Raw genomic sequence first — 113,187 nt, 5'->3', positions numbered from 1 at the left:
CCTGGTGGGCGCCGACGACCTGCAGCCGCACCGGGTGCGCCTCGCCGGCGGCATGCAGGGTGAACGAGGCCCGGGCGTCGGCGTCGAGGGCGACGTCGGCGGCCCGGACGTCGGCGTCCTCCGCGGTGCCGGTGAGCAGCACCCGGGCGGCGGTGCGGGAGGCCATCGCCCGCACGCGGGGGTCGTCGGCGTTGAGCACGGCGGTGCCGGTGGCGGCCTCGGCGAGCTCGCCCTTGGCGGTCGCGATGGCCTCGGGGCTGCCGAACTCGCCCAGGTGCGCGGAGCCGACGTTGAGCACGACACCGACGTCGGGGCGGGCGACGCCGCACAGGCGGGCGATGTGGCCGATGCCGCGGGCACCCATCTCCAGCACCAGGTAGCGGGTGCCGGTGTCGGCGGAGAGCACGGTCAGCGGCAGGCCGATGTCGTTGTTGAACGACCCGGGCGGGCTGACCGTGGGCCCGGCGGCGGCCAGCACCTGGCCGAGCAGGTCCTTGGTGGAGGTCTTGCCCGAGGAGCCGGTGATGCCGACCGTGGTCAGCCCGGGGAGCCGCTCGTGCACGGCGTGCGCGAGCCGGCCCAGCGCGGCCACCGGGTCCTCCACGACCACCACGGGGTGGCCGTCGGCGGGGCGGGTGCCCAGCGCGCCGGCCGCACCGGAGGCCACCGCGGCGCCGATGAAGTCGTTCCCGTCGACCCGCTCCCCCGGCAGCGCCACGTACAGGTCCCCGGGCCCCGCGGTGCGGGAGTCCACGGTGACCTTCCCCGTGACCTGCGCGTCGGGGCCGGTGAGGGTGCCGCCGACGGCGTCGGCGACCTCGGCGAGGCCCAGCTCGATCACGACCGCGCCTCCAGTGCTCGTCGCAGTTCCACCCGGTCGTCGAAGAGGCTGGTGCTCCCGGCGACCTCCTGGCCGCTCTCGTGGCCCTTGCCCGCCACCAGCAGCGTGTCACCCGGGCCCGCGGCGCGCACCGCCGCCTCGATCGCGGCCCGCCGGTCGGCCACCTCACGGACCTCGCACCGGGTGTCCGCGGGCACCCCGGCGAGCATCGCGGCGCGGATCGTGGCCGGGTCCTCCGAGCGGGGGTTGTCGTCGGTGACCACCAGCAGGTCGCTGCCGGCCGCGGCGGCCGCACCCATGCCCGGGCGCTTGCCGGGGTCGCGGTCCCCGCCGCAGCCCAGCACGGTGATCAGCCGGCCCCCGGTGCCGCTGCGCAGCGCGGCGAGGGCGGTGGCGACCGCGTCGGGGGTGTGCGCGTAGTCGACCAGCGCGGCGAAGGGCTGCCCGGCGTCCACCGGCTCCATCCGGCCGGGGACGACGGTGGTGGCGATGCCGGCCAGCGCGGCGTCCACGGGCACCCCGACGGCGTCCAGCAGCGCGACGGCCAGCACCGCGTTGGCCACGTTGAAGGCCCCCGGCAGCCGGACCCGCGCGTCGTGGGCCCCGCCGTCCGGGGTGTGCAGCACGAAGGTGGACCCGCCCCCGGGGACGGCGACGACGTCGGTGGCCCGCCACGCGGCGGTGCTCCCCGGCGGCTCCGAGCCCCGGCCGGAGACGGTCACCGTGCCCTCGTGGACCAGCCGGCGGGCGTGCGCGTCGTCGACGTCGACCACCTCGACGGCGGCGCGGCCGTCGAAGAGCAGGGCCTTGGCCCGGAAGTAGCTCTCCTCGTCGCCGTGGAAGTCCAGGTGGTCGCGGGAGAAGTTGGTGAACCCGGCGGCGGCGAAGCGCACCCCGCCGACCCGGCCGAGCACCAGGGCGTGGCTGGAGACCTCCATGACCACCGCGCGCACCCCGTCGGCGCGCATGCCGGCCAGCAGCGCGTGCAGGTCGGGGGCCTCGGGGGTGGTGCGGGTGCTGGAGATCTCGGTGACCCGCGGCTCGCCGTCCGGCCCGGTGCCGCGGGTGCGGGTCTGCACGGTGCCGATCAGCCCGCTGGACCAGCCGGCCGCGGCCAGGCCGGACTCCACCAGGTAGGCGGTCGTCGTCTTGCCGTTGGTGCCGGTGATGCCGACGACGGCCAGGTGGTCGGCGGGCCGGCCGTGCACGCGGGCGGCGACCTCGCCGAGCACGGCGCGGGGGTCCTCGACCACGCACACCGGCAGGTCGGGGTCGGTCACCTCGGCGGCGCCCGCGCGGTCGGTGAGGACGGCGACCGCCCCGCCGGCCAGCGCCTGGGGCAGGAAGCGGATGCCGTGCGCGCGGGCCCCGGGCAGGGCGGCGAACAGGAAGCCCTCCCCCACCCGGTCCGAGGCCAGCGACACCCCCGACACGCGGGTGGTGGGGCTGCCCTGCACGGGCGCGCCGACCAGGTCGGCCAGCTCGGACAGGGCGGTGCTCACGGGTGCCCAACCTACCGGCGGGACGCCGCCGTCCCGGTCACCGACCCGGGGTGCGGTGATCAGTTCGTCGGCGCGGTGCCGGTGAGCTGGAAGTCCGGGCGGGGGCTCCCCGAGGGGACGACGTCGTCGGCGGCGAGCACGTACTGCATGAGGTCGGCGAACACGGGGGCGGCGACCTGGCCGCCCTCGGCGTCGCTGTTCGGGCGCTCGAGGTCGACAGCGATGACGTACTGCGGGTCGTCGGCGGGGGCGAAGCCGACGAAGGTGGTGAAGTAGCCGCCGCCGCTGTAGCAGCCGCACTCGGGGTTGGCGCGCTGCGCGGTGCCGGTCTTGCCCGCCACCCGGAACCCGGGCACCTCGCCCAGCGGCGCGGTGCCGCCCGGCCCGACGACGGCCTCGAGCATGTAGGCCATCTGCTGCGCGGTGGACTCGCTGATCACCCGGGTGCCCTCGGGCTGCGGCTCGGGGGTGACGGTGCCGTCGGGGGCGGTGGTGGACTCCACGATGCGCGGCGGGATGCGCACCCCGCCGTTGGCGATGGTCTGGTAGACCGACGCCATCTGCAGCGCGGTCACCGAGACGCCCTGCCCGATCGGCACGTTCGCCGCGCGGGACGCCGTCCAGTCCGCGGAGTCCTGCAGGATGCCGGCGCTCTCGCCGGGCAGCTCGATGCCGGTGGTGGAGCCCAGCCCGAAGGCCCGCATGTACTGCTCGAGGCGGGCGTCGCCGACCTCGCGGGCCAGCATGATCGTGCCGACGTTGCTGGACTTGGCGAGGATGCCGGTGACGGTCCAGTCGACCGGCGCGTGGTCGTGGGCGTCGGTGACCACGACGTCGCCGGCCGGGATGTGGCCGTTGACGCTGAGCACGGTGTCGGGCGTGGCGTGGCCGTCCTCGATCGCCGCGGACAGCGTGACCGCCTTCATCACCGAGCCGGGCTCGAAGACGTCGGAGATCGCCGGGTTGCCCAGCAGGTCGGGGTCGGTGGTGCTCGCCTGGGAGGGGTCATAGCCCGGGCAGGTGGCCATCGCGACCACCCGGCCGGTGTGCGCCTCCATCACCACGGCCGAGCCGCGGGTGGTCTGGCCGTTGCTGCACTCGGTGGCCAGCCGCTGCTGCACCGTGTACTGCAGGTCCTCGTCGATGGTCAGCGTGACGTCCGAGCCGTCGACGGCGGGGGTGGACTCGTCGATGCCCGAGGGGATGGGGATGCCGCCGGCGCCCACCTCGACCCGCCGGGTGCCGTCGGTGCCCGACAGCTGGTCGTCGTAGCGCTGCTCGATGCCGGCCAGGCCGTCGCCGTCGCGGCCGATGAAGCCGACCACCTGGCCGCCGACGGTGCCCGCCGGGTACAGCCGGGTCGGCTGGTCCTCCAGCACGATGCCGGGCAGCTCGAGGGCGGTGATCTGGTCGCTGGTGGCGGTGTCGACGTGCTCGGCGAGCACGGAGTACCGGCCCGAGGCGGTCAGGTCGTCGGTCAGCTGGTCCACCGGGACGCCGAGCAGGGTGGTCAGCGCCAGCGCGGTGCGGTCGGGGTCCTCCACGACGGTTGGGTCGGCGACGACCTTGGACGCCTCGACCGTGTAGGCCAGCGGGTTGCCGTCGCGGTCCAGGACCGCGCCGCGGATGGCGGCGATGTCGAACACCCGCATCCGGTCGGACTCGGCGGCCTGGGCGTAGGCGGTGCCGTCGATGCCCTGCAGCACCACCAGCTTGGTGGCGACGGCGACCAGCAGGACGACCAGGACGCCGAGGCCCCACCGGTTGCGCCGGGTGCGCACGGTCGGGGACAGGCCGCGGGTGCGCCGGGTGCCGGGCGCTCGGCGGGGCCGCAGCGCCTCGGTGGAGGTGCGCCGCGGCGGGGTGGTGCGGACCGGGCGCCGGGTGGGGTCGGTGGGGCGGTGCGGCACGGTCAGCCTCCGGCCTGCTCGGTCGTCGTCCCCGGCGCGGCTGCGTCGGCGGAGGGCTGCTGGTCGGGCTGGGCCGCCGGCTGCTGGGTCGCGGCGGGGGCGGGCTCGGGTGCCGGCTCGGGCGCGGGGGCCGGCTCGGGGGCGCCGCGGACCACCGACGTGCCGTCCGGACCGATCACCAGGTGGCCGGCGGTGCCCGCGGGGACCAGCCCGGCGGCGGCGGCCGCGGCGGCCAGCTGGGCAGGGGTGCGGGCGGTGGTGACCTGCTGCTCGAGCCGCTCGACGGCCTGGGACAGCTCGGTGTTGGCCGCGCGCTGCTCGCTGGCCCGCAGCGAGTCCACCGCCATGGCGGTGTTGAGGGCCAGCAGCACCAGCGCGGTGGCGGCGATGAGGCCCACCATCAGCAGGACGAACGGCGTCCGCCGGGGCCGGGTGCGGGTGGTGCGGCGCACCCGCGGCGGGGTGCCGACCGGCTCGGTGACCAGCCGCAGCTGGGGACGGACGTGCACCGGTCCGGTGCGCCGGGTGGTGCCCGGGCGGGTCACCGTGCGGGCAGGGGCGGAGCTGCGGGTGGCGGTCGTGCTGCGGGCGGAGGCAGTCCCCTTGGCGCGGAGGGCGCCGGTGTGCACGCGGGCGGTGACGCTCACCGGTCGGCCCGCCGGATCCGCTCGGCGGCCCGCACCCGGGCCGACGCCGCGCGCGGGTTGTCCTCGGTCTCGGCGTCGGCCGGCGCCTCGCCGCCGCGGGTGAGCAGCCGCAGCACCGGGGCGTGCTCCGGCAGCGGCTGTGGCATGCCCGGCGGGGTGGTGTCGGTGGCGCCCAGCGCCAGGGCCTGCTTCACGATCCGGTCCTCCAGGGAGTGGAAGGTGATGACGGCGATGCGGCCGCCGACGGCGAGGGCGTCCAGAGCCGCGGGGAGCAGCCGGGTCAGCACGCCCAGCTCGTCGTTGACCTCGATGCGCAGCGCCTGGAAGGCGCGCTTGGCGGGGTGGCCGCCGGTGCGGCGGGTGGCGGCGGGGATGGCGTCGCGGACCAGCTCGGCGAGCCGGCCGGTGGTGGTGAAGGGCTCGCGGGCGCGCTCCCGCTCGATGGCGGCCGCGATCCGGCCGGCGAAGCGCTCCTCGCCGTAGACCTTGAGCACGCGGGTGAGCTCGCCGCGGGAGTAGGTGTTCACGACGTCGGCGGCGGTGCGCGGGCCGGAGGGGTCCATCCGCATGTCCAGCGGCGCGTCGTGGGCGTAGCTGAAGCCGCGGTCGGGGCGGTCCAGCTGCAGCGAGGAGACGCCGAGGTCGGCGAGGACCGCGTGCACCTCGTCCAGCCCCAGCTCGTCGAGGACCTCGGGCAGCTCGTCGAAGACGGCGGGGACGACGGTGGCGCGGTCGGCGTGGCCGGCGGCGGCGATCCGGCGGGTGGCCTCGGCGCGGGCGTCGGGGTCGCGGTCCAGGCCGACCAGCCGCAGGCCGGGGTGGGCGTCGAGGAGGGCGAGGGAGTGCCCGGCCAGGCCGAGGGTGCAGTCGACCAGCACGGCGCCGTCGGCGGCGCAGGCGGGGCCGAGCAGCTCGGTGACGCGGTCGAGCAGGACCGGGACGTGCACCGCGGGCTGCTGGTCGCTCATCGCGGGCCTCCTCCGGTCCGTGGTGTGCCCCGCGCCCCGGCCGTGGGACGCGCTGGTCTCGTTCGCTGGTGTCGTTCTCGGCCGACGTCGGCCGTTCTCCACCCGGTGGTGCACCACCGGGCGCGCGCGGTGGTGCGGATGTGACTCGTGGTGCTGGTGGGGTTCGGCCGGGCCGGGTGGTGCCCGGGTCCGGGAGGTGCTGGGGGTCCGGGTCGACGCGCCCGGGGCGGCGGTGCTGGCTGCTTCGCCCCCACCGCGGGGCCCGTCCGGCGACGGGGAAGGTCGCCGGCCTGGGCCCCGCCGGTGGTGCGGGGTGGAGCGGGGTGGAGCCGGTGGTGCGGGGTGGAGCCGGGGTGGTGCTGGGGTGGGGCGTCCCGGCCGGGTCCAGCCGCGGGGAAGTCGGCTGGCGGTTCCGGTGCACCCGAGCCCCGGGGAAGTGGGCTCGGACGGGGGGCGCCCGCGGGTCGGGGGCGGTCAGGACAGGGTCGGCATCCCCTCGCTCTCGCTCTCCGCGTAGGCGGCCTCCTGCTCGGCGACGTAGGCGTCCCAGGCGGCGGCGTCCCAGATCTCGAAGCGGGTGTCGACGCCGACGACCACGACGTCGCGGTCGAGGCCGGCGTACTCGCGCAGCAGCGCCGGCAGCGTGATGCGGCCGGCCTTGTCGGGCTCGAGCTCGACCATCGAGCCGAACCCCAGGCGGTTGAGGGCGCGGGCGCGGCCGGTGTCGGCGGGCATCGCGGCGGCCCGGGCGCGCTGCACCTCGGCGACGCGCTCGTGGGTCAGGCCGTAGACGCAGCGCTCCTGGCCCTTGGTCAGCACGACGCCGCCGGTGACCAGGTCGCGGAAGCGCACGGGGAGGGCCAGGCGGCCCTTCTCGTCCAGGCGCAGGGAGTGGCTGCCCAGGAACACCGGTCCACCACCCCCACCTCTGCTTCCCGGGGGCCCCGCAGGTCCCCCTGTAGGCCCTGCGTCCCCATCGCGCGCCACCCTAACCCACCAGCCCCCACTGGACACCACTTCGCACCCCGTGTCCCCCCTCGCCCCACCCGACCCCCACCGGTGGGGGTCTGTGACAGGAGTGACGAGCGGGGTGCGGACGCCGAGCACCCCCGGCCGGCGGGCCGGGCACGTACCGTGGCGGGGGTGACGGAGGCGACAGCGGTGGGCGCGGGCGCGCCCCGCCACGGGCAGCCCGACGGCGCCGGCCCGGTGGACGTGCAGGCCGAGGGCGCCCGGATCGCCGAGGCGATGGGCACCGTGGTGGTCGGCAAGCCCGACGTCGTCCGGCTGGCCCTGGTGGTCCTGCTGGCCGAGGGCCACCTGCTCATCGAGGACGTGCCCGGCGTCGGCAAGACCACGCTGGCCAAGGCGATGGCCCGGGCGGTCGACTCCGAGGTCCGCCGCATCCAGTTCACCCCGGACCTGCTGCCCAGCGACGTCACCGGCGTGGCGGTCTTCGACCAGGAGTCCCGGTCCTTCGAGTTCCGGCCCGGTGCGGTGTTCGCCAACCTGGTGGTGGCCGACGAGATCAACCGGGCCTCGCCCAAGACCCAGTCGGCGCTGCTGGAGTGCATGGAGGAGCGCCAGGTCACCGTCGACGGCACCACCTACGAGCTGGCCCGGCCCTTCATGGTGCTGGCCACGCAGAACCCGCTGGAGATGGAGGGCACCTACCCGCTGCCCGAGGCCCAGCGCGACCGGTTCACCGCCCGCATCTCGATGGGCTACCCCGACCGCGACGCCGAGCTGGCCATGCTCGACGACCGCGCGGTGGTCGACCCGCTGACCCGGCTGCGCCCGGTCGCCGACGCGGCCACCGTGCGCGCCATGGTCGACGCGGTCGCCGCGCTGCACGTCGCCGACCCGCTGCGCCGGTACGTGGTGTCGCTGGTCGAGGCCAGCCGGCGCAGCCCCGACCTGCGCCTGGGCGCCTCCCCCCGGGCCGGGCTGCAGCTGCTGCGCGCCGCGCGGGCCGCCGCGGCGCTGGCCGGCCGGGACCACGTGCTCCCCGACGACGTGCAGGAGATGGCCGGCCCGGTGCTGGCCCACCGGCTGCTGCTCACCCCCGACGCCGCCCTCGCCCGGCGCACGCCCGAGCGGGTGGTCACCGAGCTGCTGTCCGCCGTCCCGGTCCCGCGCCGCCGCTGACCGTGGGCCGTCGCCGCGGCCGGCTGGCCGACCTGACCTCCAGCCTGACCCTGCGCGGCGGGTGCCTGGTCGCCGCCGGGGTCACGCTGGTGCTGCTGGGCGCCGTCCTCGGCGAGCGATCGCTGGTGCAGATCGCGCTGTTCGTGCTGGCGCTGCCGGCGCTGGCCGCGGTCGGTGTGGTGCGGGCCCGGTTCCGGCTGGCCTCCCGGCGCACCGTCACGCCGTCCCGGCTGCCCCGCGGCCAGGACGCCGAGGTGCTGCTGGAGGTGACCAACACCGACCGCCGTCCCGGCGGGCTGTGGGCGATGTCCGAGCAGCTGCCCGCCGACCTCGGCCCCCGGCCCCGGTTCCTGGTGGAGCGGCTGCCCAGCGGCGCGACCGCCGCGCTGCGCTACCGGGTGCACGGCGCCCGCCGGGGCCGGCTCCCGCTGGGCCCGCTGCGGCTGCGGCTGGTCGACCCCTTCGGCCTGGTGCTGCGCACCACCAGCGGCGTGGACACCGCCACCCTGCTGGTGGTGCCGCGGGTGCGCCCGCTGGCCACGGTGGCGCTGTCCGGCGGCGCCGGGGGCGGCGCCGCCGGGGCGCGCCGGTCGCTGGCCGTGCACGGCGAGGACGACGTCAGCACCCGCGAGTACCGGCGCGGCGACGACCTGCGCAAGGTGCACTGGCGGGCCACCGCGCGCACCGGCGAGCTCATGGTGCGGCTGGAGGAGAAGCCCTGGCGGTCCTCGGCCACCCTGCTGGTCGACACCCGGCAGCGGGCCCACGTGCTGGGCGGTGCGCTCACCTCGGGCCCGCCCGGTGACCCCGCTCCCCCGCCGGACACCCTGGAGTGGGTGGTCGAGGCGGCGGCGAGCATCGGCGACCACCTGCTGGCGGCGGGTGCGGACCTGCGGGTGCTCACCGACACCGGCGAGCTCCCCGGCGGCGGCCCGCACGGCGCGGCGGACCGGGCCGGGCTGGCCGAGGCGCTGGCCGGGGTGACCGCCTCGCGGGCCACCGACCTGGAGACCGCGCTGCAGGCGCTGCGCCGCGGCGCCGACGGCGGCCCGCTGGTCTGCCTGCTGGCCGCGGTCACCCCCGAGGACGTCACCGCGCTGGTGCGTGCCCGGTCCGGGCCGGGCAGCGACGTGGCGGTGCTGGTCAACGTCCCCGCCTGGCACGACGCCACCGCCCGCGGCGGGGCCGGGCGCCGCTACGCGCTGGCCCCCGGCGCGCGGGTGCGCCTGGTGCAGGAGCAGGAGCAGGCCGCCGGGCTGCTGCGCGCGGCCGGGTGGCGGGTGGTCACCGCCGGGCCGCAGGACGCGGTGGAGACGGTGTGGTCCCGGGTGGGCGCCGCCGCGACCGGCGGCGCGGGCCGGGCGGTGCCGGCGTGACCGGCCGCTGGGGCACCGCGGTGGCCGTCGCGGTGGCCATGCTGCTGGGCTTGCTGGCGATGGCGCCGGTCTTCGCCGCGCCGACCTGGGCGGCCCCGGCGCTGCTGGCGGTGGTCGCGGTGAGCGGGTCCGGCGCGCTGGTGCGGGCCGGGGTCGAGCGGCTGGGGCGCGGGGACACCGTGGCCGGCGAGGTCGCCGTCCCCGTGGTGCAGGTGCTCGCGCTGCTCACCGTGCTCTGCGGGGTGTTCGCCCCCGGCCGGCTGCTGGTGGGGGTGCTGCCCACCCCGGGCAGCACCGCGGACCTGCTGGGCGTCCTGTCCTCCGGGTTCTCCGAGATCCGCGAGCAGGTCACCCCCGCGATCCCCCTCGACGGCCTGGTGGCGCTGACCGCGCTGCTGGTGGGCACGCTGACCTTGGTCGTCGACCTGGTGGCCGTCGGCGCGCGGCAGCCGGCGCTGGGCGGGCTGGCCCTGCTCGTGCTGTGCTGCGTGCCGGTGGCCACCACCACCGGCGACGTCTCGCTGCTGGTCTTCCTCGGCCCGGCGCTGGGCCTGGCCACCCTGCTGTGGGCCGACCAGCGGCTGCGGCTGGCCGGGCGGCAGCGCTCGGGCCCGGGTGCCTTCGCCGGCACCGGGGTGCTGCCCGCCGTCCGCACCGGCGCGGTCGCCGTGCTGGCCGGCCTGCTGCTGCCCGCGCTGGTGCCGACCCTGGCCGAGGGGTCCTTCGCCTCGGGCCTGGGCACCGGCCAGGGTCCGGGGGTGTCCAGCACCGGCACCTCCCTGGACCCGCAGGCCGCCCTGCGCGGGCAGCTCACCCAGCCCGACCCGGTGGACCTGCTGCGGGTGGACGCCAGCGTCGACGACCCGGCCTACCTGCGCGCGGTCGCCCTGGACCAGTACACCGAGGACGGCTGGGAGATCGGCAACCTCGGGGGCTCGGAGCCCACCGACGGCGCAGAGGAGCTGGTGCCGGTGCCGGCGGGCGTACCCACCCGCGAGGTGCGCGCGCAGATCACCGCGGAGGCGCACGACGACCGCTTCCTGCCGGTGTTCGCCGACCTGCAGTCGGTGAGCGTCGACGGCGGGCAGGGCGGGGACTGGCGGCTGGACCCGGCCAGCGGCACCGTCTTCGGCCGCGACGACGCCCGGACGCCGGGCCGCACCTGGGACGTGGTCAGCGAGGAGGTGCGGCCCACCGACGACGAGCTGGCCGCCGCCGGGCCGCTGGCCGCCGACGACCCGGTGCAGCAGGCCTACACCCAGCTGCCCGCCCTCGACCCCCGGGTGACGACGCTGCTGGGCCAGCTGGTGGACGGCGCGCAGACCCCCGACCAGCGGGTGCGGGCGGTCTTCGACTTCCTCACCGACCGGGCCAACGGGTTCGTCTACAGCCTGAGCACCGCGCCCGGCACCACCGGCGACGACCTGGCCGACTTCCTGCAGCTGCGCCGCGGCTACTGCGAGCAGTACGCCGGCGCGATGGCGGTGCTGGTGCGCGCCGCCGGCGTCCCCGCCCGGGTGGTGCTGGGCTACACCCCCGGCCAGCGCCAGCCCGACGGCACCCGGGTGGTCACCACCGCCGACGCGCACGCCTGGGTCGAGGTGTACTACGACGGCCTGGGCTGGGTGCCCTTCGACCCGACGCCGCTGTCCGGGGGCCGGGCGGTCGACCTGCCGTGGGCCACCCGCGCCGACGTCGCGGCGGCGCAGGCCTCGGCGTCCCCGGCGGCGCCGACCACCGCGCCGGCCGGCCCCAGCGCGCAGCTGGACCGCGACGACACCTTCACCCCGCTGGCCACCCCGCAGGACACCGCCACCGGCGTCCCGTGGGGCCGGGTCGGTGCCTGGGCCGGGGGCACGCTCGGCGCGCTGGCCCTGCTCGCCGCCCCCGCGGTGGCCCGGGCGGCCCAGCGGCGCCGGCGGCTGCGCAGCGGCGACCCGGGGTCGGTGTGGGACGAGCTGCTGGCGGTGGCCGACGACCTCGCCGTCCCCGTGCGGTCCACCGGCACCCCCCGGCAGCTGGCCGACGACCTGGGCGGGGCGGCCGGCCCGGGGGTCTCGCCGGCACTGCTGGTGCTGGCCGGCGCCCTGCAGGCCGACGTCTACGCCCCCGCCGGTGCGCCCGCCCGGGACCTGGCCGCCCCCGCACGCGAGGTCGACCGGGCGCTGCGCCGGTCCGCCGGACGCCGCGCCCGCGTGGTCGCCCGGCTGCTGCCGCCGTCGTTGGTCGCCGACGTCCGCGGGTGGGTCACCGACCACCTGCCCCGCCCCCGCACCGCCCGCACCTGACCCCGCGCCCGACACCGGCTCCGCGTGGCCGGCCCGGGACGCAGCAGGGCCCCGGTGCCGTGGCACCGGGGCCCTGCTGCGCGGTCGAGCGGGGGGCTACTGGTCGTAGCGGCGGCGGAAGCGCTCCTCGAGGCGGTCCTTGAGCGGCTGCCGCTTGGCCTTGGCCGCGCCGCGCCCGGCGGGGCGGGCAGCCCCACCGGCGGCGCCGGGGGCCTCGACCGCGCCGGTGGCGTGCTTGTAGTTCAGGACGCCGAGGACGGCACCGGCGAGCATGACCAGGAACCCGACGACGCCCAGCGGCACCGAGGGGAGCGCGGCGCCCCCGACCAGGACGGCGAGCCCGACGACGACCAGCAACGCACCCAGCTGCAGCTTGCGGCGGGCGCCCTTGCGGCGGTCCCCGCTGCGCACCTGGGAGGCGAACTTCGGGTCGTCGTCCACGAGCGCGCGCTCGATCTGCTCCAGCAATTTCTGCTCGTGCTCGGAGAGCGGCACGACGACCTCCTGAGGTCCACTTCCGGTTCCGCCGGTGGCGAGTCGCCGGCGGTGCCCCGAGGATACGAGTCCGCGCCGGGGTGCGAAAGGCGAGTCGGCCCCGAGGCGGCGATGTCGGTCGTGGCACACCCGGTCGGGTGCACCACGTCCGGGAGAACGTCCCGGCGAGGGCTCGCGTTCCCCGCCCGCACGGGGCGTCAACCGTCGTCCCGGCGTGTCGTCCGCGGCGCGCGGTCCGGGCGCGGGGCGGCCTGCGAGCGCCCGGTGATCCCGTCGCGCCGCAGCAGGGTCGCCGGCCGGACGGCGCCGGCCCCGAACCGGGCCACGGCGCGGTCGGCGGCCAGCTCGGCGTCGCGGCGGCCGTGCTCCCGCTCCCCCAGCGCCAGCTGCACCGACGTGGCCCCGGCGTCGGCCAGCCGCTCCGCGCGCACCCCCACCAGCCGCACGGCCACCCGGTCCAGGGCCAGGGCGTCGAACAGCTCGCGGGCGGTGTCGTACAGCACCTGCCCGACGTCGCTCGGGGCCGGCAGCGTGCGCGAGCGGGTGATGGTGGTGAAGTCGCTGAACCGGACCTTCAGGGTGACCGTGCGGGCCTGGTGCCCGGCGCCGCGCAGCCGCCCGGCCACCCGCTCCGACAGGTGCAGCAGCTCGCGGTGGATCACCCGGGGGTCGTCGACGTCGCGGCCGAAGGTCTCCTCCGCACCGGTGGACTTCTCCCGCTCGTCGGGGACGACGTGCCGCGGGTCGCGGCCCCAGGACAGCTCGCGCAGGTGCGCGCCGCTGCCCGGACCCACCGCCTGCTGCAGCAGCTCGACCGGCGCGTGCGCGAGCTGGCCCACCGTGCGCAGCCCCACGGCGTGCAGGGCCTCCTCGGTGCGCGGGCCCACGCCCCACAGCGCACCGACCGGCAGCGGGTGCAGGAAGCCGACCACCTCGTGCGGGCGGACGACGAGCAGGCCGTCGGGCTTGCTGCGGGTGGAGGCCAGCTTGGCCACGAACTTGGTGGGAGCCACCCCGACCGAGCAGGTGATGCCCTGCTCGTCGAAGACGCGGGCCTTGACCAGCTCGGCCACGGCCAGCGCGTCGCCCAGCCGCCGGGTGGCGCCGGACACCTCGAGGAAGGCCTCGTCCACCGACAGCGGCTCGACCAGCGGGGTGATGCTGCGGAACACGGCCATCACCCCGCGGGAGACCTCGGAGTACAGCGCCATGTCCCCGGGGACGACCACCGCGTCGGGGCACAGCCGCAGCGCGCGGGCTGTGGGCATCGCGCTGTGCACCCCGAAGGCCCGGGCCTCGTAGGTGGCCGAGGTGACCACGCCGCGGCCGCCGGCGCCGCCCACGATGACCGGCCGGCCGGCCAGCGAGGGGTCGCGTCGGACCTCGACGCTGGCGAAGAAGGCGTCCATGTCCACGTGCAGCACCCGGCAGCCCTCGGCCCGCTCCACCGGCCTCCTCCCGTCGAACACGCGTTCGACAGCCTAGCCGCTCAGCCGTCCGCGAGGCGGTCCAGGTCCGCCCCGAACCCGCCCGGCGCGCGGGGGTGGCGGCGGGCCGACGTGGTCACCGGCGAGAGCGGGGTGCGCAGCAGCACCCGGCCGGCCAGGGCCAGCGCGCCGGCCAGCGCGGCGTCCTCGGACACCGCCAGCGGCGGGAACCCGCCCACGGCGAGGTAGGCGTCCCCGCGCACGCCGAGGTTGGCCCCGTGCACGTGCGGGTGCAGCGCGCCCGGCCCGCCGGCCCGCCACGCGTCGTAGGCCCGGGTGAAGGCCGCGGCCACGTGCGGGGGGTGCCCGGCCCAGTCGGCCACGCGGACCAGGCCCAGCACCGCGTCCACCCCGGACTCCGCCGCCGCCCGGTGCAGGGCCAGCCAGTCCCCCCGCACCCGGCTGTCGGCGTCGGTGGCGGCCAGCCAGACCCGCCGCGGCGGCACGCCCCGGTGCGCGGCCTCGGCCAGCACCCGCAGCGCGCCGGCGTGCCGGGCGTCCCCGACGGTGTCGCCCCGGGAGTCCACGACGACCGCGCCGCCGGCGCGGGCGAGGTCGGGCGTGGCGTCGGTGCACCGGTCGGTGGCCACCACCAGCAGCACCGGGACACCGGCGAGATCGGGGTGGGCGGCGGCCCGGCGCAGCGCGGCCAGGCACCCGGGGAGCAGGGCGGCCTCGTCGCGGGCGGGCACCACCACCCCGAGCAGGTCGGGTCCGCTCACCAGAGGTCCTCCGCCGCGGCGACCGAGGCATCACGGGGGTCGGCCGAGCGCACCCAGCAGTCCAGCAGCAGGTCGGGTTCGGCGTGGGTGGCCACCCGCGGCCAGTCCAGCCCGGCGCGCAGCGCCCCCTGCACCGCGTCGCCGGTCTGCGGGTAGTCGGCCACCGGGTGCCGCCAGTGCACCGCGAGCAGGGTGCCTCCGGGCCGGACCGCCGTCCGCACCTGGTCGACCAGGTCGGCGAGGTCGGCCGGTGACAGGTAGTAGAGGACCTCCGAGAGCACCAGGAGGTCCACCGGCGGCAGCGGGTCGACCGGCGCGGTCCGCTGCTCGACGGCGACACCGGGGTTGCGTGCGGCGGCGCGGGCCACCGCGGCGGCGCTGGTGTCCCAGGCGGCGAACCGGTCGCAGCGGGGGGCCAGGACGGCGGTCAGCTCCCCCACCGAGCAGCCCACCTCGAGCCCGTCGCGGTAGCGCTCCCGGGGCAGCGCGGCGGCGGTGAGGGCGTACTTGCGGCGCTCGTACCAGCGGGTGCGCATCGACCAGGGGTCCTCGGCGTCGGCGTAGAGGCCGTCGAAGTACGTGGGGGGCAGGGTCACCAGAGCACCTCGTGGTCGCGGTCGGCGTGGGCCAGGAACTCCGGGGGCAGCACCGCCGGGTCGGGCCCGAGCGGGTGCACCTGCGTGGTGAAGCAGGCGACCGCGGCGCGCTTGGCGTCCCGCACCCCCGGCGGCAGCGCGACCGCCCGGGCGCGGTCCCAGGGCAACCGGGGGTCGCCGGGGTGCGACCAGTGCCAGGCCCACACCGGGTACTGCGCGACCGGCACGCCGAGTGCGCCCGCGGCGGCCACGGTGGCCCGGCCCACCGCCTCGTGGTCGGGGTGGCCGTCCCCGGTCCAGGTGGTGAGCACCAGGTCCGCCCCGGCCAGCACGGGTGCCAGGGCGTCGGTCAGCCCGGCCTCGTGCTCGGCGACCCCGGAGTCGGGCAGCCGCAGCCGGACGGCGTCCACCGGCGCCACCCCGAGGGCGGCCAGTGCGGCGCCGGACTCCCGCTCCCGGGCCGCGGCGAGGTCGGCCGGGCCGAGGACCGGGTTGCCGGGGTGGCTGGCCTCCCCGTCGGTGACCGCGACGTGCACCAGGTCCACGCCGGCGGCGGCGAGCAGCGCCATCGTGCCGCCGACGCCGAGCACCTCGTCGTCGGGGTGCGCGGCGCACACGACCACCCGCCGCCACCCCGGGTCGCGCCGCCACGCCGGCCACGCCGGCCGCTGCGCCGCCCAGACCTCCTCCGGCGTCGCGCCGGGCCGGTGACCCGCCGCCGGGGTGCTCACCGGGCGGCCCGCAGGGGCTCGGCGAGCGCGGCCAGGTCCCGCTCGCCGTGGTGCTGGCGCAGGTAGACCTCCAGGTCGGCGCAGCGCGCGGCGTGCGCCGCGTCGTGCGCGGCCGGGCCGGCGCCGAGCACCCGGCCGGTGGTGGCCAGCACCTCCAGCCCGGTCCGGGCGGCCAGCCCGCGCACCCGCTGCGCCCGCACCGCAGCGGCGCCCGCCCGGTCGACCGGGTCGGCGTCCACCTCGGCGGCGGCCACCGCGAGCGCGGCGTCGAGGGCGGACAGCGCGACGTCGACGGCGCCCCAGGCGGCGTCCCGCAGCGGGTCGGGCCCGGCCGCGACGGCGGCGGCCAGCCGGTCGGCCACCGCCCGCGCGCCACCGGCCCAGACCGCGGCGACGCCGATGCCGCCGTGCCAGAAGCCCGGCCGGTCGAGGTAGCCCCGCACGCCGCCGACCGGCTGCGCGGGGACGGCGTCGAACCGGACGTCGGCGGTGTCGCTGCCGGCCATCCCGGGCGCGGCCCAGGCACCGGGGACGGCGGTCGCGCGCGGGTCGGCGAGGTCGACGAGGAAGAGCCGGCGGCCGTCGTCGGCGTGCGCGGTGACCAGCGCCGCGGTGCACACCCGCGCCCCGGAGCACCAGCGCTTGGTCCCGGTCAGGGTCCAGCCGCCGCCCGTGCGGGTGGCGGTGACCCGGCCGTCGGGCGGCTCGGCGGCCCACACGCCCAGCCGCGCGCCGGGGTCGGGGTCCGGGCCGCCGAGCTCGGCCAGCACGGCGACCGCGTCGGCGTGGCCCTCGGCCAGGCGGGCCAGCGGCAGGTCGCGTGCCCCCAGCGCCGTCAGGCCGGACCAGCGCCGGGAGGTGGAGCCTCGTCCGGGCAACGGCAGGGCCCAGCCCGAGGCGACCAGCTCGGTGAAACCGGCAGCCGTCCGGGTGATCTGCGGGCACCAGTCCTCGGTGAGCACGCAGCGCCCGCTACCCCTGCACCGGGGGATCCCAATCCGGTACGGGCAGGTCCCTCCGCGTACGCCGTTCGGCATGTGTAGCGCGGGCGGGACCGCGGTACTAGGGCCCCGGGACCGCCGACCGGCGGTCGCACGACGAGTTCTTGGAGGAACCGCGGTGTTCGAGGACGAGGACATGACCAGCGTTGAGGGTCCGGCCGACAGCGGTGCCGGCGAGGGCACCCCGGGTCAGCACGACGGCGGCGCGGACGGCTCGGCCGAGGGCCCCGCGGACAGCGGCGCCGGCGAGGGCACCCCGGGCCAGCAGGACGGCGGCGCGGACGGCGGCGCCGAGGGCCCCGCGGACAGCGGCGCCGGTGGCGGCACCCCGGGCCAGCAGGACGGCGGGGCCGACGGCTCGGCCTGACCCGAGCAGCACGGCGAGGGCCGGGGCACCATCCCAGCGCGGGTGGTCCCCCGGCCCTCGGCACGACCGGGGCGGCGACGTGCGCCCGCTCCGGGCACGACGAGGACGGCAGGGTCGGCCGGCACCCGCCGCGGACGAGGAGGAACAGGTGGAGCACGGAGGAACGGCCCTGCGCCGGTGCGTGGGCGTCGACCCGGCGGAGTTCGCCGTCGCGTACTGGGCCCGCCGTCCGCTGCTGACCAGCGCGGCCGAGCTGGGCCAGGACTTCTCCGACCTGCTCACCCTGGCCGACGTCGACGAGCTGCTGAGCACCCGCGGTCTGCGCACCCCCTTCCTGCGCATCGCCCGCAACGGCGAGGTCGTCGACGCCAAGCGCTTCACCGGCCCGGGCGGCGCGGGGGCCGAGGTGGCCGACCAGGTCTCCTCCGACGCCGTCCTGCGGCTGTTCAGCGAGGGCTCGACGGTGGTGCTGCAGGGCCTGCACCGCCTCTGGCCGCCGCTCATCGCCTTCGCCGACGCGCTCGCCGCCGAGCTGGGCCACCCCACGCAGGTCAACGCCTACATCACCCCGCCGTCCTCGCAGGGCTTCTCCCCGCACTACGACGTGCACGACGTCTTCGTCCTGCAGGTCGCCGGCGAGAAGCACTGGACCATCCACGAGCCGGTGCTCACCGACCCCCTCCGCACCCAGCCCTGGGGCGAGCGGGCCGACGCGGTGGCTGCCCGTGCGGCTGAGGAACCGGTCATCGACGCCGTGCTGCGCCCCGGCGACGCGCTCTACCTGCCGCGGGGCTACCTGCACTCGGCGCGCGCCCTGGGCGAGATCAGCGCGCACCTGACCATCGGCGTGCACGACGTGACCCGGTGGAGCGCGGTGGAGTCCGCGCTCGACCTGGTGCGCACCCTCGCCGTCGACGACCCCGCGCTGCGCACCTCGCTGCCGCTGGGTGTCGACCTGGCCGACCCGCGCAGCACCGCCGACGACGTCGCCGCGGTCATCGCGGGCCTGCACGCCGCGCTGGACCGGGTCGACCCGGCCGCGGTGGCCGACCGGCTGCGGTCGCGGACCTGGGCGCAGGTGCGCCCGGAGCCGGTGGCCCCGCTGGCGCAGTCCACCGCCGCGGCCTCGCTGTCCTCCGACACGGTGCTAAGGGTGCGCCCGCGGCTGCGGGTGCAGCTGCGCGACGCCGTCGGCGAGCAGGTCGTGCTGGTGACCGGACGGCAGCACCGCACCTTCCCCGCGGCCCAGCGCCCGGCGCTGGCCGAGCTGCTGGCCGTGGGCGAGCTCAAGGTGGGCGACCTGCCCGGCCTGGGCGCCGACGAGCAGGTCGAGCTGGCCCGCCGGCTGGTGGTGGAGGCCGTGGCCGTCGTCCCCGACGCACGGCCCGGTGCAGCCGTGCACCATGGGAGCCGATGACCGCGGAACAGCTGCCCGACGGGGCGCCGGAGGACCCGTACTGCCAGCACCCCGACCCGAGGCGCCGCCCCGTCGGCCGGCTGGACGCCGGCCGCTGCTCGGTGCAGGCGCTGCTGGCCGGTGACTCCCCGCTGGCCACCGCTCCCCCGGCCCGCCGCTGGCTCCTGGTGGAGCAGCCCGGGCCGTGGGGCCGCGACGCCCTGCTGCAGTCCCGCTTCGACGCCGACGTCGCCCCCCGCCTGGCGCAGCGCGCCCGCGAGGCCGGCCTGCGGATCCAGATGGTGCGCCGGCCCGGCGAGAAGCTGGCCGACTCGCAGGGCCGGTGGGCGGTCGCCGACGTCCGCGAGGGCTGGGTGCGGTGGTCACGGCGCACCCGGGACGCCGAGCTGCTCGAGGTGCCGCTGGACGGCTCGGTCGGCGTGCAGGTCGACGCGCCGTCCTTCCTGGTCTGCACGCACGGCGGGCACGACGCCTGCTGCGCGGTGCGCGGCCGCCCGCTGGCCCGGACGCTGTCCGGGGACGTCTGGGAGACCAGCCACCTGGGCGGCGACCGGTTCGCCGCGAACGTGCTGGTGCTGCCCACCGGGCACCTCTACGGCCAGGTGCCCGAGGACGGCGGCGGGCTGGCCGAGGCGCACGCGCGCGGTGAGGTGCTGCTCGAGGGTCTGCGCGGCCGGGCCGGGCTGACGCCGCCGGCGCAGGCCGCGCAGCAGTTCGCCCGGGTCGAGCTGGGCCTGCTGGGCGTGGCCGACCTGCCGGTGCTCTCGGTGCGGTCGGGAGGCGCGGCCGACGACGGCACGGAGCGGTGGGAGGTCGACCTGCGCGGGCCCGACGGCGACGTCGCGGTGGTGCTGGACAGCCGGCTGTCGGCCGACGCCCGGCTGCTGACCTGCGCTGCGCTCAAGCCGGGGCGCTGGCGGACCTGGCACCCGGTCTCGGTCGGCTAGAGGCCGGCCTCCCCGCGCACCCGGCGCGAGGGCTGGAAGAACGACAGGTCGAGGAAGTCCGGCGGGTCGGCGACGCCGGGCCCGCCGTCGGCCACCCACTGCAGCACGTCCTGGGTGATCTCCTCCTCCAGGACACCGCCCACCCACTGCGGCCGGGCGCCGGCGGCCCGCCCGGCGGGGCTGGGGCTGACCACCACGACGTTGGACCGCTCGCAGGCGTCCAGGCAGTCGACCACCCGCACCGTCGCCCCGCCGGCCCGGAAGGCGTCCAGCTGCGCGCGGTGGTCGGTGCCGGGGTGCTTCTCGGCGCGGCCGCAGCAGCAGCCGCGGCACACGGTCAGCAGCGGGCCGCTCACAGCGCGGCCCCCCGGCCCACCAGCAGCGGGATCGCCAGCTCGGTCGCAGTCAGCGAGCCGTGGTAGGCCGCCAGCACCGAGGGCACCGGCTCGCGCCGGGTGGCGGTGACCGCCCAGGTGCCGCGGGCCAGGGCCACGACGTCGCCGATCCGGGCGACCAGGTCGTCCTCGACCGGGCCGAACACCCCGCTGGCGACCGCCTCGTCGCGGCCCACCACCCAGGCGCGGTCACCGAGCTCGTCCCGCCAGGCGGCGAGGACGTCGTCGGCGGCCCCGGGCACGGCGTGCACGTAGCGGGCCCGCGGCTCGCCGGCCAGCAGCCGGACGCCCTCGGTGAGCGACGGCGTGGCGTCGACGTCGAGCCGGGTGGTGGCCGGGACGTCGAGCATGCCGTGGTCGGCGGTCACCAGGAGGGCGGCGTCGTCGGGCAGTCCGTCGAGCACCTGGGCCACCACGAGGTCCACGTGGGCCAGCTGCTGGCGCCAGGACGGGGAGTCCACCCCGCGCACGTGCCCGGTCAGGTCGAGCTCGGCGTGGTAGCCGTAGACCAGGGTGCGGTCGGCGGCGGCCAGCGAGCGCGTGAGCACCCCGGCCAGGTCGCCGGGGCTGACCGCCGGGGCGTACCGGGCACCGCGGTAGGCGGCGTCGGTCAGACCGGAGCCGGCGTAGGCGTAGGGGCCGACCACGGTGGAGGGCACGTCGGCGGCGGCGAGCCCGGCGAAGACGGTGGGGCGCGCCTGCCAGCGGGCCGGGTCGGGGTCGTCGGTCCACTGCGTGTGGGTCAGCGGCCGGTCCTCCCCGGGGACGTCGGTGACGAACCCGAGCACCCCGTGCGCGCCCGGCGGCACCCCGGTGCCCAGGCTGGTCAGGCTGACCGGGGTGGTGCTGGGGCAGGGGGCCTGCAGGTCGCCGAGGGGGTGCGCCAGCCCGGCGAGGGTGGGCGCGAGGTCGGCGTGCGCGCGCAGCAGGTCCGCGCCCAGGCCGTCGACCAGCAGGACGGCGACCCGGCGGGCGCCGTGCAGGTGCTCGGCCAGGCCGAGGCGGTCGGCGTCGCCGACGCCGAGCGCGGCCGAGACCGAGGGCAGCACGTCGGCCAGCGTCGCCGAGCCGTAGGCCGGGCGGTGCAGGTCGGCGGGGAGCGTCACAACGTGTCGCGGGTGGCGACGACGTGCAGAGCGGTGGCGACGTCGCGGTAGGGCGACAGGCCGGCGAGCTCCAGCTCCAGCCGGCGCAGCGCGTCGGGGTCGGCGCCGGAGGTCGACTCCAGCAGGTCGGCGACCACGGACACCCCGCGCCACTCCCCCGCCTGCAGGCCCGCGTCGTGCACCAGGGTCAGCAGCTCGTCGGGGCTGAACCGGCGCCGGGCGAGCCGGGTGCGGGCCCGGTCGGGGGCGGGGTCGCGGTCTCCGAGCAGGGCGTGGGCCTCCACCGGGTGGCCGCCCAGGGCCCGGGCGAGGACGGCCCCGGCCCGGTTGGCGGCGGTCAGGCTCAGCCGGCCGCCGGGGCGCAGCGCCGCCGCGATGCCGGCCAGGGTGGCGGCGGGGTCGTCGACCACCTCGAGGACGGCGTGCACCAGGGCCAGGTCGTAGCCGCCGTCCAGGCCGGCGACGGCGCCGAGCGCGTCGGCGTCGCCCTGCACGCCGCGGACCAGGCCGCCCACCCCGGCGAGGTCGGCGCGGCGCCGCAGGGTGGCCAGCGCGTCGGCGGAGGTGTCCACGACGGTGACGGAGTGGCCGCGCTGGGCCAGCGGCACCGCGAACACCCCGGCGCCGCCGCCGACGTCGAGCACCTGCAGCGGCGCACCGCCGACCAGCGGGTCCAGCGCCGCCCACACCGCGGCAGCGCGGACCGGGGGCTCGGCGGGGCCGGCGGGCGGGGTCTGCGGCTGCGGCACCCTGGCGACCCTAGACGGGGGCGCGCACCGCCCGCAGCACCGCGTCCCGGACCGTCGTGGGACGCCCCCCGGGCCCGGGCGGGACGACCGCCTCGCGGGTGGGGTCGGTCGCCGACACCTGCCAGTCGGGGCCCAGGTCGAGCCCGGCGGCCATCTCGGCGGCGGTGGCGAACAGCTCGGCGCTGAACGGGGTCTCGCCGCCACCGTGGGAGTCGGCGTGGTGCGCGGTGATGAGCAGGGTGCCGCCGGGGGCGACCGCGGCGGCGAGCTTGCGGTGGAAACCGGTGAGCTCGGCACGCGGGAACTGCACGAAGGAGACGGTGACCAGGTCGTGGGCGCCGGCCGGCGGGGCCCAGTCGCTGCGGCCGTCGGAGTGCTCGAAGGTGATCGCGTCCGCGACGCCGGCCGCGCGGGCGGCCTCGCGGGCGCGCTCGAGGGCGACCGGCGAGACGTCGGTGGCGGTGACCTGCCAGCCCCGGGCGGCCAGCCAGATCGCGTCGCCGCCCTCGCCGCAGCCGACGTCGAGCGCACGGCCGGGTGCCAGCTCGGTGGCGGTCTCGACCAGCCGCTGGTTCGCGTTGCCCGACCAGATCGGCCGCTCGCGGTAGCGGTCGTCCCAGAACGCCTCGGTGAACCACAGCGACGGGTCGGTGTCCCGCCACGCCGCCATCTGCTCCGCCGAGCCGTGGTCGTGGTGCTCGTGGTCGTGCCCGTGGTCGCCGTGGTGGTCGTCGGGTGCGTGGTCGTGGGGGTGCGCGGGAGCCATGCCCCGACCCTCGAGCTCCCCGGCCGCCACCGCAAGGAACCGTGCCGTTCCGGCAAGTTCCGGTCGGCGGGCCCGACGCGGTGGGCCGCCCGACGCGGTGGGCGGATCAGGCCGGGCGCAGCCGGCGCACCTCCGGCTGGCCGGGCGGTGCGGGCTCGGCGGCCGCGGCGGACACCGGCCGGCCCAGCGTGGTCTCGACGACGGCCAGGAACGCACCGGCGTCGCGGACCAGGTCGTCGGCCTCGCGCTCGGTGACCGCCGAGCTGAGCCCCGCCTCGGCCGCCGCCCGCTTGGCCGCGCCGGCGGCGAAGAACGCCGCCCACTCCCCCAGCTCCGGGGCGACCTGGCCGATGAGGACCCAGGCGCTGCGCGGGCGGCGCCGACCCGACTCGGGCCGCGTGCGGGCGGCCAGCACCGCCGCCGCGCCCCGCAGGGCGGCCAGGTGCGCGGTGGCGTAGCGCCACCCGGCATCACGGCACCCGGCCGCCTCGGCCAGCCCGCGGTGGGCCTGACCGAGCAGCTGCGAGGCCGCCGGCGGCAGCGGTGGGGTGAGCTCCAGCTGGGCGGGCGAGAGCGCCCGGGCCGCGCCCATCAGTCGTGCACCCGCACGAGCGACCAGCGGTCGTCCGCCGGCTCCCAGGTCAGGTCGAAGACCCCGGCGAAGCTGGTGCGCGACCGGCCGGAGCGCACCGCCTCGACCCGCCACACCTGCCGGCCCGGCCCGGCCTCGACCCGGTGCTCGACCAGCTGCCCGACCTCGTACCGGCCCCGGCCGAGGCCCTCGCCCCGCCAGAACCGGAGCGGACCGGACGGCCCGCGCTCCACCTGCACCCGCTCCCCCGCCAGCACCTGGACCATCGCCGCCTCCCCCTCGCCCCGGGACCCCACCCGCTGTTCGAACGCGCGTTCGAACACGACCAGGACACCATGCCCGCCGGGGGCCGTCAACCGGGGAGTCGAACACGTGTTCGTCTGCATGCACGGAGCAGAGCACGGACCACCGACAGTTCCGGGCCGGCCGGGCCCGGGGTGCGGCGTCCGGGCGGCGGTGGGTCCTACGGTGCCGTCGTGCCCCTCGACGCGCTGCAGGTGCTGGACCGGGAGACCACGGCCCTGGCCGCCGCCCTCGTGGCGGCCCGGGACGACGGCCGGCTGGGCGCACCTGTCCCCGGCTGCCCCGGCTGGTCGGTCGCCGACCTGGGCCGGCACACCGGTGGGGTGCACCGCTGGGCCGCCGCGGCGCTGGTCACCGACCGGCCGCCGGCCGAGCCCACCGGCCCGGTCGAGGACGAGCTGGTCCCCGGGTGGTACGCCGAGGGCGCCGGGCAGCTGCGCACCGCGCTCCGGTCGACCCCGCCGGGCACCCCGTGCTGGACCTTCGACCGCACCGACGGCACCGCGGGGTTCTGGCGCCGCCGCCAGGCCCACGAGGCGGCGCTGCACCGCTGGGACGCGGAGAGCGCGCTGCACCCGCGCGGCACGGCCGGGCCCCGGATCGACGCGGCCACCGCACTGGACGGCGTCGACGAGGTGCTCACCGTCTTCCTCCCCCGCCAGGTCCGGCTGGGTCGCTGCCCCGACGCCCCGGGCCGGGTCGGGCTGGTGGCGGCCGAGGACGGCCGCCCCCGGGTGCTGGCCACCGGCGACGGGCCCGGCGGACAGGTCGGTGCGGTGACCGCGCCGGCCGAGGGGCTGCTCCTGCTGCTGTGGCGACGGATCGGCGTCGACGACCTCCGCCTGGAGGTCACCGGCGACACCACCGCCGTCCGCGAGCTGCTGGACCGGCCGCTCACGCCCTGAGCCCGGTCGGACGTGCACGGCCGACCGTCCAGGTGCAGGATGGTTGGGCGTGGCAACCGCATCTCCCGGCACCCGCGCACCCGAGGCGACCTTCCTCGGCCAGCCCCGCGGCCTGGCGCACCTGTTCGGCGTCGAGATGTGGGAGCGGTTCAGCTTCTACGGCATGCAGGCGATCCTGCTGTACTACCTCTCCTACTCGGCGGCCGACGGCGGCCTGGCCATCAGCACCTCCACCGCGGCCAGCATCGTGGGCGCCTACGGCGGCACGGTCTACCTGTCCACCATCGTCGGCGGCTGGGTCTCCGACCGGCTGGCCGGGCCGGAGCGGGTGCTGTTCTGGTCGGCCGTCGTCGTCATGGCCGGCCACGTCGCGCTGTCCCTGCTGCCCGGTCTGCTCGGCGTCGGGGTCGGTCTGGTGCTCATCGCGCTGGGCAGCGGCGGGGTCAAGGCCACCGCCACCACCCTGGTCGGGCTGCTCTACGCCGACGGCGACGACCGTCGGGACGCGGGCTTCTCCGTCTTCTACCTCGGCATCAACGTCGGCGCCCTCGTCGGCCCGCTCCTGACCGGGCTGGCGCAGTCCGCCGTGGGCTTCCACCTCGGGTTCGGGCTGGCCGCCGTCGGCATGGCCGCGGGCCTGGCCCAGTACGCCTGGGGCCGCCGGGGGCTGGCCGGGACCGGCCGCGAGGTGCCCTCGCCGCTGCCTGCGGACCAGCGCCCGCGGTGGGTGGCCGGTGCCGTCGTCGGCGTCCTGCTCCTCCTCGCCCTCGCGCTCACCGGGGTGCTGCGCGCCGACCGGCTGGCCACCGTCGTGGTGTGGGTCTGCGTGGTGGTCTCGGCCGGCTACTTCGTGCAGCTGCTGCGCAGCGCGCGGGTCGACCGGACCGAGCGCCGGCGGGTGCTGGCCTTCATCCCGATGTTCGTCGCCAGTGTCGCGTTCTGGTCGCTGTACCAGCAGCAGTCCACGGTGGTGGCGCTGTACGCGGACTCCCAGCTCGACCGCGACCTGTTCGGCTGGACGGTGCCCGCGTCCTGGGTGCAGTCGATCAACCCAGTCTTCATCATCCTGCTGTCCGGTGCGTTCGCCGCGCTGTGGACCCGCCTGGGGCCCCGCCAACCCTCGACGCCGGTCAAGTTCGCCGCGGGCACCGCGATCATGGGTGTGGCGTTCCTGCTGTTCCTGCCGATGGCCGGCGACGGCCCGGGCGGGGCGCCGCTGCTGGGCCTGGTCGGCATCCTGCTGGTGTTCACCGTCGCCGAGCTGCTGCTGTCACCGGTGGGGCTGTCGCTGTCCACCAAGCTCGCGCCCGCGGCCTACCGCACCCAGATGGTCGCGCTGTGGTTCCTCTCCACCGCCATCGGCACCTCGCTGGCCGGGGTCTTCGCCGGGGAGTACGACCCCTCGACGCAGACCGCCTACTTCGGCACCCTCGGCGGCGTCGCCGTCGTCCTCGGGGTGGTCCTGGCGCTGGCGACCCCGGCGATCCGGCGGCTGATGTCCGGGGTCCGCTGACCCTCAGGCCCGGAACCAGCTGCCCTCGGGCAGGTCGAGATCGGGCTCGACCAGGCCCGGCGCGGCGTCCTCGGGCTCCCACGGCCAGAGCTCGACCACGTCGCGCACCGCGGCGGCTAACGGCCCGCCGTCCAGCCCGGTGCGGGTCTCGTCGATCCCGAGCCCCGGCGCCAGGACGACGACGGACAGCGGACCGGCCGGCGGGACCGGGTGCAGCCAGAGGCCCTGCTGCACGCTCCGCCCGCCGCCGCCCCCGCCGCGGCTGGTGAGCAGCACGTCGCCGCCCTCCCCGTGCAGGCTCCCGCGCCGGCCGTCGGCGAACTGGACCCCCAGCAGCGGGCCCCGGCCGCGCCGACCGCCGAAGACGTGCTCGTGCAGCTCCTCGGCCGCCGACCGGGTCGTGACGACGAGGTCGAGGGCGACGCCCGTGGAGTAGACCTGCGCCCCGGTCAGCGCCACGGCGACGTCGTCGGTGCGGGCGAGCAGCGCGGCCAGCGGCACCCCGACCGGGACCTCGTTGTCCGGCGGCTGCCAGACCGGGCGCTGCCCGTCCTCCTCGGCGCCGAAGGCCTGCGACCACATGCGGCGCACCCTGCCGCAGCGCGGCCGGGTGCGTCCACCGGGTTGCTCAGCCCGCCACGCGGGCGATGGCCTCGGCGAGCTCGGCCGGGCGGGACAGCATCGGGAAGTGCGAGCTCTCGACCTCCACGACCGAGCCCGCGCGGGCGGCCATGGTGCGCTGCAGGTCGGGGCTGAAGACCGTGTCCTGCGTGGTGACCACGTAGGTGCTGGGGTGCTCGCGCCAACCGAGCGCGGTGGCCGCCTCGCCGAAGGTGCCCATCTGGTGCCGGCCCATCCGGGGCACCGCGGCGTCCCACACGTCCTGGGGCACGTCGTGGCCGGGCAGGGCGCGGGCCGTGTCGGGGTCCAGGGTGGCCAGGGTGCCGTCGACGTCGGGCCGGATCCCCTCACCGAGCGTGGTCGGGTGCGGGTCGGTGGCCATCAGCGAGGACACCGAGTCGCCGTCGTCGGGCAGCGCCGCGCAGACGTAGACCAGGTGGCCGACCTCGGCGAGCCCGGCCGACGCCTCGGTGATCACCATCCCGCCGTAGGACTGCCCGACCAGCACGACGCCGGTCCCGGCCGCGCGGACGGCGGTGCGCACCACCTCGGCGTCGGCGGCGAGGTCACCGGACTGGCCCCGGCTGGCCAGGTCCACCGCGGTCGCGGTGATGCCGCGGTCGGCGAGCTCGGCGACGACGGCGTCCCAGGCCCAGGCACCGAGGAACGCTCCGTGGACGAGGACGACGGGCTGGGGCACGGCAACTCCCGGGATGGGTTCGGGCGCCGGGAGGTGACCCGGCGCACACGGAACCTCGCACACGACCCGGCCGTGCGCGAGCGATGAGTCCGACCGGCCCCGCCGGTCCTCCCAGGGACGACGACGAGGAGGACCCGTGCGACCAATCGTGATCACCCAGAACATCACCCTGGACGGCGTGGTGGACAACGAGCAGAGCTGGTTCGACGTCACCGCCGAGACCGCCGAGGGCCGGGAGCTGGCCGCGGCCACCGCCGAGCTCGCCGCCGGGTCGGACACCTTCCTGTGCGGCCGGACCACCTTCGAGGAGATGCGTGGCTTCTGGCCGCACCAGCGCGACGACCGCACGGGCGTGACCGCACACCTGGAGCGGGTGCAGAAGTACGTGGTGTCCACGACGCTCACCGACCCGGGCTGGGCCGGCACCACCGTGCTGCGCGGCGGCGACCGCCTGGCCGGGGAGATCCGGCGCCTGCAGGAGGCCGACGGTGCCGACGTCGTGCTCACCGGCAGCATCGCGCTGGGGCACGACCTGCTGCGGCAGGGCCTGGTCGACGAGCTGCGGCTGTTCACCTACCCGGTGGTGCTGGGCCGGGGCCGCCGACTGTTCCCCGAGGGCGTCGACCTGCGACTGGGGCTGCTGGAGGAGCGGCGGTTCCGCGGCGGCGTCGTCCTCACCCGGTACCGGGTCCGGCGCACCTGACCGGCGTGGTCAGCGTCGCCGGCCGGCCCGGGCCGCGAAGGCGTCCAGGGCCTCGAGCACCTCCCCGGCCTGCCACATGCGGTTGCGGCGCCGGCCGGTGAACTCGGTGACCACCCCGGCGGCCTCCAGCGGCGCCAGGGCGCGCGGCACGTTCTGGGCCGGGATGCCGAGCTCGCGCGCGACGACGCCGGCGTCCACCACCGGCTGGCGGACGAGCAGGTCCGCCAGCCGCCACGCAGCGGCGTCGGACCGTGCGCGGACGGTCCCCGTCCACCCGGCCCGCACCGCCCTGAGCTGCTCCACGAGCTGCGTGGCGTTGGTGATCGCGGCGAGCGTGCCGGCGGTGAACGCCTCGACGACGGGTTCGAGCTCGCCGAGGCGGTAGGCGGTCAGCGCGTCGAAGTACCCCTCCACGTCCACCAGCAGCCCGGCCGACACGGGCACGGTGACCGCCCGGGTGACCCCGTGGTGGCGCAGGAGCGAGTGCACCAGGGCCCGGCCCGTGCGGCCGTTGCCGTCCGGGAAGGGGTGGATGGTCTCGAACTGCGCGTGCGCCACGGCTGCCAGCACCAGCGGTGCGACGTCCGTGCGGACCGCGAACCGGAGGAGGTCGGCCACCAGCCCCGGCACGTCGTCCGCGACCGGCGCGACGTACTCGGCCTCGTGGGGACCGTAGGACGTGCCCCCCACCCACACCTGCTCGTCCCGCCAGCGCCCGGCGATCGCGGGTTCGGTGTCCCGCAGCAGGGCCTCGTGCATCGCGAGCACGGCGCCGGGCGTCGGCTCGTCGGAGAGGTCGAGGGCCGCACGCATGGCGGCGACGTTGCCCACCACGGCCTCGGCGTTGCGCGTGGACGGCGACCCGATCTCGGCGACGGCGATCGCTCGTGCCCCGGAGGTCAGCTGCTCGATGCGCGAGGACGACGCCGACTCGGTGCGCAGCAGGACGGCGGCGAAGGGGGCGACCTCCGCCCCCATCCGGGTGTCGAAGCGGGCTACCTCGGCGGCCGCGTCCTCCGCGGCGCGGAGCACACCGGCCCGGACGGCCGGGACCCGGGCTGCGATCGTGGGCACGACCGCAGCCCGGTAGGGGCCGGCGTGCCGCAGCCGGACCGCGCGGGGTACGACGTCGTCGGGCAGCCCGGGCCGCCACGGCACCTCCCGACTGCCGATGGCGGGCCAGCCGGCATCATCCGCGAACACACGTCGATCTTATTCGCACTTGTGGCACAAGTGCGAACGATGCTCGGGGAGGTTCTCACCCGGGTGCGACGATCGGGCACGTGACCTCGACCGAGCACCCGATGGTGGCCCACGTGCAGCAGGTCCTGCGGGACGCCGGGGTGACCGGCGAGGTGGTGCACCTGGCCGAGAGCGCGCGCACCGCCCGGGAGGCCGCGGACGCCCTCGGCGTCGAGGTCGGCGCGATCGCCAGCAGCCTGGTCTTCGAGGTCGCGGGCAACCCCGTGCTGGTGCTCACCAGCGGTGCGCACCGGGTGGACACCGCCAAGGTGGCCGGGCTGCTCGGCGTCCCCGAGCTGCGCAAGGCCACCGCCGCCTTCGTCCGCGAGCACACCGGCCAGGCCATCGGCGGGGTGGCGCCGGTGGGCCACCCCGAGCCGGTCGGCACCCTGGTCGACATCACCCTGGCCCGCTTCCCGCAGGTCTGGGCCGCCGCCGGGCACCCCCACGCGGTCTTCCCCACCACCTACGACGAGCTGCTGCGGATCACCGCCGGCACGGCCGCCGAGGTCGACGCCGGCTGAGGGACCCGCCGCAGGCGCGTCAGTGGGAGGATCGGTCCATGCCGGAGCCCGCAGCATGACCGCACCGACGACCCGGGTGACCGAGCTGCCCACCGCGTGGATGCGCGAGCACCTGCACGAGGCGCTGGCCATCTACGGCCGGGCCATGGGCTACGGCGACTCCGTCGTCGCCGGCCGGTACGGGTACGCGGTGCAGCACACCGAGCGGCAGGGCTTCCGCGCCGTGGGCGCCTTCGCCTCCGGTCCGGACGGCGAGCACCTGGTCGGCTTCGGCTACGGGTACCTGGTCGCGCCCGGCCAGTGGTGGCACGACCAGGTCCGGCACGCCCTCGACCGGCGCACCGCCAAGCGCTGGCTGCCCGGCGGCTTCGAGGTGTGCGAGCTGCACGTCGACCCCGACCACCAGAGCCAGGGCCTGGGCCGGCAGCTGCTGCACGCCCTCGTCCGCGACCTGCCCTACCCGGCGGCGCTGCTGTCGACCCCGGACTCCGACACCAAGGCCTTCCGGCTCTACCGGGCCGACGGGTTCGTCGACCTGGCGCGCAACCACCACTTCCCGGGCGACGCCCGCCCCTTCGCCATCCTCGGCGCCCGCCTGCCGCTCGGGACCCCGGCCTAGTGGCCGACGTCGTCGTCGTCGGCTCCGGGCACAACGGCCTGGTCGCCGCCTGCCACCTGGCGGTCGCCGGGCTGGACGTCGAGGTCGTGGAGGCCGACGACGTGCTCGGCGGCGCGGTGTCCACCGTCGAGCGTTGGCCCGGCGTGCGGGTCGACCGCGGCTCCAGCGCGCACGTCATCGTCCGGCACTCGGGCGTCGTCGAGGAGCTCGACCTCGCCGCGCACGGCCTGCGCTACGTCGACTGCGACCCGTGGGGCTTCGCACCCGCCCCCGACCCGGGCAGCGACGGGCCCGACGGCCGGCCGCTGGTCTTCTCCGTCGACCTCGACGCCACCTGCGCCTCGATCGAGGCGGCCTGCGGCCCGGCCGACGCCGCCGCCTACCGCCGGTTCGTCGAGGTGTGGGGCCCCCGCAGCGCACGGGTGGTGCAGGCCTTCGGCGACCGGCCGAGCCCCGGTCGTCTCGCCCGCCACCTGTGGCCGCTGGGCGCCCCGGCCAAGGGCCGGCCCCGGGTGTCCGGGGGCGACCTGGCCACCGACTTCCTGGGTTCGGGCGACGCACTGCTGGACCGCTGGTTCACCAGCGAGCGGCTCAAGGCGGCCCTGGCCTGGTTCGGCGCGCAGTCGGGACCCCCGATGTCCGAGCCGGGCACCGCGGCGATGGTCGGCTGGGCGGCGCTGCTGCACACCACCCCGCCCGGGCACCCGGTCGGGGGCTCGGGCGGGCTGACCGCGGCGCTGCGCCGCAAGCTCGAGGCGCACGGCGGTCGGGTCACCCTCGGCGACGGCGCCGCCTCGCTGCTGGTCGAGGACGGCCGCACGGCCGGCGTCGTCCTGGAGTCCGGACGCCGGATCACCGCCTCCACCGTGGTCGCCGCCTGCCACGTCGGGGCCACCCGGGCGATCGCCGGGGAGCACGCCCCGCCCGCGCTGCGCGACGCCGACCCGCCGCTGGGCAACGGGTTCGGCCTGGTCGTCCGCTGCCTCACCGACGCGCTGCCGGCCTACCCCGGCGTCGACCCGGCCGACTCGTTGCAGGGACTGCAACTGCTGTGCACCGACCGCGCCGTGCTCGCCCGGGCACACGGCGACTGGCAGGCCGGCGATCTTCCGCGCGAGCCGGTCCCGCTGGCGATGAGCTTCTCGGCCAGCGACGACACCCTCGCCCCGCCCGGGCAGCACGTGGTGACGATCTGGGGCCAGTGGTACCCCTACCGGCTCGGCGACGGCCGCAACTGGGACGCGATCGCCGAGTCCGAGGCCGGCCGGCTGGTCGCCGCCGTCGACCGGTTCGCCCCCGGTTTCGCCGACTCGGTGCAGTCGCTGTACATCCAGACGCCCCTGAAGCTGGAGCAGGAGCTGCGGCTGCCGCGCGGCAACGTCATGCACGTCGAGATGTCGCTGGCCTCGATGTTCGCCTTCCGGCCCACCCCGGCGCTGTCGGGCCACCGCGTGCCGGGCCTGCCCGGGCTGTACCTCACCGGTGCGTCCACCCACCCGGGCGGCGGGGTCAGCGGCAACAGCGGCCGGACGGCGGCCCGGGTGGTGCTGGCCGACCGCGGTGGCCGGACCGCCGCCCTGCGCCGCCTGCTGCGCCGGTGACCCGCGCACCCTGGGTGCTCACCGCGGCGCTGCTGGCCACCGCGATCGCCTACCCGCTCACCGCCGGCGGCGCCCGCGACGCGGTCAGCTGGACCATCGTGCTGCTGGGCTCGGCGCTCACCGTGGTGCACGCCGGGCTCTCCCGCGGGTGGCGCACCGGGCTGTCCGTCGCGGGCCTGACGGTGCTCGTCTCGGTGGTGTTCGAGTCCGTCGGGCTGGCCACCGGGTTCCCCTACGGGAGCTACCGCTACTCCGACGCGCTGGGCCCCACCCTGCTGGGTGTGCCGTCCCTGGTGCCGCTGGCCTGGCTGATGATGGTCTGGCCCAGCTGGCTGCTGGCCCGCCGGCTCGTGCCCGCGCACCGGGGTGGCCGCATCGCGGTGGCCGCCTACGTCTTCGCGGCCTGGGACGTCGTGCTGGACCCCCAGCTGGTGCAGGCCGGGTACTGGACCTGGGCGCACCCCACCCCCGGCCTGCCCGGCATCGACACGGTCCCGCTGACCAACCTGGGCGGCTGGCTGGTCGCGGGGCTGGTGCTGATGACGCTGCTGGACCTGCTGGTCGCCGGCCGGCCCGCGGCGCTGCCCGACTCCGCCCCGCTCGTCGCGCTGGCCTGGATGGTGCTGGGCGGCGCGCTGGCCCACGCCGGCTGGCTGGGCCTGCCCGGCTCGGCCGTGTGGGGGGTGCTGCTCAGCGCCCCGGTGCTCGTCGTGCTCGTCCGCCGCGCGCTCCGCGCCCGCGCCGCCCGCCGTCCCGCCGGCGTCACCTGACGGTGATGGCCCGGAACCGCCGCGGAGCGGGCCATGGCCGTCAGGTGACGCCCGACGGACAGCGGCGGCAACGGCGGCAGCGGGGGCGGACGGCGGTGCGGGTGCTGGCCGGCACCTCCGTCGCGCTCGCCGCCCACGCCGCGCTCAACGCCGTCCTGCTGCGCACCCCGCCGGCCCACCCGCCCGCCACCTCCGCGCGGGTGCGGGTCGTCGTCCCCGCGCGGGACGAGGCGCACCAGCTCGGCGGGTGCCTGGACGCACTGGCTGCGCAGACCGGCGTCCCCCGGCTCGAGGTCGTGGTCGTGGACGACGGCTCCGGCGACGGCACCGCCGCGGTCGCCGCCGCGCACGGCGCCCGGGTGCTCACCGCCGACCCGCCCGGCCCGGGCTGGCTGGGCAAGCCGAACGCCTGCGCGCAGGGCGCCGCCGACGCCGCGGACGTCGACGTGCTGGTGTTCGTGGACGCCGACGTCCGGCTCGCCCCGCACGCGGTGGCCGCCGCCGTCGCGCTGCTCGAGCAGCACGACCTCGACCTGGTCTCGCCCTGGCCCCGCCAGCTCGCGCTCACCCGGGGCGAGCGCCTGGTGCAGCCGCTGCAGCAGTGGCTGTGGGCCACCACCCTGCCGCTGCGGCTGGCCGAGCGACCCGGCCGGCCGTCGATGGCGGCCGCCAACGGGCAGTTCCTCGCCCTGCGGCGGGCCGGCTACGAGCGGGCCGGCGGGCACGGCGCGGTGCGCGGTGAGGTGCTGGAGGACATCGCGCTGCTGCGGGCGGTCAAACGGTCCGGTGGGCGCGGCGTGGTCGCCGACGGGTCGCAGCTGGCGGACACCCGGATGTACGCCGGGTGGGGTGAGCTGGCCGCCGGGTACGAGAAGTCGCTCTGGTCGGCGCTGGGTGGTTCCCCGGCCGGGAGCCTGGCCGCCGGCGCGGCGCTGGCCGCGGTGTGGGTGCTGCCGCCGCTGGCCGGGGGCCGGGCCGGGCTGGTGGGCTACGCCGCCGGGGTCGCCGGGCGGGCGGTCACCGCGGCGCGCACCGGTGGCCGGGTGTGGCCCGACGCCCTGGCCCACCCGCTCGGCGTGCTCGCGCTGGACCTGCTGCTGGTGCGCTCGGTGCTGGGCCACGCCCGCGGGACGCTGCACTGGCGGGGCCGCACACTGACCCGGTGACCGCACACGAGCGCACCTCCTTCGACCCCGCCGAGATGGACCCCTCGGCCTTCTACCGGGTGATGAACTCCGTCGTCGTCCCGCGGCCGATCGCCTGGGTCTGCACCCGCTCGGCCGACGGCGTGCACAACCTGGCCCCGCACTCCTTCTACACGGTGGCGTGCGTCGACCCGCCCGTCGTGCAGTTCACCAGCGTGGGGCGCAAGGACAGCCTGACCAACGTCGAGGCCACGGGTGAGTTCACCATCAGCGTCACGCCGGAGGAGCTGTTCGAGCAGGTCAACGCCACCAGCACCGACTTCCCGCCGGAGGAGGACGAGGCCGAGCACACCGGCGTCGTGCTGGAGGACAGCGACGTGGTGGGGGTCAAGCGGGTCGCCGCCAGCCCGGTCACCCTGGAGTGCCGGCTGCACGGCACGCTGTCCCTCGGCGACTCCACCGTGGTGTTCGGCCGGGTGGTGCACGTCAGCGCGCACGCCGACGCGGTGCGCGACGGCCGGCCGCGCATCGAGGCGCTGCGGCCGCTGGCGCGGCTGGGCGGCAACGAGTGGTCGACCATCGGCGAGCTGAAGGAGATCCGCCGGATCCCCTACAGCGACTGGCAGGCCGACCCCTCGATCGGTCAGGCGCTGCGCGGCGACTGAGGCAGGTGCGGGGCCACCTCGTCGGCGGCGTCGGCACCGAAGGCCAGCGCGAACCGCTCCAGGAACGACTCCCGGGGCAGGTCGTACTCCTGGGTGCCGACCACCTCGACGGCGGCGGTGGCCACCGCCGAGCCCACCTGGGTGGCCCGCTCCAGGCCCAGGCCCCACTGGCGGGCGGCGACGAACCCCGCGCGCAGCGCGTCGCCACCGCCGGTGGGCTCGACCGGCTTGGTCTCCGGGACGGCGATGACCTCGATGGTCTCGGCCCCGGTCTGCTCGACCCGGACGCCGTTGGCCGCGCGGGTGGTCACCCAGGTGCCGACCCGGCCGAGGACCTCCTCGTGGGTCCAGCCGGTCTTCTGCTTGAGCAGTGCGGCCTCGTACTCGTTGGTGAACAGCAGGTCCGCGCCGTCGACCAGGCTGCGGATCATCTCGCCGTCGGCCCAGGCCAGCTGCTGGGAGGGGTCGGCCATGAACCGGTAGCCGCGCTCCCGGCACTCCTCGGTGTGCCGGACCATCGCGGTGGGGTCGTTCGGGCCGATGATCACCAGGTCCAGCGACCCGACCCGCGCGGCCACCGGGGCGAGCTCGATCATCGAGGCCTCGGCCATCGCGCCGGAGTAGAACGACGCGATCTGTTTGCCGCCGACGTCGGTGGTGCAGGTGAACCGGGCGGTGTGCTTGACGTCGGACCACCGGACGGACTTGGTGTCCACGCCGTGGCGCTGCAGCCAGGCGTCGTAGTCGTCGAAGTCGCTGCCGACCGACCCGACCAGGACCGGGGTGAGCCCCAGCAGGCCCATGCCGTAGGCCATGTTCGCCCCGGCCCCGCCCCGGTGCTGCACCAGGTCGTCGACCAGGAAGGACAGCGAGACGTTCTCCATCTGGCCCTCGACGAACTGCTCGCTGAACGAGCCGGGGAAGGTCATCAGGTGGTCGGTGGCGATCGAACCGGTCACGGCGACGGACACGGTGGCGCTCCAGGGGGCTTCGACGAGCAGGACCCGGTGTTCGGCACGGAGGCCACCCGGGGTTCACCCGAGCGTAACGGCGCTGCTCACCCCAGTGCCCGGCGGAGCTGGCGGGCCAGCTGCGCCGAGCCGACCAGCCCGAGGAGGGCACCGACCGCCGTCCCGGCCACCACGACCACCACGTCGAGGTCCAGGCCGGACACCACACCTGCCCCGCCGAGGGTCATCCCGGTCATCGCCACCCGGGTCGGCCGCTCCCAGACCGAGATCGCGCCGGTCTCGTCGACGCCGGCCTGCCCGGCCCGCGCGCGCAGGTAGTCGGGGAACCAGCACAGCGCACCGAAGGCCACCGCCAGCCACCCCGGCGCGCCCGCCAGCCACAGCGCGAGGGCGTACCCGACCTCGGTGAGCCGGTCGACCGCGGAGTCCAGCACGTAGCCGCGGCGGGTGGCCCGGCCACCGGCGATGGCCAGCGCACCGTCGAGGGAGTCCAGCAGGCCGGACAGGCCCACCAGCAACCCCGCCGGGACCAGCCACCAGCCACCCGCCGCGGCCGGGCCGACGGCGGCGCAGGCCACCAGCAGGCCGACGACCGTCACCACCGTCGGGGACAGCCCGGCGAGGGGGCGGGCGAGGGTGTGCGCGAGGGTCAGCCACCCGCGCACGACGGGCGAGGCGCGGGGGTCGGTGCCCCCGTGCCAGCGGGCCCAGGCGTCGAAGTACTCCTCCCGGGTCAGGTACGGCGACACGACCCCAGTCCACCAGGGACAGTGGAGGCGTGCTCGCCGGACTGTCCCCCGCTCGCCGCCGCCTGGTCCTCGGCCTGCTCGCCGCACTGCTCGTGGGCGCACTGGCCGTGGCGGCGGCGGTCCTGGTGCCCCGGCTGACGACCGACGCGCCCGTGCCGGTCAGCCAGGCCGACCCCGGCCCGGTCCTGCTGGTGCCCGGCTACGGCGGGTCGACGACGGGCCTGCAGGCGCTGGCCGACGTGCTGACCGCGGCCGGCCGGGACGCCACCGTGGTGCCGGTCCCCGGGGACGGCACCGGTGACCTCGAGGCCTCGGCGGAGGTGCTGGGCCAGGCGGTGGATGCCGCGCTCGCCCGCACCGGTGCCTCCACCGTCGACGTGGTGGGCTACTCGGCCGGCGGCGTCGTCGCCCGGCTGTGGGCCGCCGACGGCGGCGCCGCGCAGGCCCGGCGCATCCTCACCCTGGGCTCGCCGCACCACGGCACGACCGTCGCCGACCTCGCCGGCTCGCTGGCGCCTGACCAGTGCCCGACGGCGTGCCAGCAGCTGGAGACGAGCAGCGACCTGCTGCGGCGGCTCAACGCCGGCGACGAGACCCCCACCGGGCCGACCTGGGTGTCGGTCTGGACCCAGGACGACCAGACGGTCACCCCGCCGGACTCCGCCCGCCTGGACGGCGCGCTGAACCTCACGGTGCAGTCGGTGTGCGCCGACAGCACCGTGGGCCACGGCCAGCTGCCCACCGACCCGCTGGTGCAGGGCATCGTGGTGGCCGAGCTGGCGTCGGGGCAGCCGGTCGAGCTCGGCCCGGCCGACTGCGCCCGCTTGTCCTCCTGACCCGGGGTCAGCGACCCAGCGCGGTCCGGAGCCTGGCGAGGGCGATCGGGCCGACGCCGTGCAGCGCCAGCAGCTCCTCCTCCGGGACGGCGGCGACGGCTTCCAGGGTGGTCAGCCCGGCGGCCCGCAGCGCCCGGGTGGCTGGGGCGCCCAGGCTGGGCAACGGCGTGCCCGCGGGCGGCGGAGTGCGCTCGGGCACCGGCCGGCCCGCGGCGCGCAGGGCGGCGTCCACCACGGCCCCGCCGCGCGCGGAGAGCCGGTAGCCGATGTCCAGGGACTCGGTCAGCCCGAGCTCCTTGAGCTTGCGGACGTCGCGCTTGAACTCCGGCGTCGGCCGGCCCAGCTCCTCGGCGAGCTCCGGTGCCCGGCGCTCGGGGTGCGCGTCGATGATCGCCAGCGCGGCCGCCGTCCAGGGGCCGGTCGACGACGCGCGGTCCAGCCGGTCCAGGCGGGCCTGCAGCGCGGCGACCTCGTCGTCGGTGGGCACGGTGCGGCGCAGCACCGCGCGGGGGTCCTCGCCGGCGAACCGGATGCCGACCCGGTGCACCGGGCGGTCCGCGTGCAGAGCCAGCCCCCGCTGCAGGGCGGCCAGGTCGCGGGCGCCGGCCCGGCGGGCGTCGTCCTCGGTCAGGCCCTGCGGGTCCACCACGTCCACGGACGTGACCTCCACCAGGCCCACCCGGGTGCGCATCCGGGTACCGGGCAGCACCCGCGGCCGGTCCCACCGCCGGAAGGCCAGGTCGACCGTCCCGGCCACCACCGCGTCGAGCTCCGCCGGGCTGATCCGCACCCGGTCACGCTAGATCAGGAGGTGACGTCCTTGGTGGTGAAGTTCGCCCACGCCGCCCCCAGCAGGACGACGACGTACACCGCCTGCAGGCCCAGCCCGCGGGTGATGTTGCGCCACAGGATCGGCTCGCGGAAGAAGTCGACGAAGCTCAGCCAGTACCGGGTGGGCAGGTAGGGCGCGATGTCCGAGGCCGCGTCCAGGGTGAACAGCAGCGAGGAGCCGATGAGCACCGCCAGCGCGCCGAGGGTGGCCAGCTGCGGGGAGTCGGTGAGGGTGGAGAAGAACAGCGCGAACGCCGCCACGCCCAGCATCGAGACCGTGATGTAGCCGATCGAGAGCAGCGTGCGGCCGGCCACCTGCTCCGGGGTCAGCGACGTCCCCGAGATGCCGGTGGTGGCGCCCAGGGACTGCACCTCGAACAGCGCCGTCCCCACGACGTAGCCGACCGCGGCCACGATCACCACCGTGACCAGCACGAACGCGATCACCGCGACCAGCTTGGCCACCAGCAGCCGGGTGCGGCCGGCCGGGCGGGCCAGCAGGTAGCGCAGCGTGCCGCCCTGCGCCTCGCCGGCCACGGCGTCGCCGGCCACGACGGCGACCGCGATGGGCAGGAACAGCGGCAGCACGATGGCCAGCGCGGCCAGCGGGTACAGCGTGCCGTTGGTGAGGACGGCGGACAGGAACGCCGGCCCCTCCCCCGGCCGCGGCGCCAGGTCGGTGACCTTCAGCAGCACGGCGACCAGCACCGGCAGCGCGTTCAGCAGCGCGATGGTGATCCAGGTGCGCGGACGGCGGAACAGCTTGCGGAGCTCGACGCCGATCACGCGGCGGCACCCGACACGGTCGTGCCGACCGGCACCCGGTCCCCGGAGCCGGCCGCGGCGGCGAGGACGACGTCCTCCAGCGTGGGCCGGTCCAGCGCCAGGCCCGAGACGGGCACCCCGGCCCCCACCAGGACGGCGTTGACCTCGGCCGGCTCGCTGCCCCGCACCACGAGCCGCTCCCCGTCGGCGGACAGCACCCGGTCGCCGAGCTCGCGGACCGCCCGCGCCGGGTCGGGCGTGCGCACCACCGTGGCGCCGGTGGGCGCGGTGAGGGTGGCCAGGTCGTCCTGCAGCACCATCCGGCCGCGGTCCAGCACGCCGACCCGGGTGGCCAGCTGCTCGATCTCGGCGAGCAGGTGGCTGGAGAGGAAGACCGTCGTCCCCGTGCGGTTGAGGTCCAGCAGCAGGGTGCGGATCTCGTGGATGCCCTGCGGGTCCAGGCCGTTGGTCGGCTCGTCCAGGATGAGCAGGTCGGGCCGGCGCAGCAGCGCCCCGGCCAGGCCCAGCCGCTGCCGCATGCCCAGGGAGAACCCGCGGACCTGCCGCTTGCCGACCCCGCCCAGGCCGACCTGGTCCAGCACCTCGGCGATCCGCTGCCGGCGCCCGCGGCGGGCACCGCCCGGCCCGGCGGCGTCCATCAGCGACAGGTTCGCCGACGCCGACAGGTGCGGGTACGCCGCGGGGCCCTCGATGAGCGCGCCCACCCGGGGCAGCACCTCCCGGCCCGCCTTGGGGATGGGGCGGCCGAGCACCTCGACGGTGCCCGAGGTGGGCAGCACCAGGCCCAGCAGCATCCGCACCGTGGTCGTCTTGCCCGACCCGTTGGCGCCGAGGAAGCCGTAGACGTCACCGGCCCGGACGTCGAGGTCGATGCCGTCGACGGCCCGCACCGCCCCGTAGGCCTTGCGCAACCCCGCGGTGGCGATGACGGTCCCGTTCACGAGGCTGCCTCCTGGATCTGGCGCGCGGCGGTGGCCAGCGCGTCGAGGGTGACCGTGCCGGCGAGCAGGTAGGTGCCGGTGCCGCCGTCCCGGGTGCTGGTGCCGGCCACCATCAGGGCCAGCGGGCCGGCCGCGATCCGGACGCCGAGGTCGTCGGTGACCGCGCCGGGGGTGGCGGCGAGCTGGTCGCGCAGCGCGGCGGCGGCGCGGCCGGGCAGCGCGCTGACAGCGAGCACGGTGATGCCCGACCCGTAGACGCCGATCTGCTCGGGCACGCCGTCGAACCCGCGCCGCCCCAGGTCGGCCAGGGTCGCGGGCAGGTCGGCGCGCTCCTGGCGGCCCAGGTCGACGTCGGTGAGGTCCTGGTCGGAGCGGATGTCGGCCCCGGGCGGCGGCCGGAAGTCGGTGGTCGACGCATCCGGGGTGGCCAGGGACAGGTCCAGGAAGCGGGTGTCCAGCGCCGGGGTGGTCGTGTCCCCGCCCCGGACGACGACCCGCAGCGGCAGCCCGGTGCCCGGGTCCACCCAGACGTCGACGGCCGAGACCGACGCGGCGGTGTCGGCCGGGGTGTAGCGCAGGCCCGGGGCGTCGACGCCGGCCACCCGGGCCGGCGCGATCCGGGACAGCTCGTCGTCGGTGGCCTCCGACAGCAGCCGACGGCCCAGCGCGCTGGGCAGCAGGTCGGGCGCGGTGGGCAGGGCCAGCGGGGGCAGCGTGCCGCGGCTGGCGGCCTGGTCGGCGTAGTCCCAGGTCCAGGTGCCGGTGGCGTCGCGGTGCGTGCCGGTCTCGCCGGTCGCGGTGACCACGTCGACGCGCCAGTCGTCTGCGCCGCGGTACCAGGCGCGCAGCGAGGTCTGGTCCGACAGCAGGTCGGCCACCCCGGTCAGCGCGTCGGACACCGGCAGGGTCAGCCCGCCGGTGGAGATGGCGTAGCCGGAGAAGGCGACGTCGTCGCTGGCGAGCACCCGCTCGCGCAGCTCACCCGCGGAGACGTCGCGGTCGGCGGCCGGCAGTGCCTCGACCAGCGCGGGGAGGGAGACCAGGACGGCGAGGCCGAGGGCCACCACGGCCCAGCGCCAGCGTCGTCGGAGCATCGGCCCACCGTACGTGCGTGCACGCCGGTGCTGCCCTTTTCAAACACTCCTCACAGCTGGGCGAGGAACGCCTCCAGCGCCTCGACGGCCAGCGCGTGGTCCTCGGCCTGCGGCAGGCCGGACACGGTGAGGGTGCCGACGACGCCCGCGCCGGCCACGGTGATCGGGAACGCGCCGCCGTGCCCGGCCATCCGGGCGGCGTCGATCCAGGGCGCGTCCTCGAAGACCTCACCGCGGGCGCGGGCCTGCAGCCCGGCGAGGAAGGACGACGTCCCCAGCTCGCGGACGGTGGCCACCTTGCGGGCGATCCACACGTCGTTGTGCGCGGCGGTGCCCTCGAGCGCGGCGTGGAAGAGCTGCTGCTGGCCGCGGGTGATGTCCACGGTGACCGGCAGCCCGCGCTCCCGGGCCATCCCGACCAGCAGGGTGCCCAGCGCCCAGGCGTCGTCGTGGGTGAAGCCGGGCAGCACCAGGCGGCGCTCCTGCTCCTGCACCCGGGTGATCAGGGCCTGCACGTCGTCGCTCACGCACGGATCGTCGCAGAGCGGGCGCACAGCTCCGCCCCTACTGTCCCGGGGCATGGCGCCCCCCGTCTCCGACGCCGTCGTGGTCGACGTCCTCCGCCGGGTCGACCGGCTGTGGTCGCCCGTGGTCACCCGGTTCGACCGGCCCCCGGCGCTCCCCCGCGCGGAGCGGGCGCAGTGGTGGGCCGAGACGGCGGGCCGGGTGGTCGCGGTCGGCTCGGCCGCCCCCCGCTTCGCCGGGAAGCTCGCCGACCTGCTGCCGCTGCAGAACGCCGTCGGCGCCGGCATCCAGTCACTCGTCGTGCTGGGCGTGGCCGCCGAGCACGGCGTCGACGACCCGGCCCGCCGGGTGGCGCTGCTGGCCCGGGTGCTGCTGGACCGCCCGTTGACCCCCGAGCAGGTCACCCCGCTGCTGCAGCGGCAGCGCGGCGCCTACGCCGACGAGGTCCTCGGCGAGAAGGACCGGCGGCGCGGTGCGGCCGGCGCGGCCCGCACCCTGTGGCGGGTGGCCCGCACCCTCGCCCGCATCGACGACGCCCTCGACGCCCGGCCGAAGGGGAACCTGGGTGCGCGGGCGCTGTCGAACCTCCCGGTGGTCGGCGTGCTCGGCGGCTACCGGGCCGAGCGGGTGGCCCTGCGCCGCGCGGCTCAGGAGGCCGACGCGGCGCTGACCGGGGACAGCCGCCCGTAGACCTCGCGGGTCGCCGTGGACCTGTTCATGGTGATGAAGTGGATGCCGGGGACGCCCTCGGCCAGCAGCTGCGCGCACATCTCCGTGGCCACGTCCACCCCCAGTTCCCGCTGCACCTCGGGCGAGGCGTCGACGACGGCCTCGAAGCGCTCGGCGAGCGGGGCCGGGAACGCCTGGCCGGAGAGCTGGACGATGCGGGCGATCTGCCGGGGGCTGGTCACCGGCATGACCCCGGCCAGCAGCGGGACGTCGCAGCCACGGGCGGACACCCGGTCGCGCAGCCGGAGGTAGTCCTCGACCTGGAAGAACATCTGGGTGATGGCGAAGTCCGCACCCGCCCGGCACTTGGCCACGAACATGTCGGCGTCGGTCTCCGGGTCCGGCGACCGGGGGTGGGTCTCGGGGAACGCGGCGACGCCCACGCAGAACTCACCCATGCCCCGGACGAGCTCCACCAGCTCCGCGGCGTAGGACAGCCCCTCGGGGTGCGCGGTCCAGTCGGCCTGCGGGTCCGCGCCCGGCGGGTCGCCGCGCAGCGCCATGACGTTGGTGACCCCCGCGGCGGCCAGCCGGGCGACCACGTTGCGCAGCTCGGCGACGGAGTGGTCGACCGCGGTGAGGTGGGCCAGCGGCAGCATCGTGGTGTCGGTGGCGATCCGCTCGGTGACCGCGAGGGTGCCCTCGCGGGTCGACCCGCCCGCGCCGTAGGTCACCGACACGAAGGAGGGCGCGAGCCGCTCCAGCTCGCGCAGCGCCGTCCACAGCTGCTCCTCGCCGGCCGGGCTCTTGGGCGGGAAGAACTCGAAGGACCAGGTGGGCTGCCCCTGCTGGAGCAGCTCGCGCACGGTGCCGGTCACGACCGCACACGGTACGGAACCGCGCCGCCCCCGCGGGTGCGACCTGCGGCACCCCGTCGCGATCTTGGCGTGCCCGTGTCCAGGGGGGCGGGCATACTCGGTCCGTGACCGCAGGGACCCGATCAGCCGACCCCACCAGCGCAAACAGCGCTGACCAGGCGGTTTCCACCGATGTGGCCCACCTCGAGCGGCTCCGCGGGGCGGTGAGCGAGGCCCTGGACGCCTTCCTCGCCGAGAAGCGCGGCGTGCTCTCGGGCATGGACGACGAGCTGGTCCCGGTCGTCGACGAGGTGGCCGCGGTGGCCGAGGGCGGCAAGCGGCTGCGCCCCGCCTTCGCGTACTGGGGCTGGCGCGCGGTCGCCACCGCGCACCCCGAGGACGAGGCCGCCGTGCTGCGCGCCGTGGCCGCGCTGGAGTTCGTGCACGGGTCCGCCCTGGTCCACGACGACGTCATGGACGCCGCCACCACCCGGCGCAGCCGGCCCGCCACCCACGTCGGCTTCGCCGGTCGGCACGGCGACCGCGGGCTGACGGGCGACCCCGCCCTGTTCGGCACCGGCGCGGCCATCCTGGTCGGCGACCTGGCCCTGGTCTGGTCCGACGAGCTGCTGCGCCGCTCGGGCATCTCCGCCGAGGCCCTGGGTCGCGCCCGCCCGGTCTGGGACACCATGCGCACCGAGGTCACCGCCGGGCAGTACCTGGACCTGCTGCGGGCCGCCGGCGGCCTGCCCGGCCCCGACGGCGCCCTCAAGGTCGCCCGGTACAAGAGCGCCGGCTACACCGTGCAGCGCCCGCTGCACCTGGGCGCGGCCATCGCCGACGCCGGCCCCGAGGTCCTCGAGGCCTACACCGGCATCGCGCTGCCGCTGGGCGAGGCCTTCCAGCTGCGCGACGACGTCCTCGGCGTGTTCGGCGACCCCGCCGTCACCGGCAAGTCCGCCGACGAGGACCTCCGCGAGGGCAAGCAGACCCTGCTCGTCGCCCTCGCCGAGCAGGCCGCCGACGACGCCGGCCGGGCCCTGCTGCGCGACGTGCTCGGCGACCCGGGCTCCACCCCCGACCAGCTGGACGCCGTGCGCGACCTGATGCGCGGCACCGGCGCCCTGCAGCAGGTCGAGGACCGGATCAGCACGCAGACCACGGCCGCGCGCGAGGCCATCGCCGAGGCCCCGGTCACCGACGAGGCCCGCACGGCGCTGGACGCCCTCGCCGTCGCCGCCACCACCCGCACCACGTGAGGACCGTCCCCGGACCCACCGACCGGGTCGTGGTGGTCGGCGCCGGCCTGGCCGGGCTGTCGGCCGCGCTGCGGCTGCGCGGCGCCGGCCGCGAGGTGACCGTCGTGGAGCGCGGCCCCGACCCCGGCGGCCGCGCCGGCCGGGTCGAGCGCTCGGGCTACGCGCTGGACACCGGCCCCTCGGTGCTCACCGCCCCCGGACTGGTCCGCGACGCGCTGGCCTGCGTCGGGGAGACGCTGGAGGACCGCCTCGAGCTGCTGCCCTTGGAGACCACCTACCGCGCGCAGTACGCCGACGGCTCGACCATCGACGTGCACGCCGACCCCGCCGCCTTCGCCGCCGAGGCCGAGCGCGTCTGCGGACCCGGTGCCGGCGCGGAGGTCACCCGCTACCTGGCCCACCTGCGCGAGCTGGACGCCCTGCAGTGGGACGTCTTCATCGACCGCAACCTGGACACCCCGCTGGACCTGCTCGGCCGCCCCCTGCTGGAGCTGGCCCGCAAGGGCGGGTTCGGCCGGCTCGCCCCGCACGTGGACAGGTTCTTCACCGACGAGCGGCTGCGCCGGCTGTTCAGCTTCCAGGCCCTCTACGCCGGGGTCTCCCCGTTCCGGGCCATCGCCGCCTACGCCGTGATCGCCGAGCTCGACATCGGCAAGGGCGTCTGGCACCCGGTCGGCGGCATCCACGCCGTCCCCGCCGCGCTGGCCGCGGCCGCCGCCGACGCCGGCGTGGTGTTCCGCTACGGCACCGCGGTCGCCTCGCTGGACCTGCGCGGCGGCCGGGCGCACGGCGTCCGGCTGGCCGACGGCGAGCTGCTGCCCGCCGACGCCGTCGTCGTCACCGCCGACCAGGCCGACCTGCTGGTGCCGCTGCGCCGGCGCCGGAAGCCGACGTACTCGCCCAGCTGCGTGGCCATCCACGTCGGCGTGCGCGACGAGATGGCCGGCCAGGCGCACCACACCATCACCTTCGGCGCGGCGTGGGAGCAGGTGTTCGAGGAGCTGACCGTCACCGGCCGGCCGATGAGCGACCCCAGCCTGCTGGTGTCGATGCCCAGCCGCACCGACCGCACGCTGGCCCCCGAGGGCGGCCAGGTGCTGAGCATCGTGGCGCCGACCCCGAACCTGGACCTGGCGCCGGACATCGACTGGCCCACGCTGGCCCCGCGCTACCGCGAGGAGGTGCTGCAGGCCATGGAGCGGCGGGGCTGGACCGGCCTGTCCGGCGCGATCGAGGTCGAGGAGCTCATCACCCCCGCCGACTGGGCCGCCCAGGGCATGGCCGCGGGCACCCCGTTCGCGCTCGCGCACACCTTCGGGCAGACCGGTCCGTTCCGGCCCTCGACCTACCCCCGGGGCGGGCCGGAGAACGTGGTCCTGGCCGGCTCGGGCGTGCAGCCGGGTGTCGGCGTCCCGATGGTGCTGGTCAGCGGCCGGCTGGCCGCGCAGCGGATCACCGGATGACCCCGCAGCTGGAGGCCGCCTACGCCCGGTGCCGGGCGATCGCGGCCGAGCACGGCAAGTCCTACTTCCTGGCCACCCGGCTGCTCACCCCCGACCGCCGGCAGGCCATCCACGCCCTCTACGCCGCGGCCCGGGTGGCCGACGACATCGTCGACGTCGGCGCCGACGAGCCCGGCCGCGACCCCGAGGCCGAGCTGCTGGCCTGGTCGCGGGACGCGCTGGACGCCGTGGAGACCGGGCACTCCGACGACCCCGTGCGGCTGGCGCTGGCCGACACCGTGCGCCGCTACGACATCCCGCGCGAGCACCTGGTCGACTTCCTCGCCGCGATGACCAGCGACCTCGACGTCACCGGGTACGCCGACCTCGCCGCGCTGGACCGGTACATGTGGGGCTCGGCCTCGGTCATCGGGCTGCAGGTCCTGCCCGTGCTCGGGACGGCTGCGGGCGTGGCCCGCGAGGAGGCCGCCCCGCACGCCATCGCGCTGGGCGAGGCCTTCCAGCTGACCAACTTCCTGCGCGACGTCGCCGAGGACGTCGACCGCGGCCGGGTGTACCTGCCGGCGGACATGATGGCCGCGCACGGGGTCACCCGCGAGCAGCTGGCGCAGCGCCGGCACACCCCGGGCTTCACCGCGCTGATGCGGGAGATGGTCGACCTCGTCCGGCGCCGGTACGACGACGCCGCGCCCGGCACCCCGATGCTCGCCCCGGAGTCGCGCGACTGCGTGCGCGCGGCCACCGACCTCTACGGCGGCATCCTGCGGGAGATCGAGAAGGTCGACTACCGGGTGCTCGACGGCCGGGTGTCGGTGGGCAAGCCGCGCCGCCTGGCGGTGTTCGCCCGCCGGTTGACCGCCGCCCAGCTGGCCAGGGTGAGGGTGACCATCGCCCAGCCGAAGAGCAGGTCCTCGACCGGGGCGTAGGCGATCCGCGGGCCCCAGATCGTGCCCGGGTCGTAGGTGACCACGCCCAGGCCGGTCAGCACGCCGTTCATCAGCAGCTGGAAGAACACGATGATCGCGTAGGCGGTCCAGTACGCCTTCCGGAGCACCATCCGGGTGCGGTAGACGGCCAGGTCCAGCACCAGGACGACGACGACGGCGGTGACGGCCAGCGCGCTGTAGCTCACCGCGCCGCCCTCCCCGGTGCCTCTGCTTCCTCGGCGGGGTAGCCGGCGTCCCAGCCGGTGACCTTCCGCACCGCCTCCAGCGCCAGCACCGAGGCCAGCGGGACGACGAGGAAGAAGAGCACCTCCTCCACCGGGATGCCGCCGGGCAGCCGCACGCCGGTGGTGTAGACGGGGCTGTAGTCCCAGTGGCCCTGGTGGATGGCGTAGAGCACCCAGGTCACGAAGACCACGAACTCCGGGGCGACCGCCACCAGCAGCCGGCGCCACCGCGGGTAGACCCGCACGTGCAGCACCAGCTCCAGCGGGGCGGTCACCACCAGCACCCCGGCGAGCAGGCCGAGGTACGTGACGTGGCTCAGAACGCCAGCGCCTGGGCGCGGCGGGTGACCTCGGTGTGCCGGTCGTCGCGCAGCGCCTGGATCGGGGTGCCCGGCAGCGACTCGTCCTCGCGGAAGAGCCAGTCGAAGGCCTCCTGCTCGGAGAACCCGCCGTCGTGCAGCAGGGTCAGCAGGCCCGGCAGGTGGCGCAGCACCTCGCCGTCCTGGATGACGTCGACGGGGATCTTGCTGCGGCCGCTGCCCGGGAGGGCGAGGAGCTTGCCGTCGTTGACCAGCTGGCGCACGCGGTTGGGCGACACACCGATCAGCTTCGCGACGTCCTGGGGGGTGTAGAACTCCACGGGATCAGTTTAGGTCTGGTGCATGACCGGTCAGACCCAGCGCCGCCGCGCCCCGGGCGAGGTACCCCGTGCGGCCGACCCGACCGCGCCGCCGCCGTTCCTGGACCTCGACGACCTGGAGCGGCGGGCCCGCGCCGTGCTCGACCCGGCGGTCGTCGACTACTACGCCGGCGGGGCCGGCACGGAGACCTCGCTGGCCGAGGCGCCGGTGGCGTGGCGGACCTGGCGGCTGCGGCCCCGGGTGCTGCGCGGGGTGACCGCGACGACGGCGACCACGCTGCTGGGCAGCGCGGTGGCCACCCCGGTCGGTGTCGCCCCGTGGGCCTACCAGGCGATGGCGCACCCCGGGGGCGAGCTGGCGACCGCGCGGGGTGCGGCGGCCGCGGGCGCGCTCATGTGCGTGTCCACCAGCGCCAACCACTCCGTCGAGGAGGTGGCCGCGGCGACCGGCGGGGCGCCGGCGTGGTTCCAGCTCTACGCCCAGCACTCCCCCGCGCACACCGACGACCTGGCCCGCCGGGCCGGGGACGCCGGCTACCGGGCGCTCGTGCTCACCGTCGACCTGCCGGTGCTGGGCCGCCGGCACCGCGACCTGCGCAACGACTTCGCGCTGCCGGCGGGGCTGCGGATGGCCAACCACCCCGCCCCCGACGACCGTCCGCCGCCGGCGGCGGACGACGACCCCGGCTGGGTGCTCGCCGACGTCGGCCGGTTCGCCGAGCTCAGCGGGCTGCCGGTCGTGGTCAAGGGCGTGCTGCGCGGCGACGACGCGGTGGCGTGCGTGCAGGCCGGCGCCTCGGCGGTGTGGGTGTCGGCGCACGGCGGGCGGCAGGTCGACCTGGTGGTGCCCAGCGCGCACGCGCTGCCGGAGGTGGTCGACGCCGTCCGCGGCGAGACCGGGCCGGACGGCGGGGACGTCGAGGTGTACGCCGACGGCGGGGTGCGCACCGGCTCCGACGCCCTGGTCGCCCTGGCGCTCGGCGCCCGGGCGGTGTTCCTCGGCCGGCCGACCGTGTGGGGGCTGACCTGCGGTGGGGCCGACGGCGTGACCGCGGTGCTCGCCGGGCTGACCGGGGAGCTCGCGCACACCATGACCCTGTGCGGCGTCGCGACCCCGGCCGGGGCCACCCCCGACCTGGTGACCCGGTACGGCTGGACCACCCGGTGACGGTGACGAGCACCCCCCGCGTCGCTGACCTCGGGTGCTGGCCCGCGCTCGTAGACTCGCCGCCGTGGACACCGCCGTGACCGACCCCGTGCTGGGGCTGGTCCTGGAGGGGCGCTACCGCCTCGAGGAGCGCGTCGCCCGCGGCGGCATGTCCACCGTCTACGCCGCCACCGACCTCCGGCTGCACCGCCAGGTCGCGGTGAAGGTGATGGTCGAGCACCTCGCCCACGACCCCGCGTTCGTCGACCGGTTCATCCGCGAGGCCCGGGCCGCGGCGATGCTGAGCCACCCCAACGTGGTCGGCGTCAGCGACCAGGGCAGCGACCAGGGCCTGGTGTACCTGGTGATGGAGCTCGTCCGCGGCCGCACGCTGCGGGACCTGCTGCAGGCCCGGGGCCGGCTCACCGTCGGCGAGGCGTTCGCGGTCATGGAGCCGGTGCTGTCCGGGCTGACCGCCGCGCACCGGGCCGGCATCGTGCACCGCGACATCAAGCCCGAGAACGTGCTGATCTCCTCCACCGGCCAGGTCAAGGTCGCCGACTTCGGGCTGGCCCGCGCCGTGGCCGGCACCGGGCACACCAGCCACACCGGCGGGGTGCTCATCGGCACCGTCGCCTACCTCTCCCCCGAGCAGCTCGAGCGCGGCAGGTCCGACGCCCGCTCCGACGTCTACGCCGCGGGCGTGGTGCTCTACGAGCTGCTCACCGGGCACCCGCCCTACGCCGGCGACACCCCGTTGGCGGTGGCCTACCAGCACGTGCACCACGACGTCCCGCCGCCGTCGGAGGAGACGCCGTCGGTGCCCTGGCAGGTCGACGAGCTCGTCGCCCGCACGACCCGCCGCGACCCCGGCGCCCGCCCGCTGGACGCCGGGGCGTTCCTCGCCGAGATCGAGGACATCTCCCGCGACCTCGGGCTGGGCCGCACCCCGGTGCCCACCGGCCGGGCCAGCACGCAGACCACCACGATCCGCCCGGTCAACCGGCCCTCGGCCGCGCGCACCGGTGACGACCCGCGCACCGAGGTCATCTCGCCGCACCGCCCCGGCGGGCGCACCGCGATGGTGCCGATGCCGCCCACCGGGGCGGTCGCCGGCCGCCGTGCCCCGCAGCCCACCACGCCCCGCCCGCTGCCCCGGGTCGGCGTCCCCGACCACATCCGGCGGCGCCGGGTGCGGCTGGCCGTCGCCGTCGTGCTGCTGATGGCGGTGACCATCGGCGCGGTGGGCTGGTGGCTGGGCTCGGGCCGCTGGACCGACGTCCCCGAGGTGTCCGGGCAGGGGCAGCAGCAGGCCATCGGGTTCCTGCAGGAGGCCGGGCTGGACCCGGTCATCACCGAGGTGTTCAGCGAGGACGTGCCGGCCGGGACGGTGGTGTCCGCCGACCCCGCCGACGGCGCCCGGATCATCATCGGCAGCGACGTCACGCTCACGGTGTCCAAGGGTCCCGAGCGGTTCACCGTGGACGGCGCCCTGCTGGGCCGGCCGGCCGACGAGGTGCAGGCCGCCGTCGAGGCCCTCGGCGGGGGCCTGCAGGTGGCCCGCACGACCGGCCGCAGCGACGACGTCGCCGAAGGTTCGGTGATGGCCATCGACCCCCCGCCCGGCACCGAGCTGCGGCGCGGGCAGACCGTGACCATCCAGGTCTCCGCCGGCGCGGCGAACATCGCCGTCCCGGACCTGGCCGGTCAGGACCCCGACGACGCGCAGACCGCCCTCGAGCAGCTCGGCTTCGAGGTGACCCGTGACGAGGGCCGCAGCGACGCCGTGTCCACCGGCCAGGTCATCTCGGCCACGCCGGACGGCGACCAGCCCTACGGGTCGGAGATCACGCTGACGGTCTCGACCGGACCGGTCCAGGTGACCGTGCCGAACGTGGTCGGCCAGTCCAAGGACGCCGCGGTCGCCGCCCTGGAGGCCGCGGGGCTGGAGGTCTCGGTCACCCAGTTCTTCGGCGACACCGTGCTGCGCCAGACCCCCGGCGCCGGGCAGGTCGTCGACCCGGGCACCTCGGTGACCATCCTGGTGACCTTCGGCTGATCCCGGTGGTCGGTGCTCTGCGCACCCCGGTCGGGGCGCACGTGGCGGTGGCGCGCGGGCTGGCCACCGGCGGGCTGGCCTACGCGGACGCGGTGGGCGCGGAGGCCGTGCAGGTGTTCGTGGGCAACCCGCGCGGCTGGCGGCGCTCCCCCGGTGACCCGGCGCAGGACGCCGCCTTCACCGCGGGCTGCGCCGAGCGCGGCATCCCCTCGTTCGTGCACGCCCCCTACCTGGTCAACCTGGGCTCGCCGGACCCGGCGACCGTCGACGCCTCCGTCGCCGCGCTGGCCGCGGACCTCGCCCGCGCCGGGCAGCTGGGCTGCGCGGGCGTCGTGGTGCACGCCGGGTCGGCGGTCGGCGCCGACCGGTACGACGCGGCGCTGCGCCAGCTGCACGAGCGGCTGCTGCCGCTGCTGGACGCGCTGCCCGACGACGGTCCCCGGCTGCTGGTCGAGCCGACCGCCGGCGGCGGCCGGGCCCTGGCCGCGACCGTCGAGGACCTGGCGCCCTACGTCGCGGCGCTGGAGCACCACCCCCGGCTGGGCATCTGCCTGGACACCTGCCACGCCTGGGCGGCAGGTCACGACCTGGTCACGCCGGGCGGCACCGCGGCCACCCTCGACGCGCTGGAGCGGGCGGTCGGACCGGGCCGACTCGGGCTCGTGCACGCCAACGACTCCCTGGACGGCTGCGGGTCCCGGCGGGACCGGCACGCCACCATCGGCGAGGGCTCCCTGGGCCTGGCGCCGTTCGCCGAGCTGCTCGCACACCCCGCGCTGACCGGCGTCCCCGTGGTGGTGGAGACCCCGATGGCTGCCGGCAGCGGGCCCCGCGACGGGCACGCCCGGGACATCGCGGTGCTGCGCTCGCTGCGCGACCGGGCGGCGGCCACCGTCTGATCCTGGCGCCCGTTCGGGCCCGACCCGTCCCGACCGGACGGTTCCGGCACGCTTCTGACCAGCGTGAACAGGATGTTGCGGGATCGATCTCATCGTCCCGGATCTTTCGCAGTGGTCACTAGCCGTGTTCAGTTGTGCGCACCTTGAGCCCCGGCTGTGCGAGCAGCCGGGGCGCCCGTCTCGTACAGGAGTGACGCCCGTGCACGCACGTCCCCCGGTCCGCCCGGTCGCCGTCGCCGCGATCGCCGTGCTGGCCACCGCCGGCTTCGCCGCCACCGCCGGCACCGCCGCCGCCGACGACACCGTCTCCTCGTCGGCGCTCGGCAGCTACATCGTCACGCTCGACCCGGACAGCATCACCACCCAGGCCGTCGGCCTCGCCGACGCCCTCGGCGACATCACCCACGTCTACGAGCACGCGCTCGACGGGTTCGCCATCACCCTGCCCACCGCGCTGGCGGGCCAGCTGTCGTCCCTGCCCGGCGTCGTCGCGGTGGAGCCCGACCAGGTCGTGCAGGTGTCGGCCACCCAGTCGGGTGCCACGTGGGGCCTGGACCGCACCGACCAGCGGTCCCTGCCGCTGTCGGGCACCTACAGCTACACCGCCACCGGCGCGGGCGTGACCAGCTACATCATCGACACGGGCATCAACTTCGGGCACCAGGACTTCGGCGGCCGGGCGGTCACCGGGTACGACGCGATCGACGGCGGGTCGGCCGACGACTGCCAGGGCCACGGCACGCACGTCGCCGGCACCGTGGGCGGCTCCGCCTACGGCATCGCCAAGCAGACCAGCCTGGTCGCCGTCCGGGTGCTGGACTGCAACGGCTCGGGCAGCACCTCCGGCGTCATCGCCGGCGTGGACTGGGTGACCGCCGACCACCAGGCCGGCGAGGCCGCGGTGGCCAACATGAGCCTGGGTGGGGGCACCTCCACCGCCCTGGACCAGGCCGTGCAGCGCTCCATCTCCGACGGCGTCACCTACGCGATCGCGGCCGGCAACGGCAACGCCCTCGGCCAGCCGGTCGACGCCTGCACCCAGTCCCCGGCCCGCGTCTCCGCGGCGATCACCGTCGGCGCCTCCGACCGCAACGACCGGCCGGCGTCGTTCAGCAACACGGGCTCGTGCGTGGACCTCTTCGGCCCCGGGGTGAGCATCACCAGCGCCTGGATCGGGTCCGCCACCGCGACCAACACCATCAGCGGCACCTCGATGGCCACCCCCCACGTGGCCGGCGTCGCCGCGCTGTACCTGCAGCGGAACCCGGGTGCCAGCCCCTCCGCCGTGGCCTCGGCGCTGAAGTCGGGCTCCAGCCGGGGCGCGGTCGCCAGCAGCACCGCGGGCGGCGACCTGCTCTTCAGCAACTACTGACCGCCCCTCGCCTCCCGCAGCGTCGATCAGGGAGGTTGATCGACGTCCGTCCCCCTGCGCCAGATCTGGTGCAGGGGGACGGACTTCTGCGCGGGAAGTGGCGCCTACAACAGGGGGGCGAGGACCTCGACGGCGCGGTCGACGGCGGCGTCGTCGACGTCCAGGTGGGTCAGCAGCCGCACCCGGGTCGCCGACACCTCGCTGACCAGCACGCCCTCGCCCTTGGCGGCCGCGGCCAGCATCGGGGCGGCGACGCCGTCCAGCACCACCATGTTGGTGTGCACGGTGGCCGGGTCGACGCCCAGCCGCTCCGCCAGCTGTGTGGCCCGGGAGTGGTCGTCGGCCAGCCGGTCGACGTGGTGGTCCAGGGCGTGCAGGCCCGCGGCGGCCAGGACGCCGACCTGCCGCATCCCGCCGCCCAGCCGCTTGCGCCACAGCCGGGCCTCGGCGATGCGGTCGGCGGAGGCGACCAGCACCGAGCCGACCGGGGCACCCAGGCCCTTGGACAGGCAGACCGACGCGGTGTCGGCCAGCCGGCCGTAGGTGTCCAGCGGCACCCCGGAGGCCACCGCGGCGTTCCAGATGCGGGCGCCGTCCAGGTGCACCGAGACCCCGGCGTCGCGGGACCAGGCGAACAGCTTCTCCAGCTCCTCCAGCGGCTGCACCAGCCCGCCGGCCCGGTTGTGCGTGTTCTCCACGGCGACCGCGGCGGTCGGGGTCAGGTGCCAGTTGCCGAAGGGCCGGACCTGGCTGATCAGCTGGTCGGCCGAGAGCACCCCGCCTTCACTGACCACGGTGCGGGTGGACAGGCCGAAGACGGCGGCCGCGGCCCCCATCTCGTAGGTGACCACGTGGGCCTCGGCGTCCCCGAGCACCTCCTGGCCGGGCTGGCAGACCAGCCGCATGCCGATCTGGTTGCCCATCGTCCCCGAGGGCACGAAGACCGCGGCCTCGTGGCCGAACATCGCCGCCACCCGCTCCTCGAGCGCGTTGACCAGCGGGTCCTCGCCGTAGACGTCGTCGCCCACCTCGGCCTCGGCCATCGCCCGCCGCATCGCGGCGGTCGGCTTCGTGACGGTGTCCGACCGCAGGTCGACCAGATCAGCCACGGAGCATCTCCGCGACCAGGAAGGCGAGCTCCAGCGACTGGCCGGTGTTCAGCCGGGGGTCGCAGGCGGTCTCGTACCGGCTGGCGAGGTCCTCGTCGCTGATCTCCATGGCCCCGCCCAGGCACTCGGTGACGTCCTCGCCGGTGAGCTCGACGTGGATGCCCCCGGGCCAGGTGCCCAGCGACCGGTGGACGTCGAAGAACCCGAGCACCTCGTCGACCACGCGGTCGAAGTGCCGGGTCTTGTAGCCCGACGTCGACTCGTGGGTGTTGCCGTGCATCGGGTCGCACTGCCAGACGACCTGGTGGCCGCTGGCGGTGACCTTCTCCACGATGGCCGGCAGGACGTCGCGGATCTTCCCGTTGCCCATCCGGCTGATCAGGGTGAGCTTGCCGGGCAGACCGTCGGGGTCCAGCCGCTCGACGAGCTCGACGGCCTGCTCGGGCGTCGTCGTCGGGCCGATCTTGACCCCGACCGGGTTGGCCAGCTTCGAGGCGAACTCGATGTGCGCGCCGTCCATCTGCCGGGTGCGCTCGCCCACCCACACGAAGTGGGCGCTCAACGCGTACGGCCGGCCCTCGTGCAGCCGCAGGAGCGCCCGCTCGTAGTCCAGGATCAGCGCCTCGTGGCTGTTGTAGAGCTCGACGCTGCGCAGCGCCGCGTCGTCGACGCCGCAGGCCCGCATGAAGCCCAGCGCCCGGTCGATCTCGCGGGCGATGACCTCGTAGCGCACGCCGGCCGGCGAGGAGGCGACGAAGTCCTGGTTCCAGTTGTGCACCGCGTGCAGGTCGGCCAGGCCGCCCCGGGCGTAGGCCCGGATCATGTTCATCGCCGCGGCGGAGTTGGCGTAGGCCCGCACCAGCCGGTTGGGGTCGGGGATGCGCTGCACCGGGTCGGGGTCGAAGGAGTTGACCATGTCGCCCCGGTAGGACGGCAGGCCGAGCGCGTCGGTGTCGGAGCTGCGCGGCTTGGCGTACTGCCCGGCCACCCGGCCCACCTTGACCACCGGCACGCTGGCGCCGTAGGTCAGCACCACGGCCATCTGCAGCAGCGTGCGGGTGGTGGCCTGCAGGTGCGGCTCGGTGTTGAGGTCGAAGGTCTCGGCGCAGTCGCCGCCCTGCAGCAGGAACGCCTTGCCCTGCGCCACGTCGGCCAGCTGGGCGCGGAGGCTGTCGACCTCGCTGGGCGCCACGATCGGCGGGACGGAGGACAGGGTCGCCAGCACGGCGTCCAGCGCGGCGCGGTCGGGCCAGGAGGGCTGCTGCGCGGCGGGGAGCTCGCGCCACCTGTCCAGGCCCGGGACCAGCTCGGCAGGTTCGGTCAGACTCACGTGGGAAGGGTACGGCGGGCCGGCGGACCGGCCGCGCACACCGTCGAGAGGACACCATGACCCGCCTGATCACCGTGACCGGAGCGACCGGGGCCCTGGGCGGCCGGGTCGCCCGGCTGCTGGCACCCGCGGCCGCCGACCACGACGCCACCGTGCGGTTGGTGGTGCGGGACGCCTCCCGCGCCCCGCGGCTGCCCGGCACCGCCGTGGTGGCCCAGCCCGGGGGCTACGCCGACGAGGCGGGCATGACCGAGGCGCTCGCCGGCACGCACACGCTGTTCCTGGTCAGCGCGGCCGAGGCGGCCGACCGCACCGAGCAGCACCTGGCCGCCGTCCGGGCCGCGGTGGCCGCCGGGGTGGAGCGCATCGTCTACACCTCCTTCCTGGGCTCCGAGGCCGGCGCCACCTTCACCCTGACCGCGACGCACGCGGCCACCGAGGAGGCACTGGGCGACACCGGCCTGCGGACGACGGTGCTGCGCAACTCGATGTACGCCGACTTCGTGCCGTTCTTCGCCACCCCGACCGACGACCGCGGTGCGGTGATCGCCGCGCCGGCCGGCGACGGCGCGGCGTCCTTCGTGTCCCGCGACGACGCCGCCGAGGTGGCCGCGGCCGTGCTGCTGCGCGACCACCCCAGCACCGACGGCCGGGTGCTGGACGTGACCGGGCCGGAGGCCTTGACGCTGGCCGACGCGGCGGCGGTGCTCGCCGAGGTCACCGGCCGCGACGTCCGGTACGAGGCGCAGACGGTGGAGCAGGCGTGGGCGACCCGGCGGCCCAGCGGCGCGCCGGACTGGGAGGTGGAGGGCTGGGTGACCAGCTACACCGCGATCGCGGCCGGTGAAATGGCCGTGGTCAGCGATGTGGTCCGGTCCTTCACCGGGCACCCGGCGCTGACCGTGCGCGAGCACCTGCAGCGCCACCCCGAGGACTGGGCGACGCTGCGCACCGGTTCGCCGGCCTAACGGTCCACATCGGGCCCGCAACCGCCGATGGGGAGGACGGCCGGGGAACTGCTCCGGCCGGAACCCCGGAGGACCAGGTGCTGTCCAGCATCCGCAGCAAGGTGGTCGCGCTCGCGCTGACCAGCACCGTCGTGACCGGCGCCGCGATGGCCGGCGTGAGCGCCTGGCGCAGCGACCGCTTCGCCGGCGAGGCCCGCACCGACGTGCAGGCGCTCACCGACGCCGGCCTGGCGCGCACCACGACCGGGGTCTTCGACGTCGTCTCCACCCAGGGGGCCTCGACCGCCGCGAAGGTGGACGACGACCTGGCGGTCGCCCAGTTCGTGCTGGCCGGCGCCGGCGGGGTGTCGGTCGGCACCCGCCAGGTGCCCTGGACGGCCAAGGACCAGGTCAGCGGGGACGTCGTGGACACCACCCTGCCGCAGCTGCTGGTCGGCGGTGCGTGGCTGGGCCAGAACGCCGACCCCGCCGTCCCCACCCCGGTCGTCGACCAGGTCCGCGACCTGGTGGGCGGGACGGCGACGGTGTTCCAGCTCATGCCTTCTGGCGACATGCTGCGGGTGGCGACCAACGTCGTGGGCACCACCGGCGCGCGGGCGATCGGCACCTACATCCCCGCGGTCGGCGCCGACGGCACCCCGAACCCGGTGGTGGCCGCGGTGACGGCGGGCCAGACCTACCGCGGCACCGCCTTCGTCGTCGACTCCTGGTACGTCACCGCCTACAGCCCGATCACCGACCCCTCCGGCGCGGTCATCGGCATGCTCTACGTCGGTGAGCAGCAGGAGGCGCTGCCCACCCTGCGGCAGGCGCTGCAGGCCACCCGGGTCGGCGAGCACGGCTCGGTGACCGTCCTCGGCGGCACCGGTGCGCGGCGCGGCACCGTGCTCATGACCCAGGACGGCACGGGCGAGGGCGAGTCCGCCCTGGAGCGCACCGACGCCGACGGCGCCGCCTGGGTCGCCGAGGTGGTGGACACCGCGGTGGGGCTGGCCGACGGCGAGCAGGCCACCGTGCGCTACCGCGACGCCGACTCCGGCACGCACACCGTCCAGGTCGCCTACTACGCGCCGTGGGACTGGGTGATCGCCGTCGACGCCCGGGACTCCGACGCCGCCGGGCCGGTGACCCGGCTCGAGGACGGCCGCCGCACGATGCTCGTCGCGCTGGTGCTGGCGGCCGCGGCGGTCACCGTGCTCGGCGGTGTCGTCGCCTGGCTGCTCGGCCGGCGGCTGACCGCACCGCTGCGCCGGCTGCAGCGCCGGATGGAGGAGATCGCCGACGGGGAGGGCGACCTCACCCAGCGGGTGGCCGACAGCGGCGGCGGCGAGGTGGGCGAGCTCGCGCGGGCGTTCAACCGCTTCGTGGAGAAGGTGGCCGGCACGGTGCGCGACATCGGCAGCTGCGCGACCGCGCTGGCCCGCGCGGCCAGCGGGGTGTCGGAGGTCGCCGACGGGCTCGCCCAGCAGGCCGGCCGCAGCCGGGACCAGGCCGGCGAGGCGAGCCGGGCGACGACCGGCATCAGCCAGGGCGTGTCCGCCGCGGCGGCCGGGACCGAGCAGATGGGCGCCTCGATCGCCGAGGTGTCCCGCTCGGCCACCGAGGCCGCCCGGGTGGGCCGGGAGGCCGTCGAGCTCGCCGCGGCCACCGAGGCGACCGTGTCGGCGCTGGGCACCTCCTCGGCGGAGGTCAACGAGGTCGTCTCGGTGATCTCGGCGGTGGCCGCGCAGACCAACCTGCTGGCGCTCAACGCCACCATCGAGGCCGCGCGGGCCGGGGAGGCCGGGCGCGGGTTCGCCGTCGTGGCCACCGAGGTCAAGGACCTGGCCCAGGAGGCGTCGCGGGCCAGCGAGGAGATCACCCGGCGGGTCAGCGCCATCCAGGCCGACACCGAGGCGGCGGTCGGCTCCATCACCCGCATCACCGAGGTCATCCGGGCGATCGAGGCGCACCAGGCGACCATCGCCGCCGCCGTCGAGGAGCAGACCGCCACCACCGGCGAGCTGGGCCGCAGCGTGGCCGCGGTGGCGACCGGGGCGGGGGCGGTGTCGGCCACCATGGCGGCGGTCAGCAGCGACGCGGAGCGCACCGCCGCCGACGTGGACACGGCCCGGACGGCGGCCGGCGAGCTGGCCGACCTCTCGGGGGAGCTGACCCGGCTGCTCGCCGTCTTCACCGTCTGAGCGTCACGCCCCGGTGACCGCCCGCCAGATGGCGAGGCCGTGCCGGGCGTCGACCAGGGCGTCGTGGGCGCCCTCGGGCTTGCGCGGGATCGGCGGGGACCCGGCGTCCTCCCAGAACTGCTTGAGCTCGCGGGTGAACCGCGGCACCTGGCGCGGCAGCGCGGGCATCGCGCCCCACAGCTGGCACAGCGCGACGTGGTCGTAGGCGGCGATCCAGGCCCACAGCTGCACGTCCTCGCCGGGGCCGGTCAGGAAGTCCAGCAGCGACTCCTTGATCCGTGCCCGGCTCCGCCACGCCCGGTCCGAGGGCGGGGGCAGCTTGTCCAGCACGTTGCGGCGCACCCAGGGGATGGCCCGGTCGGGGTCGAACTCCGTGGAGACGGCGTAGAACTCCCGGCCGGTCTCGTCGACGACGCCGATCGACACCAGGTCGATGGTGGTGCCGTCCTCGATGAACTCGGTGTCGTAGAAGTAGCGCCGCACGCCGGCCACGGTAGGCGGGTGCCGGAAAAGGGCTGGTCGCGGGGCCGCCGCTCCGGCACGCTCCCCCGGTGCCCGCCGACCAGACCCTCGCCCGGGCCCGCGCCGAGCTCGCCGCCGGCCGGGCGGACCGGGCGCGGTCGCGCCTGCACGGGCTGGTCTCGACCTACCCGCACCGGCTGGACGTGCGCGAGGCGCTCGCGGAGGCCCACCGCGCCGACGGCGACCAGGTCCAGGCCGGCCGGTGGTCCTACCTCTCCGCCGCGCGGAACCCTATGGAGGTCGCCGCCTTCCTCGCCGCCTACCCGGGTGCGCACCAACGGGTGCGGGCGATGCGGTGGGCCGGACCCGAGGACCTCGCCGGACCGGTGGTGCAGGCCCGGCTGGTCGAGCTGCGGACGGCGGCCGAGGAGGCCACCGGCGGCCCCGTCACCTGGTCCACGGCCCGCCCACGGTCGGCCCCCGGTCCCGCGCCGGCCTCGTCCCGCGTGGCGGACGCCGCCTTCGCCGCCGGGTGCTTCCTGACCCTCGCCGCCGTCGGGGCCCTGGTGGTCATCGGGGCGGTGACGGTGGTCCGCTGGATCTGGTGACCGGTCGAGGAGGTCAGCCGGCGGTGCGGCGGCCCCGCTCGACGGAGTTGGCGCCGAACTCCTCGCCGCCCAGGGCGGCGATCTCCTGCTCCAGCTGCGGCACCGCGGTCCTCGCCTGGGTCAGCACGAGCTTCTCGCCGACGGCGCCGATGATGGCCTGGCGCCAGGCCGCGACCACACCCACCGAACGGGGGACGAAGACCCGGCGGCCCCGGTTCTCCAGGTTGCGCAGCAGCGCGTCGGCGCAGTCGGACACCGAGGTGTAGGAGCCCAGCGGCCCGGGGAGCCGGTCGAGGGTGGCCTTGAAGGTGGGCAGCGCGGCCTTGGTGTCGCGCACCATGTCGGTGTCGATCCACACCGGGTGGGCGCTGGCCACGGTCACACCGCGGTGGGCGACCTCCAGCCGCAGCACGTCGCCGAACCGCTCCAGGCCGGCCTTGGCCGCGCAGTAGGCCGAGAGGCCGGGCAGCACGGAGAACGCGGCGGCCGAGGAGATCAGCAGGATGTGGCCCCGCCGCTCGCTGATCGCGGGGAGGGCGGCGTGCGCGGTGAGCATGGCGCCGGTCAGGTTGACCTCGATCGTGCGGGCCAGCGCCCGCGCCGACGCCGTGGCCACCGTGTTCATCGGCGCGATGCCGGCGTTGGCCACGACGACGTCCAGGCCGCCGAAGACGTCCACCGCGCGGGCGACCGCGGCGGCCATCGCGTCGGCGTCGGTGACGTCGGCCTCGACCCACAGGTGCTCGGGGCCGAGCTCGGCGGCCACCTGGGCCAGCAGCTCGGGCTCGAGACCGACCAGCGCCACGCGGGCGCCCCGGGCGGCGGCCTTGCGGGCGAGCTCGGCACCGATCCCCCGGGCGGCCCCGGTGATGAGCACGGCCTGGCCGGCCAGCGAGCGGGTGTTCCGGGTCCTGCGGGCCATCGGGGCTCCTCCTCGTCGAGTTGCTGTTGAGCACTGCTCAACAGATGTGTACCTTGTTGAGCGTTGCTCAGCAAGCCGTCAGCAGAGGAGCCGACCGGTGACCAGCACGATGGAGAACACCCGCGCCGAGCAGTCCGGCGCCACCCGCGAGGTCCACGTGGCCGTGATCGGGTCCGGGTTCGCCGGCCTCGGCATGGCCATCCAGCTGCGCAAGCAGGGCATCGAGGACTTCGTGGTGCTCGAGCGCGGCGACGACGTCGGCGGCACCTGGCGCGACAACAGCTACCCGGGCGCGGCCTGCGACGTGCAGTCCAACCTCTACTCGTTCTCCTTCGCGCCCAACCCCGACTGGCCGCGCACCTACTCCGAGCAGCCGGAGATCTTCGCCTACCTGCGCGGCATCGCCGACCGCTACGAGCTGCGCGACAAGCACGTGTTCGGCGCCGAGGTCACCGCCGCCACCTGGGACGACGCCGCCCGCCGCTGGGACGTCGAGACCACCGCCGGCGCCTTCCGCGCCAAGGTCCTGGTCTCCGGCGCGGGCGCGCTGGCCGACCCCTCCTACCCCGACATCCCGGGCATCGAGACCTTCGCCGGCACGGTCATGCACACCGCCCGCTGGGACCACGAGCACGACCTCGCCGGCGAGCGGGTGGCGGTGATCGGCACCGGCGCCTCGGCCATCCAGGTCGTGCCGGCCATCCAGCCCCGTGTCGGGTCGATCGCGGTCTACCAGCGCACTCCCCCGTGGGTCATCCCCCGCGGCGACCGGCCCACCACCCCCTTCGAGCGCGCGCTGTACCGCCGGTTCCCCGCCGTCCAGAAGGCCGTGCGCGGCGCGCTGTACGCCGGCCGGGAGTTCCTGGTGCTCGGCATGGCCAAGAACCGGCGGCTGCTGGCCCCGGTGCAGAAGCTGGCCCGCACCCACCTGGAGCGGCAGGTCCGCGACCCGCAGCTGCGCGCCGCGGTCACCCCGGACTACACGATCGGCTGCAAGCGCATCCTGATCAGCAACGACTGGTACCCGGCCGTCTCCGCACCCAACGCCGAGGTGGTCACCGCCGGCATCGCGGAGATCCGCCCGCACTCGGTGGTCACCCGCGACGGCGTCGAGCGGCCCACCGACACCCTGGTGCTGGCCACCGGCTTCCACGTCACCGACCTGCCGATCGCGCACCGGATCACCGGCCGCGACGGCCGCACCCTGGCGCAGGTGTGGGACGAGGGCATGGTCACCAACCGCGGTTCCGCCGTCGCCGGCTTCCCCAACCTGTTCCTGCTGGTCGGGCCCAACGTCGGCGTCGGGCACACCTCGATGGTCTACATGATCGAGTCGCAGGTGGCCTACGTCGGCGAGGCGCTGCGCGCGATGGCCGTCGAGGGCCTGGCCACCCTGGAGACCACCCCCGCGGCGCAGGAGGCCTACCGGGAGCTCATCGCGCAGCGCTCGGCGGGCACCGTGTGGCTGGGCGGGGGCTGCGGCTCCTGGTACCTGGACAGGCACGGGCACAACACGACGCTGTGGCCGGACTTCACCTTCCTGTTCCGCCGGCTCACCCGTGAGCTGGACCGGGAGAACTACACCGGGACGCCGGAGCGCGAGACCGCCGGGGTGGCAGCATGAGCACCGCGACCGCGACGACCCGCCACGAGGTGCACGCCGTCGCCACCCCGGACGGCGCCCTCCTGCACGCCACCGTCGACGGCGACGCCACCGCACCGGTCACCGTCGTCCTGGCGCACGGCTGGACCCTGGCCCAGGCGGCCTGGGACGACGTCGCCGCCCTGCTCGCCCCGGACGTCGCGGCCGGCGCGCTGCGGCTGGTCCGCTACGACCAGCGCGGGCACGGCCGGTCCACCTGGGGCGAGGCCGACCCCGTGTCGATCGACCTGCTCGGCGAGGACCTGGCCGCGGTCCTGGCGGCCCTGGCGCCGTCCGGTCCGGTCGTGCTGGGCGGCCACTCGATGGGCGGCATGACGATCATGGCGCTGGCCGCGGCGCACCCCGAGGTCATCGGCGACCGGGTCCGCGGCGTGGCGCTGGTGGACACCTCGGCCGGGGGGCTGTCGCACCCGCCGCGGAACGCCGTCGAGCGGGTGCAGGAGAAGCTGCTGCCCGCCGTCGGCGCCTGGGCCGTGGCGCACGCCCGCCGGGTCGAGGGCTGGCGCCGGCGGGTCCCGCCGACCAGCCCGCACCACCGCCGGGTCGTGCGCGGCATCCTCTACGGCACCGACGCCACCGACGAGATGGTGGCCCGCGGCGCCGAGATCATGGCCGGGTCGTCGGTGCGGGCGTTCGTCGCCTTCTACCCCGCGCTCGGTGCGCACGACAAGGCCGCGGCCCTGGCCGAGCTCGGCACGGTGCCGGTGGAGATCCTGGTCGGCGACTCCGACAAGCTGACCCCCGTGAAGCACTCCGGGAGGCTCGCCGAGGCCATCCCGACCGCGCACCTGCAGATCGTGCCCGGCTGCGGGCACATGCTGCCCCAGGAGCGCCCCGACCTGGTGACCGACGCGATCCGCCGGTTGCTGCCGCGCCCGTGACGGCCGCCCGGCGCACGGCCGCCGACCGGCGGGCCCAGCTGGTCGAGATCGGTCTCGAGCTGCTGCCCACCACCCCGGTGCCGGAGCTGACGGTCGACGAGGTGGCCCGGCGGGCGGGCATCAGCCGCAGCCTGCTCTTCCACTACTTCGCCACCAAGACCGACTACATCGACGCGGTGACGACGGCGGCCGCCGACCTGCTGTGCAGCCACGTGCTGGGCGGTCCCGGCGCGCAGGCCGGCATGCTCGACCGGTTCGTCGGCTGGGTGGAGACCTACCGGGACAGCTACGTCGCCTTCGTCCGTGGCGCCGTGGCCGGCGACCCCGCGGTCGCCGACGTCTACACCCGGGCCCGCGAGCGGCTGGTCGACGGCACGCTGGAGGCCGTCGGCCTGCCCGACGACCCGCGGCACCGCCAGCTCGTGCGGTCCTGGTTCGCCTTCACCGAGGACCTGGTGATCGGGTGGACCGCCGACCCCACGATGACCCGCGACGAGGTGCTGGGGCTGGCCACCGACGTGCTGGCCCGCATCACCGCCCGCTGAGGGCGGCGCGGGTCAGCCGGCCAGCGAGCTCGGCAGCCGGTCGGCGGCCTCGTGCGGCGGGGGCTGCAGCTTGCCGACCACCTCGACCGCGCTGGCGCCGGTGGTGTCCATGGACTTCTTCACCTTGGCGCCGTAGAGGTCGACGTACTCCTGGCCCGACAGCAGCATGATCTCGTACATGATCTCGTCGGTGATGGACCGCTCGACGAAGCGGTCACCCGAGAGCCCGGCGTAGCGGGAGAAGTCCAGCGGCTCGCCGAACACGACGTCCACCCGGGTCAGCGTCCTGCCCAGCAGCCGGAAGGACCGGCCGGGCACCATCGCCACCGGGACGACCGGGCAGCCGGTCTCCAGCGTCATCCGGGCGACCCCGGTCTTGCCGCGGAACAGCCGGCCGTCGGGCGAGCGGGTGCCCTCGGGGTAGATGCCGAGCAGCTTGCCCTCGCGCAGGATGCGGATCCCGGTGGTGAGCGCGTTCTCGGCGGCGTCGGCGCTGGTGCGGTCGATCGGCACCTGGCCGCTGCCGCCGAAGAAGATCCGCTGCAGGAAGCCCTTGAGCCCGGGTGCGGTGAAGTACTCGGCCTTGGCCAGGAAGGTCACCCGCCGCTTGAGCACCAGCGGCATGAAGATCCAGTCGGAGGCGGCCAGGTGGTTGCTCGCCAGCACGGCGGCCCCCCGGGCGGGCACGTGCTCCAGGCCGGTCGCCTGCGGCCGGAACACCAGCCGCACGACCGGCCCGATGGCCACGAACTTGAGGAACCAGTAGAACAACGCGCCTCCCTCAGCGACTGCCAGACTAGGGAGCACCGGCGTGGGTCACAATCGCGGGTCCGGTCTGCTCGCCCCTGGACAACGGGCGAACCGCCGGGAACGCTTCGAACCGTGCACGGGAGGGCAGCATGAGCGCTTCGCGCGGCCGTCGGGACAACGGCCTGGACGCCTCCTTGTGGCACCCGCTGCGCGACGTCGACCCGCGGGTCGGCGAGCACCTGCTCGACGTGCTGCGCGAGGAGGGCATCGCGGCCTACCTGGCGCCCTCCACCGACACCGGGCCCTACACCCGCACCCAGTTCCTGCCCTCGCCGCCCACCGACCGGCTCTTCGTCGACCGGGCCCGCCGCGCCGACGCCCGCACGCTGGTCGACACCCACGCCGACGAGCACCCCGCGGCCGAGCCCACCCCGCGCCGCCGGCGGACCGACCGCGCCGAGGACGCCGCCGCCACCGACGCCGAGTTCGCCCGCATCGTCGCCGCCTGGGAGGCCGAGGAGGCCGCCGCCGGCACGCCCGCCCCGCCGGCCCCGCCCGAGCAGCCCCGCGAGGACCCCCCGCCCCCGCCCGCCGAGGTGCCGGTGCTCGACCGGCCCGACGAGCACTTCGAGCCGCCGCCGCCCCCGCCGCTGCCCGTGCCGGCCCCGGCGTCGCTCTACGCGCTGCTGCTCATCGCCGCCGGCGCGGTGTGCATCATCGCCCCCGGCGCCATCGGGCTGAGCCTGGACGTCGGGATCATCATCGGGGTGCTGGCCGTGGTGGGCGGCGTCGCCGTCCTGGTGTCGCGGATGCGCGACCGCCCCGACGACGGCGACGACGGCGCCGTCGTCTGACCGCCTAGGCGGTGCCCTCGGCCACGGCCCGGCGGACCAGGTCGGCGGCGCCGACGAGGCCGGCCTGCGCGCCGAGCTGGGCGGCCACGACGGTCGGCCCGGGCCGGAACCCGCGGCCGGGGAGCTTGCGCTCCAGGCGCTCGCGGGCCGGGCCGAGCACCATCTCGCCCAGCACGCTCACGCCACCGCCGATGACGACGACGTCGGGGTCGAGGATCGCGGCCATGTCGGCGATGCCCTGGCCCAGCCAGTGGCCGACCTCGGCCAGCAGCTCCAGCGCCAGCGGGTCCCCGGCCTTGGCCGCGGTGGCGACGTCCTCCCCGGTGAGCCGCTCGGCCCGGCCGCCCACCCGCTCCAGCAGCAGCGCCGCGGCGGCCGGGGAGCTGGTGGCCACCTCGCGGGCGGTGAGCCCGAGGGCGTTGCCCGACGCGTACTGCTCCCAGCACCCGCGGTTGCCGCAGGCGCACAGCCGGCCGTCGGGGACCACCCGCATGTGGCCCCACTCGCCGGCCACGCCGTGGGCGCCGCGCTGCAGCCGGCCGTCGATGACCATCCCGCCGCCGATGCCGGTGCCCAGGGTGATCATCACGGCCAGGTCCGAGCCCCGGGCGGCGCCGTAGCGGTACTCGGCCCACGCGGCGGCGTCGGCGTCGTTGCCCACCCACAGCGGCCGCTGCAGCCGCTGCGCGAGGTCCTGCCGCAGCGGCTGGTTCCGCCACGCCAGGTGCGGGGAGAACAGCACCGTGTCGCCGGTGCGGTCGAACCAGCCGGCCGCGCCCACGCCGACCCCGACCAGGGGGCCGCCGTGCCGCTCGGCCAGCTCCTCGACCACCGCGGCGATCGCGTCCTCGGTGGCCCGCACGGAGGTGCCCGGCGTGGCACGGCGCGCGGTGTCGGTGATCGTGCCGTCGGGGGCCACCACGCCGCCGGCCACCTTGGTGCCGCCGATGTCGATGCCCAGGGCCGGCAGGTCCTGCGGGGCGTTCATGCCACCTCGATGCGTTGCACAGGGACCGGCACGGGCGCCGGTCCGGGGTCGGGCTGGTCGACGGCCGCGTCGTGGACCGGGTCGGCGGTCGGGTCCGCGGTCGGGCTCTCGGGGCGGGCCAGACCGCGCAGCGCGGCGGCCGCGGTGGTCAGCAGGTCGGCCAGCGCCTCGGACAGGTCGGGCCGCTGGCCGCGTAGCACCGCCAGCGCGGTGCACACCGGGCAGGTGCGGCACTCCGCGGAGTGGTCCTCCCCGGCGGCGGACCCGCCGAGGGCACCGGTCAGCGCCTCGGCCAGGCCGCGCAGCTGGTCACCCAGCGGCGGGGTGCCGGTCACCGGGCGGCCTCCGCGGCCAGCAGGTCCGCCGGCCACTGCGCCGGGTCGGGTGCGAAGGCGACGGCCAGGACGGCGTCCGGCGTCCCCGGGTGCTGCACGCTCGCCCCGGTGACCGTGCAGCGGCGCAGCAGGGCGTCCAGCGGCAGCGAGCGGCGCAGCCCGGCCAGGCCGACGACCAGCTCGTCGCCCCACCGGGTCAGCTCGACCTCGCCGCGGCCGGCGCCGGGCAGCGGGACGGGCAGCACCCACCCGGCGCCCTCCCGCCGGGCCGTCGGGACCGGCACGGGCTCGGGCACCTCGTCGGCCGGCGCGGCGCCCAGGGCCCCCAGCGCGGCGACGTCGGACGGCGGCACCGGCGCCTCGGCGAGCTCGCGGACGGCGAACCCGGTGCCGGCCAGCCCGGCCCGGACCCGGTCCTGCGCGGCGGCGCGGGCCTCGGCCCACTCCCCCGTGCCGGCGGGCAGTACCCGGGCCAGCGTGACCGTGCCCAGCGGCTGGCCGAGCAGCCCCGCCGCGGCCGCCGCCCGGCGCACCGCGGGCACCGCCCGGTCGTCGGGGGCCACGACCAGGTGCACCTCGACCCGGTCGGGGACCCGGTCCAGCGCGGTCTCCAGCGCACCGACGGCGGCCAGGGCGGCGTCGACCGCTCCCCCACGCCCCTTGCCGGTCAGCGCGCGGACCGAGGCGAGCACCCGCAGCCGCGGCGGCGCGAGCTGGGCCAGCCACCACCGGGTCGCACCGGGCAGCGCCAGCAGCTCCAGCGCCTGCGGCAGCGGCCCGGCGTCGACCACGACGACGTCGGCGGTGCCGGCCGCGCGCCCGAGCTCGGTCAGCAGGGCGACCTGGCCCGCGCCCGGCGGCGGCACCGTGCTCGAGGCCGGCGGCAGGGTCAGCACCGGCACCAGCGCGGCCAGCGCGTCGGCGTGGCCGGCCCAGGCGGCCTCCAGCGCGGGGCCCGCCTGCACCACCCGGACGTCGACGGCGTCCGCCAGGCCGTCGATGGCCGGCGCGGACGCACCCAGCAGGACCACCCGCTGCCCCGTCGCGGCGAGCGCGAGGGCGGTGGCCGCCGCGACGGTGGAGGAACCGGCCCCGCCCGGGCCGGTGACGAGGAGGGTGCGCACCGGCCGGTCAGGCCTCGACGCGCTTCTTGAGCTCCTTGAGCGCGGTGTCCAGGATGACCTTCTCCGCCTTGCGCTTGATCATCCCGAGCATCGGGATCGAGAGGTCGATGCTGATCGTGTACGTGACCTCGGTCCGCCCGCCGGTCTCGACCAGGGTGTAGCTGCCGTCCTGCCGCTTCTGCATCTGGCCCTGCACCAGGTGCCAGCTGACCTGCCGGTCGCCGTCCCAGGTGTAGGCCAGCACGTAGTCGTCCTTGACCGCCCCGGCGTCGAGCACGAAGTGCACGCGGGACGCCCGCCCGTCGGCCCCGGTCTCCAGCACCTCGACGGTCTTGGCCGCCGCCACCCACTCCGGGTAGGCCGGGAAGTCGGCCACCACGGCCATCACGGCGGAGGCCGGCGCATCGATCACGATGGACTGGGTGGACTGGTCGGCCATGCGCGCAGGGTAGTCGCCGGGCCCCGTCCCACGTGCTCCGGTGCAGGTCACCTACTCCCCAGTAGGGATGGCCCGGTAGATTGGGCGTCCACGATCCCGCGTCCGCAGGCCGGCGACGAGGCTGGTGCTCCGCGCGGGGATGAGAGGACCGGCGTGCGCGAGCTGAGCGTTCCCCCCACCTACACCGTGGGACCCGACGAGGCGATCCCCGACCTGCTGGCCAGGAACCTCGCGGAGTTCCCCGACACGGTCGGGCTGCGGGTCCAGCGGTCACCGGGTCAGTGGACCGACGTCACCTACCGCGAGTTCGGCGAGCAGGTCGCCGGCGTCGCGAAGGGCCTGGTCGCCAGCGGCATCAAGGCCGGTGACCGGGTGGCCCTGCAGGCCCGCACCCGCTACGAGTGGACCGTGCTGGACTTCGGCATCTGGGCCGCCGGCTGCGTCGTCGTCCCCGTCTACGAGACCTCCAGCGCCGACCAGGTGGCCTGGATCCTGTCCGACAGCGGCGCCACCGCGGCGTTCGTGGAGAAGCAGGAGCACGCCGACGTCGTCGAGTCCGTGCGCGGGCAGGCCCCCGACCTGGGCCCGGTGTGGGTCATCGAGGACGACGTCCTGGGCACCCTCGCCTCGGCCGGCGCCGACGTGCCCGACAGCGAGCTCGAGGCCCGCCGCGCCACCCTCGGCGCCGACAGCCTGGCCACGCTGATCTACACCAGCGGCACCACCGGCCGGCCCAAGGGTTGCGAGCTCACCCACGGCAACTTCCTGTTCGAGATCAACAACGGCATGTCGCTGCTGGGCCGCTTCCTCAACGTCGACGGCTCGCTGCTGCTGTTCATCCCGCTGGCCCACGTGCTGGCCCGCGTCCTGCAGGTCGGCGCGTTCCGCACCCAGACCGTCATCGGGCACACCTCCGACATCAAGGACCTGGTCGCCGACCTGGGCACCTTCAAGCCCACCTTCGTGCTCGCCGTCCCGCGGGTGTTCGAGAAGGTCTACAACCAGGGCAAGGCCACCGCCGACGAGGGCGGCAAGGGCAAGGTGTTCGACAAGGCCGCCCAGGTCGCGATCAACTGGTCGCGGGCGCAGGACACCGGCGGCGCCGGGCTCGGCCTGACCGCCGCGCACAAGGTCTTCGACCTGCTGGTCTACCGCAAGCTGCGCGCCGCCCTCGGCGGGCGCTGCATCGGCGCGGTGTCCGGGGGTGCCCCGCTGGGTGAGCGGCTGGGCCACTTCTTCCGCGGCGTCGGCGTGGTCGTCTACGAGGGCTACGGCCTGACCGAGACCACCGCCGCCGCGGCGGTCAACCACGACACGGCCTTCCGGATGGGCACCGTCGGCCGGCCGCTGCCGGGCACCGACGCGGCGATCGCCGACGACGGCGAGGTGCTGCTGCGCGGCGGCATCGTCATGCGCGGCTACTGGCGGAACGAGAAGGCCACCGCCGAGGCCATCGACGCCGAGGGCTGGTTCCACACCGGCGACATCGGCGAGCTCGACAGCCAGGGCTTCCTCAAGATCACCGGTCGGAAGAAGGAGATCCTGGTGACCGCCGGCGGCAAGAACGTCGCCCCCGCGGTGCTCGAGGACCGCCTCCGCGCGCACGCGCTGGTCAGCCAGACCATCGTCGTGGGTGACGGGAAGCCCTTCATCGGCGCGCTGATCACCCTCGACGAGGAGGCGCTGCCGGCCTGGCTGAAGCTCAAGGGCAAGGACACGTCGCTGACCGCCGCCGACCTGGTCGACGACGCCGACCTGCAGGCCGAGATGGAGGGCGCGGTGGCCGAGGCGAACAAGGCGGTCTCCCACGCCGAGAGCATCCGCAAGTTCCGGGTGCTGCCGATCGACTTCACCGAGGCCAACGGCACGCTCACCCCGAGCATGAAGCTCAAGCGGAACGTGGTCCTGAAGGAGTACGGCGACGAGGTCGAGGCGCTCTACGCCAAGGCCCCGGCCGGCCGCTCCTGACCTAGCCCGCCAGCAGGTCGGCGAAGGTCGCGCCGATCGTCGCCCACGACCAGCGCTGCTCCACCCACGCCCGGCCGGCCGCCCCCAGGGCGGCCGACCGGGCGCGGTCGTCCAGCAGGCCGGTGACCGCGTCGGCCACGGCCGCCGGCGAGCGCGGGTCCACCACGTGGCCGGTCACGCCGTCGCGCACCGCCTCGGGGGCACCGCCGGACGTGCCGGCGACGACCGGCAACCCGCACGCGGCCGCCTCCAGGTAGACCATCCCGAGGCCCTCGACGTCCAGCCCGCCCCGACGGGTGCGGCAGGGCATCGCGAACACGTCCCCGGCGGCGTAGTGCTCGGGCAGCGACGCCGGCGCGACCGGGCCGGTGAGGACGACGGAGCCCCCCAGGCCGGCGGTCCGGACCCGGCGGCGCAGCCGGGCCTCGTCCGGGCCTCCCCCGACCAGCAGCAGCCGGGCGCCGGGGTGCCGGGCCAGCACCCGCGGCCAGGCCTCGACGAGCACGTCCTGGCCCTTGCGGCGGACCAGCCGGGACACGCACACCACCACCGGCGCGTCGCCGAGGTCGTACCGGGCCCGCACCGGACCGCCGTCGACGCCGGGGTGGAACCTGTCGACGTCCACCCCCGGGGACAGCTGCCGCAGCTCCGCCCGGTCGCCGAGGGCCGGGGCCAGCCTCCCCCGGGTGTAGTCGGAGATGCAGGTGAGGACGTCGACGCCGGTGGCGATCCGCTGCAGCAGCTGGCGGCCCACCGGGAGGGCGACCCACCCCGTCTCGTGCCCGTGGGTGATGCCGAGGGTGCGGGCCGCCCCCGCGCGGCGCAGGCCCGGCGCGAGCAGGCCCAGCGGGGCGGCTGCCCCGAAGACGACGGCTTCGGCACGGTGCTCGCGGACCAGGGCGGCGGCGGCCCGCGCGGTGCCCGGGGTGGGCAGCAGCATCGAGGTCGGCCGGCGGACCACCCGGTAGGGCAGACCGGCGTCGTGCTCGGCGGCGCCGGGCGAGGTGGAGGCCAGCACGACCAGGTCCTCGGGCGGGAGCCGCTCGAGCAGCGCCGCGACGAAGGTCTGGATGCCGCCCTGGCGGGGCGGGAAGTCGTTGGTGACGACCAGCGTGCGGGTCAGCGGGACCACCCCTGCGCGGCGGCCACCCGCTGGGCGGTGGTCGGGTGGGAGCCGAAGAACCACTGCCAGGCCGACGGGGGGTCGGGCTGGTTGAGGTTGGCCGCGGCGAGGCGGCGCATGACGGCCGCGAAGGCGTCCGGGTCGCCGGTGAGGTCCAGGGCGTGCTGGTCGGCCCGGGCCTCGAGCTGCCGGGACACCCCGTTCTGCACCGGGGTGGACACCAGCGTCCCCACCGCGACCAGCAGCAGCACCAGCGGCACCGCGCGGGGGTCGCCGGGCCCTGCCGCACCGGCCCGGCGCAGCAGCGACCCCGAGCCGATCAGCCAGCCCAGCAGGGCGACGCCGGCCGCGGCCCCCAGCGCGCCGACCAGCGTGCCGGTGAGCACGTCGTCGGTGGCCACGTGGCCGAGCTCGTGCGCGGCGATGGACTCGACCTGGTCGTCGGGCAGCTGCTGCAGCAGGGTGTCGTAGACGACGATGCGCCGGGTCGACCCGAACCCGGACACGTAGGCGTTCAGCGCGGTCGTGCGGCGGCTGGCGTCGGCCACCAGCACGTCCTGCACCGGCGTGCCGTTCTCCTCGGCCAGCGCGAGCAGGTCGGTGCGCAGCTGGCCGGCGGGCAGCGAGGTGAAGTCGTTGAAGGCCGGCTCGATGACCACCGGGTAGAGGAACGACCCGGCGACCACCAGCCCGGCCGCCCCCGCGCCCGCCCAGGCCCACCACGTGCGCGGTGCGCGCCGGGCCAGCGCCACCAGCAGGAGCAGCCCGAGCGCGGTGAGCCCGGCGGTGATGCCGGTGTCCACCGCGACGTCGCGCGCGAAGAGCGGCCAGCTGCGGGTGGACAGCCCGTACCGGTGCCGCACCACCTCGCCGTGGGCCGACAGCGGCAGGGTCACCAGCCGCCCGGCGACGGTGACCACCAGGGTGCCCAGCACGACCTGCCAGAACCAGCCACCGCCCAGCGGCCGGGCCACCGCGGTGACCCAGCGGGCACCGAGCCGGGTCAGGCCCAGCACGCCGCTGACGGCGAGCCCCAGCAGCAGGTTGACCACCGACGCGGGGCGGACGGCGGCGGCGAAGGCGTCGGCGCGGGTGACCTGCTCGGGCGTCAGCCCGGCGGTCGGGTCGGTCACCTGCGGCGGTGCCGCCCAGGGGATGCGCAGCCAGAGGACGACGACGAGGGCCAGGCCGAGGAGCAGGGCCGCCAGCAGGGCGGGGCGACGTGGACCCACCCCCGGACCCTAACCACCGCTACAGCAGGCGCCGGGCCCCGGCGTAGCCGGACATGTCGACGCTGGACACCTTGACCACGTCGCCCGAGGTGGGGGCGTGCACCATCATCCCGTTGCCGATGTAGATACCGATGTGGCTGACCGGCGAGTAGAAGTAGACGAGGTCGCCGGGCTGCAGGTCAGCGCGCGACACCGGGGAGCCCATCCGGGCCTGCGCGGCGCTGGAGTGCGGCAGCGAGATGCCCGCGGCGGCGTAGGCGTAGGCGGTCAGGCCCGAGCAGTCGAAGCTGCCCGGCCCGCCCGCGCCCCAGACGTAGGGGTCGCCGCGCTGGGCCATGGCGGTGTCCACGACGGTCTGCGCCGCGGCGCTGTCGGCGACCACGCTGGCCGGCGGGGTGACCTCCGGCCCGCTGGTGGCCTCGACGACCGCGGCCCGCTGCGGCGCGCTGAGCGCGGCGAACTGCGCCTGGTAGGTGGTGATCTGCTGCTGCAGCTCCTGCTGCTGGGCGGTGACCTGGTCCAGTGTCTGCTGCGCCTGCGTGGCTGCGGCGTCGGCGGCGGCCTGGGCGTCGGTCGCGGTCTGCGCCGCGGCCGACACCTGGGAGAGCAGGTCGTCGGTGTGGCCGGCGATGAGGTCCAGGGTGCTGACCTGGGCGAGGAAGTCCTCGGGCGAGGCGCTGGTGAGCAGCGCGGCGAAGCCCGACGGGTTGCCGGTGTAGGCGCTGACCGCGACCTCGTCCATCTGGGCGCCGAGGCTCTGCAGCTGGGCCTGCGCGTCGGCCACCGACTGCTGGGCGGCAGCGGCGGCGGCCTGCTGCTCGGCGAGCTGGACCTGCGCGTCGTTGACCTGCTCGGTGACCACCTCGAGCTGGTGGGTGGCGTCGGCGACGAGCTGCGTGGCCTCCTCGGGGGTGCTCGCCTGACCGGGCGCCGCCTGCGCGGGGGCCGGCAGCAGCGTCAGCGCGAGACCGACCGCACCGACGGCCAGCAGCCCGCGACCGGTGCGGCGCGGCGCCCCCGACGGGGTGGCGGACGAGGCGGGGCGGGGGCGGACAGGCACGGGGCGGCGGCACTCCTGGTTCCACCGACCGGGACCACCCGCGGCCGGGTGGTGGGGGCTCGGTCGGCCTCGATCAACCTACGGGCGTGATCGGGTCGAAACGAAGAGTCACAGAAGGAATGATCGGCGTCCGATCTGCTAGTTCCACGCATGTGGTTTCGGCATGATCTCCACCTCGGGGGGCGCGCCGTGGCCCGCCGGGCGTGTCGCCCCTGGTCGGCTCAGCCCACGTCGCGGACCGGTGGCCGGTGCCGCAGCGGCGGGACGAGGCCGACCTGGGCGAGCACCAGCAGGGCGCGCCGCTCCACCTCGTCGAAGTCGAGCACCCGGCCCTGGCGCGACGGACCGGACACCAGGGTGTCGCCGAGCGCCTCGCCCAGCTGCTCCCCCGGCGCCAGGCCCGGCAGCGCCGGCTGCGCGGCGCGGGCGGGGCGGCGGCCCAGCGGCACCACGACCGGGGCGCCGCGCGAGCCCGGCGGCGCGCCGAGCAGCACGGTGACCACGCAGTCGCCGCAGCCCTCTCCGCGGACGGTGCAGGTGTCGCAGTCGATGAGCACGTGGGGCCTCCTGGCAGCTGGGTGGAGCGGGTGGTGGAGCTCGTCGCCGTCCCCCTCTCCGGTCCGGCACCGCGGACGCTAGGACCGCCCACCGACAATTCCGCTCAGCTGCCCGCGTACTCCCAGTGCCAGGGCTCCTCGCGGCCGTTGCCCTGGTCGGCCCAGGTCGGGTGGATGAAGCCGAACCGGCCGGCGTTGGCGACCATCCAGGCGTACTGCGCCGTCGAGTAGGACTCGATGCCCCCGCAGAGGTCCACGGCGAGGCCCCAGCCGTGGTTGCTGGTCCCGGGCACCGCGGCCAGGGCGGGCTTCTGCCCGTACAGCGTCACCTGGCTGGCGTAGCTGCGGTAGGAGTCGGTGATGCACACCGGGGAGCCGAACGCGCTCGCGTAGGCCGCCGACATCGCCCGGTAGGCAGCCGCCGCGTCGCAGCGCAGCGCGTGGCCGGCCACGCCCAGCGGGCACAGCGCCGAGGGCGGGATCAGGCCGTTGGGGTACCCGCCCCACTGCCGGCTGCCGTCGTAGCTGGCCGGGTAGACGGTGTTGCCGCACTCCACGGCCAGCGCCCCGCCGGTGGGACCGGGCACCGGGACCGCCGCGCGCGGCGGCAGGCTGGGCCGGCCGATGCCCAGCACCTGGTCGGCGGGCAGCGTGCGCACCACGACCGCACCGGCCCGCCCGTCGGCGGCCAGCATCGTCTGCGGGTCCAGCGCGATGCCCACGTGGGACAGCCCCGACTCCGGCGTCCCGAGGAAGACCAGGTCGCCCGGGAGGACGTCGGCCGGGGCCACCGGCTCGGTCGTCGCGAACAGCTCGCCCTGGGTGGCGGGCAGGGAGATGCCGGCTGCGCCGTAGGCGGCCTGCACCAGCGAGCCGCAGTCGAAGGACTCCGGGCCCGACGTGCCCGGGGCGAAGGGCAGCCCGAGGTCGGTCATCGCCGCGCTCACCGCGGCGACCGTCTCGGCCGGGAGCACGAGCAGCGAGCTGGGCCGGCGCGGCAGCTGCGCGGCACCGGGCTGGGCGGCACCGGTGGACCCGCCCACCGGGACCAGTCCCGCGGGCAGCCCCGCCGCCGGGTCGCGCAGCGCCGCGGCCGCCGGCGGGCCGACCCCGGCGGCGGTCAGCTGGTCGACGTAGGACTGCCAGGCGGCGGCGGTCTGCTGGTTGACCTGCACCTGCTCGGCCTGCAGCTGGGCCAGCTGCCGGTCGACCGCGCCGAGCGCGCCCTCGAGCTGGTCGGTGACGGCGGTCGCCGCGGCCTCGAGGTCCCCGACCTGCGCGGCGACGGCGTCGGCCTGCGCCTGCCGGTCGGCGACCGCGGCCGACGCGGCGTCCTGCTGCGCCTGGGCCTGCCGCCGCCGGTCCTCGGCGGCCTGCAGCACCGCGTCGTTCTCCGCGTCGACGGCCTCCAGGTAGCCCATCGCGGAGACCACGTCCCCGGGGTCGCCGCCCTCCAGCAGCAGGGACAGCGCCGTGGGTGCGCCGCCGTCGCGGTAGACCGCGGCCGCGTAGCGGGAGACCCCGACCCGGGCCTGGTCCAGCACGGCCTGCGCGTCGGCGACCTCGGCCGCGGCGGCGTCGGCGGCCTGCTGGGCCTGGGCCAGCTGGTCCTGGGCGGCGGTGACGGCGGACTGCCGTTCCTGCAGGTCACCCTGGACCGAGGCCGCCTGGTCCTGCAGCGCGGTCAGCTCGGCGCTGTCCAGCACGCCGGTGGTGCCCCCGGGCTGCTCGCTCGGGGCGGCCGCCGCGGGACCCGCGACCGCGCCCACCAGGACGGCGGCCAGCAGCGCGACCAGCGAGGACGACGACCGCGACCGCACCGCCGACCTCCCCGACACCGCGCGCCCGACCCCGTCGTCGTGCCGCGACGCGATGATCCCCGGCCGCACGCGGCGGTGCACGTCGGTGGCCACCCGGTCACCCGGCCGGGTAGCGCGGCGGGACCGGAAGTGTCGGACCCCCCACCTAGCGTCCGCGCCGTGATCGGCTCCCCCTTCGGTCCCCTGCTCCGTCGGCAGCACGGTGCCGGGCCCGCGCAGGCCACCATCGACGACCTGGGCACGCCGCTGACCGGCGTCACCTTCGTCGTGGTCGACCTGGAGACCACCGGCGGCTCCGCGCAGAGCGACGCCATCACCGAGATCGGGGCGGTCAAGGTCCGCGGCGGCGAGGTCCTCGGCGAGTTCGGCACGCTGGTCGACCCGGGCCGGGCGATCCCCCCGTTCATCAGCGTGCTGACCGGCATCACCACCACGATGGTGGCCGCCGCGCCCCGCATCGACGCCGTGCTGCCGCACTTCCTGGAGTTCGCCCGCGGTGCCGTGCTGGTCGCCCACAACGCCCCCTTCGACGTCGGGTTCCTCAAGGCCGCCTGCGCCGCCGTCGGCACCGGCTGGCCCCCGGCCGCCGTCGTGGACACCGCGGTGCTGGCCCGCCGGCTGCTCACCCGCGACGAGGTGCCCAACTGCAAGCTGGGCACCCTGGCGCCGTTCTTCAACGCGGGCACCACGCCCACCCACCGCGCGCTCGACGACGCGCGCGCCACCGTCGACGTGCTCCACGGCCTGCTGGAACGACTGGGCCCGCTCGGGGTGACGTCGCTGGAGGAGCTGACCGGGCTGACCCGCCAGGTCGACCCCGAGCGCCGCCGCAAGCGCCACCTCGCCGAGCACGTGCCGCACGGCCCCGGCGTCTACGTCTTCCGCGGCCCCGGCGACGAGCCCCTCTACGTCGGCACCTCCACCGACCTCCGCTCCCGGGTGCGCAGCTACTTCACCGCCGGCGAGCAGCGCAGCCGGATGACCGAGATGGTCGGCCTGTCGCAGCGGGTGGAGTCCCTGCCCTGCGCGCACGACCTGGAGGCCGCGGTCCGGGAGCTGCGGCTGATCTCCCAGCACAAGCCCCGGTACAACCGCCGCTCCCGGTTCCCCGAGCGGGTGCTGTGGGTGCGGCTCACCGACGAGCCCTTCCCCCGGCTGTCGGTGGTGCGGCGGGTGGTGCCCGGCACCGGCACGTTCCTGGGCCCGTTCGCCGACCGCCGCGCCGCCGACTCCGCGGTCGCGGCCGTGCACAACGCGCTGCCGCTGCGCCAGTGCGGGGGCAGGCTGTCCCCGCACCCCGACCACCCCGGCTGCGCGCTGGCCGGCATGGGCCGCTGCGGCGCGCCCTGCACGGGCGCGCAGAGCCGGGAGGACTACGCCGCCACCGCCGAGGTGTTCTCCACCGCCGTCTCGGCCGACCCGGGCCGGCTGTGCGCGCCGCTGCTGGCCCGCGTCGACCGGCTGGCCGGCCAGGGTCGGTTCGAGGAGGCGGCGGTGGTGCGCGACCGGGTCGCGGTCCTGGTGCGGGCGCTGCGCCGGCGGCAGCGGCTGGCGCTGCTCGCCGAGGTCCCCGAGCTCACCCTGGCCCGGCCCGACGGCGCCGGCGGCTGGGCGCTGTCGGTGGTGCGCCGCGGCCGGCTGGTGGCCGCCGGCGTGGCGGTCCGCGGCACCCCGGTGCGTGCGCACCTGCAGCTGCTGAAGGCCACCGCCGAGACGGTGACCACGCCCGCCGGCGAGCTGGCCGCCTCGGTCGAGGAGACCGAGCTGGTGCTGCGCTGGATGGAGAAGCCGGGCACGCGGCTGGTCGAGGTCACCGGCACGCTGGCCTGCCCGGTGCCGGGCACCGGCGGTCTGCGGGGGTTCCTGGAGCGGGTCGACGCCGGCCGGTCCGCCCGCGACCCCTTCGGCGAGCGCGATGGCGGCGGCGCCACCCGCGCGCGGCCGGACCGGGTGCGCGGCGCGGTGGGTCAGCCCCGCCGCGCGGCGCTAGCCTCGCCGGTGTGATCACCGCCATCGTCCTCATCGACGCCTCGACCGACTCGATCGGCGAGGTCGCCACCGCCCTGGCCGACCTCGACGGCGTCAGCGAGGTCTACTCCGTCGCCGGCGGCGGCACCGACCTCATCGCCCTGGTGCGCGTCCGTGAGTTCCACGACGTCGCCGACGTCATCGCCGGGCGCATCAACAAGGTGCCCGGCGTCCTCGACACCCGCACCCACATCGCCTTCCGCGCCTACTCCAAGCACGACCTGGAGTCGGCCTTCTCCATCGGCCTCGAGGAGTAGGGCGCCCCGCTCAGCGGGCCTGCTGGCTCACCTGCGCCCACCGGTCGAGCAGCGCGGCGGCCCGCCCGTCGTCGACCGCCGCGGCCGCGCGCTGCAGCCCGCCGGCGAGCTGGTCGTGCAGGCGGCCCCCGTGCTCGTCGAAGGCGGTCAGCGCGGCGGCGGCGTTGAGCAGCACGGCGTCGCGCACCGGCCCGGTCTCCCCCGCCACCAGGCGGCGCACCACCTCCGCGTTGGCCGCGGCGTCCCCACCGCGCAGCGCGTCCGGCCCCGGGGTCGCCAGGCCCAGCGCCGCCGGGTCGACCCGGTCGGGCACGACCTCGCCGTCACGGACCACCCAGACCGCCGAGGTGGTCGCGGTGGTCAGCTCGTCCAGGCCGTCGTCGCCGCGGAAGACCAGCCCCCTGCTGCCGCGGCGGGCCAGCACGGCGGCCAGCACCGGGGCCATCCGCGCGTCGGCGCACCCGATCGCCACCGCGACGGGGCGAGCCGGGTTGACCAGCGGACCGAGGAAGTTGAAGACCGTGCCGATCCCCATCTCGCGCCGTGGCGCGGCGGTGTGCCGGTAGCCGGGGTGGAAGACCGGGGCGAAGAAGAAGCCGATGCCGGCCTCGGCGACGCAGCGCACGACGCCGGCGGCCGGCAGGTCGATGACGACCCCGAGGGCCTCGAGCACGTCGGCCGACCCCGAGGACGACGACGCGGCCCGGTTCCCGTGCTTGGCCACCGGCACCCCGGCCGCGGCCACCACCACGGCGGCCATCGTCGAGATGTTGACGGTGTGCGCACCGTCGCCCCCGGTGCCCACGATGTCCACGCAGTCGTGCGGCAGCTGCACCGGGGTGGCCTGCTCGAGCATCGTGGCCGCGAGGCCGGCGACCTCGGCCGGGGCCTCCCCCTTCGCCCGCAGCGCGACGGCGAACCCCGCCACCTGCGCCGGCGTCGCCTCCCCGGTCATGATCTCGCGCATCGCCCACGCCGTCTCGGCCTCGGAGAGGTCCTGCCGGGCGATCAACCGCGACAGCAGGTCCCGCCAGGTGGGCACCGCACTGGAGGTCGGCGCGCTCATCCGGCGCGGCCGCGCACGACGGGGCGCCCGGCCCGGTCACGCAGCAGCTCGGCCACCGTCCGCGGGGCCACGAGAGGGTCGACCGGGTGGGTCAGCGTGGCCTCGGCCATCGACCAGTGCGCCAGCCAGCGGTCGGCCTGGCGGGCGATGAGCACCAGCACCGGCGGGCAGTCGTCCACCTCGTGCTTGAGCTGGCGGCTGATGCCCATGCCGCCGGTGGGCTGCGCCTCGCCGTCGAGGATGCACAGGTCGACCCCGCCGCGGTCGACGGCGGCGACCACCTCGGCGCCGGTGGCGCAGTCCAGCCAGCGCACCGGCCCCACGTCCTGGGCGGGGTGGGTGCCGACCGCCGTGCGGACCGCGTCGCGGACCTCGGGTCGGTGGCTGAAGACCACCACGGTCCGCGGTCCCGTCCCGGCCGGTGCAGCAGCGTCGCTCACGGCAGCGACCCTAGTGCCCCTGGCGCCGACGCGGGGCGGCTGTGCAGCGACCACAGGAGGTCACGGTCAGGTCACGACGGGCCACCGGACATGGTTGCCCGGAGCACCCGCCGGGGCCTCGACGGCGGGCCCGCCGGGCGCCATCCCCGCGCCAACCCGGGCCGATGCCGTGGGCCCGCTGCACAGCGGCCTCCCGGGTTCGCCACGCCCTTGCACCCGCGCTCGTCCGACGCCTGCACCGATGCCATGATGGCGCTGTGACAACGGCCCCCGTGGCGAGCAGCACCTTCGACACCTCGCGGGTGCACTCCCTGACCCGACCGAACATGGTCAGCGTCGGCACGATCATCTGGCTCGCCAGCGAGCTGATGTTCTTCGCCGGGCTCTTCGCCATGTACTTCACCGCCCGCGCCCGGGCCGGCGAACCGTGGCCCCCGCCGCCCACCGAGCTCGACCTGCCCTACGCGGTCGTCTTCACCACGATCCTGGTGGCCTCGTCGATCACCTGCCAGCTCGGTGTGTTCGCCGCGGAGCAGGGCAACGTCTACGGCCTGCGCCGCTGGTTCACCATCACCTTCGTCATGGGCCTGGTCTTCGTCCTGGGCCAGGCGAACGAGTACCGCGTCCTGGTGACTGAGCACGCAACCACGATCTCCTCCTCCACCTACGGGTCGGTCTTCTTCCTGACGACCGGCTTCCACGGTCTGCACGTCATCGGTGGCCTCATCGCCTTCGTCTTCGTGCTCATGCGGTCCACCATGGGCCGCTTCACGCCGGCTCAGGCGACCTCCGCGATCGTGGTCTCCTACTACTGGCACTTCGTCGACGTCGTGTGGATCGGGCTCTTCGCCACGATCTACCTGATCCGCTAGGGAACCGGTGTCCACCACGAACCCCTCCTCCGACGTCCCGACGACCGAGGGCCGCTTCGCCGGCCTGCGCGCCCGCTTCGGCGGCCGGTCCACCGGGTCGCCCGCCTCCGCCGCCCGGGCCCGGCGCCGCTCCAAGCAGCGCCGCCGGATGACCAACGTGGCCGGCCTGATGGCCGCCCTGGTGCTCACCGGCGTCGGCTACTCCGCGATCGCCCCGGCCAACGCCGCCGACGAGGCCGTGAGCGGCCAGTCCAGCGCCGAGGCCGCCGGCCAGGCCCTGTACGAGCGCAGCTGCATCAGCTGCCACGGCTCCAACCTGCAGGGCGTGCAGGACCGCGGCCCCTCGCTGATCGGGGTCGGCGAGGCGTCGGTCTACTTCCAGGTGCACACCGGCCGCATGCCGCTGGTCCGCCAGGAGGCCGACGCGGCCCGCAAGCCCCCGGTGTTCAGCGACGCCGAGATCGAGCAGCTGATGGCCTACATCCAGGCCAACGGCGGCGGCCCGACCCTCCCGTCGGGCGACCTGCGCGACGGCGACCTGGCCGAGGGCGGTGAGCTGTTCCGGCTCAACTGCGCCAGCTGCCACAACTTCGTCGGCGAGGGCGGCGCGCTCTCCTCGGGCAAGGCCGCGCCCAGCCTCGAGGACGCCAACGACATGGAGATCTACGCCGCGATGCTCAGCGGCCCGGAGAACATGCCGGTGTTCGGGGACAACCAGCTGACCCCCGAGGAGAAGCGCTCGATCATCGACTACGTGCAGACCCTCAAGGAGCAGGCCGACCCCGGCGGCGCCGGCATCGGTCGCGCCGGCCCGGTCTCCGAGGGCCTGGTGATCTGGGTCGTCGGCATCGGCGCCCTGCTGTTCGGGATCTTCTGGATGGGGACCAAGGCGTGAGCAAGGACGAGCGGGCCGGCTCCCGGCCCGACGACGAGGCCGGACCGACCCACGGCGGGCCGGACGACGACTACACCCCCGAGCAGCTCGCGACGATGGACCGCGAGGAGCTCAACCGGCTGGGTGCGCGCTACGACGGCGTCGAGGTGCTGCACGTCGACCCGCCGCCGGCCCCGGGCTCGGCGCTGGAGAAGCAGGCCGAGCGCCAGGTGTCGATGGCCTTCGGCATCGCCGGGCTGTTCGCCCTGGCCTTCGCCGTCGTGTACTTCGGCTCCGGCTGGTTCCTGCCGGACTGGCAGTGGGCCTCGGACGACAACGGCTGGAGCGCCCTCTACACCCCGCTGCTCGGGGTGGGCATGGGCGGCGCGCTGATCTTCCTCGGCGTCGGCATGGTGCTGTTCGTCAAGAAGCTGCTGCCGCACGAGACCGCCGTGCAGGACAAGCACGACGGCTCGCACTTCGACCGGACCACCACCGCCGCCACCCTGATGGGCGGGGTCGACCGGGTCGGCTTCCCGCGGCGCAAGATGATCGGCCGCAGCCTCGGCTTCGCCGGGGGCGCGCTGGGCCTCGTGCTCATCGCCCCGATCGGTGGTCTGATCAAGAACCCGAACAAGGGCAACCCGCTGGGCACCACGGAGTGGGCCCAAGGCGTGCGCCTGGTCCGCCAGGACGGCTCCCCGGTGCGCCCCGGCGACCAGGAGCCCGGCTCGCTGGAGACGGTCTTCCCGGCCGTCCCGGGTGGCAACCTGGCCGCCGACGCCGCCACCATGCTCATCCGGCTGCGGCCCGAGCAGATGTCGCTGCTGCAGCCGCGTCAGGGCCAGGCCGACTTCGGCTACGGCGACTACGTCGCCTACTCCAAGATCTGCACGCACGCCGGCTGCCCGGTGTCGCTGTACGAGCAGGAGACCAGCCGCATCCTGTGCCCGTGCCACCAGTCGCAGTTCGACGTGATCCAGGGTGCGAAGCCGGTCTTCGGGCCGGCCACCCGGCCCCTGCCGGAACTGCCGATTACGCTGGATGACGAGGGATACTTCGTCGCGCGCAGCGACTACATTGAGGCAGTCGGACCCACCTACTGGAACCGAGAGCGGATCTGATGGCTACAACGATCACGCCGAACCAGCCGGCGCCCAGGATCAGCAAGGCCGCGTCGGAGGTCGACGAGCGGCTGATCGTGGCCGGTCCCCTGCGGCGCACCCTGAACAAGGTCTTCCCCGACCACTGGTCGTTCCTGCTCGGGGAGATCGCCCTCTACTCGTTCGTGATCCTGCTGCTGTCGGGCACGTTCCTCACGTTCTACTACGACCCCTCGCTGTCGGAGACCGAGTACGAGGGCATCTACGCCCCGCTGCGCGGTGTCGAGATGTCGCGGGCCTACGAGAGCTCGCTGGGGATCAGCTTCGACGTCCGCGGCGGTCTGCTCATCCGGCAGATCCACCACTGGGCGGCGCTGCTGTTCGTCGCCGCGATCGTGGTGCACCTGCTGCGCATCTTCTTCACCGGCGCGTTCCGCAAGCCCCGTGAGACCAACTGGGGCATCGGCGTGGTGCTGCTGGTGCTCGCCCTGGCCATGGGCTTCACCGGCTACACCCTCCCCGACGACCTGCTGTCGGGCACCGGCCTGCGCATCGTCTCGGCGATCATCCTGAGCATCCCGGTCGTGGGCACCTGGGTGCACTGGGCACTGTTCGACGGCGACTACGTCGGCGAGGTCATCCTCGGCCGGCTCTACATCGTCCACGTGCTGATCCTGCCGGCGATCATCCTGGCGCTGATCGCGCTGCACCTGCTGCTGCTCATCAAGCAGAAGCACACCCAGTTCCCCGGTCCGGGCCGCACCGAGCACAACGTGGTCGGCAACCGGCTCTTCCCCGCCTTCGCGGGCAAGGCCACGGCGCTGTTCTTCATCGTGTTCGGCCTCTGCGCCGGCCTGGCCGGGCTGGTCCAGATCAACCCGTTCTGGCTGTGGGGTCCGTACAACCCGGCCCAGGTGTCGGCGGGCTCCCAGCCCGACTGGTACATCGGCTTCCTCGACGGGTCGACGCGTCTGTTCCCGGCGTGGGACATCAACCTCCCCGGCGACTACACGATCCCGGCGCTGTTCTGGCCGACCGTCGTGATCGCCGGTGCGATGTTCACGCTGCTTGCGCTCTACCCGCAGATCGAGCGCAAGCTCACCGGTGACGACGCGTCGCACCACCTGCTGCAGCGTCCCCGCGACGTCCCGGTCCGCACCTCGATCGGCGCCATGGCGCTGATGTTCTACGGGGTGCTGTGGCTCTCAGGCGGCAACGACCTGATCGCCGACAAGTTCGACATCAGCCTCAACGCGATGACCTGGTTCGGTCGCATCGGCTGCGTCGTCCTGCCGCCGATCGCCTACATGATCACCTACCGGATCTGCCTCGGCCTGCAGAAGCACGACCGCGAGGTGCTCGAGCACGGCATCGAGACCGGTGTCATCCGCCGGCTGCCCAGCGGCGAGTTCATCGAGGTGCACCAGCCGCTGGGCCCGGTCGACGAGCACGGCCACGGCCAGCTGACCTACGCGGGTGCCCCGGTGCCCAAGCGGATGAACCAGGTCGGCGGTGCCCGCCGGGCGGTGAAGGGCTTCTTCAAGCCGATCGAGCAGCCCAGCGACGTCGAGCTCGAGGCGCAGCGCGAGCGGCGCGGCCTGGCGGCGGCGGAGGCCGACCGCGAGGTCACCTCGGGTCGTCCGTCCGAGGGTGGTCGTCCCTCCGAGGGTGGTCGTCCCTCCGAGGGTGGCCGTCCGCAGGACCCGCGCGACTGACGCGGTAGTACGTCCCACCAGGGCCCCGGCGGACTCCGCCGGGGCCCTGGTGCGTTCTCAGGCCCCGCTCCCCCACCGTCCGGGCCCCCGCGGCGTGCCGTCCCGTCCGCTGTGCTCGCGGAGTGCCGCGCCCCCGTGCGGATGCGGCTCACCCGGCAGCCGTCCGCACGGCCGTTGCCGTACCACGTGCGCGCTCGGATTCTGGCGGGGTCCGTGGCCAGCCCGCCGCCCGCTCGGAGGCCTCCTGGGCGACCGGGACGGTGCGGGCCGTCGGCGACCCAGGCCGGCGGGTTCCTCCTGCGGCGCCGGCGGCGACTCCGCCCACCTCGTCTTGCATGCCGCGGCGCAGCGAGCCGCGGCGGCCCACCGGGCGGCGACGAGCCGTTGACCACCGTCGACCATGCAGATCGACAACGGGGACGCGCCCTGCGACCGCGTGCCACCGGCCCGGTTCTGCACGGTCGACGCGGACGCCGTCCCTGAGCCGCTGGACGGGATCGGCCCGCCGGCGTGGCTGTGGGCCGCCCAGCGCAGGGGCCGCGGCGTCCGGCTCACACCGCCCTGCCCCTAGGAAGCCCCGGAGGTCGCCCGATGTCCTGCACGGTCTGCGCACGAGGCACCGGCCGGCCACCGTGGGCGCTGTCCGGCCACCCATGGCGGTCCTCCCCCGGGCACTCGGTGGGCGGTTCGGGTCACCCGACGGCCGCAGGGCCCCACGACGACGCAGGGCCCCGCCCACCAGGTGGTGGACGGGGCCCTGCGGGGGTGCGGTGCGGGTCAGCTGTGCGCGTTCTGCCCGGTGTAGTACTCGAACAGCAGGCCACCGATGGTGATGATCAGCGCGGCGCCGGCCATGATGATCAGCCAGGGGTAGAAGAACGCCAGCGCCAGGCCCATGAGCGCGGCGGACAGCGCCAGCCCGAAGGGCCAGTAGCTGCCGGGCGAGAAGAAGCCCAGCTCGCCCGCGCCGTCGGCGATCTCGGCGTCCTTCAGGTCCTCGGGACGCGAGTCGATGCGGCGGGAGACGAACCAGAAGAACCCGCCGATCAGGCCCAGCAGGCCGCCGGACAGCGCCAGGGCCGTCGTGCCGATCGGTTCCAGCGACCACAGGCCGTAGACCACGGCCGCGACGATCGCGAACAGGGCGATCAGGTTGAAGATGAGCGCTTCGACCTTCACGGTCGGTCCTCCCGCTGGTGGGTCCGGGTACGGGTCACGTCAGTTGCCGGCCGCGTCGAGCTGCTGGTTCTCGGTGAGCTGGTCGAAGGGCTGCGTCGTGGTGGCCGCACCCGGCTGACCGATCCGCTCCAGGGCGTCGAAGGTCGACAGGCCCTCCTCGCGGGCGGCCAGGTAGCGCTCGTAGTCGTCGCCGGACACCGCACGGACCTCGAAGTTCATGTTCGCGTGGTAGGTGCCGCACAGCTCGGCGCAGCGGCCGACGAAGGCGCCCTCCTCGCGGACGGTCACCTCGAACACGTTGTCGCGGCCGTTCTCGTTGCCCGGGATGACGTCGAGCTTGAAGAGGAACTCCGGCACCCAGAACGAGTGGATGACGTCGGCGGAGGCGACCTCGAAGCGGATGGTCTGGTCGACCGGGACCACCAGGATCGGGATCTCGGTGCTCGACCCCGTGGTGCTCACCGGGGTGCCGCCGTTGGACTCGGTGGTCTGCGGGTAGACGAACTGCCAGTTCCACTTGAACGCGTTGACCGCGATGGTCACGTCCGGGTTGTTGCTGCGCTCCTGCACCCGGTTCTGCACGACGACGGTGTAGAAGAACAGCACCGCGATCATGACGAACGGGATGATCGTGTAGACGATCTCCAGCGGCAGGTTGTAGGCCGTCTGCTTGGGCAGCTCGTCCCCGCGCTTCCGGTGGCGGACCATCGACCAGAAGATCAGGCCCCACACGGCGAAGCCGACGACGAGCGCGGCGATGACCGACCCGGTCCACAGGTGGCGCATCTGCACGGCCTGGTCGGTGACGCCCTCGGGCCAGCCGAACCGCCAGAACTCGTTGTTCAGGTCGCACCCGGCGAGGGTGAGCACGGCCAGGGCGCCGAGCGCGGCGGTCCGCGCGAGCTTGCTCCGTCGAGCCACTGCTCGGTGCCTCCTTGTTCCTCCGCGCGGGACGCCCCGCGCGGTCCGGCTGATGGTGGCCTGCACGGTGTCCCGACAGGTCCTGCCCACTACGACCACAGTCAGGGCGAGCGTAGCCGACTGCACCGGGACGGCGACCCCTGGCCAGGGGCGCCGGGACGGGGGTGTCGGGCGGGCTGTGACCTGGCTCGGGTGGGCCGGTCGGCGCAGCGGGGGCGGTTACAGTCGGGGGCGTGCTCCCCCGGTTGTTGACCCCGCGCTGGGTGCTCCTGCACCTGCTGGTGGCCGTGCTGTTCGTGGCCACCTTCTTCCTGGGCTACTGGCAGCTCACCAAGGCGGAGAACGGCGGCGGCGCGGTCAACTGGAGCTACGCGCTGCAGTGGCCGCTGTACGGCTTCATGGGCCTGTTCTTCTACGGGAAGATGGTCAAGGTCGAGCTCAACCGCGACCCCGACGAGGACGAGCCCGGCCAGGAGGTCGTGCTCTACCAGCGGCCGCGCATCGACACCACCGGCGACCCCGAGCTCGCCGCCTACAACCGGTACCTGGCCGAGCTCAACGAGAAGGCGCTGCGAGGTCGAGATGGCCACTGACACCACCGTCCCCCCGCGCACCGCGGCGGCGCTCAAGCGCTACCAGGTGATGGCCTACGTCGTCGGCGTGATGCTGCTCGTGCTGGTCTTCGTGGCCATCCCGCTGCGCTACGGGTTCGACGTCCCCCAGGTCTCCAAGGTCGTCTCGCCGATCCACGGCTTCCTCTACATCGTCTACCTGGTCACCGCCTTCGACCTCGCGCTCAAGGCCAAGTTCACCGCCAAGGGCACGCTGCTGGTGCTGCTCGCCGGCGTCGTCCCGTTCGTGTCGTTCTGGGCCGAGCGGCGCGTCAGCCGCCGGGTCCTGGCCGGCCAGCCGCTCTGACCCACCCCTTCCCCCGGACCCCACGGAGACCTCCCCCCGATGTGCGGCCTGCTCGCGTACCTGTCCACCGATGCCGAGCGGGTCGACCAGACCCGGGTCGACGGCGTCCGCCACGCGCTGCACTGCCTGCACCACCGCGGCCCCGACGACACGGCGGTGTGGTCCGACGGCCACGTCGTCCTGGGGTTCAACCGGCTGTCGATCATCGACGTCGAGGGCAGCCCGCAGCCGCTCCCCTACGCCGGTGACCGCTACCGGATCCTGTTCAACGGCGAGATCTACAACTACGTCGAGCTGCGCGAGGAGCTGCGCGGGCTGGGTGCGGAGTTCGCCACCGAGGGCGACACCGAGGCCATCGTCGCCGGCTTCCACCACTGGGGACCCGACGTCGTCACCCGGCTGCGGGGCATGTTCGCCTTCGTCATCTGGGACACCCGGACCGGCACCGCCTTCGGCGCCCGCGACCCGTTCGGCATCAAGCCGCTGTTCACCGCGCGGCTGGCCGACGGCGGGCTGGTCTTCAGCAGCGAGAAGAAGGCCCTGCTGGAGCTGCTCGGCGGGTCCGAGGCCGCAGGCGGGGTCGACCCGGCGTCGCTGCAGCACTACCTGACCCTGCAGTACGTGCCCGAGCCGGCGACCCTGCACCGCGGCATCCGCAAGGTCGAGAGCGGGACCCGGTTCACCGTGTCCGGCGGCGAGCTGACCACCGACCGGTGGTTCCACCCCCGGTTCACGCCGCGGCCGGTCCCGGCCGGGGGCGAGCAGGAGCTCTACGACCGGATCGCCGAGGTGCTCGACGACTCGGTCGCCAAGCACATGCGCGCCGACGTCACCGTCGGGTCCTTCCTCTCCAGCGGCATCGACTCCACCGCGATCGCCGCCCTGGCCCACCGGTACAACCCGGACCTGCTCACCTTCACCGTCGGGTTCGCCCGCGAGTCGACCTCGGAGGTCGAGATCGCCGCGGAGTCCGCGTCGATCCTGGGCGTGCGGCACATCCCGGTCGAGATCACCGCGCAGCAGTTCGCCGACGCCATCCCCGAGGTGGTCTGGTACCTCGACGACCCGGTCGCCGACCCCGCGCTCGTGCCGCTGTACTTCGTGGCCCGCGAGGCCCGCAAGCACGTGAAGGTGGTGCTCTCCGGCGAGGGCGCCGACGAGCTGTTCGGCGGGTACACGATCTACCGCGAGCCGCTCAGCCTGGCCTGGGCCAAGAACCTGCCCGCCCCGGGGCGCCGCGCGCTGACCCGCATCGCCGGTCTGCTGCCCGAGGGCGTGCGCGGCCAGGACCTGCTGCGCCGCGCCGCCACCCCGCTGGAGCATCGGTACTACGGCAACGCCCGCAACCTGCGCGACGACGAGCTGGCCGCGCTCATGCCCGGCCGCGACCGGGACCTGTCCCACGTGCAGGTCACCGAGGCGCTCTACGACCAGGCCCGGACCGCGGGCTACGACGACGTCACGGCCATGCAGTACGTCGACCTGTTCACCTGGCTGCGCGGCGACATCCTGGTCAAGGCCGACAAGATGACCATGGCCAACTCCCTCGAGCTGCGGGTGCCGTTCCTGGACCCCGAGGTGTTCGCACTCGCCGCGACCCTCCCCCTGGAGATGCGCACGCCCCGCGGCCGGGCCCACGCCCAGGCGGGGACGACGAAGTACGCCCTCCGGCAGGCGATGCGGCAGATCGTGCCGCCGCGGATCATGGACCGCCGCAAGCTGGGCTTCCCGGTGCCCACGGCGGACTTCCTCGCCGGCCCGCTGCACGACTGGGCGCGGGACATCATCCTGTCCAGCCAGACGCAGCAGTGGCTCGACCGCGAGGTCGTCCTGGGCCTGCTGGAGCGGCTGCGGGCCGCGGCGGCCCAGGGCGCCGCCCCGAACAAGCGGACCGCCCGTCAGCTGTGGGAGGTGCTGGTCTTCATGGTCTGGCACGGGATCTTCGTCGAGGAGCGGATCGTCGTCGACGTCCCCGAGACGGTCTACCCGGTCACGCTCTAGACGTGACGAAGGCCCGGCCCCCGCGAGGGGACCGGGCCTTCGTCACGGCTGCGTCAGCTGAAGCTGTCGCCGCAGGCGCAGGAGCTGCCCGCGTTCGGGTTGTCGATCGTGAAGCCCTGCTTCTCGATGGTGTCGACGAAGTCGATGGTGGCGCCGCCGAGGTAGGGCGAGCTCATCCGGTCGACGATGACCTCGACGCCACCGAACTCGTGGGTCTGGTCGCCGTCGAGGAAGCGCTCGTCGAAGAAGAGCTGGTACCGCAGGCCGGAGCAGCCACCCGGCTGCACGGCGATGCGCAGGCGCAGGTCGTCGCGACCCTCCTGGTCCAGCAGCGCCTTGACCTTGGCCGCGGCCGGGTCGCTGAGGATGACGCCGGTGGCGGCGGTCGTGTCCTGCACGGTCATGTTCTGTCCTCCCACATCGAGGTCCGGTGCATCTGCTGGGACCAACACCGCCGTGGCGGAGCTGCTTCCCACTGTACGGCGCGGAGTGCCCGGACCGGGTGCCGCGCACGTCACTCGACGGGGTCGGGCGCACCCGCCGGCCACGTAGACTGCGCAGCTGTGAAGCTCCGCCTGCCCGGCCGCCGGCCCGCCGAGACCACCCCGGACCCGGCCACCGACCTGACCGCCCAGCAGCTGACCGCCGTCGGCAAGGGCCGCCCCACCCCCAAGCGCAGCGAGGCGCAGGGACGCCGGCAGGGTCCCCCGCCGCCTCCGCCCACCACGCGCAAGGAGGCCTACAAGCGGATGCGGGAGCAGCAGGCGGCCAACCGCGGCAGCGCCCGCGAGGCGGCGGCCCGCGGTGACGACAGCGCCCTCCCGGCGCGCGACCGCGGCCCGGAGAAGCGGCTGGTCCGTGATGTCGTGGACTCCCGGCGCAACGCCGGCAGCCTGTTCCTGGTGGTGGCCGCGCTCGTGCTGGTCGGCTACTTCATCCCCAACACCGCGGTGCAGAGCTACACGGTGTACCTGTGGTTCGCCTTCTTCCTGGTCATCATCGGCGACTCGATCGTGCTCGGCCGGCGGATCAAGAAGGTGGTGGGCGAGCGGTTCCCGGACGCCCGGACCAAGGGTCTGGTCTGGTACGGCATCAGCCGCGCCACCATGGTCCGCCGCTGGCGGTTCCCCAAGCCCCAGGTCGGTCTCGGCGCCGAGGTGTAGCCCGCCGGGGCCCGGCCTAGGTTCGGACGTGTGCAGACACGCCGACTGGGCCGCTCCGGCCTGAACATCACCGAACTCGCCTACGGCAACTGGCTCACCCACGGCAGCCAGGTCGAGGAGGACGCCGCGCACGCCTGCGTGCACGCCGCCCTCGACGCCGGCATCACCACCTTCGACACCGCCGACGTCTACGCCGCCACCGTGGCCGAGTCCGTGCTCGGCCGGGCACTCGCCGGCCAGCGCCGGGAGTCCCTCGAGATCGCCACCAAGGTCTACTGGCCCACCGGCGAGGGCGCCAACGACCGCGGACTCGGCCGCAAGCACGTCATCGAGAGCTGCCACGCCTCGCTGCGCCGGCTGCAGACCGACTACGTCGACCTGTACCAGGCCCACCGCTACGACTCCACCGTCCCCCTCGAGGAGACGATGACCGCCTTCGCCGACCTGGTCCGGTCGGGCAAGGTGCTCTACATCGGGGTCTCGGAGTGGCGGGCCGAGGAGATCGCGGCCGGCGCCGCGCTGGCCCGGGACCTCGGCATCCAGCTGATCAGCAACCAGCCGCAGTACTCGATGCTGTGGCGGGTCATCGAGGCCGAGGTCGTCCCGACGTCCGAGGCCGAGGGCGTCTCGCAGATCGTCTGGTCCCCCCTCGCCCAGGGCGTGCTCACCGGCAAGTACCTGCCCGGCCAGGCCCCGCCGGCCGACAGCCGCGGCGGGCACGCCAGTGCCGGCGGCTCCATGAAGGGCTACCTGACCGACGAGGTCCTCACCCGCGTGCAGCAGCTCAAGCCGATCGCCGACGACCTCGGCCTGTCCATGGCCCAGCTCGCCCTGGCCTGGGTGCTGCAGAACGGCAACGTGGCCGCGGCGATCATCGGGGCCACCCGGCCCGAGCAGGTGCACGACAACGTCGAGGCGGCCGGCGTCGAGCTGTCCGCCGACGTGCTGGCGCGCATCGACGAGGCGCTCGGCGACGTCGTGGAGCGGGACCCGGCCAAGACCAGCCGGGGCTGATCCCTCAGGACGCCGACAGGCCCATCGGGCCGTAGACCACGGTGTCCCCGCGCAGCAGGGTGGCACTGGCCGCGCCGCGCTCCAGCAGCGTGCGCCAGTGCTCCCCGAGCCAGGACTCCGCCTCGCCCTGCGCGTCCTCGACCGGCACCTCGACGCCCAGGTCGGCGGGGTCCAGCTCCGCCCCCGCCGGGTCGAGCAGCCGCCAGGTCCATCCGGTGGGCGAGGTCATGCGGCCACCCTAGTGACGGCGTCCATCTGGCACCGGCCGGTTCCGGATACCCAGGGTTGATGGTCGATCACCGCGGGCATGGGCCTGTGCGAACTGCACCCGTCCGCGCACAGGAGGTCCGATGACCGGCTCCACCGGGGCCCACAGCGCGTCCCCGTCCACCGACCCGTCCCGTGCCTCGACCGGCCAGCTGATCGGCGAGCTGCCCGACCTGGTCACCCGGCTCGTCCGCGACGAGGTCCGCCTGGCCCAGGCCGAGATCAAGGGCAAGGCCAAGAAGCTCGGCGTCGGCGCCGGCCTGTTCGGCGGCGCCGGACTGGTCGCCCTGCTGGGCCTGAACGCGCTCATCACCGCGGCGATCCTGGGCCTGGCCAACGTGCTGCCCGGCTACCTCGCCGCGATCATCATCGCCGTCGTGCTCTTCGCCGTCGCCGGGGTGCTCGCCCTGCTGGGCAAGAAGGACGTGCAGGACGCCAAGCCGCCGCTGCCGACCGACACGCTCGACAGCGTGAAGGCCGACGTCGCCGCCGTGAAGGGGAGCGCCACGCGATGACCAGCCGACCCGAGGGGGCGCACGGCCCGGGCGCACCGGACGTGTCCGGCCCCACCGAGCCCGACGAGATCAAGGCCGACATCGAGGCCACCCGCGAGCAGCTGGCCGCCACCGTCGACGAGCTCAGCCACCGGCTGGACGTCGGCTCCCGCGCCAAGGAGACCGCTGCCCGCACCAAGGACACCGCGGTGGAGACCTACCGGGAGAACCCGCCAGTGGTCATCGGCGTCGGCGTCGCGCTGGTCGCGGTCGTGGTGGCCGTGGTCGTGCGCCGGGCCCGCCGGTGAGCGCCGGCGCCAAGGCCGCCTACCGCCCCGTCGGCCTCGTCGCCGGCATCGCCGCCGGTGCGATCTCCGGGCGGGTGTTCAAGGTCGTGTGGAAGCGCATCGCGGGTGAGGAGGACGCGCCCGGCGCAATGCAGAGCGAGTACAAGACCTCGCACGTGCTGCTCGCCGCGGCCATCCAGGGCGCCATCTTCGCCGTCACCAAGGCCGCCGTCGACCGGTTCGGCGCGCAGGCGTTCACCAAGCTGACCGGGTCCTGGCCCGGCGACTGACGGAGGTCTGACCATGGACGGCATCGAACGACCGGACAGCGCGGTGGACCGCATCCGCCAGCGCGTCGAGGAGAAGGCCGCCCGCCGGGCCGCCGCCCGCGAGGCGGCGGCCCACGCCGAGGACCGGGGACCGGGGCGGACGGCGACCGACCCGCCGCAGGCGAAGGGGCAGCAGGCCCGGCTGCCCGGGGTGGACGCGACGAGCCCGACGGAGATCCCGCGGCGCGGGTGGCAGCAGATCCTCAAGCGGGCGTGGGCCGAGAACAGCGCGGACAACATGCCGATCATCGGCGGCGGCGTGGCCTTCTTCGGCTTCCTCGCCATCTTCCCCACGCTGATCGCCGCCATCTCGCTCTACGGCCTGGTCGCCTCCCCCGCGACGGTGCAGGAGCAGGTGAACAGCCTGCGCGGCGCCGTGCCCCAGGAGGTGCTGCAGATCATCGACGACCAGCTGTCGTCGGTGGCGAACGCGAACAGCGGGGCACTGTCGGTGAGCCTGGTGGTCTCCATCCTCGCGGCGCTGTGGTCGGCGTCCGGCGGGGTGAACAACCTGATCACCGCGGTGAACCTGGCCTACGACGAGGTGGAGACCCGGGGCTTCGTCAAGCTCCGCGGACTGTCGCTGCTGCTGACCCTCGGGGCGATCGTCTTCGTGCTGGTGACCATCTCGCTGGTGGCCGTGGCCCCCGTCGTCCTGGACTCCCTGCCGTTGGGCATCGTGGGCACGATCCTGGCCCAGGTGCTGCGCTGGGTGCTGCTGCTCGGCCTGATGGCCGGGGCCCTGGCCATCCTGTACCGCGTGGCCCCCGACCGGGACGCACCCAAGTTCCGCTGGGTCACCCTCGGCTCGGTCGTGGCCACGCTGGCCTGGGTCGTGGTCTCGGTGGCGTTCAGCTTCTACGTCAGCAACTTCGGCTCCTACTCGGCCACCTACGGCGCCGTCGCCGGCGTCGTGGTGCTGATGCTGTGGCTGCAGCTGACGGTCTTCCTCGTGCTGCTCGGCGCCGAGATCAACGCCGAGACCGAGCACCAGACCGCGCAGGACACCACGGAGGGCGAGCCGGTGCCGATGGGCGACCGGCGGGCCAAGGTCGCCGACGAGCTGCCCGAGCCGCCCACCCCGGCGAAGGAGAAGAAGGAGACCGCGAAGACCGGCTGAGGACCGGCTGCCGCCTCAGCGCACGTGCGGCTCGACGAACGGCGGCTTGACGACCTCGACCGGTGAGGTGCGGCCCCGGACGTCGACCGCCAGCTCCAGACCGGGCGCAGGCCGGGCGGCGGTGTCCAGCAGCGCGAGCGCGATCCCGGCGCGCAGGGTCGGCGAGAAGGTCCCGCTGGTGACCTCGCCGACCCGCGCGCCGGTGCCGTCCAGGACCTGCATGCCCGGCCGGGGGATGCCCCGGCCGGGTGCGCGCAGGCCCCACAGCTGACGGACCGGCCCGGCCTCGCGCTCGGCCAGCAGCGCCTCCCGGCCCCAGAACTCCGGCTTGCGCCAACCGACCGCCCAGCCGGCCCGGGCCTGCACGGGCGTGATGTCCGGCGACAGCTCGTGGCCGTGCAACGGGTAACCCATCTCGGTGCGCAGGGTGTCGCGGGCGCCGAGGCCGCACGGGCGGATCTGCTCGGTCCCGCCCGCCGCGAGCAGCGCGTCCCACAGCTCGCCCGCGCGGTCGGCCTCCACCAGCAGCTCGTAGCCGTGCTCACCGGTGTACCCGGTGCGGCACACGGTGACGTCGCCGGTGCCCTGGGTCCGGTCGAAAGCCATGTAGTCCAGGGACCCGGGCAGCCCGACCGCCGCGAGCACCTCGGCCGACTGCGGTCCCTGCAGGGCGAGCACCGCGACCTCGGTGTGCCGGTCGGTCACGGTCACGCCCTCGGGCGCGGCTGCGGCCAGCCGGCCCAGGACGTCGGCGGCATTGGCGGCGTTGGGCACCAGCAGCACGTCGTCGTCGCCGTACAGGTAGGCGATGAGGTCGTCGACCACGCCACCCGCCCGGTCCTCGCCGTCGGGCAGGCAGCACAGCGTGTACTGCGCCTGCCCCGGGGCGATCCGCGCGAGGTCGTTGGTGAGGCAGCGGTCGACGAACGCGGCGGCGCCGGGCCCGCGGACGGTGCCGGTGCCCAGGTGGGAGACGTCGAAGAGCCCCACGCCCTGGCGCACCGCCGTGTGCTCGGCGATCACGCCGCCGCCGGCGTACTCCAGCGGCATCGACCAGCCCCCGAAGTCGGCCAGCTTCGCGCCGAGGGCGAGGTGGCGCTCGTGCAGGGGCGAGGTCAGCGACGGGGTCTGCGCGGTCACGGAGGCGACCGTAGCGGGACCCTTCTAGGGTGTCGGGGTGCCGCCGACGATCTCCGCCACCGACCGCCCGCTCGAGAAGCTGACCGGCGACGCCGTCGTCGTCGGTGTCGGGAAGGGCCCCGACGGGCCCCTGCCCACCCCGGGTGCCGAAGCGGTGGACCGGCTGCTCGGCGGGCGGCTCATGGGGGCACTGGCCGACCTGGGCGCCCGGGGCGGGGAGGACGAGGTGACCCGGCTGGCCACCTTCGGCCAGGGCCCGTTCCCCGTGGTCGCGGTCGCCGGGCTGGGCACGCCCCGCGCCGACGGCGGCTACTCCCCCGACGCGGTGCGCCGCGCCGCCGGTGCGGCCAGCCGGGCCCTGACCGGCCGGCCCGCGGTGGTCTCCCTGCTCGCCGCCGTCGGCGGCGCCCCCGACGACGAGCGGCTGCACGCGGTCGGCGAGGGCGCGCTGCTGGGGGCGTACGAGTTCACCGCCTACAAGTCCGAGCTGCCCGCCGACCGGCCCGCGCCCCCGACGTCGTTCGAGCTCGTCGTCCCCGACGCCGGCGCGGCCAAGGGTGCGCTCGCCCGGGTCCGCGCGGTCGCCGACGCCGTCGCCCTCACCCGCGACCTGGTCAACACCCCGCCCAACGACCTCTTCCCGGCCGAGCTGGCGTCCCGCGGTGCCGCCGCCGGCCGCCGGGCGGGGCTGTCGGTGGAGGTCCTCGACGAGGAGCAGCTGGCCGCCGGCGGCTACGGCGGCATCCTCGCGGTCGGCAGCGGGTCCACCCGTGGGCCCCGCCTGCTGCGGCTGTCCTACCGCGGCCGACGGGCGCGCCGCTCGGTGGCCCTGGTGGGCAAGGGCATCACCTTCGACAGCGGCGGCCTGTCGATCAAGCCCGCGCTGAAGATGGAGGACATGAAGAGCGACATGGCCGGCGCCGCCGCCGTGATCGCCACCGTCTGCCTGGTCGCCGAGCTCGGCCTGCCCGTCGACGTCACCGCCACGGTGCCGATCGCGGAGAACCTGCCCTCGGGCAGCGCCTACCGCCCGGCCGACGTCGTCACCTTCCGCAACGGCAAGAAGGCCGAGATCACCAACACCGACGCCGAGGGCCGCATCGTGCTGGCCGACGCGATCGCCCGGGCGGCCGAGGACTCCCCCGACTACCTGCTGGAGACCTCCACGCTGACCGGCGCGCAGACGGTCGCCCTCGGCGGCCGCACGGCCGGCGTCATGGGCAGCGACGACCTGCGCGACGCGGTCGTCGCCGCGGGCAACCGGGTGGGCGAGCCGATGTGGGCGATGCCGCTGCCGCCGGAGCTGCGCCGCGGCCTCGAGTCGACCACGGCCGACTTCGTCAACGCCAACCCCGACCGGCTCGGCGGGATGCTGGTGGGTGGCCACTTCCTGGCCGAGTTCGTGCCCGCCGGGCTGCCGTGGGCCCACGTCGACGTGGCCGGTCCGGCCTACAACACGGGCCGGGCCTGGGGCTTCACCCCCGGCGGCGGGACCGGCGTGCCGGTGCGCACCCTGCTGGCCACCATCGAGGGCCTCATCGCGGACTGACCGGCGCGGGGCGGTGGCCGGCTCAGTCGAGCTTGTGCTTCTGCCGGGCCGACCAGTCCCGCATCCGCTGCGGGTAGCCGGTGACCTGGGCGTCGTAGACGGGGATGCCCAGGTCACGGGAGAGCGTGCGCCCCACCTCGGGGCCGGCGATGCGCCGCCGCGTCCACTCACCGTCGGCGGCCACCAGCAGGATGGTGGTCTCGGTGACCGCGGTGCGCGGCTCGACGTACCCCTCCACACCCCGGCGGCTGGCCACGAACTGCTCGATGTGGCTGAGGTCGGCCTTGCCCGAGGCCCGGTCCAGGGTGCCGTGCCGGTCGCCCCGGGCGCCCTGCCCGCTCGCCGGCCGACGGCCCCGCAGTCGATCCATGAACCCCACGACCCGCTCCTCCCGTGCACCGCCACCGGTCGGCGCACCGACCGCGCGGGGCGCGCACGACGGCGCCCAGCGGGCCAACGGAGCAGGTCGGGTACGCGTTCCCGACAGGTGGCAGGATGGGGCCCGCACTCCCCCGCACCTGGTCGCGCGGGCACGACCTGCCCGCCGCCGACCGCGCCGCCCTGCACCGAGGAGAACCCGTGAGCGCACCCACCCAGACCGCCGACCTCGTCATCCTGGGTGGTGGGTCGGGGGGCTACGCCGCCGCGCTGCGGGGCGCCGAGCTCGGCCTGTCGGTCGTGCTGGTCGAGAAGGACAAGGTCGGCGGCACCTGCCTCCACCGCGGGTGCATCCCGACCAAGGCCCTGCTGCACGCCGCCGAGGTCGCCGACTCCGCCCGCGAGGGCGAGCAGTTCGGGGTCAAGACCTCCCTGGCCGGCATCGACATGGCCGGGGTCAACGACTACAAGGGCGGCGTCACCGCCAAGCTCTACAAGGGCCTGCAGGGCCTGATCAAGAGCCGCAAGATCAACTACGTGGAGGGCGAGGGCCGGCTGGTCTCCCCGACCGCCGTGGCCGTCGGCGACACCACCTACGAGGGCAAGCACGTCCTGCTGGCCACCGGCTCCTACGCGCGCAGCCTGCCCGGCATCGACATCAACGGCACGACCGTCATCACCAGCGACCAGGCGCTCGAGCTCGAGCGCGTACCGAGCTCGGTGATCATCCTCGGCGGCGGCGTCATCGGCTGCGAGTTCGCCAGCGTCTGGAAGTCCTTCGGCGCCGACGTGACCATCATCGAGGGCCTGCCGCACCTGGTCCCGCTGGAGGACGAGGCGTCCTCGAAGCTGCTGGAGCGCGCCTACCGCCGTCGCAAGATCGACTTCTCCCTCGGCAGCCGGGTCTCCAAGGTCACCCCGGGCTCGGACGGCGTGACCGTCGAGCTGGAGAACGGCAAGTCCTACGAGGCCGAGATCGTGCTCGTCGCCGTCGGCCGCGGCCCGGTCAGCCAGGGCCTGGGCTACGAGGAGGCCGGCGTCGCCATGGACCGCGGCTTCGTCCTGGTCGACGAGTACATGCAGACCAACGTGCCGACCATCTCCGCGGTCGGGGACCTGGTGCCCACCCTGCAGCTGGCCCACGTCGGCTTCGGCGAGGGCATCCTGGTCGCCGAGCGGCTGGCCGGTCTGCCGGTCGTGCCGATCGACTACGCCGGTGTCCCGCGGGTCACCTACTCCGAGCCCGAGGTCGCCTCCGTGGGCCTCACCGAGGCGCAGGCCAAGGAGAAGTTCGGCGAGGTCGAGGTCGTGAACTACGACCTGGGCGGCAACGGCAAGAGCCAGATCCTCAAGACCTCCGGCGCGGTCAAGCTGGTGCGGGCCAAGGACGGGCCGGTCGTCGGCGTGCACATGGTCGGCAGCCGGGTCGGCGAGCTCGTGGCCGAGGCGCAGCTGATCTACAACTGGGAGGCGCTGCCCGACGAGGTGGCCTCCCTGATCCACCCGCACCCGACGCAGAGCGAGGCCGTCGGCGAGGCCCACCTCGCGCTCGCCGGCAAGCCCCTGCACTCGCACAGCTGACCCGACCGTCCCCCTGAACCACCCCTGACCTGAGGAGAACTGCACTCGATGCCGACGTCCGTCACGATGCCCGCCCTGGGCGAGAGCGTCACCGAGGGCACCGTCACCCGCTGGCTCAAGCAGGAGGGGGACACCGTCGAGGTCGACGAGCCCCTCCTGGAGGTCTCCACCGACAAGGTCGACACGGAGATCCCCTCGCCGGCGGCAGGTGTCCTGACCAAGATCGTGGTCGCCGAGGACGAGACGGTGGAGGTCGGCGCGGAGCTCGCCGTCATCGGTGGGGAGGGCGAGGGCGGCGGCGACAGCGGTGGCGCGTCCGCGCCCGCCGAGGAGCAGGCCCCCGAGCCGCAGAGCGCCCCCGAGCCGCAGGCCGACCCGGAGCCGGAGCCGGCCCCCGCGTCCACCGGCGGCTCCGACGGCGTGTCCGGCGGCGGGTCCGGCGAGGGCACCCCGGTGACCATGCCGGCGCTCGGCGAGAGCGTCACCGAGGGCACCGTCACCCGCTGGCTCAAGCAGGAGGGCGACACCGTCGAGGTCGACGAGCCTCTCCTGGAGGTCTCCACCGACAAGGTCGACACCGAGATCCCGTCGCCCGCGGCCGGCACGCTGACCAAGATCCTGGTCGGCGAGGACGAGACCGTCGACGTCGGCGCGCAGCTGGCCGTCATCGGCGGCGCCGGTGGCGGGTCCGCCCCGGCCGCCGAGCCCGCGCAGCAGGAAGAGCCGGCCCAGCAGGAGGACGGCGCCCAGGCCCAGCCCACGCCCGACAAGGCCGAGGTCTCCTCCGAGACCCCGGGTGCCGACTACGGCTCCAGCGGCGCGCTCCCCGCGCAGTCGCCGACGTCGCAGCCGGCACCGCAGGTCGCCCCGCAGGCCTCGGCCCCGCAGGCACCGGCCCCGCAGGCGTCCGCCTCCTCGTCGCCGGCGCCCTCCGGCGACGGCGGTGGCGCCTACGTCACCCCGCTGGTGCGCCGCCTGGCCGCCGAGCACGGCGTGGACCTGGCGTCGGTGTCGGGCACCGGCGTCGGTGGCCGCATCCGCAAGCAGGACGTCCTGGCCGCCGCCGAGGCCGCTGCGCCCGCCGCCGCGGCCGAGTCGGCACCCGCCTCGGCCCCGGCCCCGCAGGCCCCCGCCGCGTCCCGGCCGACCCCCGCGGTGCCCGCGCCGGACACCAAGCTGCGCGGCCGCACCGAGAAGCTGTCCCGGCTGCGCTCGGTCATCGCCAAGCGGATGGTCGAGTCGCTGCAGATCAGTGCGCAGCTGACCACGGTCGTCGAGGTCGACGTCACCCGGATCGCCAAGCTGCGCGACCAGGCCAAGGCCGACTTCGCCGCCCGCGAGGGCGTCAAGCTGTCGTTCCTGCCGTTCTTCGCCAAGGCCGCGGTCGAGGCGCTGAAGGCCCACCCGACGGTGAACTCCTCGCTCGACATGGAGGCCGGCACGGTCAGCTACCACGACGCCGAGAACCTCGGCATCGCGGTGGACACCGAGCGCGGGCTGCTCGTGCCGGTGATCAAGGACGCCGGCGACCTCAGCATCGCCGGGATCGCCCGCAAGATCGCCGACCTGGCCGAGCGGACCCGCACCAACAAGGTCACCCCGGACGAGCTGGGCGGCGGGACCTTCACGCTGACCAACACCGGCAGCCGCGGGGCGCTGTTCGACACCCCGATCATCAACCAGCCGCAGGTCGCGATCCTCGGCACCGGATCGGTCGTCAAGCGCGCCGTCGTCGTGCAGGACCCGGACCTCGGCGAGGTCGTGGCCGTGCGGTCGATGGTCTACCTGGCCCTGTCCTACGACCACCGGATCGTCGACGGCGCCGACGCCGCCCGCTTCCTCACCACGGTGAAGGAGCGGCTGGAGGCCGGCGCGTTCCACGGTGAGCTCGGGCTGAGCTGACCCCACCCGGCACCACCACCTCGGGCCCCGGCGGACTCCGCCGGGGCCCGACGTGCCGTCGGGCCCCGTTGCGGGCACGCTGGTGCCGTTGATCCACCCCCGACCCGGAGGACTCCCCAGACCATGCGCATCGCGGTGACCGGTTCCTCCGGTCTGGTCGGCACCGAACTCGTCGCCACCCTGCAGGCCGACGGCCACGAGGTCCGCCGGCTGGTGCGCCGCACGCCCCGCACCGCCGACGAGCACCGCTGGGACCCGGCCCACCGCCAGCTCGACGACGGCGTGCTGGCCGACGTCGACGCCGTGGTCAACCTGGCGGGTGTCGGCATCGGCGACAAGCGCTGGACCGACGCGTACAAGCGCGAGGTGGTCGACAGCCGCGTCGACAGCACCGCCACGGTCGCGGCCGCGCTCGCCCAGGCCGCGGCCGCCGACCCCGACCGGCCCCGGGTGCTGCTGTCGGCCTCCGCCGTCGGCTACTACGGCGACGGCGGGGACCAGGTGCTCGACGAGAGCAGCCCCGCCGGCCGCGACTTCCTCGCCGACGTCTGCGTGCAGTGGGAGGCGGCCACCGCACCCGCCGAGGCCGCCGGCATCCGGGTGGCCCACCTGCGCACCGGCCTGGTGCTCGCCCGCGGCGGGATGATGGCCAAGATCCGGCCGCTGTTCCAGCTCGGCGTCGGCGGGAAGCTCGGGTCGGGGAAGCAGTGGTGGCCCTGGATCAGCCTGCGTGACGAGGTCGACGCCATCCGTCACCTGCTCACCGCCGACGTCGCGGGGCCGGTCAACCTGACCGGACCCGAGCCGGTCACCAACGCCGCCTTCACCGAGGCCCTCGGCCGCGTGCTGCACCGGCCGACCGTGCTCCCGGTGCCCGGGTTCGCCCTGTCGGCGGTGCTCGGTGAGTTCGCCCAGCTCGGGGTGCTGGCCGGCCAGCGCGCCCTGCCGCGGGTGCTCATGGAGGCCGGCTTCACGTTCACCCACGGCGACGTGGAGTCCGCCCTGCGCTGGGCGCTCGACCAGCACTGACGGCACGCTCACCCGGTCAGCTCCGCGGCGTCGATGCGCCACCCGGCGGTGGTGGCGAGCAGGGTGAGCACCACCGGCCGGTCGCCCCGGCCCGGCACGTCCTGCCCACCCGTCGCCGAGCCCAGCACGTACGGGGGCACCCGGTCGACCAGCCGGACCCGCACCCCGCCGGGTAGGGGCACGACGTCCTGCACGGCCACCACCAGCGGCGCGAACCCCTGGAGCTGCTGGCCCGCGGCGGCGAGCTCCCTCGCCCAGGCGGCGTCCGCGTCGAGCAGCGCGCTGCCCGACGGGTAGACGCCCGACAGCGCCCCGGGGTCCCCGGCGGACAGCGCGGCCGCGCGACGGCCGTACAGCTGCCCGACCAGCTGCGCCCAGCCCGCTGCGCCGGCGGGCGGTTCGGTGCTGTCGACGTCGACCCCCGGCGGCCCGCTGGTCGCGGTGGACGGCCCCGAGCTGACCGTGCCGGGAGGCGCCGACGGGGACGGTGCGGTCGCCGACCCCGACCCCGACGCCGTCGCCGTGCCCGTGCGGGCGGCGGGGACCGTGCCGTCGCCGACGCCGCGGCCCCACTGCACACCGAGCCACCCGGACCCGGCCAGCGCCGCGAGCACCGCGGTGACCACCAGGACACGTCGGACCGCACGGGCCGGGCCACCCCCGCGCACCGGAAGCCGGGCCGCCACCCGCCCCGGCCAGCCGGACCGCCCCCGGGACGGCGCGGGGGCGGCGTGCGCCCCGGGGGGACGCCGGACCTGGTGGGTCAGCTCGGTGCGCGGCACGTACCCGGTGCGGGCGAGCGCCGCGCGGTCCACCCCGGGCGCCGGCAGCGCGATCCGCTCCGGCCGGCAGGCGTGCCGCAGGTCCAGGGCGAAGGCGGCCGCGGTGCCGCGCAGGTGCGGGTGCGGGGAGAGCCCCCGCTGCACGACGGCGACGAGCTCGCCCGGCGCCTCGGGCGCGAGCAGTGCCAGGTCGGGGAGCTCGCCGGACGCCGCGACCACCACCGTCTGCCCGGGGCCCGCGGCGTTCCAGGGCGGGATGCCGGTGAGGGCGTGGAACGCCGCGGCCGCCACCCCGAACACGTCGGACGCCGGACCCGGCGCACCGCCCCGCGCGACCACCGGGTCGACGTAGGGCGGGGTGACCTGGCCGCTGCCCGGCTCCCCCACCGCGCGCGCGACACCGAGGTCGGTGAGCATTGGGCGGCCCTCCGCGGTGAGCACGACGTTGCCCGGGGAGAGGTCGCCGTGCACGATGCCGCGGTCGTGCAGGTGGGCCAGGGCGGCCGCGACGGGGGCGACCGCGGTGACCACCTCCCCGGGGCGCAGCCGCCCGCGCCGGGCCAGGAGGTCGGCCAGGCTGCCACCGGCGAGCAGGTCGAGCACCAGCGCGACCTGCTCGCCGTCCCGGGTGCGCCGGCGCACGACCTCGTGCAGCGCCACCAGGTGCGGGTGCTCGAGACCGGCCAGGACCTCGGCCTCGCGGACCTGCTGCTCGGGGTCTCCCCGGTGCAGCACCTTGACCGCGACCGCGGGGCCGCCGCGGCGCGGCCGGGCCCGCCACACCTCCCCGCTGCCGCCGCGCCCGAGCCGCTCCTCCAGCACGTAGCCGGGCACCACCGGGCAGCGGTCCGGGGTGGCGGGGCGGTCTGCGTCGGGCACGGTCGGCACGGTAGGGCGCCGCGGCGACGCCGACCGGGGTTGTCCACAGGTGCGGCGGTCGTCCACAGCCGACCGGCCGTCCGGGAGGTCGCCGTCGGTGCACCCGCCTAGGTTCAGCGGCATGCCACTCCCACCGCGTGCCGAGGTCGTCGTCGTCGGGGCGGGGCTGGCCGGGCTGTCCGCAGCCGTCCGGCTCGCCGCCGCGGGTGCCGACGTGCACGTCGTCGACGCCGCCCACCACCCCGGCGGTCGGCTCAGCACGGAGGTCGTCGACGGGTTCACCGTCGACCGCGGCTTCCAGGTGCTCAACACCGGCTACCCCCGCGCCGCCGCCGACCTCGACCTGGCGGCGCTGGACCTCGGCTGGTTCTGGACCGGTGCCGTGGTGCGGCACGAGGGCCGGGAGCACCGGGTGGTGGACCCCCGCCGGCACCCCGGCGCCGTCGTCGACACGGTGCGCGCGCCGCTGGGCGGGCTGCTGCACGAGGCCGCCATCGGGCTGTTCTCGGCGCGCGCCGGCTACGCGCCGGTCGAGCGGCTGCTGGCCGCACCGGAGCGCACCGCCGAGCAGGCGCTGCGGGCCGCGCGGGTCGGGGACGCGGCGATGGAGCGCTTCTTCCGGCCGTTCCTGTCGGGGGTGCTGCTGGAGTCCGGGCTGGACACCTCCAGCCGCTACCTGGACCTGGTGTGGCGCAGCTTCGTGCGCGGCCGGATCGGGTTGCCCGCGCGCGGCATGCAGGCCGTGGGCGAGCAGCTGGCCGACCGGCTGCCGGCCGCTGCCCGGCACTGGGGCACGGAGGTCACCGGGGTGACCGGCAGCGAGGTGCGCACGGCGGCCGGCACCACCCGCGCCGACGCCGTGGTGGTGGCCACCGACCCCGGCACCGCGTCACGGCTCCTGCCGTCGGTCGAGGCGTCCGCGCCGCGTCGGGTCACCACCCACCTGCACGTGCTCGCCGCCTCCCCCCGCGGGGTCCCGCTCGTGGTCCTCGGCGAGCCCGGTGGGCAGCTGGTCAACTCGGTGGTGGTCAGCGACGCCCAGCCCGCCTACAGCCCCGACGGCCGGGCGCTGGTGGCCAGCTCGACGTTGGCCCCCACGCGCGAGGCCGACGTGCGCGAGGAGGTCGCCCGCACCCAGGGGGTGGTCACGACCGACCTGGAGCACCTGACCAGCGTCACCGTGACCGGCGCCCAACCGGCCGCCGTACCCCCGCTGCGGCACCGCCGGCCGGTCGACCTCGGCGACGGGCTGTTCGTGTGCGGCGACCACCGCGACACCCCGTCCATCCAGGGCGCCATGGCCAGCGGCGCGCGCACCGCCCGGGCCGTGCTGCGACGCCTCCGCCCCGTCCCGGTGCAGGCATAGGCTGGGGCGGTGAGCGAACTGCAGGTGGTCCGGGCCGGTCTCGTCGAGTACCAGGAGGCGTGGGACCGCCAGCGGGCGGTCCACGCCGAGGTCGTCGCCGGCACCGCTCCCGACACGATGCTGCTGCTGGAGCACCCGCCGGTCTACACCGCGGGCAAGCGCACCGAGCCGCACGAGCGCCCGCAGGACGGCACGCCCGTCGTCGACGTCGACCGCGGCGGCAAGATCACCTGGCACGGCCCGGGGCAGCTGGTCGGGTACCCGATCGTGCGGCTGCCCGACCCGGTCGACGTGGTCGCCCACGTCCGCCGCATGGAGGTCGCGCTCATCGCCGTCTGCGCCCGGTTCGGGGTCGCGGCCGAGCAGGTCGAGGGCCGCAGCGGGGCCTGGGTGCGCGCCGGGTACCAGCCCGGGGTGGGCCCGCAGCCCGACCGCAAGATCGCCGCGATCGGCGTCCGGGTGTCCCGCGGCGTCACCATGCACGGCTTCGCGCTCAACTGCGACCCCGACCTCACCGCCGGGTTCGGCGGCATCATCCCGTGCGGCATCACCGACGCCGGGGTGACCTCGCTGTCGGCCGAGCTGGGCCGCGACGTCCCGGTCACCGAGGTGGTCGACGCCGTCGAGGAGGAGATGCGGGCGGTGCTCACCGCCGTACCGGCCCGGTGAGCGCCCTCCCCGGCAGCCGCTACGTCAGCCTGACCACCTTCCGCAGGTCCGGCGTCGCCGTCCCCACGCCGGTCTGGGCGGCCCCCGACGGCGAGGACCTGGTGGTCTGGACCCGCGCCGACTCCGGCAAGGTCAAGCGGCTGCGGCACACCAGCCGGGTGACCGTCGCCCCGTGCGACGTGCGCGGCACCCTGCAGGGGGACGCCGTCGAGGCACAGGCCCGGCTGCTGCCGCCCGAGGAGTGGCCCACCGCGCTGCGGGCGCTGGCCCGCCGCTACGGCTGGCAGTGGCGCATCACCTACGGCGCCGGCCGGCTGGTCGGCATCCTGCGTCGCCGCGAGCGCCGCGCGGTCATCCGCATCTCCCCCGCCTGAGACCCGCCGCGGCGTGGACCAGCTGAGCTGGTCCACGCCGCGCACCGGTCAGGTCGCGACGACGTTGACCAGGCGGCCGGGCACCGCGACCACCTTGCGCACGGTCTTCCCGGTCAGCAGCTCGGCGATCCGGGCGTCGGCCAGCGCGGCGGCCTCCAGCGCGGCGGCGTCGGCGTCGGCCGGCACGTCCAGCTGGGCCCGCACCTTGCCGTTGACCTGCACCGCGATCTGCACGGTGTCGTCGACCAGGTGGGCCGGGTCGGCCACCGGGAACGGCGCCCACGCCACGGAACCCTCGTGCCCCAGCCGCGACCACAGCTCCTCGGCCAGGTGCGGGGCCAGCGGCGCGACCAGCAGGGTCAGCCACTCGGCCACCTGCCGCGGCACCGGCCCGGACTGCCCGTACACCTGGGTCAGGTGGTTGGTCAGCTCGGTGGTGCGCGCGATGGCGATGTTGAACCGCAGCGTGGTCATGCCGTCGCGCACGCCGTCGACCGCCCGGTGCAGCACCTTCAGCGTGTCGGCGGAGGGCTCGGTGTCGGCGGCGCGCACCTCACCGGTCTCCTCGTCGACCACCACGCGCCAGATCCGCTGCAGCAGCCGCTGCGACCCCACGACCGCCTTGGTCTCCCACGGCCGGGACTGCTCCAGCGGCCCGGTGGACATCTCGTACACCCGGAAGGTGTCCGCGCCGTAGGCCCCGATCATCTCGTCGGGGGTCACCATGTTCTTCAGGCTCTTGCCGATCTTGCCGTACTCGCGGTTGACCGGCTGCCCCTCGAAGAAGAACGCGCCGTCCTTCTCCACCACCTCGGCGGCGGGCACGTAGAAGCCCCGCGCGTCGGTGTAGGCGTAGGCGGAGATGTAGCCCTGGTTGACCAGCCGGCGGAAGGGCTCCTCGGAGGAGACGTGGCCCAGGTCGAACAGCACCTTGTGCCAGAAGCGGGCGTACAGCAGGTGCAGCACCGCGTGCTCCACGCCGCCCACGTACAGGTCGACGCCGCCGACGTCGCCCTCCGCGCGCGGGCCCATCCAGTAGGCCTCCAGCTCCGGGTCGACGAACCGCTCGTCGTTGCCCGGGTCCAGGTAGCGCAGGTAGTACCAGCACGACCCGGCCCAGTTGGGCATCGTGTTGGTCTCCCGGCGGTAGCGGCGCGGCCCGTCGCCCAGGTCCAGCTCGACCGTCGTCCACTCGGTGGCCCGCGACAGCGGCGGCTCCGGGGAGGACGTCGCGTCGTCGTCGGCGAAGGTCTTCGGCGAGTAGTCGTCGACGTCGGGCAGCAGCACCGGCAGCTGGTCGGCGGGGACGGCGACCGGCAGGTCGGCGTCCGGGCCGTCGACGGCGTAGACGACCGGGAACGGCTCGCCCCAGTAGCGCTGCCGGCTGAACAGCCAGTCGCGCAGCTTGTAGGTGGTGGTCGACTCGCCGTGCCCGTGGGCGACCAGCCACTCGGTGACGGTCGCGATCGCCGCGGCCTTGTCCAGCCCGTCCAGCTGCACGTGCTCGTTGGAGCTGTTGATCATCGGGCCGGCACCGGTGTACGCGCCGCCCTCGAAGCCCTCCGGCGGCTGCACGGTGCGCACGACGGGCAGGCCGAACACGTCGGCGAACTCGAAGTCGCGGGTGTCCTCACCCGGCACGGCCATGATCGCGCCGGTGCCGTAGCCGGTCAGCACGTAGTCGGCGACGAACACGGGCAGCTCGCGGCCGGTCAGGGGGTTGGTGGCGTGCGCCCCGGTCCACACACCGGTCTTCTCCCGGCCCTCGGCCTGACGGTCCAGCTCGCTGCGGCGGGAGGCCTGCAGCTGGTAGGCCGCGACCGCCTCCGCCGGGGTGGCTGCCCCGCCGGTCCACCGCGGGTCGGTGCCGTCGGGCCACGCGGCGGCCGTCAGCGAGGAGACCAGGGGGTGCTCGGGGGCCAGCACCAGGTAGGTGGCGCCGAACAGGGTGTCGGGCCGGGTGGTGAACACCTCGATGTCACCGAACCGGATCCGCGCGCCGGTCGAGCGGCCGATCCAGTTGCGCTGCATCTGCTTCAGCGAGTCCGACCAGTCCAGCCGGTCCAGGTCGGCCAGCAGCCGCTCGGAGTAGGCGGTGATCCGCATCATCCACTGGGTCAGCGGACGCCGGAAGACGGGGAAGTTGCCGCGCTCGGAGCGGCCGTCGGCGGTGACCTCCTCGTTGCTCAGCACGGTGCCCAGGCCGGGGCACCAGTTCACCGGCGCCTGGTTCAGGTAGGCCAGCCGGTGCGCGTCCACGACGCGGCGCCGCTCGACCGCGTCCAGGGACGCCCAGTCGCGGCCCTCGGGCAGCGTGCCGGGCGCGGGCTGCCGGGTACCGGCGTCCAGCTCGGCCACCAGCTCCTCGACCGGGCGGGCCCTGCCGGCGACGTCGTCGAACCAGGCCCCGAAGATCTGGGTGAAGATCCACTGGGTCCACCGGTAGTAGCCCGGGTCGATGGTGGCGAAGGTGCGGCGGCGGTCGTGGTCGACACCCAGCCGGCGCAGCTGCGCGGAGATGGCGGCGATGTTGGCCTCGGTGGTCACCCGCGGGTGCTGGCCGGTCTGCACGGCGTACTGCTCGGCGGGCAGGCCGAAGGCGTCGTAGCCCATCGGGTGCAGCACGTTGTGGCCGTCCATGCGCAGGAACCGGCTGGTCACGTCGGTGCCCAGGTAGCCCAGCGGGTGCCCGACGTGCAGCCCGGCCCCCGAGGGGTAGGGGAACATGTCCATCAGGAAGGCCTTGGGCCGGTCGGCGACGCGGTCGAAGCCCTCGCTGAGCGTGCCGGTGGGGTTGGGCGTGGCGAAGGTGCCCTCGGCCTCCCACCGGTCCTGCCAGGCCAGCTCGATCTGCTGGGCCAGCTCCGGGGTGTACCGGTGCGGGGGGACGGTCTCGCTCATCGTCGTGGCTCCTGGGTGTCGCTGCCGGTGGGTGGGCATGAAAAAACCCCTCACGCAGGAGGGGTCGCCGTGCTGACGTGCGGGGAGCTGGTCAGCACGGCCTCGGAAGGAGCAGGCCACCGGTCACGGGGCGAGGTTACCCCGCACCCCCGGCCGGATCCGTACCGGGAACGCACCTCGTCGGCCGGGCGGGCCCGCGTGCCCGCCCGGCGCCGTCGGTCACCCCAGCTGCGGAGCCACCTGGGACGCGACCAGGTCCAGGTGGTCCAGGTCGGCCAGGTCGAGCACCTGCAGGTACACCCGGGTCGCGCCCGCCTCGGCGAACCGGCCCAGGGTGTCCACCGCCTGCGCGGGTGACCCGGCCACCCCGTTGGTCACCAGCTCCTCGACGTCCCGCCCGATCGCCGCCGCCCGGCGGGCCAGCTCCGCGTCGGTGCCCCCGACGCACAGCACCAGCGCGGAGCTGAAGGTCATCGTGGCCGGGTCGCGGCCGACGTCGGCGCAGGCGGCCCGGACCCGGTCGAACAGGCCCGCGGCGTCCTCGGCCGAGGCGAACGGCGTGTTGAACTCGGTGGCGTGGCGGGCGGCCAGCGCCGGCGTGCGCTTCGCGCCGCGGCCACCGACCAGCACCGGGATGCCGCCGTCCTGCACCGGCTTGGGCAACGCCGGGGAATCGGTGAGCGTGTAGTGCTCGCCGGTGAAGGAGAAGGTCTCCCCCGCCGGCGTCGACCACAGCCCGGTGATGACCTCCAGCTGCTCGGCGTAGCGGTCGAAGCGCTCCCCCAGCGGGGGGAACGGGATGCCGTAGGCGGTGTGCTCGGCCTCGAACCACCCCGACCCCAGGCCGAGCTCCACCCGGCCGCCGCTCATCTGGTCGACCTGGGCCACCGCGATCGCCAGCGGCCCGGGCAGCCGGAAGGTGCCCGCGGTCATGAGCGTGCCCAGCCGGATGCGGCTGGTCTCCCGGGCCAGCCCGGCGAGGGTCAGCCAGGCGTCGGTGGGGCCGGGCAGGCCGTCCCCGCCCATGGCCAGGTAGTGGTCGGAGCGGAAGAAGGCGTCGAAGCCGGTCTCCTCGGCCCGCCGGGCGACGGCCAGCAGGTCGTCGTAGGTGGCGCCCTGCTGGGGCTCGGTGAACACGCGCAGCTGCATGCGGCCCAGGCTGGCAGGCCCACCGTCGAGCCGCAGGTCACAGGTACCGGTCTCGGGGTGTGGCCCGGGACCGATGCGGGCAGGATGGCCGCAACGATCAACCCGGAGGTGCGTAGGTGTTCCGCAAGAAGAGCCATGCCCAGGTCATCGGCGACGAGCTGCAGGAGGGCCTCGCACACATCGGCACGGCGGTCAGCGAGGCCGGCCGGGCCACCGCCGAGCACCTCGGTCCGCGTTACGAGGCCGCGGCGAAGTCCGCCCAGAAGACCCTCGAGAAGGACGTCGCCCCCCGCGTGGAGGCCGCCGTCGCCGCTGTCGCCCCGAAGCTGGAGGCCGCCCGCGACGCGATCGAGCCGCAGCTCAAGAACGCCCAGAAGTCGCTGGCCCCCCAGCTGAAGAACGCCCAGAAGGTGTACGAGAAGGACGTCGTCCCGCGCCTGGAGGCCGCCCGCGAGGCAGCCGCCGCCGGCGTGGCCACCGCGGTCGCCGCCGCCGGGCCGAAGCTCGCCGACGCCCGCGACGCCGCCGCCCCCAAGGTGGAGGCCGCGGTCAAGAACGCGCAGAAGACGCTGGAGAAGGACGTCGTCCCGCGCGTGCAGAGCACCGTGGTGCCGGCGCTGACCCAGGCCCGCGAGTCCGTCGTCGCCACCCTGGAGTCCGCGCGCGGCGAGCTCGGCACCGCCGCAGCCGCCGTCGGCGGAACCGTGGCCACCGCCGCCGAGCAGGGCGGCGAGCGCACCCGCAAGGCCCGCAAGGAGGCCGCCGAGCGCGCCGAGCAGCTGCAGAAGGACGCCGCCGCGCGGGCCAAGGCCGCCAAGAAGCAGGTCAAGGCCGGCCGCTCCGACGCCGTGGCCGCCGCCGAGGCCGCCCGCGACGTCGCCGCCGCCCGGGTCGCCGAGCTGCGCGCCGCCGCCGAGTCCAACCGCAAGGCGGTGACCAAGAAGGCCGACAAGCTGTCCAAGAAGGCGGAGAAGCGCCGGAAGAAGCTGGCCAAGACGGCGGCCAAGACGACCAAGGACGCCCGCAAGCAGACCCTCGTCACCACCCACGAGCTCGCCCAGCGCGTCGGCATCGAGAAGAAGCCCCGCCGCTGGCCGTGGCTGCTGGTCGCCCTCGGCGTCGGCGGGGTGGCCTTCGCCGCCGTCCGCCGCGCGACCGCGGCCGACGACCCGTGGACCCCCGCCCCCACCGGCGACGGACCGGTGCCCGCCTACCGTGAGGACCCCGTGCCCAGCAGCCCCAGCACCCCCGCCGACGAGTCGGTCGAGCCGACCGAGGGCGGCCAGGCCGTCTCCACCGCCGAGGACGCCCCCGGCGACGCCACCCCCGAGAGCACCGACCTCGGCTGGCGCGACGGCAAGCACCACGATGCCCAGTCCACCTCCCCCGACGCCGCGCCCCAGGTCAACCCGGTCCCGACCGAGGAGACGCTGAACAAGCCGCCGCTGGGCCGCGAAGGCTGAGCAGCACCCGCACGACGACCCGAGGGGGCGTCCCGGCCGACCGCCGGGGCGCCCCCTCGGCGCGTACCGTGGGGATCATGAGCGCGACGATCGAGCCTGCCGGGCGCAAGCTGCTGCGCCTGGAGGTGCGGAACTCCCAGACCCCGATCGAGCGCAAGCCCGACTGGATCAAGACCCGGCTGCGCACCGGCCCGGAGTACACCGAGCTCAAGTCGCTGGTGAAGCGCGAGGGCCTGCACACCGTGTGCGAGGAGGCCGGCTGCCCCAACATCTACGAGTGCTGGGAGGACCGCGAGGCCACCTTCCTCATCGGTGGCGACCAGTGCACCCGGCGCTGCGACTTCTGCCAGATCGACACCGGCAAGCCCGCTGAGTTCGACCGCGACGAGCCCCGCCGGGTCGCCGAGAGCGTCGCCACGATGCAGCTGAAGTACGCCACCGTCACCGGCGTGGCCCGCGACGACCTCCCCGACGGCGGCGCCTGGCTCTACGCCGAGACCGTCCGGCAGATCCACGCCCAGATCGAGGGTTGCGGCGTCGAGCTGCTCATCCCCGACTTCAACGCCGACCCCGACCAGCTCGCCGAGGTCTTCTCCTCCCGGCCCGAGGTGCTCGCGCACAACGTCGAGACCGTGCCGCGCATCTTCAAGCGGATCCGCCCCGGGTTCCGGTTCGAGCGGTCGCTGGCCGTCATCACCGCCGCCCGCGAGGCCGGCCTGGTCACCAAGTCCAACCTGATCCTGGGCATGGGCGAGGAGCCGCACGAGGTCACCGAGACGATGCAGGCCCTGCACGAGGCCGGCTGCGACCTGCTCACCATCACCCAGTACCTGCGCCCCAGCCCCCGCCACCACCCCGTCGTCCGGTGGGTCAAGCCGCAGGAGTTCGTCGACTTCTCGGCCCAGGCCGAGGAGATCGGGTTCGCCGGGGTGCTCGGCGGCCCGCTGGTCCGCAGCTCCTACCGCGCCGGCCGGCTCTACCAGCAGGCCATCGCCGCCCGCGGGCTCACCCCGACCAGCTGATCCACCCCGGCCGACCCCGGGCCTATCCTGGGCGGCATGGCCCGCAGCAAGTCCACAGACGCCCCCACCCCCGCGACCAAGCAGGGGAAGGGCGCGACGGCGGCCAAGCTCGGCAAGGACGGCAAGCCCAAGGTCGGCCGGCTGACGAAGATCAAGACCACGCTGCGTCAGGTCGGTCAGGCCTACAAGCTGACCTACAAGAACGACCCCAAGCTGCCGTGGTTCATGCTCATCGCCTTCGTGGTGGTCGCCGCGGTGGTCGAGCTGATCGCCGTCCTGTTCGACGCACCGCTGCTGTTCATCCCGATCGCGGTGCTGATGGGTGCCCTCGCGGCGCTGATCGTGTTCAGCCGCCGGGCGCAGGGCTCGGCCTACCGCCAGGTCGAGGGCCAGCCCGGCGCCGCCGCCTGGGTGCTCGAGGGCATGCGCGGTGACTGGCGGGTCTCCTCCGGCGTCGCCGGCACCCCGCAGATGGACGCCGTGCACCGGGTGCTGGGCCGGCCCGGCATCATCCTGGTCGCCGAGGGCAACCCGCAGCGGGTGCGCGGGCTCATCGCGCAGGAGAAGCGCCGCATCGCCAAGGTCGTCGGCGACACCCCCATCTACGACATCACCGTCGGGGACGACGAGGGCCAGGTGCCGCTGAAGAAGCTGTCCTCCCACGTCATGAAGCTGCCGCGCAACCTCGACGGCGCCGAGGTCAACAGCCTGGGCAAGCGGATGAACGCCCTCGGCGGCGCCCGGATGCCCATCCCCGGCGGGCCGATGCCCGGCGGTCGCCAGATGACGGTCAGCCAGCGGCAGATGCGCCGCCGCTGACGGCGGGCACCACCGGGAGCACCGGGGCGGGCCGTCGGGGAGACTGTCCGCCGTGACCAGCTCCCCCGCCGTCCGTCCGGTCTCCTTCGCGCGTGGCGCGCCGTCCACCGACATCGTCGACGTCGAGGGCCTGAAGCAGGCAGCCGTCGACGCCTTCACCGCCGACCCGGCCGGGATGACCGGCTACGGCACCGCGGTGGGCTACCCGCCGCTGCGGCAGTGGATCGCCGACAAGCACGGCGTCCCGGTCGACCACGTGCTGGTCACCAACGGCTCCATGCAGGCCGACGCCTTCCTCTTCGACGAGCTGGTCACCCCGGGCACCGCGGTGCTGGCCGAGCGGCCGACCTACGACCGCACGCTGCTGGGCCTGCGGCAGCGCGGTGCCGACGTCCGGCTGGTGACGCTCGAGGAGGACGGGATCGCCGTCGACGAGGTGGCGGAGCTGCTGGCCGGTGGCCTGCGGCCGGCGCTGGCCCACGTCATCCCCACCTTCCAGAACCCCGCCGGGTACACCCTGTCGCTGGCCAAGCGGGAGCGGCTGCTGGAGCTGGCCCGCGAGCACGGGTTCCTGGTGTTCGAGG

Annotated in this window: 114 protein-coding genes and 1 pseudogene (2 of these 115 only partly in view); 58 read left to right on the top strand and 57 right to left on the bottom strand. The window is 75.7% G+C overall.

The annotated features are described in order from the left end of the window. From BLT39_RS14080 to mraZ, 6 genes are all read right to left on the bottom strand, one after another. Positions 1–841: the 5' portion of a UDP-N-acetylmuramoyl-tripeptide--D-alanyl-D-alanine ligase gene (locus tag BLT39_RS14080; protein WP_091064289.1), read on the bottom strand. It extends 512 nt beyond the left edge of the window; only the first 841 of its 1,353 coding nucleotides appear in the window; its start codon is at positions 839–841; its stop codon lies off the left edge, out of view. After that, positions 838–2,343 carry a UDP-N-acetylmuramoyl-L-alanyl-D-glutamate--2,6-diaminopimelate ligase gene (locus BLT39_RS14075; RefSeq protein WP_165640273.1) on the bottom strand — a complete coding sequence of 502 codons (1,506 nt, stop codon included), beginning with the start codon at positions 2,341–2,343 and terminating at the stop codon, positions 838–840. Before BLT39_RS14075 ends, BLT39_RS14080 begins: the two co-directional genes overlap by 4 nt. Before the next feature lie 59 nt (positions 2,344–2,402). Continuing rightward, positions 2,403–4,253 carry a peptidoglycan D,D-transpeptidase FtsI family protein gene (locus tag BLT39_RS14070; RefSeq protein WP_242658405.1) on the bottom strand — a complete coding sequence of 617 codons (1,851 nt, stop codon included), beginning with the start codon at positions 4,251–4,253 and terminating at the stop codon, positions 2,403–2,405. Positions 4,254–4,255: 2 nt separating this feature from the next. Beyond that, positions 4,256–4,900 (bottom strand): cell division protein FtsL, encoded by a 645-nt coding sequence (ftsL, locus tag BLT39_RS14065; RefSeq protein WP_091064282.1) that lies wholly within the window; start codon positions 4,898–4,900, stop codon positions 4,256–4,258. Continuing rightward, positions 4,897–5,868 carry a 16S rRNA (cytosine(1402)-N(4))-methyltransferase RsmH gene (gene rsmH / locus BLT39_RS14060; RefSeq protein ID WP_091064278.1) on the bottom strand — a complete coding sequence of 324 codons (972 nt, stop codon included), beginning with the start codon at positions 5,866–5,868 and terminating at the stop codon, positions 4,897–4,899. Before rsmH ends, ftsL begins: the two co-directional genes overlap by 4 nt. Positions 5,869–6,342: 474 nt before the next feature. Next, a complete protein-coding gene (mraZ, locus tag BLT39_RS14055) occupies positions 6,343–6,777 on the bottom strand; it encodes a division/cell wall cluster transcriptional repressor MraZ (protein ID WP_091064276.1) in 435 nt (144 codons plus the stop codon). Between the two features lie 234 nt (positions 6,778–7,011). On the opposite strand from mraZ, the gene BLT39_RS14050 reads away from it, so the two are divergent. From BLT39_RS14050 to BLT39_RS14040, 3 genes are read left to right on the top strand one after another with little or no spacing between them, the layout of a single operon-like run. Next, the gene (locus BLT39_RS14050) at positions 7,012–8,016 is read left to right on the top strand and encodes an AAA family ATPase (protein ID WP_242658404.1); all 1,005 of its coding nucleotides are present in this window, start codon (positions 7,012–7,014) and stop codon (positions 8,014–8,016) included. Positions 8,017–8,018: 2 nt separating this feature from the next. Then, on the top strand, positions 8,019–9,392 hold the full coding sequence (locus BLT39_RS14045; RefSeq protein ID WP_242658403.1) for a DUF58 domain-containing protein: 1,374 nt from the start codon (positions 8,019–8,021) through the stop codon (positions 9,390–9,392). Continuing rightward, positions 9,389–11,680 (top strand): transglutaminase TgpA family protein, encoded by a 2,292-nt coding sequence (locus BLT39_RS14040; RefSeq protein WP_242658402.1) that lies wholly within the window; start codon positions 9,389–9,391, stop codon positions 11,678–11,680. The genes BLT39_RS14045 and BLT39_RS14040 overlap by 4 nt, the downstream gene beginning before the upstream one ends. Before the next feature lie 96 nt (positions 11,681–11,776). Here the strand turns inward: BLT39_RS14040 and BLT39_RS14035 are convergent, their stop codons facing one another. The 6 genes from BLT39_RS14035 to BLT39_RS14010 form a co-directional block, all read right to left on the bottom strand. Then, positions 11,777–12,175: a DUF3040 domain-containing protein gene (locus BLT39_RS14035; protein ID WP_091064272.1), complete on the bottom strand. Its 399-nt coding sequence runs from the start codon at positions 12,173–12,175 to the stop codon at positions 11,777–11,779. A gap of 197 nt (positions 12,176–12,372) precedes the next feature. Beyond that, positions 12,373–13,623: a DNA polymerase IV gene (gene dinB / locus BLT39_RS14030; RefSeq protein WP_242658401.1), complete on the bottom strand. Its 1,251-nt coding sequence runs from the start codon at positions 13,621–13,623 to the stop codon at positions 12,373–12,375. 41 nt (positions 13,624–13,664) lie between these two features. After that, entirely contained in the window at positions 13,665–14,384 is a 720-nt protein-coding gene (locus tag BLT39_RS14025) for a glycosyltransferase family 2 protein (RefSeq protein ID WP_207507967.1), read from the bottom strand. Continuing rightward, positions 14,381–14,980 (bottom strand): SAM-dependent methyltransferase, encoded by a 600-nt coding sequence (locus BLT39_RS14020; RefSeq protein WP_091064270.1) that lies wholly within the window; start codon positions 14,978–14,980, stop codon positions 14,381–14,383. The genes BLT39_RS14025 and BLT39_RS14020 overlap by 4 nt, the downstream gene beginning before the upstream one ends. Beyond that, positions 14,977–15,711 (bottom strand): PIG-L deacetylase family protein, encoded by a 735-nt coding sequence (locus BLT39_RS14015; RefSeq protein WP_091064268.1) that lies wholly within the window; start codon positions 15,709–15,711, stop codon positions 14,977–14,979. Before BLT39_RS14015 ends, BLT39_RS14020 begins: the two co-directional genes overlap by 4 nt. Then, on the bottom strand, positions 15,708–16,673 hold the full coding sequence (locus BLT39_RS14010; protein ID WP_242658400.1) for an acyl-CoA dehydrogenase family protein: 966 nt from the start codon (positions 16,671–16,673) through the stop codon (positions 15,708–15,710). The genes BLT39_RS14015 and BLT39_RS14010 overlap by 4 nt, the downstream gene beginning before the upstream one ends. Positions 16,674–16,848: 175 nt before the next feature. On the opposite strand from BLT39_RS14010, the gene BLT39_RS14005 reads away from it, so the two are divergent. The 3 genes from BLT39_RS14005 to BLT39_RS13995 all read left to right on the top strand — a co-directional run bounded on the left by BLT39_RS14005 (position 16,849) and on the right by BLT39_RS13995 (position 19,443). Further along, on the top strand, positions 16,849–17,079 hold the full coding sequence (locus BLT39_RS14005) for a hypothetical protein (protein ID WP_091065142.1): 231 nt from the start codon (positions 16,849–16,851) through the stop codon (positions 17,077–17,079). Between the two features lie 148 nt (positions 17,080–17,227). Continuing rightward, complete coding sequence (locus BLT39_RS14000; RefSeq protein ID WP_091064263.1) at positions 17,228–18,496, top strand: cupin domain-containing protein; 1,269 nt, start codon at positions 17,228–17,230, stop codon at positions 18,494–18,496. Then, complete coding sequence (locus BLT39_RS13995) at positions 18,493–19,443, top strand: sucrase ferredoxin (RefSeq protein WP_091064259.1); 951 nt, start codon at positions 18,493–18,495, stop codon at positions 19,441–19,443. The genes BLT39_RS14000 and BLT39_RS13995 overlap by 4 nt, the downstream gene beginning before the upstream one ends. Here the strand turns inward: BLT39_RS13995 and BLT39_RS13990 are convergent. The 6 genes from BLT39_RS13990 to BLT39_RS13965 all read right to left on the bottom strand — a co-directional run bounded on the left by BLT39_RS13990 (position 19,440) and on the right by BLT39_RS13965 (position 23,374). Next, positions 19,440–19,799 carry a hypothetical protein gene (locus BLT39_RS13990; RefSeq protein ID WP_091064255.1) on the bottom strand — a complete coding sequence of 120 codons (360 nt, stop codon included), beginning with the start codon at positions 19,797–19,799 and terminating at the stop codon, positions 19,440–19,442. The two genes, BLT39_RS13995 and BLT39_RS13990, sit on opposite strands and share 4 nt — an antisense overlap. Further along, positions 19,796–20,944, bottom strand: a complete 1,149-nt coding sequence (locus BLT39_RS13985) for an alkaline phosphatase family protein (protein ID WP_091064252.1) — start codon at positions 20,942–20,944, stop codon at positions 19,796–19,798. Before BLT39_RS13985 ends, BLT39_RS13990 begins: the two co-directional genes overlap by 4 nt. Beyond that, a complete protein-coding gene (locus BLT39_RS13980; protein ID WP_091064251.1) occupies positions 20,941–21,693 on the bottom strand; it encodes a methyltransferase domain-containing protein in 753 nt (250 codons plus the stop codon). Before BLT39_RS13980 ends, BLT39_RS13985 begins: the two co-directional genes overlap by 4 nt. A 10-nt stretch (positions 21,694–21,703) precedes the next feature. Next, positions 21,704–22,459 (bottom strand): class I SAM-dependent methyltransferase, encoded by a 756-nt coding sequence (locus tag BLT39_RS13975; RefSeq protein WP_242658399.1) that lies wholly within the window; start codon positions 22,457–22,459, stop codon positions 21,704–21,706. 106 nt (positions 22,460–22,565) lie between these two features. Beyond that, complete coding sequence (locus BLT39_RS13970; protein ID WP_091064250.1) at positions 22,566–23,051, bottom strand: SAV_6107 family HEPN domain-containing protein; 486 nt, start codon at positions 23,049–23,051, stop codon at positions 22,566–22,568. Further along, entirely contained in the window at positions 23,051–23,374 is a 324-nt protein-coding gene (locus BLT39_RS13965) for a hypothetical protein (RefSeq protein WP_242658398.1), read from the bottom strand. Before BLT39_RS13965 ends, BLT39_RS13970 begins: the two co-directional genes overlap by 1 nt. 153 nt (positions 23,375–23,527) lie before the next feature. On the opposite strand from BLT39_RS13965, the gene BLT39_RS13960 reads away from it, so the two are divergent. Beyond that, complete coding sequence (locus tag BLT39_RS13960; RefSeq protein WP_165640272.1) at positions 23,528–24,259, top strand: maleylpyruvate isomerase family mycothiol-dependent enzyme; 732 nt, start codon at positions 23,528–23,530, stop codon at positions 24,257–24,259. Positions 24,260–24,308: 49 nt separating this feature from the next. Continuing rightward, positions 24,309–25,772, top strand: coding sequence for a peptide MFS transporter (locus BLT39_RS13955; protein WP_091064243.1), 1,464 nt, complete (start codon positions 24,309–24,311; stop codon positions 25,770–25,772). Between the two features lie 3 nt (positions 25,773–25,775). On the opposite strand, the gene BLT39_RS13950 is transcribed toward BLT39_RS13955, so the two are convergent. Both BLT39_RS13950 and BLT39_RS13945 read right to left on the bottom strand, forming a co-directional pair. Next, positions 25,776–26,354, bottom strand: a complete 579-nt coding sequence (locus BLT39_RS13950) for a hypothetical protein (protein WP_091064240.1) — start codon at positions 26,352–26,354, stop codon at positions 25,776–25,778. Positions 26,355–26,400: 46 nt separating this feature from the next. Next, positions 26,401–27,093 (bottom strand): alpha/beta fold hydrolase, encoded by a 693-nt coding sequence (locus tag BLT39_RS13945; protein WP_091064237.1) that lies wholly within the window; start codon positions 27,091–27,093, stop codon positions 26,401–26,403. Between the two features lie 136 nt (positions 27,094–27,229). Here BLT39_RS13945 and BLT39_RS13940 point away from each other — a divergent pair, with 136 nt between their 5' ends. Continuing rightward, positions 27,230–27,796, top strand: a complete 567-nt coding sequence (locus tag BLT39_RS13940) for a dihydrofolate reductase family protein (protein ID WP_091064234.1) — start codon at positions 27,230–27,232, stop codon at positions 27,794–27,796. A gap of 9 nt (positions 27,797–27,805) precedes the next feature. On the opposite strand, the gene BLT39_RS23355 is transcribed toward BLT39_RS13940, so the two are convergent. After that, positions 27,806–28,999, bottom strand: a complete 1,194-nt coding sequence (locus BLT39_RS23355; protein ID WP_091064231.1) for a Fic family protein — start codon at positions 28,997–28,999, stop codon at positions 27,806–27,808. A gap of 80 nt (positions 29,000–29,079) precedes the next feature. On the opposite strand from BLT39_RS23355, the gene BLT39_RS13930 reads away from it, so the two are divergent. Genes BLT39_RS13930 through BLT39_RS13905 form a run of 6 tightly spaced genes read left to right on the top strand, consistent with a single transcriptional unit; the run spans position 29,080 to position 34,362 of the window. Beyond that, complete coding sequence (locus tag BLT39_RS13930) at positions 29,080–29,562, top strand: YbaK/EbsC family protein (protein WP_207507963.1); 483 nt, start codon at positions 29,080–29,082, stop codon at positions 29,560–29,562. Positions 29,563–29,617: 55 nt separating this feature from the next. After that, positions 29,618–30,181 carry a GNAT family N-acetyltransferase gene (locus tag BLT39_RS13925; protein WP_091064230.1) on the top strand — a complete coding sequence of 188 codons (564 nt, stop codon included), beginning with the start codon at positions 29,618–29,620 and terminating at the stop codon, positions 30,179–30,181. Continuing rightward, positions 30,181–31,782, top strand: a complete 1,602-nt coding sequence (locus BLT39_RS13920) for a phytoene desaturase family protein (RefSeq protein ID WP_091064229.1) — start codon at positions 30,181–30,183, stop codon at positions 31,780–31,782. Before BLT39_RS13925 ends, BLT39_RS13920 begins: the two co-directional genes overlap by 1 nt. Then, positions 31,779–32,552 (top strand): carotenoid biosynthesis protein, encoded by a 774-nt coding sequence (locus BLT39_RS13915; protein WP_091064228.1) that lies wholly within the window; start codon positions 31,779–31,781, stop codon positions 32,550–32,552. Before BLT39_RS13920 ends, BLT39_RS13915 begins: the two co-directional genes overlap by 4 nt. Positions 32,553–32,596: 44 nt before the next feature. Continuing rightward, positions 32,597–33,718: a glycosyltransferase family 2 protein gene (locus BLT39_RS13910; protein WP_242658397.1), complete on the top strand. Its 1,122-nt coding sequence runs from the start codon at positions 32,597–32,599 to the stop codon at positions 33,716–33,718. Then, on the top strand, positions 33,715–34,362 hold the full coding sequence (locus tag BLT39_RS13905) for a flavin reductase family protein (RefSeq protein WP_242658396.1): 648 nt from the start codon (positions 33,715–33,717) through the stop codon (positions 34,360–34,362). Before BLT39_RS13910 ends, BLT39_RS13905 begins: the two co-directional genes overlap by 4 nt. Here BLT39_RS13905 and BLT39_RS13900 read toward each other — a convergent pair. Together BLT39_RS13900 and BLT39_RS13895 are read right to left on the bottom strand one after the other, a co-directional pair. After that, complete coding sequence (locus BLT39_RS13900; protein WP_091064227.1) at positions 34,341–35,333, bottom strand: carbohydrate kinase family protein; 993 nt, start codon at positions 35,331–35,333, stop codon at positions 34,341–34,343. The two genes, BLT39_RS13905 and BLT39_RS13900, sit on opposite strands and share 22 nt — an antisense overlap. Before the next feature lie 86 nt (positions 35,334–35,419). Beyond that, positions 35,420–36,082: a CDP-alcohol phosphatidyltransferase family protein gene (locus BLT39_RS13895; protein WP_242658395.1), complete on the bottom strand. Its 663-nt coding sequence runs from the start codon at positions 36,080–36,082 to the stop codon at positions 35,420–35,422. A gap of 29 nt (positions 36,083–36,111) precedes the next feature. Here BLT39_RS13895 and BLT39_RS13890 point away from each other — a divergent pair, with 29 nt between their 5' ends. Next, the gene (locus tag BLT39_RS13890) at positions 36,112–36,918 is read left to right on the top strand and encodes a lipase family alpha/beta hydrolase (RefSeq protein WP_091064224.1); all 807 of its coding nucleotides are present in this window, start codon (positions 36,112–36,114) and stop codon (positions 36,916–36,918) included. A 7-nt stretch (positions 36,919–36,925) separates the two neighbouring features. Here BLT39_RS13890 and BLT39_RS23055 read toward each other — a convergent pair whose 3' ends face one another. From BLT39_RS23055 to BLT39_RS13865, 5 genes are read right to left on the bottom strand one after another with little or no spacing between them, the layout of a single operon-like run. Further along, the gene (locus BLT39_RS23055; RefSeq protein ID WP_091064221.1) at positions 36,926–37,708 is read right to left on the bottom strand and encodes a hypothetical protein; all 783 of its coding nucleotides are present in this window, start codon (positions 37,706–37,708) and stop codon (positions 36,926–36,928) included. Positions 37,709–37,722: 14 nt separating this feature from the next. Beyond that, complete coding sequence (locus tag BLT39_RS13880; RefSeq protein ID WP_091064208.1) at positions 37,723–38,535, bottom strand: ABC transporter permease; 813 nt, start codon at positions 38,533–38,535, stop codon at positions 37,723–37,725. Next, positions 38,532–39,476: an ABC transporter ATP-binding protein gene (locus tag BLT39_RS13875; protein WP_091064207.1), complete on the bottom strand. Its 945-nt coding sequence runs from the start codon at positions 39,474–39,476 to the stop codon at positions 38,532–38,534. Before BLT39_RS13875 ends, BLT39_RS13880 begins: the two co-directional genes overlap by 4 nt. After that, positions 39,473–40,570 (bottom strand): transcriptional regulator, encoded by a 1,098-nt coding sequence (locus BLT39_RS13870; protein ID WP_242658394.1) that lies wholly within the window; start codon positions 40,568–40,570, stop codon positions 39,473–39,475. Before BLT39_RS13870 ends, BLT39_RS13875 begins: the two co-directional genes overlap by 4 nt. A gap of 50 nt (positions 40,571–40,620) precedes the next feature. After that, complete coding sequence (locus tag BLT39_RS13865; RefSeq protein WP_207507961.1) at positions 40,621–41,097, bottom strand: heme-degrading domain-containing protein; 477 nt, start codon at positions 41,095–41,097, stop codon at positions 40,621–40,623. A 52-nt stretch (positions 41,098–41,149) separates the two neighbouring features. Between BLT39_RS13865 and BLT39_RS13860 the strand changes: the two genes are divergently transcribed. Further along, positions 41,150–41,785: a hypothetical protein gene (locus tag BLT39_RS13860; RefSeq protein WP_091064204.1), complete on the top strand. Its 636-nt coding sequence runs from the start codon at positions 41,150–41,152 to the stop codon at positions 41,783–41,785. Here the strand turns inward: BLT39_RS13860 and metF are convergent. Continuing rightward, positions 41,743–42,642, bottom strand: a complete 900-nt coding sequence (metF, locus tag BLT39_RS13855; RefSeq protein WP_091064203.1) for a methylenetetrahydrofolate reductase [NAD(P)H] — start codon at positions 42,640–42,642, stop codon at positions 41,743–41,745. The genes BLT39_RS13860 and metF overlap by 43 nt on opposite strands. A 203-nt stretch (positions 42,643–42,845) precedes the next feature. On the opposite strand from metF, the gene BLT39_RS13850 reads away from it, so the two are divergent. From BLT39_RS13850 to BLT39_RS13840, 3 genes are read left to right on the top strand one after another with little or no spacing between them, the layout of a single operon-like run. Beyond that, positions 42,846–43,880 (top strand): polyprenyl synthetase family protein, encoded by a 1,035-nt coding sequence (locus tag BLT39_RS13850; RefSeq protein WP_242658393.1) that lies wholly within the window; start codon positions 42,846–42,848, stop codon positions 43,878–43,880. Beyond that, on the top strand, positions 43,877–45,343 hold the full coding sequence (crtI, locus tag BLT39_RS13845) for a phytoene desaturase family protein (RefSeq protein WP_091064202.1): 1,467 nt from the start codon (positions 43,877–43,879) through the stop codon (positions 45,341–45,343). Before BLT39_RS13850 ends, crtI begins: the two co-directional genes overlap by 4 nt. Further along, positions 45,340–46,269, top strand: coding sequence for a phytoene/squalene synthase family protein (locus BLT39_RS13840; RefSeq protein WP_207507959.1), 930 nt, complete (start codon positions 45,340–45,342; stop codon positions 46,267–46,269). Before crtI ends, BLT39_RS13840 begins: the two co-directional genes overlap by 4 nt. Here BLT39_RS13840 and BLT39_RS23050 read toward each other — a convergent pair. The 3 genes and pseudogenes from BLT39_RS23050 to BLT39_RS13825 all read right to left on the bottom strand — a co-directional run. Continuing rightward, a pseudogene (locus BLT39_RS23050) lies at positions 46,266–46,430 on the bottom strand (lycopene cyclase domain-containing protein); the annotation flags it as partial. The gene BLT39_RS13840 and the pseudogene BLT39_RS23050 sit on opposite strands and share 4 nt — an antisense overlap. 41 nt (positions 46,431–46,471) lie before the next feature. Next, positions 46,472–46,810 (bottom strand): lycopene cyclase domain-containing protein, encoded by a 339-nt coding sequence (locus BLT39_RS13830; protein ID WP_278246993.1) that lies wholly within the window; start codon positions 46,808–46,810, stop codon positions 46,472–46,474. A 20-nt stretch (positions 46,811–46,830) separates the two neighbouring features. Next, positions 46,831–47,154 (bottom strand): Rv2175c family DNA-binding protein, encoded by a 324-nt coding sequence (locus tag BLT39_RS13825; RefSeq protein WP_091064192.1) that lies wholly within the window; start codon positions 47,152–47,154, stop codon positions 46,831–46,833. Between the two features lie 22 nt (positions 47,155–47,176). Here BLT39_RS13825 and BLT39_RS13820 point away from each other — a divergent pair, with 22 nt between their 5' ends. The 4 genes from BLT39_RS13820 to BLT39_RS13805 all read left to right on the top strand — a co-directional run bounded on the left by BLT39_RS13820 (position 47,177) and on the right by BLT39_RS13805 (position 52,631). Continuing rightward, positions 47,177–48,322: an alpha-hydroxy acid oxidase gene (locus BLT39_RS13820; protein WP_091064191.1), complete on the top strand. Its 1,146-nt coding sequence runs from the start codon at positions 47,177–47,179 to the stop codon at positions 48,320–48,322. A 64-nt stretch (positions 48,323–48,386) separates the two neighbouring features. Next, entirely contained in the window at positions 48,387–50,360 is a 1,974-nt protein-coding gene (gene pknB, locus BLT39_RS13815) for a Stk1 family PASTA domain-containing Ser/Thr kinase (RefSeq protein WP_091064188.1), read from the top strand. A gap of 5 nt (positions 50,361–50,365) precedes the next feature. Next, positions 50,366–51,259 (top strand): deoxyribonuclease IV, encoded by an 894-nt coding sequence (locus BLT39_RS13810; RefSeq protein ID WP_091064185.1) that lies wholly within the window; start codon positions 50,366–50,368, stop codon positions 51,257–51,259. A gap of 199 nt (positions 51,260–51,458) precedes the next feature. After that, entirely contained in the window at positions 51,459–52,631 is a 1,173-nt protein-coding gene (locus BLT39_RS13805) for a S8 family peptidase (RefSeq protein ID WP_207507957.1), read from the top strand. A 104-nt stretch (positions 52,632–52,735) separates the two neighbouring features. On the opposite strand, the gene BLT39_RS13800 is transcribed toward BLT39_RS13805, so the two are convergent. After that, positions 52,736–53,740, bottom strand: coding sequence for a threonine aldolase family protein (locus BLT39_RS13800; RefSeq protein WP_242658391.1), 1,005 nt, complete (start codon positions 53,738–53,740; stop codon positions 52,736–52,738). Further along, positions 53,733–55,070: a class II 3-deoxy-7-phosphoheptulonate synthase gene (locus tag BLT39_RS13795; protein WP_091064182.1), complete on the bottom strand. Its 1,338-nt coding sequence runs from the start codon at positions 55,068–55,070 to the stop codon at positions 53,733–53,735. The genes BLT39_RS13800 and BLT39_RS13795 overlap by 8 nt, the downstream gene beginning before the upstream one ends. Before the next feature lie 56 nt (positions 55,071–55,126). Here BLT39_RS13795 and BLT39_RS13790 point away from each other — a divergent pair, with 56 nt between their 5' ends. Then, positions 55,127–56,038: an NmrA family NAD(P)-binding protein gene (locus BLT39_RS13790; protein ID WP_091064180.1), complete on the top strand. Its 912-nt coding sequence runs from the start codon at positions 55,127–55,129 to the stop codon at positions 56,036–56,038. Between the two features lie 77 nt (positions 56,039–56,115). Continuing rightward, positions 56,116–58,221 carry a methyl-accepting chemotaxis protein gene (locus BLT39_RS13785; RefSeq protein WP_091064177.1) on the top strand — a complete coding sequence of 702 codons (2,106 nt, stop codon included), beginning with the start codon at positions 56,116–56,118 and terminating at the stop codon, positions 58,219–58,221. Positions 58,222–58,224: 3 nt separating this feature from the next. Here the strand turns inward: BLT39_RS13785 and BLT39_RS13780 are convergent, their stop codons facing one another. Next, positions 58,225–58,704: a polyadenylate-specific 3'-exoribonuclease AS gene (locus BLT39_RS13780; protein WP_091065109.1), complete on the bottom strand. Its 480-nt coding sequence runs from the start codon at positions 58,702–58,704 to the stop codon at positions 58,225–58,227. A 68-nt stretch (positions 58,705–58,772) separates the two neighbouring features. On the opposite strand from BLT39_RS13780, the gene BLT39_RS13775 reads away from it, so the two are divergent. Further along, on the top strand, positions 58,773–59,291 hold the full coding sequence (locus BLT39_RS13775) for a DUF6584 family protein (RefSeq protein WP_091064176.1): 519 nt from the start codon (positions 58,773–58,775) through the stop codon (positions 59,289–59,291). Positions 59,292–59,304: 13 nt separating this feature from the next. On the opposite strand, the gene BLT39_RS13770 is transcribed toward BLT39_RS13775, so the two are convergent. Further along, complete coding sequence (locus BLT39_RS13770; RefSeq protein ID WP_091064175.1) at positions 59,305–60,213, bottom strand: short-chain dehydrogenase/reductase; 909 nt, start codon at positions 60,211–60,213, stop codon at positions 59,305–59,307. Positions 60,214–60,310: 97 nt separating this feature from the next. On the opposite strand from BLT39_RS13770, the gene BLT39_RS13765 reads away from it, so the two are divergent. From BLT39_RS13765 to BLT39_RS21855, 3 genes are read left to right on the top strand one after another with little or no spacing between them, the layout of a single operon-like run. Next, complete coding sequence (locus BLT39_RS13765) at positions 60,311–61,837, top strand: flavin-containing monooxygenase (RefSeq protein WP_242658390.1); 1,527 nt, start codon at positions 60,311–60,313, stop codon at positions 61,835–61,837. Then, positions 61,834–62,757 carry an alpha/beta fold hydrolase gene (locus BLT39_RS13760; protein WP_091064174.1) on the top strand — a complete coding sequence of 308 codons (924 nt, stop codon included), beginning with the start codon at positions 61,834–61,836 and terminating at the stop codon, positions 62,755–62,757. Before BLT39_RS13765 ends, BLT39_RS13760 begins: the two co-directional genes overlap by 4 nt. Continuing rightward, complete coding sequence (locus tag BLT39_RS21855) at positions 62,754–63,302, top strand: TetR/AcrR family transcriptional regulator (RefSeq protein WP_165640271.1); 549 nt, start codon at positions 62,754–62,756, stop codon at positions 63,300–63,302. The genes BLT39_RS13760 and BLT39_RS21855 overlap by 4 nt, the downstream gene beginning before the upstream one ends. A 12-nt stretch (positions 63,303–63,314) precedes the next feature. Here the strand turns inward: BLT39_RS21855 and BLT39_RS13745 are convergent, their stop codons facing one another. Further along, positions 63,315–64,073, bottom strand: coding sequence for a lysophospholipid acyltransferase family protein (locus tag BLT39_RS13745; protein WP_091064167.1), 759 nt, complete (start codon positions 64,071–64,073; stop codon positions 63,315–63,317). Between the two features lie 128 nt (positions 64,074–64,201). Here BLT39_RS13745 and BLT39_RS13740 point away from each other — a divergent pair, with 128 nt between their 5' ends. Next, positions 64,202–64,906 (top strand): hypothetical protein, encoded by a 705-nt coding sequence (locus BLT39_RS13740; RefSeq protein WP_091064161.1) that lies wholly within the window; start codon positions 64,202–64,204, stop codon positions 64,904–64,906. A gap of 4 nt (positions 64,907–64,910) precedes the next feature. Here BLT39_RS13740 and BLT39_RS13735 read toward each other — a convergent pair whose 3' ends face one another. From BLT39_RS13735 to BLT39_RS13720, 4 genes are read right to left on the bottom strand one after another with little or no spacing between them, the layout of a single operon-like run. Beyond that, positions 64,911–65,894 carry an ROK family glucokinase gene (locus tag BLT39_RS13735; protein ID WP_091064158.1) on the bottom strand — a complete coding sequence of 328 codons (984 nt, stop codon included), beginning with the start codon at positions 65,892–65,894 and terminating at the stop codon, positions 64,911–64,913. Beyond that, positions 65,891–66,229, bottom strand: a complete 339-nt coding sequence (locus tag BLT39_RS13730; protein WP_091064155.1) for a hypothetical protein — start codon at positions 66,227–66,229, stop codon at positions 65,891–65,893. Before BLT39_RS13730 ends, BLT39_RS13735 begins: the two co-directional genes overlap by 4 nt. Then, on the bottom strand, positions 66,226–67,353 hold the full coding sequence (locus BLT39_RS13725) for an ArsA family ATPase (protein ID WP_091064153.1): 1,128 nt from the start codon (positions 67,351–67,353) through the stop codon (positions 66,226–66,228). The genes BLT39_RS13730 and BLT39_RS13725 overlap by 4 nt, the downstream gene beginning before the upstream one ends. A gap of 7 nt (positions 67,354–67,360) precedes the next feature. Next, entirely contained in the window at positions 67,361–67,792 is a 432-nt protein-coding gene (locus tag BLT39_RS13720; protein ID WP_091064151.1) for an SRPBCC family protein, read from the bottom strand. Between the two features lie 153 nt (positions 67,793–67,945). On the opposite strand from BLT39_RS13720, the gene BLT39_RS13715 reads away from it, so the two are divergent. Continuing rightward, the gene (locus tag BLT39_RS13715) at positions 67,946–69,760 is read left to right on the top strand and encodes an AMP-dependent synthetase/ligase (RefSeq protein WP_091064150.1); all 1,815 of its coding nucleotides are present in this window, start codon (positions 67,946–67,948) and stop codon (positions 69,758–69,760) included. Between the two features lies 1 nt (position 69,761). Here BLT39_RS13715 and BLT39_RS13710 read toward each other — a convergent pair whose 3' ends face one another. The 5 genes from BLT39_RS13710 to BLT39_RS13690 all read right to left on the bottom strand — a co-directional run bounded on the left by BLT39_RS13710 (position 69,762) and on the right by BLT39_RS13690 (position 75,645). Continuing rightward, on the bottom strand, positions 69,762–70,892 hold the full coding sequence (locus tag BLT39_RS13710) for a glycosyltransferase family 4 protein (protein ID WP_278246988.1): 1,131 nt from the start codon (positions 70,890–70,892) through the stop codon (positions 69,762–69,764). Then, complete coding sequence (locus BLT39_RS13705; protein WP_091064149.1) at positions 70,880–72,115, bottom strand: M48 family metalloprotease; 1,236 nt, start codon at positions 72,113–72,115, stop codon at positions 70,880–70,882. The genes BLT39_RS13710 and BLT39_RS13705 overlap by 13 nt, the downstream gene beginning before the upstream one ends. 19 nt (positions 72,116–72,134) lie before the next feature. Next, the gene (locus BLT39_RS13700) at positions 72,135–73,175 is read right to left on the bottom strand and encodes a C40 family peptidase (RefSeq protein WP_091064146.1); all 1,041 of its coding nucleotides are present in this window, start codon (positions 73,173–73,175) and stop codon (positions 72,135–72,137) included. A 221-nt stretch (positions 73,176–73,396) separates the two neighbouring features. After that, positions 73,397–73,732 carry a hypothetical protein gene (locus BLT39_RS13695; protein WP_091064144.1) on the bottom strand — a complete coding sequence of 112 codons (336 nt, stop codon included), beginning with the start codon at positions 73,730–73,732 and terminating at the stop codon, positions 73,397–73,399. Between the two features lie 104 nt (positions 73,733–73,836). Then, positions 73,837–75,645 (bottom strand): D-alanyl-D-alanine carboxypeptidase family protein, encoded by a 1,809-nt coding sequence (locus BLT39_RS13690; protein ID WP_091064143.1) that lies wholly within the window; start codon positions 75,643–75,645, stop codon positions 73,837–73,839. A gap of 66 nt (positions 75,646–75,711) precedes the next feature. Here BLT39_RS13690 and BLT39_RS13685 point away from each other — a divergent pair, with 66 nt between their 5' ends. Then, entirely contained in the window at positions 75,712–77,556 is a 1,845-nt protein-coding gene (locus tag BLT39_RS13685) for a DEDD exonuclease domain-containing protein (protein ID WP_242658389.1), read from the top strand. Beyond that, positions 77,553–77,837, top strand: coding sequence for an Lrp/AsnC family transcriptional regulator (locus tag BLT39_RS13680; protein WP_091064142.1), 285 nt, complete (start codon positions 77,553–77,555; stop codon positions 77,835–77,837). Before BLT39_RS13685 ends, BLT39_RS13680 begins: the two co-directional genes overlap by 4 nt. A gap of 10 nt (positions 77,838–77,847) precedes the next feature. Here BLT39_RS13680 and trpD read toward each other — a convergent pair whose 3' ends face one another. Both trpD and BLT39_RS13670 read right to left on the bottom strand, forming a co-directional pair. After that, positions 77,848–78,903: an anthranilate phosphoribosyltransferase gene (trpD, locus tag BLT39_RS13675; RefSeq protein WP_091064141.1), complete on the bottom strand. Its 1,056-nt coding sequence runs from the start codon at positions 78,901–78,903 to the stop codon at positions 77,848–77,850. Continuing rightward, positions 78,900–79,343, bottom strand: coding sequence for a hypothetical protein (locus BLT39_RS13670; protein ID WP_207507955.1), 444 nt, complete (start codon positions 79,341–79,343; stop codon positions 78,900–78,902). The genes trpD and BLT39_RS13670 overlap by 4 nt, the downstream gene beginning before the upstream one ends. 272 nt (positions 79,344–79,615) lie before the next feature. Here BLT39_RS13670 and ctaE point away from each other — a divergent pair, with 272 nt between their 5' ends. Genes ctaE through qcrB form a run of 4 tightly spaced genes read left to right on the top strand, consistent with a single transcriptional unit; the run spans position 79,616 to position 83,907 of the window. Next, positions 79,616–80,215: an aa3-type cytochrome oxidase subunit III gene (ctaE, locus tag BLT39_RS13665; RefSeq protein WP_341349866.1), complete on the top strand. Its 600-nt coding sequence runs from the start codon at positions 79,616–79,618 to the stop codon at positions 80,213–80,215. Positions 80,216–80,222: 7 nt separating this feature from the next. Then, entirely contained in the window at positions 80,223–81,110 is an 888-nt protein-coding gene (gene qcrC / locus BLT39_RS13660; RefSeq protein WP_207507953.1) for a cytochrome bc1 complex diheme cytochrome c subunit, read from the top strand. Then, entirely contained in the window at positions 81,107–82,213 is a 1,107-nt protein-coding gene (gene qcrA, locus BLT39_RS13655) for a cytochrome bc1 complex Rieske iron-sulfur subunit (protein ID WP_242658388.1), read from the top strand. Before qcrC ends, qcrA begins: the two co-directional genes overlap by 4 nt. Then, positions 82,213–83,907, top strand: coding sequence for a cytochrome bc1 complex cytochrome b subunit (gene qcrB / locus BLT39_RS13650; protein WP_091064132.1), 1,695 nt, complete (start codon positions 82,213–82,215; stop codon positions 83,905–83,907). The genes qcrA and qcrB overlap by 1 nt, the downstream gene beginning before the upstream one ends. A gap of 777 nt (positions 83,908–84,684) precedes the next feature. Here the strand turns inward: qcrB and BLT39_RS13645 are convergent. After that, entirely contained in the window at positions 84,685–85,086 is a 402-nt protein-coding gene (locus tag BLT39_RS13645) for a cytochrome c oxidase subunit 4 (RefSeq protein WP_091064131.1), read from the bottom strand. 39 nt (positions 85,087–85,125) lie between these two features. Beyond that, on the bottom strand, positions 85,126–86,007 hold the full coding sequence (ctaC, locus tag BLT39_RS13640) for an aa3-type cytochrome oxidase subunit II (protein WP_091064129.1): 882 nt from the start codon (positions 86,005–86,007) through the stop codon (positions 85,126–85,128). 233 nt (positions 86,008–86,240) lie between these two features. Between ctaC and BLT39_RS13635 the strand changes: the two genes are divergently transcribed. The 3 genes from BLT39_RS13635 to asnB are packed head-to-tail and all read left to right on the top strand — an operon-like array spanning position 86,241 to position 88,926. Further along, positions 86,241–86,600, top strand: coding sequence for a metalloprotease (locus BLT39_RS13635; protein WP_091064128.1), 360 nt, complete (start codon positions 86,241–86,243; stop codon positions 86,598–86,600). Further along, positions 86,590–86,925: a DUF3817 domain-containing protein gene (locus tag BLT39_RS13630; protein ID WP_091064127.1), complete on the top strand. Its 336-nt coding sequence runs from the start codon at positions 86,590–86,592 to the stop codon at positions 86,923–86,925. Before BLT39_RS13635 ends, BLT39_RS13630 begins: the two co-directional genes overlap by 11 nt. A 39-nt stretch (positions 86,926–86,964) precedes the next feature. Further along, positions 86,965–88,926 (top strand): asparagine synthase (glutamine-hydrolyzing), encoded by a 1,962-nt coding sequence (gene asnB, locus BLT39_RS13625; protein WP_091064126.1) that lies wholly within the window; start codon positions 86,965–86,967, stop codon positions 88,924–88,926. A gap of 53 nt (positions 88,927–88,979) precedes the next feature. Here the strand turns inward: asnB and BLT39_RS13620 are convergent, their stop codons facing one another. Beyond that, positions 88,980–89,330, bottom strand: coding sequence for a HesB/IscA family protein (locus BLT39_RS13620; protein WP_091064115.1), 351 nt, complete (start codon positions 89,328–89,330; stop codon positions 88,980–88,982). Positions 89,331–89,489: 159 nt separating this feature from the next. Here BLT39_RS13620 and BLT39_RS13615 point away from each other — a divergent pair, with 159 nt between their 5' ends. Both BLT39_RS13615 and BLT39_RS13610 read left to right on the top strand, forming a co-directional pair. Beyond that, a complete protein-coding gene (locus BLT39_RS13615; RefSeq protein WP_091064111.1) occupies positions 89,490–90,089 on the top strand; it encodes a DUF3043 domain-containing protein in 600 nt (199 codons plus the stop codon). Positions 90,090–90,119: 30 nt separating this feature from the next. Then, positions 90,120–91,103, top strand: coding sequence for an aldo/keto reductase family protein (locus BLT39_RS13610; RefSeq protein WP_091064110.1), 984 nt, complete (start codon positions 90,120–90,122; stop codon positions 91,101–91,103). Positions 91,104–91,107: 4 nt separating this feature from the next. Here the strand turns inward: BLT39_RS13610 and BLT39_RS13605 are convergent, their stop codons facing one another. Beyond that, the gene (locus BLT39_RS13605) at positions 91,108–91,332 is read right to left on the bottom strand and encodes a hypothetical protein (protein WP_091064105.1); all 225 of its coding nucleotides are present in this window, start codon (positions 91,330–91,332) and stop codon (positions 91,108–91,110) included. 121 nt (positions 91,333–91,453) lie between these two features. On the opposite strand from BLT39_RS13605, the gene BLT39_RS13600 reads away from it, so the two are divergent. Genes BLT39_RS13600 through BLT39_RS13585 form a run of 4 tightly spaced genes read left to right on the top strand, consistent with a single transcriptional unit; the run spans position 91,454 to position 93,600 of the window. After that, entirely contained in the window at positions 91,454–91,885 is a 432-nt protein-coding gene (locus tag BLT39_RS13600; protein WP_091064099.1) for a phage holin family protein, read from the top strand. Then, positions 91,882–92,172 (top strand): DUF3618 domain-containing protein, encoded by a 291-nt coding sequence (locus BLT39_RS13595; protein WP_091064095.1) that lies wholly within the window; start codon positions 91,882–91,884, stop codon positions 92,170–92,172. The genes BLT39_RS13600 and BLT39_RS13595 overlap by 4 nt, the downstream gene beginning before the upstream one ends. Then, positions 92,169–92,441, top strand: coding sequence for a DUF4235 domain-containing protein (locus BLT39_RS13590; RefSeq protein WP_091064094.1), 273 nt, complete (start codon positions 92,169–92,171; stop codon positions 92,439–92,441). Before BLT39_RS13595 ends, BLT39_RS13590 begins: the two co-directional genes overlap by 4 nt. Positions 92,442–92,454: 13 nt before the next feature. Further along, positions 92,455–93,600, top strand: a complete 1,146-nt coding sequence (locus BLT39_RS13585; protein WP_091064093.1) for a YihY/virulence factor BrkB family protein — start codon at positions 92,455–92,457, stop codon at positions 93,598–93,600. 15 nt (positions 93,601–93,615) lie between these two features. Here BLT39_RS13585 and gcvT read toward each other — a convergent pair whose 3' ends face one another. Then, complete coding sequence (gene gcvT, locus BLT39_RS13580) at positions 93,616–94,740, bottom strand: glycine cleavage system aminomethyltransferase GcvT (RefSeq protein WP_091064092.1); 1,125 nt, start codon at positions 94,738–94,740, stop codon at positions 93,616–93,618. Between the two features lie 37 nt (positions 94,741–94,777). Between gcvT and BLT39_RS13575 the strand changes: the two genes are divergently transcribed. Continuing rightward, positions 94,778–96,289 carry a leucyl aminopeptidase gene (locus BLT39_RS13575; RefSeq protein WP_091064091.1) on the top strand — a complete coding sequence of 504 codons (1,512 nt, stop codon included), beginning with the start codon at positions 94,778–94,780 and terminating at the stop codon, positions 96,287–96,289. 22 nt (positions 96,290–96,311) lie between these two features. Here the strand turns inward: BLT39_RS13575 and BLT39_RS13570 are convergent, their stop codons facing one another. After that, positions 96,312–96,659 (bottom strand): oxidoreductase, encoded by a 348-nt coding sequence (locus BLT39_RS13570; RefSeq protein WP_242658387.1) that lies wholly within the window; start codon positions 96,657–96,659, stop codon positions 96,312–96,314. A gap of 209 nt (positions 96,660–96,868) precedes the next feature. On the opposite strand from BLT39_RS13570, the gene lpdA reads away from it, so the two are divergent. The 3 genes from lpdA to BLT39_RS13555 all read left to right on the top strand — a co-directional run bounded on the left by lpdA (position 96,869) and on the right by BLT39_RS13555 (position 101,179). Then, the gene (lpdA, locus tag BLT39_RS13565) at positions 96,869–98,248 is read left to right on the top strand and encodes a dihydrolipoyl dehydrogenase (RefSeq protein WP_242658386.1); all 1,380 of its coding nucleotides are present in this window, start codon (positions 96,869–96,871) and stop codon (positions 98,246–98,248) included. Between the two features lie 48 nt (positions 98,249–98,296). Next, positions 98,297–100,150, top strand: a complete 1,854-nt coding sequence (gene sucB / locus BLT39_RS13560; RefSeq protein WP_091064072.1) for a 2-oxoglutarate dehydrogenase, E2 component, dihydrolipoamide succinyltransferase — start codon at positions 98,297–98,299, stop codon at positions 100,148–100,150. Between the two features lie 123 nt (positions 100,151–100,273). Next, the gene (locus BLT39_RS13555; protein ID WP_091064070.1) at positions 100,274–101,179 is read left to right on the top strand and encodes a TIGR01777 family oxidoreductase; all 906 of its coding nucleotides are present in this window, start codon (positions 100,274–100,276) and stop codon (positions 101,177–101,179) included. An 8-nt stretch (positions 101,180–101,187) separates the two neighbouring features. Here BLT39_RS13555 and BLT39_RS23350 read toward each other — a convergent pair whose 3' ends face one another. Continuing rightward, positions 101,188–102,840: a serine/threonine-protein kinase gene (locus tag BLT39_RS23350; RefSeq protein WP_278246986.1), complete on the bottom strand. Its 1,653-nt coding sequence runs from the start codon at positions 102,838–102,840 to the stop codon at positions 101,188–101,190. Between the two features lie 121 nt (positions 102,841–102,961). Here BLT39_RS23350 and BLT39_RS13545 point away from each other — a divergent pair, with 121 nt between their 5' ends. The 3 genes from BLT39_RS13545 to BLT39_RS13535 are packed head-to-tail and all read left to right on the top strand — an operon-like array spanning position 102,962 to position 105,249. Continuing rightward, positions 102,962–104,206: an FAD-dependent oxidoreductase gene (locus BLT39_RS13545; RefSeq protein ID WP_091064066.1), complete on the top strand. Its 1,245-nt coding sequence runs from the start codon at positions 102,962–102,964 to the stop codon at positions 104,204–104,206. 9 nt (positions 104,207–104,215) lie between these two features. Beyond that, on the top strand, positions 104,216–104,875 hold the full coding sequence (gene lipB, locus BLT39_RS13540) for a lipoyl(octanoyl) transferase LipB (RefSeq protein WP_091064060.1): 660 nt from the start codon (positions 104,216–104,218) through the stop codon (positions 104,873–104,875). After that, entirely contained in the window at positions 104,872–105,249 is a 378-nt protein-coding gene (locus BLT39_RS13535) for a PPOX class F420-dependent oxidoreductase (protein WP_091064059.1), read from the top strand. The genes lipB and BLT39_RS13535 overlap by 4 nt, the downstream gene beginning before the upstream one ends. A 48-nt stretch (positions 105,250–105,297) precedes the next feature. Here the strand turns inward: BLT39_RS13535 and leuS are convergent, their stop codons facing one another. Both leuS and BLT39_RS13525 read right to left on the bottom strand, forming a co-directional pair. Further along, the gene (gene leuS / locus BLT39_RS13530; protein WP_091064056.1) at positions 105,298–108,150 is read right to left on the bottom strand and encodes a leucine--tRNA ligase; all 2,853 of its coding nucleotides are present in this window, start codon (positions 108,148–108,150) and stop codon (positions 105,298–105,300) included. Between the two features lie 219 nt (positions 108,151–108,369). Beyond that, positions 108,370–109,299 carry an LLM class F420-dependent oxidoreductase gene (locus BLT39_RS13525; protein WP_091064053.1) on the bottom strand — a complete coding sequence of 310 codons (930 nt, stop codon included), beginning with the start codon at positions 109,297–109,299 and terminating at the stop codon, positions 108,370–108,372. Between the two features lie 116 nt (positions 109,300–109,415). Between BLT39_RS13525 and BLT39_RS13520 the strand changes: the two genes are divergently transcribed. The 4 genes from BLT39_RS13520 to BLT39_RS13505 all read left to right on the top strand — a co-directional run. After that, positions 109,416–110,762 (top strand): hypothetical protein, encoded by a 1,347-nt coding sequence (locus BLT39_RS13520; RefSeq protein ID WP_091064051.1) that lies wholly within the window; start codon positions 109,416–109,418, stop codon positions 110,760–110,762. A gap of 77 nt (positions 110,763–110,839) precedes the next feature. Beyond that, positions 110,840–111,784: a lipoyl synthase gene (gene lipA, locus BLT39_RS13515; protein ID WP_091064047.1), complete on the top strand. Its 945-nt coding sequence runs from the start codon at positions 110,840–110,842 to the stop codon at positions 111,782–111,784. Between the two features lie 36 nt (positions 111,785–111,820). Then, positions 111,821–112,603, top strand: a complete 783-nt coding sequence (locus tag BLT39_RS13510) for a DUF4191 domain-containing protein (protein WP_091064043.1) — start codon at positions 111,821–111,823, stop codon at positions 112,601–112,603. A 52-nt stretch (positions 112,604–112,655) separates the two neighbouring features. After that, positions 112,656–113,187 carry the 5' end (the start) of an aminotransferase-like domain-containing protein gene (locus BLT39_RS13505; RefSeq protein WP_091064033.1) on the top strand. It continues 587 nt past the right edge of the window, so 532 of the gene's 1,119 nt are visible here — the first part of the coding sequence; it begins with the start codon at positions 112,656–112,658; the stop codon falls past the right edge of the window.

Origin of the sequence: Klenkia brasiliensis (assembly GCF_900100695.1) — a bacterium.
Lineage (GTDB): Bacteria > Actinomycetota > Actinomycetes > Mycobacteriales > Geodermatophilaceae > Klenkia > Klenkia brasiliensis.
Note: the sequence above shows the minus strand (reverse complement) of the source record. Positions and strands in the feature narration are given on the sequence as shown.

What these genes read in the sequence shown, in the direction of transcription:
- rsmH (WP_091064278.1), bottom strand. Translation starts at nt 5,868, where the DNA reads ATGAGCGACCAGCAGCCCGCGGTGCACGTCCCGGTCCTGCTCGACCGC.
- BLT39_RS14005 (WP_091065142.1), top strand. Translation starts at nt 16,849, where the DNA reads ATGACCAGCGTTGAGGGTCCGGCCGACAGCGGTGCCGGCGAGGGCACC.
- BLT39_RS13995 (WP_091064259.1), top strand. Translation starts at nt 18,493, where the DNA reads ATGACCGCGGAACAGCTGCCCGACGGGGCGCCGGAGGACCCGTACTGC.
- BLT39_RS13975 (WP_242658399.1), bottom strand. Translation starts at nt 22,459, where the DNA reads ATGGCTCCCGCGCACCCCCACGACCACGCACCCGACGACCACCACGGC.
- BLT39_RS13970 (WP_091064250.1), bottom strand. Translation starts at nt 23,051, where the DNA reads ATGGGCGCGGCCCGGGCGCTCTCGCCCGCCCAGCTGGAGCTCACCCCA.
- BLT39_RS13950 (WP_091064240.1), bottom strand. Translation starts at nt 26,354, where the DNA reads ATGTGGTCGCAGGCCTTCGGCGCCGAGGAGGACGGGCAGCGCCCGGTC.
- BLT39_RS13925 (WP_091064230.1), top strand. Translation starts at nt 29,618, where the DNA reads ATGACCGCACCGACGACCCGGGTGACCGAGCTGCCCACCGCGTGGATG.
- BLT39_RS13870 (WP_242658394.1), bottom strand. Translation starts at nt 40,570, where the DNA reads ATGCTCCGACGACGCTGGCGCTGGGCCGTGGTGGCCCTCGGCCTCGCC.
- BLT39_RS13860 (WP_091064204.1), top strand. Translation starts at nt 41,150, where the DNA reads ATGGCGCCCCCCGTCTCCGACGCCGTCGTGGTCGACGTCCTCCGCCGG.
- BLT39_RS13840 (WP_207507959.1), top strand. Translation starts at nt 45,340, where the DNA reads ATGACCCCGCAGCTGGAGGCCGCCTACGCCCGGTGCCGGGCGATCGCG.
- BLT39_RS13820 (WP_091064191.1), top strand. Translation starts at nt 47,177, where the DNA reads ATGACCGGTCAGACCCAGCGCCGCCGCGCCCCGGGCGAGGTACCCCGT.
- BLT39_RS13790 (WP_091064180.1), top strand. Translation starts at nt 55,127, where the DNA reads ATGACCCGCCTGATCACCGTGACCGGAGCGACCGGGGCCCTGGGCGGC.
- BLT39_RS13770 (WP_091064175.1), bottom strand. Translation starts at nt 60,213, where the DNA reads ATGGCCCGCAGGACCCGGAACACCCGCTCGCTGGCCGGCCAGGCCGTG.
- BLT39_RS13760 (WP_091064174.1), top strand. Translation starts at nt 61,834, where the DNA reads ATGAGCACCGCGACCGCGACGACCCGCCACGAGGTGCACGCCGTCGCC.
- BLT39_RS13740 (WP_091064161.1), top strand. Translation starts at nt 64,202, where the DNA reads ATGAGCGCTTCGCGCGGCCGTCGGGACAACGGCCTGGACGCCTCCTTG.
- BLT39_RS13735 (WP_091064158.1), bottom strand. Translation starts at nt 65,894, where the DNA reads ATGAACGCCCCGCAGGACCTGCCGGCCCTGGGCATCGACATCGGCGGC.
- BLT39_RS13720 (WP_091064151.1), bottom strand. Translation starts at nt 67,792, where the DNA reads ATGGCCGACCAGTCCACCCAGTCCATCGTGATCGATGCGCCGGCCTCC.
- trpD (WP_091064141.1), bottom strand. Translation starts at nt 78,903, where the DNA reads ATGAGCGCGCCGACCTCCAGTGCGGTGCCCACCTGGCGGGACCTGCTG.
- qcrB (WP_091064132.1), top strand. Translation starts at nt 82,213, where the DNA reads ATGGCTACAACGATCACGCCGAACCAGCCGGCGCCCAGGATCAGCAAG.
- BLT39_RS13630 (WP_091064127.1), top strand. Translation starts at nt 86,590, where the DNA reads ATGGCCACTGACACCACCGTCCCCCCGCGCACCGCGGCGGCGCTCAAG.
- asnB (WP_091064126.1), top strand. Translation starts at nt 86,965, where the DNA reads ATGTGCGGCCTGCTCGCGTACCTGTCCACCGATGCCGAGCGGGTCGAC.
- BLT39_RS13620 (WP_091064115.1), bottom strand. Translation starts at nt 89,330, where the DNA reads ATGACCGTGCAGGACACGACCGCCGCCACCGGCGTCATCCTCAGCGAC.
- BLT39_RS13605 (WP_091064105.1), bottom strand. Translation starts at nt 91,332, where the DNA reads ATGACCTCGCCCACCGGATGGACCTGGCGGCTGCTCGACCCGGCGGGG.
- BLT39_RS13600 (WP_091064099.1), top strand. Translation starts at nt 91,454, where the DNA reads ATGACCGGCTCCACCGGGGCCCACAGCGCGTCCCCGTCCACCGACCCG.
- BLT39_RS13595 (WP_091064095.1), top strand. Translation starts at nt 91,882, where the DNA reads ATGACCAGCCGACCCGAGGGGGCGCACGGCCCGGGCGCACCGGACGTG.
- BLT39_RS13585 (WP_091064093.1), top strand. Translation starts at nt 92,455, where the DNA reads ATGGACGGCATCGAACGACCGGACAGCGCGGTGGACCGCATCCGCCAG.
- BLT39_RS13570 (WP_242658387.1), bottom strand. Translation starts at nt 96,659, where the DNA reads ATGGATCGACTGCGGGGCCGTCGGCCGGCGAGCGGGCAGGGCGCCCGG.
- sucB (WP_091064072.1), top strand. Translation starts at nt 98,297, where the DNA reads ATGCCGACGTCCGTCACGATGCCCGCCCTGGGCGAGAGCGTCACCGAG.
- BLT39_RS13555 (WP_091064070.1), top strand. Translation starts at nt 100,274, where the DNA reads ATGCGCATCGCGGTGACCGGTTCCTCCGGTCTGGTCGGCACCGAACTC.
- BLT39_RS13545 (WP_091064066.1), top strand. Translation starts at nt 102,962, where the DNA reads ATGCCACTCCCACCGCGTGCCGAGGTCGTCGTCGTCGGGGCGGGGCTG.
- leuS (WP_091064056.1), bottom strand. Translation starts at nt 108,150, where the DNA reads ATGAGCGAGACCGTCCCCCCGCACCGGTACACCCCGGAGCTGGCCCAG.
- BLT39_RS13525 (WP_091064053.1), bottom strand. Translation starts at nt 109,299, where the DNA reads ATGCAGCTGCGCGTGTTCACCGAGCCCCAGCAGGGCGCCACCTACGAC.
- lipA (WP_091064047.1), top strand. Translation starts at nt 110,840, where the DNA reads ATGAGCGCGACGATCGAGCCTGCCGGGCGCAAGCTGCTGCGCCTGGAG.
- BLT39_RS13510 (WP_091064043.1), top strand. Translation starts at nt 111,821, where the DNA reads ATGGCCCGCAGCAAGTCCACAGACGCCCCCACCCCCGCGACCAAGCAG.